131 protein-coding genes and 2 tRNA genes (2 of these 133 running past the window's edge) are annotated in these 114,770 nt (G+C 40.1%); 79 read left to right on the forward strand and 54 right to left on the reverse strand.

Annotation, left to right across the window (positions count from 1 at the left end; all coding sequences use genetic code 11):
* Positions 1-1,019 carry the end of a DNA-directed RNA polymerase subunit beta gene (gene rpoB, locus IGJ28_RS03515; protein ID WP_438845148.1) on the forward strand. It extends 2,599 nt beyond the left edge of the window, so the window shows 1,019 of its 3,618 coding nt (coding positions 2,600-3,618); its start codon lies off the left edge, out of view; its stop codon occupies positions 1,017-1,019.
* A 93-nt stretch (positions 1,020-1,112) separates the two neighbouring features.
* Positions 1,113-4,763 (forward strand): DNA-directed RNA polymerase subunit beta', encoded by a 3,651-nt coding sequence (rpoC, locus tag IGJ28_RS03520; RefSeq protein ID WP_003128876.1) that lies wholly within the window; start codon positions 1,113-1,115, stop codon positions 4,761-4,763.
* 43 nt (positions 4,764-4,806) lie between these two features.
* Here rpoC and IGJ28_RS03525 read toward each other — a convergent pair whose 3' ends face one another.
* Positions 4,807-5,457, reverse strand: a complete 651-nt coding sequence (locus IGJ28_RS03525; RefSeq protein ID WP_287040846.1) for a hypothetical protein — start codon at positions 5,455-5,457, stop codon at positions 4,807-4,809.
* Positions 5,458-5,597: 140 nt separating this feature from the next.
* On the opposite strand from IGJ28_RS03525, the gene IGJ28_RS03530 reads away from it, so the two are divergent.
* The gene (locus IGJ28_RS03530; protein ID WP_003128880.1) at positions 5,598-6,086 is read left to right on the forward strand and encodes a Dps family protein; all 489 of its coding nucleotides are present in this window, start codon (positions 5,598-5,600) and stop codon (positions 6,084-6,086) included.
* Between the two features lie 44 nt (positions 6,087-6,130).
* On the opposite strand, the gene argH is transcribed toward IGJ28_RS03530, so the two are convergent.
* Positions 6,131-7,510: an argininosuccinate lyase gene (argH, locus tag IGJ28_RS03535; RefSeq protein ID WP_257601932.1), complete on the reverse strand. Its 1,380-nt coding sequence runs from the start codon at positions 7,508-7,510 to the stop codon at positions 6,131-6,133.
* Between the two features lie 59 nt (positions 7,511-7,569).
* Positions 7,570-8,784: an argininosuccinate synthase gene (locus IGJ28_RS03540; RefSeq protein ID WP_257601933.1), complete on the reverse strand. Its 1,215-nt coding sequence runs from the start codon at positions 8,782-8,784 to the stop codon at positions 7,570-7,572.
* A gap of 400 nt (positions 8,785-9,184) precedes the next feature.
* Here IGJ28_RS03540 and rplM point away from each other — a divergent pair, with 400 nt between their 5' ends.
* A complete protein-coding gene (gene rplM, locus IGJ28_RS03545) occupies positions 9,185-9,631 on the forward strand; it encodes a 50S ribosomal protein L13 (protein WP_301337271.1) in 447 nt (148 codons plus the stop codon).
* Between the two features lie 15 nt (positions 9,632-9,646).
* Positions 9,647-10,039, forward strand: coding sequence for a 30S ribosomal protein S9 (gene rpsI, locus IGJ28_RS03550; RefSeq protein WP_003128901.1), 393 nt, complete (start codon positions 9,647-9,649; stop codon positions 10,037-10,039).
* Between the two features lie 86 nt (positions 10,040-10,125).
* Here rpsI and IGJ28_RS03555 read toward each other — a convergent pair whose 3' ends face one another.
* The 4 genes from IGJ28_RS03555 to IGJ28_RS03570 form a co-directional block, all read right to left on the reverse strand.
* Positions 10,126-11,283 carry a site-specific integrase gene (locus IGJ28_RS03555; RefSeq protein ID WP_252712646.1) on the reverse strand — a complete coding sequence of 386 codons (1,158 nt, stop codon included), beginning with the start codon at positions 11,281-11,283 and terminating at the stop codon, positions 10,126-10,128.
* Between the two features lie 162 nt (positions 11,284-11,445).
* Positions 11,446-12,435, reverse strand: coding sequence for a DUF3644 domain-containing protein (locus IGJ28_RS03560; protein WP_252712647.1), 990 nt, complete (start codon positions 12,433-12,435; stop codon positions 11,446-11,448).
* 41 nt (positions 12,436-12,476) lie between these two features.
* The gene (locus tag IGJ28_RS03565; protein ID WP_438845149.1) at positions 12,477-12,908 is read right to left on the reverse strand and encodes an ImmA/IrrE family metallo-endopeptidase; all 432 of its coding nucleotides are present in this window, start codon (positions 12,906-12,908) and stop codon (positions 12,477-12,479) included.
* Positions 12,909-12,917: 9 nt separating this feature from the next.
* A complete protein-coding gene (locus tag IGJ28_RS03570; RefSeq protein WP_438845150.1) occupies positions 12,918-13,265 on the reverse strand; it encodes a helix-turn-helix domain-containing protein in 348 nt (115 codons plus the stop codon).
* 307 nt (positions 13,266-13,572) lie between these two features.
* Here IGJ28_RS03570 and IGJ28_RS03575 point away from each other — a divergent pair, with 307 nt between their 5' ends.
* The 7 genes from IGJ28_RS03575 to IGJ28_RS03605 all read left to right on the forward strand — a co-directional run bounded on the left by IGJ28_RS03575 (position 13,573) and on the right by IGJ28_RS03605 (position 15,515).
* Positions 13,573-13,764 carry a helix-turn-helix transcriptional regulator gene (locus IGJ28_RS03575; RefSeq protein WP_252712650.1) on the forward strand — a complete coding sequence of 64 codons (192 nt, stop codon included), beginning with the start codon at positions 13,573-13,575 and terminating at the stop codon, positions 13,762-13,764.
* Positions 13,764-14,045: a hypothetical protein gene (locus tag IGJ28_RS03580; RefSeq protein WP_438845151.1), complete on the forward strand. Its 282-nt coding sequence runs from the start codon at positions 13,764-13,766 to the stop codon at positions 14,043-14,045. The genes IGJ28_RS03575 and IGJ28_RS03580 overlap by 1 nt, the downstream gene beginning before the upstream one ends.
* A 12-nt stretch (positions 14,046-14,057) precedes the next feature.
* On the forward strand, positions 14,058-14,252 hold the full coding sequence (locus IGJ28_RS03585; protein WP_438845152.1) for a hypothetical protein: 195 nt from the start codon (positions 14,058-14,060) through the stop codon (positions 14,250-14,252).
* 5 nt (positions 14,253-14,257) lie between these two features.
* Positions 14,258-14,440, forward strand: a complete 183-nt coding sequence (locus IGJ28_RS03590) for a hypothetical protein (RefSeq protein ID WP_438845153.1) — start codon at positions 14,258-14,260, stop codon at positions 14,438-14,440.
* 305 nt (positions 14,441-14,745) lie between these two features.
* Positions 14,746-14,928, forward strand: coding sequence for a hypothetical protein (locus IGJ28_RS03595; protein WP_438845154.1), 183 nt, complete (start codon positions 14,746-14,748; stop codon positions 14,926-14,928).
* Between the two features lie 5 nt (positions 14,929-14,933).
* Complete coding sequence (locus tag IGJ28_RS03600; RefSeq protein WP_252712295.1) at positions 14,934-15,080, forward strand: hypothetical protein; 147 nt, start codon at positions 14,934-14,936, stop codon at positions 15,078-15,080.
* A gap of 303 nt (positions 15,081-15,383) precedes the next feature.
* The gene (locus IGJ28_RS03605; RefSeq protein ID WP_301554800.1) at positions 15,384-15,515 is read left to right on the forward strand and encodes a hypothetical protein; all 132 of its coding nucleotides are present in this window, start codon (positions 15,384-15,386) and stop codon (positions 15,513-15,515) included.
* Positions 15,516-15,525: 10 nt separating this feature from the next.
* On the opposite strand, the gene IGJ28_RS03610 is transcribed toward IGJ28_RS03605, so the two are convergent.
* Positions 15,526-15,690, reverse strand: a complete 165-nt coding sequence (locus tag IGJ28_RS03610) for a YjzC family protein (RefSeq protein WP_252712297.1) — start codon at positions 15,688-15,690, stop codon at positions 15,526-15,528.
* A gap of 55 nt (positions 15,691-15,745) precedes the next feature.
* Here IGJ28_RS03610 and IGJ28_RS03615 point away from each other — a divergent pair, with 55 nt between their 5' ends.
* The 49 genes from IGJ28_RS03615 (at position 15,746) to IGJ28_RS03855 (ending at position 48,663) form a co-directional block, all read left to right on the forward strand.
* On the forward strand, positions 15,746-15,895 hold the full coding sequence (locus IGJ28_RS03615) for a hypothetical protein (RefSeq protein WP_438845155.1): 150 nt from the start codon (positions 15,746-15,748) through the stop codon (positions 15,893-15,895).
* Positions 15,892-16,128, forward strand: a complete 237-nt coding sequence (locus IGJ28_RS03620; RefSeq protein WP_438845156.1) for a hypothetical protein — start codon at positions 15,892-15,894, stop codon at positions 16,126-16,128. The genes IGJ28_RS03615 and IGJ28_RS03620 overlap by 4 nt, the downstream gene beginning before the upstream one ends.
* A 96-nt stretch (positions 16,129-16,224) precedes the next feature.
* Entirely contained in the window at positions 16,225-16,362 is a 138-nt protein-coding gene (locus IGJ28_RS03625; protein WP_438845157.1) for a hypothetical protein, read from the forward strand.
* Positions 16,338-16,751 (forward strand): hypothetical protein, encoded by a 414-nt coding sequence (locus IGJ28_RS03630; RefSeq protein ID WP_438845158.1) that lies wholly within the window; start codon positions 16,338-16,340, stop codon positions 16,749-16,751. Before IGJ28_RS03625 ends, IGJ28_RS03630 begins: the two co-directional genes overlap by 25 nt.
* 12 nt (positions 16,752-16,763) lie before the next feature.
* On the forward strand, positions 16,764-17,507 hold the full coding sequence (locus IGJ28_RS03635; RefSeq protein ID WP_438845159.1) for a hypothetical protein: 744 nt from the start codon (positions 16,764-16,766) through the stop codon (positions 17,505-17,507).
* 82 nt (positions 17,508-17,589) lie between these two features.
* A complete protein-coding gene (locus IGJ28_RS03640) occupies positions 17,590-17,928 on the forward strand; it encodes a hypothetical protein (protein ID WP_438845160.1) in 339 nt (112 codons plus the stop codon).
* Positions 17,929-18,010: 82 nt separating this feature from the next.
* Positions 18,011-18,559: a host-nuclease inhibitor Gam family protein gene (locus tag IGJ28_RS03645; protein ID WP_438845161.1), complete on the forward strand. Its 549-nt coding sequence runs from the start codon at positions 18,011-18,013 to the stop codon at positions 18,557-18,559.
* Positions 18,560-18,561: 2 nt separating this feature from the next.
* Positions 18,562-19,227 (forward strand): AAA family ATPase, encoded by a 666-nt coding sequence (locus tag IGJ28_RS03650; protein WP_252712680.1) that lies wholly within the window; start codon positions 18,562-18,564, stop codon positions 19,225-19,227.
* Positions 19,228-19,845, forward strand: coding sequence for a DUF669 domain-containing protein (locus tag IGJ28_RS03655; RefSeq protein ID WP_252712681.1), 618 nt, complete (start codon positions 19,228-19,230; stop codon positions 19,843-19,845).
* A gap of 49 nt (positions 19,846-19,894) precedes the next feature.
* Positions 19,895-20,842 (forward strand): DnaD domain-containing protein, encoded by a 948-nt coding sequence (locus IGJ28_RS03660; protein WP_438845162.1) that lies wholly within the window; start codon positions 19,895-19,897, stop codon positions 20,840-20,842.
* A complete protein-coding gene (locus IGJ28_RS03665; RefSeq protein WP_252712725.1) occupies positions 20,823-21,125 on the forward strand; it encodes a hypothetical protein in 303 nt (100 codons plus the stop codon). Before IGJ28_RS03660 ends, IGJ28_RS03665 begins: the two co-directional genes overlap by 20 nt.
* Positions 21,122-21,487, forward strand: a complete 366-nt coding sequence (locus IGJ28_RS03670) for a hypothetical protein (protein WP_252712726.1) — start codon at positions 21,122-21,124, stop codon at positions 21,485-21,487. Before IGJ28_RS03665 ends, IGJ28_RS03670 begins: the two co-directional genes overlap by 4 nt.
* A 184-nt stretch (positions 21,488-21,671) precedes the next feature.
* Positions 21,672-21,881 (forward strand): hypothetical protein, encoded by a 210-nt coding sequence (locus IGJ28_RS03675; RefSeq protein ID WP_438845163.1) that lies wholly within the window; start codon positions 21,672-21,674, stop codon positions 21,879-21,881.
* Between the two features lie 45 nt (positions 21,882-21,926).
* Entirely contained in the window at positions 21,927-22,169 is a 243-nt protein-coding gene (locus IGJ28_RS03680; RefSeq protein ID WP_438845164.1) for a hypothetical protein, read from the forward strand.
* 107 nt (positions 22,170-22,276) lie between these two features.
* A complete protein-coding gene (locus IGJ28_RS03685) occupies positions 22,277-22,645 on the forward strand; it encodes a hypothetical protein (protein ID WP_438845165.1) in 369 nt (122 codons plus the stop codon).
* Complete coding sequence (locus tag IGJ28_RS03690; RefSeq protein ID WP_438845166.1) at positions 22,645-22,848, forward strand: hypothetical protein; 204 nt, start codon at positions 22,645-22,647, stop codon at positions 22,846-22,848. Before IGJ28_RS03685 ends, IGJ28_RS03690 begins: the two co-directional genes overlap by 1 nt.
* Positions 22,849-22,886: 38 nt before the next feature.
* Positions 22,887-23,270 (forward strand): YopX family protein, encoded by a 384-nt coding sequence (locus tag IGJ28_RS03695; protein ID WP_438845167.1) that lies wholly within the window; start codon positions 22,887-22,889, stop codon positions 23,268-23,270.
* Positions 23,263-23,451: a hypothetical protein gene (locus tag IGJ28_RS03700; protein ID WP_438845168.1), complete on the forward strand. Its 189-nt coding sequence runs from the start codon at positions 23,263-23,265 to the stop codon at positions 23,449-23,451. Before IGJ28_RS03695 ends, IGJ28_RS03700 begins: the two co-directional genes overlap by 8 nt.
* Positions 23,452-23,453: 2 nt before the next feature.
* Complete coding sequence (locus IGJ28_RS03705; RefSeq protein WP_438845169.1) at positions 23,454-23,852, forward strand: hypothetical protein; 399 nt, start codon at positions 23,454-23,456, stop codon at positions 23,850-23,852.
* Positions 23,853-23,961: 109 nt separating this feature from the next.
* Positions 23,962-24,666: an ORF6C domain-containing protein gene (locus tag IGJ28_RS03710; RefSeq protein ID WP_252712697.1), complete on the forward strand. Its 705-nt coding sequence runs from the start codon at positions 23,962-23,964 to the stop codon at positions 24,664-24,666.
* A 448-nt stretch (positions 24,667-25,114) separates the two neighbouring features.
* Positions 25,115-25,513 carry an ArpU family phage packaging/lysis transcriptional regulator gene (locus IGJ28_RS03715; RefSeq protein WP_123836414.1) on the forward strand — a complete coding sequence of 133 codons (399 nt, stop codon included), beginning with the start codon at positions 25,115-25,117 and terminating at the stop codon, positions 25,511-25,513.
* A gap of 483 nt (positions 25,514-25,996) precedes the next feature.
* A tRNA-Ser gene (locus IGJ28_RS03720) sits at positions 25,997-26,081 on the forward strand.
* A gap of 250 nt (positions 26,082-26,331) precedes the next feature.
* The gene (locus IGJ28_RS03725; RefSeq protein ID WP_220271487.1) at positions 26,332-26,418 is read left to right on the forward strand and encodes a putative holin-like toxin; all 87 of its coding nucleotides are present in this window, start codon (positions 26,332-26,334) and stop codon (positions 26,416-26,418) included.
* 220 nt (positions 26,419-26,638) lie between these two features.
* A complete protein-coding gene (locus IGJ28_RS03730; RefSeq protein WP_438845170.1) occupies positions 26,639-27,469 on the forward strand; it encodes a hypothetical protein in 831 nt (276 codons plus the stop codon).
* 64 nt (positions 27,470-27,533) lie between these two features.
* A complete protein-coding gene (locus tag IGJ28_RS03735; protein WP_438845171.1) occupies positions 27,534-27,887 on the forward strand; it encodes a phBC6A51 family helix-turn-helix protein in 354 nt (117 codons plus the stop codon).
* Complete coding sequence (locus IGJ28_RS03740; RefSeq protein WP_438845426.1) at positions 27,880-29,133, forward strand: PBSX family phage terminase large subunit; 1,254 nt, start codon at positions 27,880-27,882, stop codon at positions 29,131-29,133. The genes IGJ28_RS03735 and IGJ28_RS03740 overlap by 8 nt, the downstream gene beginning before the upstream one ends.
* Complete coding sequence (locus tag IGJ28_RS03745) at positions 29,121-30,644, forward strand: phage portal protein (protein WP_438845172.1); 1,524 nt, start codon at positions 29,121-29,123, stop codon at positions 30,642-30,644. The genes IGJ28_RS03740 and IGJ28_RS03745 overlap by 13 nt, the downstream gene beginning before the upstream one ends.
* Positions 30,604-31,515 carry a phage minor head protein gene (locus IGJ28_RS03750; RefSeq protein ID WP_438845173.1) on the forward strand — a complete coding sequence of 304 codons (912 nt, stop codon included), beginning with the start codon at positions 30,604-30,606 and terminating at the stop codon, positions 31,513-31,515. The genes IGJ28_RS03745 and IGJ28_RS03750 overlap by 41 nt, the downstream gene beginning before the upstream one ends.
* Positions 31,482-31,823 (forward strand): hypothetical protein, encoded by a 342-nt coding sequence (locus tag IGJ28_RS03755; RefSeq protein WP_438845174.1) that lies wholly within the window; start codon positions 31,482-31,484, stop codon positions 31,821-31,823. Before IGJ28_RS03750 ends, IGJ28_RS03755 begins: the two co-directional genes overlap by 34 nt.
* A gap of 140 nt (positions 31,824-31,963) precedes the next feature.
* Positions 31,964-32,578: a phage scaffolding protein gene (locus IGJ28_RS03760; protein ID WP_317738660.1), complete on the forward strand. Its 615-nt coding sequence runs from the start codon at positions 31,964-31,966 to the stop codon at positions 32,576-32,578.
* Entirely contained in the window at positions 32,578-33,504 is a 927-nt protein-coding gene (locus IGJ28_RS03765; protein ID WP_438845175.1) for a P22 coat protein - protein 5 domain protein, read from the forward strand. The genes IGJ28_RS03760 and IGJ28_RS03765 overlap by 1 nt, the downstream gene beginning before the upstream one ends.
* A gap of 12 nt (positions 33,505-33,516) precedes the next feature.
* Complete coding sequence (locus IGJ28_RS03770; RefSeq protein WP_438845176.1) at positions 33,517-34,329, forward strand: SGNH/GDSL hydrolase family protein; 813 nt, start codon at positions 33,517-33,519, stop codon at positions 34,327-34,329.
* 16 nt (positions 34,330-34,345) lie between these two features.
* Entirely contained in the window at positions 34,346-34,822 is a 477-nt protein-coding gene (locus tag IGJ28_RS03775) for a hypothetical protein (protein WP_438845177.1), read from the forward strand.
* A gap of 59 nt (positions 34,823-34,881) precedes the next feature.
* Positions 34,882-35,412: a hypothetical protein gene (locus tag IGJ28_RS03780; RefSeq protein ID WP_438845178.1), complete on the forward strand. Its 531-nt coding sequence runs from the start codon at positions 34,882-34,884 to the stop codon at positions 35,410-35,412.
* Position 35,413: 1 nt separating this feature from the next.
* Positions 35,414-35,731 carry a phage head-tail adapter protein gene (locus IGJ28_RS03785; RefSeq protein ID WP_438845179.1) on the forward strand — a complete coding sequence of 106 codons (318 nt, stop codon included), beginning with the start codon at positions 35,414-35,416 and terminating at the stop codon, positions 35,729-35,731.
* Entirely contained in the window at positions 35,731-36,129 is a 399-nt protein-coding gene (locus IGJ28_RS03790) for an HK97-gp10 family putative phage morphogenesis protein (protein ID WP_438845180.1), read from the forward strand. The genes IGJ28_RS03785 and IGJ28_RS03790 overlap by 1 nt, the downstream gene beginning before the upstream one ends.
* A gap of 3 nt (positions 36,130-36,132) precedes the next feature.
* Positions 36,133-36,513, forward strand: a complete 381-nt coding sequence (locus tag IGJ28_RS03795; protein ID WP_438845181.1) for a hypothetical protein — start codon at positions 36,133-36,135, stop codon at positions 36,511-36,513.
* A 1-nt stretch (position 36,514) separates the two neighbouring features.
* Positions 36,515-37,213 carry a hypothetical protein gene (locus tag IGJ28_RS03800; protein ID WP_317738668.1) on the forward strand — a complete coding sequence of 233 codons (699 nt, stop codon included), beginning with the start codon at positions 36,515-36,517 and terminating at the stop codon, positions 37,211-37,213.
* Between the two features lie 18 nt (positions 37,214-37,231).
* Positions 37,232-37,750: a hypothetical protein gene (locus IGJ28_RS03805; RefSeq protein ID WP_438845182.1), complete on the forward strand. Its 519-nt coding sequence runs from the start codon at positions 37,232-37,234 to the stop codon at positions 37,748-37,750.
* 71 nt (positions 37,751-37,821) lie between these two features.
* Positions 37,822-38,067: a hypothetical protein gene (locus IGJ28_RS03810; protein WP_438845183.1), complete on the forward strand. Its 246-nt coding sequence runs from the start codon at positions 37,822-37,824 to the stop codon at positions 38,065-38,067.
* Positions 38,057-40,780: a phage tail protein gene (locus IGJ28_RS03815; protein ID WP_438845184.1), complete on the forward strand. Its 2,724-nt coding sequence runs from the start codon at positions 38,057-38,059 to the stop codon at positions 40,778-40,780. The genes IGJ28_RS03810 and IGJ28_RS03815 overlap by 11 nt, the downstream gene beginning before the upstream one ends.
* Entirely contained in the window at positions 40,770-41,504 is a 735-nt protein-coding gene (locus IGJ28_RS03820; RefSeq protein ID WP_438845185.1) for a phage tail protein, read from the forward strand. The genes IGJ28_RS03815 and IGJ28_RS03820 overlap by 11 nt, the downstream gene beginning before the upstream one ends.
* A gap of 56 nt (positions 41,505-41,560) precedes the next feature.
* Positions 41,561-44,458, forward strand: a complete 2,898-nt coding sequence (locus IGJ28_RS03825) for a phage tail spike protein (RefSeq protein ID WP_438845427.1) — start codon at positions 41,561-41,563, stop codon at positions 44,456-44,458.
* 27 nt (positions 44,459-44,485) lie between these two features.
* On the forward strand, positions 44,486-46,513 hold the full coding sequence (locus tag IGJ28_RS03830; RefSeq protein WP_438845428.1) for a BppU family phage baseplate upper protein: 2,028 nt from the start codon (positions 44,486-44,488) through the stop codon (positions 46,511-46,513).
* 2 nt (positions 46,514-46,515) lie between these two features.
* The gene (locus tag IGJ28_RS03835; protein ID WP_438845186.1) at positions 46,516-46,956 is read left to right on the forward strand and encodes a hypothetical protein; all 441 of its coding nucleotides are present in this window, start codon (positions 46,516-46,518) and stop codon (positions 46,954-46,956) included.
* Positions 46,957-46,970: 14 nt separating this feature from the next.
* The gene (locus IGJ28_RS03840; RefSeq protein ID WP_252712492.1) at positions 46,971-47,111 is read left to right on the forward strand and encodes a CD1375 family protein; all 141 of its coding nucleotides are present in this window, start codon (positions 46,971-46,973) and stop codon (positions 47,109-47,111) included.
* Between the two features lie 72 nt (positions 47,112-47,183).
* A complete protein-coding gene (locus IGJ28_RS03845) occupies positions 47,184-47,633 on the forward strand; it encodes a phage holin family protein (RefSeq protein WP_438845187.1) in 450 nt (149 codons plus the stop codon).
* Complete coding sequence (locus tag IGJ28_RS03850) at positions 47,630-47,770, forward strand: hypothetical protein (protein WP_242387342.1); 141 nt, start codon at positions 47,630-47,632, stop codon at positions 47,768-47,770. Before IGJ28_RS03845 ends, IGJ28_RS03850 begins: the two co-directional genes overlap by 4 nt.
* Positions 47,767-48,663 (forward strand): GH25 family lysozyme, encoded by an 897-nt coding sequence (locus IGJ28_RS03855; protein WP_438845188.1) that lies wholly within the window; start codon positions 47,767-47,769, stop codon positions 48,661-48,663. Before IGJ28_RS03850 ends, IGJ28_RS03855 begins: the two co-directional genes overlap by 4 nt.
* A gap of 65 nt (positions 48,664-48,728) precedes the next feature.
* Here the strand turns inward: IGJ28_RS03855 and IGJ28_RS03860 are convergent, their stop codons facing one another.
* Together IGJ28_RS03860 and IGJ28_RS03865 are read right to left on the reverse strand one after the other, a co-directional pair.
* A complete protein-coding gene (locus tag IGJ28_RS03860) occupies positions 48,729-49,118 on the reverse strand; it encodes a GNAT family N-acetyltransferase (RefSeq protein WP_438845189.1) in 390 nt (129 codons plus the stop codon).
* A gap of 186 nt (positions 49,119-49,304) precedes the next feature.
* Positions 49,305-49,487: a hypothetical protein gene (locus IGJ28_RS03865; protein ID WP_137264353.1), complete on the reverse strand. Its 183-nt coding sequence runs from the start codon at positions 49,485-49,487 to the stop codon at positions 49,305-49,307.
* 224 nt (positions 49,488-49,711) lie between these two features.
* Here IGJ28_RS03865 and IGJ28_RS03870 point away from each other — a divergent pair.
* Positions 49,712-49,785, forward strand: a tRNA-Ile gene (locus tag IGJ28_RS03870).
* Positions 49,786-49,827: 42 nt separating this feature from the next.
* Here the strand turns inward: IGJ28_RS03870 and IGJ28_RS03875 are convergent.
* The gene (locus IGJ28_RS03875; protein ID WP_438845190.1) at positions 49,828-50,133 is read right to left on the reverse strand and encodes a hypothetical protein; all 306 of its coding nucleotides are present in this window, start codon (positions 50,131-50,133) and stop codon (positions 49,828-49,830) included.
* 300 nt (positions 50,134-50,433) lie between these two features.
* On the opposite strand from IGJ28_RS03875, the gene gpmA reads away from it, so the two are divergent.
* Both gpmA and IGJ28_RS03885 read left to right on the forward strand, forming a co-directional pair.
* Positions 50,434-51,120 (forward strand): 2,3-diphosphoglycerate-dependent phosphoglycerate mutase, encoded by a 687-nt coding sequence (gpmA, locus tag IGJ28_RS03880; protein ID WP_003127950.1) that lies wholly within the window; start codon positions 50,434-50,436, stop codon positions 51,118-51,120.
* 134 nt (positions 51,121-51,254) lie between these two features.
* The gene (locus IGJ28_RS03885; RefSeq protein WP_438845191.1) at positions 51,255-51,899 is read left to right on the forward strand and encodes an SGNH/GDSL hydrolase family protein; all 645 of its coding nucleotides are present in this window, start codon (positions 51,255-51,257) and stop codon (positions 51,897-51,899) included.
* An 87-nt stretch (positions 51,900-51,986) separates the two neighbouring features.
* On the opposite strand, the gene IGJ28_RS03890 is transcribed toward IGJ28_RS03885, so the two are convergent.
* The 13 genes from IGJ28_RS03890 to IGJ28_RS03950 all read right to left on the reverse strand — a co-directional run bounded on the left by IGJ28_RS03890 (position 51,987) and on the right by IGJ28_RS03950 (position 65,774).
* On the reverse strand, positions 51,987-53,174 hold the full coding sequence (locus IGJ28_RS03890) for an iron-containing alcohol dehydrogenase (protein ID WP_252712253.1): 1,188 nt from the start codon (positions 53,172-53,174) through the stop codon (positions 51,987-51,989).
* 189 nt (positions 53,175-53,363) lie between these two features.
* Positions 53,364-54,068, reverse strand: a complete 705-nt coding sequence (gene deoD / locus IGJ28_RS03895; RefSeq protein ID WP_003127946.1) for a purine-nucleoside phosphorylase — start codon at positions 54,066-54,068, stop codon at positions 53,364-53,366.
* 54 nt (positions 54,069-54,122) lie between these two features.
* Positions 54,123-54,941, reverse strand: a complete 819-nt coding sequence (locus IGJ28_RS03900) for a purine-nucleoside phosphorylase (protein WP_005470023.1) — start codon at positions 54,939-54,941, stop codon at positions 54,123-54,125.
* A 10-nt stretch (positions 54,942-54,951) separates the two neighbouring features.
* On the reverse strand, positions 54,952-56,118 hold the full coding sequence (deoB, locus tag IGJ28_RS03905; RefSeq protein WP_005470022.1) for a phosphopentomutase: 1,167 nt from the start codon (positions 56,116-56,118) through the stop codon (positions 54,952-54,954).
* A 172-nt stretch (positions 56,119-56,290) separates the two neighbouring features.
* Complete coding sequence (locus IGJ28_RS03910; RefSeq protein ID WP_103301336.1) at positions 56,291-57,244, reverse strand: ABC transporter permease; 954 nt, start codon at positions 57,242-57,244, stop codon at positions 56,291-56,293.
* Entirely contained in the window at positions 57,244-58,395 is a 1,152-nt protein-coding gene (locus IGJ28_RS03915; RefSeq protein WP_156247658.1) for an ABC transporter permease, read from the reverse strand. The genes IGJ28_RS03910 and IGJ28_RS03915 overlap by 1 nt, the downstream gene beginning before the upstream one ends.
* Positions 58,388-59,929 (reverse strand): ABC transporter ATP-binding protein, encoded by a 1,542-nt coding sequence (locus IGJ28_RS03920; RefSeq protein WP_369915288.1) that lies wholly within the window; start codon positions 59,927-59,929, stop codon positions 58,388-58,390. The genes IGJ28_RS03915 and IGJ28_RS03920 overlap by 8 nt, the downstream gene beginning before the upstream one ends.
* Before the next feature lie 269 nt (positions 59,930-60,198).
* Positions 60,199-61,320 carry a BMP family lipoprotein gene (locus tag IGJ28_RS03925; protein WP_003127940.1) on the reverse strand — a complete coding sequence of 374 codons (1,122 nt, stop codon included), beginning with the start codon at positions 61,318-61,320 and terminating at the stop codon, positions 60,199-60,201.
* A gap of 66 nt (positions 61,321-61,386) precedes the next feature.
* A complete protein-coding gene (locus IGJ28_RS03930; protein ID WP_003127939.1) occupies positions 61,387-61,785 on the reverse strand; it encodes a cytidine deaminase in 399 nt (132 codons plus the stop codon).
* Positions 61,786-61,806: 21 nt separating this feature from the next.
* Positions 61,807-62,469 carry a deoxyribose-phosphate aldolase gene (deoC, locus tag IGJ28_RS03935; RefSeq protein WP_005470021.1) on the reverse strand — a complete coding sequence of 221 codons (663 nt, stop codon included), beginning with the start codon at positions 62,467-62,469 and terminating at the stop codon, positions 61,807-61,809.
* 12 nt (positions 62,470-62,481) lie between these two features.
* Positions 62,482-63,783 (reverse strand): pyrimidine-nucleoside phosphorylase, encoded by a 1,302-nt coding sequence (locus IGJ28_RS03940; protein WP_438845429.1) that lies wholly within the window; start codon positions 63,781-63,783, stop codon positions 62,482-62,484.
* A gap of 123 nt (positions 63,784-63,906) precedes the next feature.
* Positions 63,907-64,926 (reverse strand): LacI family DNA-binding transcriptional regulator, encoded by a 1,020-nt coding sequence (locus tag IGJ28_RS03945; protein WP_003127935.1) that lies wholly within the window; start codon positions 64,924-64,926, stop codon positions 63,907-63,909.
* A gap of 245 nt (positions 64,927-65,171) precedes the next feature.
* A complete protein-coding gene (locus IGJ28_RS03950) occupies positions 65,172-65,774 on the reverse strand; it encodes a class I SAM-dependent methyltransferase (RefSeq protein ID WP_156247572.1) in 603 nt (200 codons plus the stop codon).
* Between the two features lie 316 nt (positions 65,775-66,090).
* Here IGJ28_RS03950 and coaA point away from each other — a divergent pair, with 316 nt between their 5' ends.
* The 4 genes from coaA to IGJ28_RS03970 all read left to right on the forward strand — a co-directional run bounded on the left by coaA (position 66,091) and on the right by IGJ28_RS03970 (position 70,325).
* Complete coding sequence (coaA, locus tag IGJ28_RS03955; protein WP_003127932.1) at positions 66,091-67,014, forward strand: type I pantothenate kinase; 924 nt, start codon at positions 66,091-66,093, stop codon at positions 67,012-67,014.
* Positions 67,015-67,095: 81 nt separating this feature from the next.
* On the forward strand, positions 67,096-68,661 hold the full coding sequence (gene guaA / locus IGJ28_RS03960) for a glutamine-hydrolyzing GMP synthase (protein ID WP_438845192.1): 1,566 nt from the start codon (positions 67,096-67,098) through the stop codon (positions 68,659-68,661).
* A gap of 255 nt (positions 68,662-68,916) precedes the next feature.
* Positions 68,917-69,678, forward strand: a complete 762-nt coding sequence (locus tag IGJ28_RS03965; RefSeq protein ID WP_252712538.1) for a hypothetical protein — start codon at positions 68,917-68,919, stop codon at positions 69,676-69,678.
* A gap of 224 nt (positions 69,679-69,902) precedes the next feature.
* Positions 69,903-70,325: an NUDIX hydrolase gene (locus IGJ28_RS03970; RefSeq protein ID WP_252712537.1), complete on the forward strand. Its 423-nt coding sequence runs from the start codon at positions 69,903-69,905 to the stop codon at positions 70,323-70,325.
* A gap of 239 nt (positions 70,326-70,564) precedes the next feature.
* Here the strand turns inward: IGJ28_RS03970 and IGJ28_RS03975 are convergent, their stop codons facing one another.
* From IGJ28_RS03975 to IGJ28_RS03990, 4 genes are all read right to left on the reverse strand, one after another.
* Complete coding sequence (locus IGJ28_RS03975) at positions 70,565-73,582, reverse strand: polysaccharide lyase 8 family protein (protein WP_438845194.1); 3,018 nt, start codon at positions 73,580-73,582, stop codon at positions 70,565-70,567.
* A 222-nt stretch (positions 73,583-73,804) separates the two neighbouring features.
* Positions 73,805-74,614 carry a PTS system mannose/fructose/sorbose family transporter subunit IID gene (locus IGJ28_RS03980; RefSeq protein WP_252712547.1) on the reverse strand — a complete coding sequence of 270 codons (810 nt, stop codon included), beginning with the start codon at positions 74,612-74,614 and terminating at the stop codon, positions 73,805-73,807.
* On the reverse strand, positions 74,598-75,386 hold the full coding sequence (locus IGJ28_RS03985; protein ID WP_081131063.1) for a PTS mannose/fructose/sorbose/N-acetylgalactosamine transporter subunit IIC: 789 nt from the start codon (positions 75,384-75,386) through the stop codon (positions 74,598-74,600). The genes IGJ28_RS03980 and IGJ28_RS03985 overlap by 17 nt, the downstream gene beginning before the upstream one ends.
* A 139-nt stretch (positions 75,387-75,525) precedes the next feature.
* A complete protein-coding gene (locus tag IGJ28_RS03990; protein WP_230321025.1) occupies positions 75,526-76,416 on the reverse strand; it encodes a PTS mannose/fructose/sorbose transporter subunit IIAB in 891 nt (296 codons plus the stop codon).
* Between the two features lie 266 nt (positions 76,417-76,682).
* On the opposite strand from IGJ28_RS03990, the gene IGJ28_RS03995 reads away from it, so the two are divergent.
* Complete coding sequence (locus IGJ28_RS03995; RefSeq protein WP_081131065.1) at positions 76,683-77,390, forward strand: GntR family transcriptional regulator; 708 nt, start codon at positions 76,683-76,685, stop codon at positions 77,388-77,390.
* Positions 77,391-77,413: 23 nt separating this feature from the next.
* Here IGJ28_RS03995 and IGJ28_RS04000 read toward each other — a convergent pair whose 3' ends face one another.
* The 6 genes from IGJ28_RS04000 to IGJ28_RS04025 all read right to left on the reverse strand — a co-directional run bounded on the left by IGJ28_RS04000 (position 77,414) and on the right by IGJ28_RS04025 (position 85,406).
* Positions 77,414-79,189: a glycoside hydrolase family 35 protein gene (locus IGJ28_RS04000; RefSeq protein ID WP_081131066.1), complete on the reverse strand. Its 1,776-nt coding sequence runs from the start codon at positions 79,187-79,189 to the stop codon at positions 77,414-77,416.
* 13 nt (positions 79,190-79,202) lie between these two features.
* Positions 79,203-80,366: a glycoside hydrolase family 88 protein gene (locus tag IGJ28_RS04005; protein ID WP_438845195.1), complete on the reverse strand. Its 1,164-nt coding sequence runs from the start codon at positions 80,364-80,366 to the stop codon at positions 79,203-79,205.
* A 155-nt stretch (positions 80,367-80,521) separates the two neighbouring features.
* Positions 80,522-81,349, reverse strand: a complete 828-nt coding sequence (locus IGJ28_RS04010) for a hypothetical protein (protein WP_081131068.1) — start codon at positions 81,347-81,349, stop codon at positions 80,522-80,524.
* A gap of 6 nt (positions 81,350-81,355) precedes the next feature.
* Positions 81,356-83,092 carry a DUF2264 domain-containing protein gene (locus IGJ28_RS04015; protein ID WP_438845196.1) on the reverse strand — a complete coding sequence of 579 codons (1,737 nt, stop codon included), beginning with the start codon at positions 83,090-83,092 and terminating at the stop codon, positions 81,356-81,358.
* Between the two features lie 448 nt (positions 83,093-83,540).
* Entirely contained in the window at positions 83,541-84,743 is a 1,203-nt protein-coding gene (locus tag IGJ28_RS04020; protein WP_409531119.1) for an acyltransferase family protein, read from the reverse strand.
* A 180-nt stretch (positions 84,744-84,923) separates the two neighbouring features.
* Entirely contained in the window at positions 84,924-85,406 is a 483-nt protein-coding gene (locus IGJ28_RS04025) for a phage tail protein (RefSeq protein WP_103300421.1), read from the reverse strand.
* A 507-nt stretch (positions 85,407-85,913) separates the two neighbouring features.
* On the opposite strand from IGJ28_RS04025, the gene IGJ28_RS04030 reads away from it, so the two are divergent.
* Positions 85,914-86,564, forward strand: a complete 651-nt coding sequence (locus tag IGJ28_RS04030) for an SDR family oxidoreductase (RefSeq protein WP_060815413.1) — start codon at positions 85,914-85,916, stop codon at positions 86,562-86,564.
* 129 nt (positions 86,565-86,693) lie between these two features.
* Here IGJ28_RS04030 and IGJ28_RS04035 read toward each other — a convergent pair whose 3' ends face one another.
* The 10 genes from IGJ28_RS04035 to alsS form a co-directional block, all read right to left on the reverse strand.
* Complete coding sequence (locus tag IGJ28_RS04035) at positions 86,694-87,533, reverse strand: Cof-type HAD-IIB family hydrolase (protein ID WP_060815412.1); 840 nt, start codon at positions 87,531-87,533, stop codon at positions 86,694-86,696.
* 336 nt (positions 87,534-87,869) lie between these two features.
* Positions 87,870-88,397 (reverse strand): GNAT family N-acetyltransferase, encoded by a 528-nt coding sequence (locus IGJ28_RS04040; protein ID WP_081131070.1) that lies wholly within the window; start codon positions 88,395-88,397, stop codon positions 87,870-87,872.
* A gap of 333 nt (positions 88,398-88,730) precedes the next feature.
* Positions 88,731-89,330 (reverse strand): alpha/beta hydrolase, encoded by a 600-nt coding sequence (locus tag IGJ28_RS04045; protein WP_041120036.1) that lies wholly within the window; start codon positions 89,328-89,330, stop codon positions 88,731-88,733.
* Complete coding sequence (locus IGJ28_RS04050; protein WP_003127920.1) at positions 89,327-89,971, reverse strand: flavin reductase family protein; 645 nt, start codon at positions 89,969-89,971, stop codon at positions 89,327-89,329. The genes IGJ28_RS04045 and IGJ28_RS04050 overlap by 4 nt, the downstream gene beginning before the upstream one ends.
* 52 nt (positions 89,972-90,023) lie before the next feature.
* The gene (locus IGJ28_RS04055) at positions 90,024-90,914 is read right to left on the reverse strand and encodes a ring-cleaving dioxygenase (RefSeq protein ID WP_438845197.1); all 891 of its coding nucleotides are present in this window, start codon (positions 90,912-90,914) and stop codon (positions 90,024-90,026) included.
* A 13-nt stretch (positions 90,915-90,927) separates the two neighbouring features.
* Positions 90,928-91,896 (reverse strand): ring-cleaving dioxygenase, encoded by a 969-nt coding sequence (locus IGJ28_RS04060; RefSeq protein WP_003127918.1) that lies wholly within the window; start codon positions 91,894-91,896, stop codon positions 90,928-90,930.
* Positions 91,897-91,906: 10 nt separating this feature from the next.
* On the reverse strand, positions 91,907-92,335 hold the full coding sequence (locus IGJ28_RS04065; RefSeq protein WP_195957770.1) for a MarR family winged helix-turn-helix transcriptional regulator: 429 nt from the start codon (positions 92,333-92,335) through the stop codon (positions 91,907-91,909).
* 255 nt (positions 92,336-92,590) lie between these two features.
* Positions 92,591-93,316 carry a glucosamine-6-phosphate deaminase gene (locus IGJ28_RS04070; RefSeq protein WP_438845198.1) on the reverse strand — a complete coding sequence of 242 codons (726 nt, stop codon included), beginning with the start codon at positions 93,314-93,316 and terminating at the stop codon, positions 92,591-92,593.
* A gap of 396 nt (positions 93,317-93,712) precedes the next feature.
* A complete protein-coding gene (gene budA / locus IGJ28_RS04075; protein ID WP_003127915.1) occupies positions 93,713-94,429 on the reverse strand; it encodes an acetolactate decarboxylase in 717 nt (238 codons plus the stop codon).
* A 34-nt stretch (positions 94,430-94,463) separates the two neighbouring features.
* Positions 94,464-96,116 carry an acetolactate synthase AlsS gene (gene alsS / locus IGJ28_RS04080; RefSeq protein ID WP_005469970.1) on the reverse strand — a complete coding sequence of 551 codons (1,653 nt, stop codon included), beginning with the start codon at positions 96,114-96,116 and terminating at the stop codon, positions 94,464-94,466.
* Positions 96,117-96,392: 276 nt separating this feature from the next.
* Here alsS and IGJ28_RS04085 point away from each other — a divergent pair, with 276 nt between their 5' ends.
* Positions 96,393-97,538, forward strand: a complete 1,146-nt coding sequence (locus IGJ28_RS04085; RefSeq protein ID WP_438845199.1) for a hypothetical protein — start codon at positions 96,393-96,395, stop codon at positions 97,536-97,538.
* Between the two features lie 247 nt (positions 97,539-97,785).
* Here the strand turns inward: IGJ28_RS04085 and IGJ28_RS04090 are convergent, their stop codons facing one another.
* The 8 genes from IGJ28_RS04090 to IGJ28_RS04125 all read right to left on the reverse strand — a co-directional run bounded on the left by IGJ28_RS04090 (position 97,786) and on the right by IGJ28_RS04125 (position 104,519).
* On the reverse strand, positions 97,786-98,289 hold the full coding sequence (locus IGJ28_RS04090) for a GNAT family N-acetyltransferase (protein ID WP_369915010.1): 504 nt from the start codon (positions 98,287-98,289) through the stop codon (positions 97,786-97,788).
* Positions 98,290-98,400: 111 nt separating this feature from the next.
* Positions 98,401-98,916 (reverse strand): YjbQ family protein, encoded by a 516-nt coding sequence (locus tag IGJ28_RS04095; RefSeq protein WP_003127911.1) that lies wholly within the window; start codon positions 98,914-98,916, stop codon positions 98,401-98,403.
* Positions 98,913-99,614 (reverse strand): triose-phosphate isomerase, encoded by a 702-nt coding sequence (locus IGJ28_RS04100; RefSeq protein ID WP_438845200.1) that lies wholly within the window; start codon positions 99,612-99,614, stop codon positions 98,913-98,915. Before IGJ28_RS04100 ends, IGJ28_RS04095 begins: the two co-directional genes overlap by 4 nt.
* Positions 99,615-99,624: 10 nt before the next feature.
* Positions 99,625-100,458, reverse strand: coding sequence for a class II fructose-bisphosphate aldolase (locus IGJ28_RS04105; RefSeq protein WP_003127908.1), 834 nt, complete (start codon positions 100,456-100,458; stop codon positions 99,625-99,627).
* A 14-nt stretch (positions 100,459-100,472) separates the two neighbouring features.
* Complete coding sequence (locus IGJ28_RS04110) at positions 100,473-100,757, reverse strand: PTS sugar transporter subunit IIB (RefSeq protein ID WP_003127907.1); 285 nt, start codon at positions 100,755-100,757, stop codon at positions 100,473-100,475.
* Positions 100,758-100,768: 11 nt separating this feature from the next.
* Entirely contained in the window at positions 100,769-102,106 is a 1,338-nt protein-coding gene (locus IGJ28_RS04115; RefSeq protein ID WP_081131080.1) for a PTS galactitol transporter subunit IIC, read from the reverse strand.
* A 12-nt stretch (positions 102,107-102,118) separates the two neighbouring features.
* On the reverse strand, positions 102,119-102,574 hold the full coding sequence (locus tag IGJ28_RS04120; RefSeq protein ID WP_003127904.1) for a PTS sugar transporter subunit IIA: 456 nt from the start codon (positions 102,572-102,574) through the stop codon (positions 102,119-102,121).
* Complete coding sequence (locus IGJ28_RS04125; protein ID WP_081131082.1) at positions 102,564-104,519, reverse strand: BglG family transcription antiterminator; 1,956 nt, start codon at positions 104,517-104,519, stop codon at positions 102,564-102,566. The genes IGJ28_RS04120 and IGJ28_RS04125 overlap by 11 nt, the downstream gene beginning before the upstream one ends.
* 196 nt (positions 104,520-104,715) lie before the next feature.
* Between IGJ28_RS04125 and arr the strand changes: the two genes are divergently transcribed.
* From arr to IGJ28_RS04150, 5 genes are all read left to right on the forward strand, one after another.
* Positions 104,716-105,135, forward strand: a complete 420-nt coding sequence (arr, locus tag IGJ28_RS04130) for an NAD(+)--rifampin ADP-ribosyltransferase (protein WP_438845201.1) — start codon at positions 104,716-104,718, stop codon at positions 105,133-105,135.
* Positions 105,136-105,256: 121 nt separating this feature from the next.
* On the forward strand, positions 105,257-106,183 hold the full coding sequence (locus tag IGJ28_RS04135; RefSeq protein ID WP_438845202.1) for an ROK family protein: 927 nt from the start codon (positions 105,257-105,259) through the stop codon (positions 106,181-106,183).
* Between the two features lie 48 nt (positions 106,184-106,231).
* Positions 106,232-106,990 (forward strand): MurR/RpiR family transcriptional regulator, encoded by a 759-nt coding sequence (locus IGJ28_RS04140; protein ID WP_003127900.1) that lies wholly within the window; start codon positions 106,232-106,234, stop codon positions 106,988-106,990.
* Between the two features lie 251 nt (positions 106,991-107,241).
* Complete coding sequence (locus IGJ28_RS04145) at positions 107,242-108,552, forward strand: PTS sugar transporter subunit IIC (RefSeq protein WP_003127899.1); 1,311 nt, start codon at positions 107,242-107,244, stop codon at positions 108,550-108,552.
* Positions 108,553-108,573: 21 nt separating this feature from the next.
* The gene (locus tag IGJ28_RS04150) at positions 108,574-110,013 is read left to right on the forward strand and encodes a 6-phospho-beta-glucosidase (RefSeq protein ID WP_138371324.1); all 1,440 of its coding nucleotides are present in this window, start codon (positions 108,574-108,576) and stop codon (positions 110,011-110,013) included.
* Positions 110,014-110,094: 81 nt separating this feature from the next.
* Here the strand turns inward: IGJ28_RS04150 and IGJ28_RS04155 are convergent, their stop codons facing one another.
* A complete protein-coding gene (locus IGJ28_RS04155) occupies positions 110,095-110,550 on the reverse strand; it encodes a hypothetical protein (RefSeq protein ID WP_021150666.1) in 456 nt (151 codons plus the stop codon).
* Between the two features lie 201 nt (positions 110,551-110,751).
* Between IGJ28_RS04155 and IGJ28_RS04160 the strand changes: the two genes are divergently transcribed.
* Positions 110,752-111,375 carry a helix-turn-helix domain-containing protein gene (locus tag IGJ28_RS04160; RefSeq protein WP_438845203.1) on the forward strand — a complete coding sequence of 208 codons (624 nt, stop codon included), beginning with the start codon at positions 110,752-110,754 and terminating at the stop codon, positions 111,373-111,375.
* Positions 111,376-111,576: 201 nt separating this feature from the next.
* On the opposite strand, the gene IGJ28_RS04165 is transcribed toward IGJ28_RS04160, so the two are convergent.
* Positions 111,577-112,593 carry a YeiH family protein gene (locus IGJ28_RS04165; protein WP_438845204.1) on the reverse strand — a complete coding sequence of 339 codons (1,017 nt, stop codon included), beginning with the start codon at positions 112,591-112,593 and terminating at the stop codon, positions 111,577-111,579.
* A gap of 91 nt (positions 112,594-112,684) precedes the next feature.
* Between IGJ28_RS04165 and IGJ28_RS04170 the strand changes: the two genes are divergently transcribed.
* Both IGJ28_RS04170 and uvrC read left to right on the forward strand, forming a co-directional pair.
* Positions 112,685-113,512, forward strand: a complete 828-nt coding sequence (locus IGJ28_RS04170) for a LysR family transcriptional regulator (RefSeq protein ID WP_103300451.1) — start codon at positions 112,685-112,687, stop codon at positions 113,510-113,512.
* A 178-nt stretch (positions 113,513-113,690) separates the two neighbouring features.
* A protein-coding gene (uvrC, locus tag IGJ28_RS04175; protein ID WP_003127892.1) for an excinuclease ABC subunit UvrC crosses the window boundary here: on the forward strand, positions 113,691-114,770 show its 5' portion. The gene runs 711 nt beyond the window's last position; 1,080 of the gene's 1,791 nt are visible here — the first part of the coding sequence; the start codon lies at positions 113,691-113,693; its stop codon lies off the right edge, out of view.

Raw genomic sequence — 114,770 nt, forward strand, 5'->3', positions numbered from 1 at the left:
AAGTCCGTGATACTTCTCTGCGCGTACCTCACGGTGGTGGCGGAATCGTCCATGATGTGAAAATCTTTACCCGCGAAGCTGGCGATGAATTGTCACCAGGTGTCAATATGCTCGTTCGCGTGTATATCGTTCAAAAACGGAAAATCCATGAAGGGGATAAAATGGCCGGCCGTCACGGAAACAAAGGGGTCGTTTCTCGCATTATGCCAGAAGAAGACATGCCTTTCTTACCAGACGGTACACCAGTTGATATCATGTTGAACCCATTAGGGGTGCCTTCACGGATGAACATTGGACAAGTATTGGAATTACACTTAGGAATGGCTGCCCGCCAATTAGGAATCCACGTGGCTACACCAGTCTTTGATGGCGCCAGCGATGAAGATGTCTGGGCAACAGTTGCAGAAGCCGGCATGGCTAGCGACGCCAAAACCGTTTTGTATGATGGCCGTACTGGAGAACCATTTGATGGTCGAATCTCCGTAGGTGTCATGTATATGATCAAATTGGCCCACATGGTCGATGATAAATTACATGCCCGCTCAATTGGACCATACTCATTGGTTACGCAACAACCATTGGGTGGTAAAGCACAATTTGGTGGACAACGTTTCGGGGAAATGGAAGTTTGGGCACTGGAAGCATACGGTGCTGCTTATACCTTGCAAGAGATCTTGACGTACAAATCAGATGACGTTGTTGGTCGTGTGAAGACATACGAAGCGATCGTTAAAGGGGAACCAATTCCAAAACCAGGCGTACCAGAATCATTCCGCGTATTAGTCAAAGAATTGCAATCACTTGGTTTAGACATGCGTGTCTTAGACATTGATGATGCAGAGATTGAATTGCGTGATATGGATGATGACGATGATGACTTGATCACCGTGGACGCCTTAACAAAATTTGCCGAACAACAAAATGCTCGTGAAATTGAGCAACAAGCACAAACAGAAGCTAAAAATGCCGCCGATGATTTGAACCAACAAATCGAGACAGCAGAAGATCGCTTGCAATAATAGAAACGAGGGGACACCCGTCAAAATCAGACGGAGGTCCCAACCTCGTGTTCTATCGGATATGTCCATGAAATGAAATGGAGGGAACCTTTTTTGATCGATGTAAATAAATTCGAAAGTATGCAAATCGGTTTGGCTTCTCCTGAAAAAATCAGAAGCTGGTCTTACGGTGAAGTAAAAAAACCTGAAACCATTAACTATCGTACGTTGAAACCTGAACGCGAAGGGTTGTTTGACGAGCGTATTTTCGGCCCAACCAAAGACTGGGAATGTGCCTGCGGAAAATACAAACGAATTCGTTATAAAGGAATCGTTTGTGACCGTTGCGGTGTTGAAGTCACTCGCTCAAAAGTTCGTCGTGAACGGATGGGTCACATTGAATTAGCGGCACCTGTATCACATATTTGGTACTTCAAAGGCATTCCTTCACGGATGGGTCTAGTGTTAGACATGAGCCCACGTGCCTTGGAAGAAATCATTTATTTTGCTTCTTATGTCGTGATCGAGCCAGGAAACACTAGTCTTGAGAAGAAACAATTATTGACTGAACGGGAATACCGTGAAAAACGTGACCAATACGGTCAAGAATTTTCAGCAGCGATGGGTGCTGAAGCCATCAAACAATTGTTGGATGGTGTGGATCTAGACGGCGAAGTGGCTGAACTAAAAGAAGAATTGAAAAACGCGACCGGACAAAAACGGACACGTGCGATCCGTCGTTTAGATATCTTAGAAGCTTTCCGTGCTTCAGGAAACAAACCAAGCTGGATGGTCATGGATGTTATTCCAGTTATCCCGCCTGATTTGCGCCCAATGGTCCAATTAGAAGGTGGCCGTTTCGCAACAAGTGACTTGAACGATCTTTATCGCCGTGTAATCAACCGGAACAACCGCTTGAAACGTCTATTAGACTTAAATGCACCGAATATTATTGTTCAAAATGAAAAACGGATGCTCCAAGAAGCAGTGGATGCCTTGATCGATAATGGTCGTCGCGGTCGTCCAGTTGCAGGACCAGGTAACCGTCCATTGAAATCTCTTTCTCATATGTTGAAAGGGAAGCAAGGTCGTTTCCGTCAAAACTTGCTAGGTAAACGTGTTGACTATTCTGGTCGTTCCGTTATCGTCGTTGGACCATTCCTAAAAATGTATCAATGTGGATTGCCAAAAGAAATGGCGATCGAATTGTTCAAACCATTTGTGATGCGTGAATTGGTTTCTCGTGAAATCGCGTCAAACATCAAAAATGCGAAACGTAAAATCGAACGCCAAGAAGATGAAGTTTGGGATGTCCTAGAAGACGTCATCAAAGAACACCCTGTTCTTTTGAACCGGGCACCTACGTTGCACAGACTTGGAATTCAAGCATTTGAACCTGTATTGGTTGAAGGCCGTGCGATTCGTTTGCACCCACTAGTCTGTGAAGCCTACAATGCCGATTTCGATGGAGACCAAATGGCTGTCCACGTGCCATTGAATGAAGAAGCGCAAGCCGAAGCACGGATGTTGATGTTAGCAGCACAAAACATCTTGAATCCGAAAGACGGTAAGCCAGTTGTAACACCATCTCAAGATATGGTCCTAGGGAACTACTACTTGACGATGGAAGAAGAAGGCCGCGAAGGGGAAGGCATGATCTTCCGCGACATGGACGAAGCAGTAACTGCTTGGCGCAATGGTTACGTGCATTTACACACCCGTATTGCGATCAATCCAAACACATTAGGGGACAAACCATTTACTGCAGAACAAAAAGAACGCTTGATGGTAACGACTGTTGGGAAAGTGATCTTCAACTCGATCATGCCAACAGAATTCCCTTACTTGAATGAACCAACAGATTTCAACTTGACAGTCCAAACACCAGATAAGTACTTTGTCGAAGCTGGAACAGATATTCCTGCTTTCATCAAAGAACAAGAACTAGTCGGACCATTCAAGAAGAAAAACTTAGGAAATATTATTTCTGAAGTCTTCAAACGTTTCCGCATCACTGAAACATCACGGATGCTTGACCGCATGAAAGACTTAGGGTACAGCCATTCAACAATGGCCGGTATCACTGTAGGTATCGCAGATATCATGAACTTGCATGAAAAACATGACATCATCGAAAATGCCCACAAACAAGTTGAAACGATCACGAAACAATTCCGTCGTGGTTTGATTACTGATGATGAACGTTATGAACGCGTAATCGGTGTCTGGAATGCCGCGAAAGATGAGATCCAATTGAAACTGATGGAATCATTGGAAGCGAAAAACCCAATCTTCATGATGTCTGATTCTGGAGCCCGTGGTAACATCTCCAACTTTACTCAGCTTGCTGGGATGCGTGGATTGATGGCTGCGCCGAATGGACAAATCATGGAATTACCGATCATTTCAAACTTCCGTGAAGGACTTTCTGTCTTAGAAATGTTTATCTCTACTCACGGGGCTCGTAAAGGAATGACCGATACCGCCTTGAAGACAGCCGATTCTGGTTACTTGACTCGTCGTTTGGTTGACGTGGCGCAAGATGTCATCATTCGTGAAGAAGATTGCGGAACCGACCGTGGCTTAGATATTCAAGCCATTCGTGAAGGTAACGAAATCATCGAATCATTGGAAGAACGCTTGATTGGACGTTACACACGTAAATCAGCGATCCATCCAGAGACTGGTGCAGTCATTGTCGGACCAGATCAATTGATCACTGAAGACCTTGCCAAAGAAATCGTTGACGCAGGAATCGAAACTGTTTCGATCCGTTCCGTCTTTACATGTAATACAAAACATGGTGTATGTAAACATTGTTATGGCCGTAACTTGGCAACTGGTTCAGAAGTTGAAGTTGGTGAAGCAGTTGGTACGATCGCTGCCCAATCAATCGGTGAACCAGGTACTCAGTTGACCATGCGTACATTCCATACCGGTGGGGTAGCCGGTGATGATATCACTCAAGGTCTGCCTCGTGTCCAAGAAATCTTTGAAGCCCGTAATCCGAAAGGTCAAGCGGTCATCACTGAAGTTACCGGTGAAGTAATCGATATCTCTGAAGATGCGTCTACTCGTACGAAAGAAGTGACGATCAAAGGGGAAACTGATACTCGGACCTATACTGTACCATTTACCGCACGTATGAAAGTGGTTGAAGGAGACTTTATCCATCGTGGTGCACCATTGACAGAAGGATCAATCGATCCAAAACAATTGCTGCAAGTACGTGACGTCTTGTCTGTTGAAAACTATCTATTGCGTGAAGTACAACGCGTTTACCGTATGCAAGGGGTAGAAATCGGCGACAAACATATCGAAGTAATGGTTCGTCAAATGTTGCGTAAAGTTCGTGTCATGGATCCAGGTGATTCAGACATCTTGCCAGGAACATTGATGGATATCGCTGACTTTAAAGACCGCAACTACAACACATTAGTTGCCGGTGGGGTTCCTGCTACCAGCCGCCCAGTCTTACTTGGTATCACAAAAGCATCCTTGGAAACAAACAGCTTCTTATCTGCTGCATCCTTCCAAGAAACAACGCGCGTGTTGACAGATGCTGCGATCCGCGGGAAGAAAGATCCATTACTAGGATTGAAGGAAAATGTTATCATCGGTAAGATTATTCCTGCAGGTACTGGTATGGCTCGCTACCGTGAAATGGAACCAAAAGAAGTCACTGTTGCGAGTGAAAATGTCTATAGTATTTCCGACATTGAAGCGCAAATGGCTGCAGAAGATGCATTGAACAACCAAAACTAAACAAAAGCCCGCTGTTTCGCTAATGAAACAGCGGGCTTTTTTGTTAAAGGAAACGCACGATGACTAATGCTAAACTCAAACAAGGAACAAAGGGCAGCATTCGTAATTGGTTTCTGACAAACAGCTTATGCAATGAAAAAAACAAGAGCCCGCAGCAGCTAGCGATAATCAACAGCCACAGGAGTTGGTGAGTAGACAGCCAAGGCGCCCAACCACCAATCAAGAATAAGTCACCATCTCCTAGCTGTTCTTGCCAAACGAAAAAGAATAATGGCAGAAGCAGGAGGAAGTTCTGCCAATGAAAAGGCTGTGCGTTCATGAGATTGGTAAAAGCCAATAAAAACAAAGAAGGATAGAGAATCTCTCCCTTAACACTATAGTCGTAAAGATCTGTCAGAGTGAGGAGGTAAGCACTGTTCAACCAGACCAATGCCAGCCAACACTCCCCTACGGATGGTTGTAGGAAAGCAAGCCAGATCAGCCAAGCATAAACGCTTTTTGCCAATAAACTAGCAGCAGTGCAATCCAATAAAACTTGAGCATGCTTGATAAAAGGAAAAAATGGCTGTTGGGCCACGGAATAGAAAATAGGAGGTTTTCTATGAAAATCATCAAAATATTCGCTTGGATCATCTTGCCAGTAAGTGGTTTGAATAAACGCATATACCGCTGCACCTAAAATATACCCCCACATCAGATACACTGTCTCCTCCTCCTTTGCCTCATAAAGAAATACGTGAAAAGCTGAGAAATTTTCTCAAGTAGTAGGTTTTGGTGTACTTTTTTTTAGATTCATACTATGCTTGAAATAGAGAATTTAAAGGAGGAATCGTAATGAAATTTGAACAAACAAAAGAAGTGTTGAATCAACTCGTTGCTGACTTAAGTCAAATGGCAATGGTCGTTCACCAAACACACTGGTACATGCGAGGACCTGGCTTTTTAACTTTACATCCAATGATGGATGATTTTATGGATGATTTGAACGACCAATTAGATGTGATCTCTGAACGCTTGATCACATTAGATGGCTCACCCTACTCAACATTACGGGAAATGGCAGACAATACACAAATCCCTGATGAAATCGGCAACTGGGACCGTACGATCCCAGAACGTTTAGCTACACTTGTTGAAGGTTATCGTTATCTAGCTGACTTATACCAAAAAGGGATTGAAGTCAGTGGTGAAGAAGGCGATGATCCAACGCAAGATATCTTTATCGGTTTCAAAACGGATACCGAAAAACGTATCTGGATGATCCAAGCGCACCTAGGTGAAGCGCCTCAAATCGATCCAGCAAAATCACGTGTGCGTCATTGATTCAGTGAGCATAAAAAAGCGAAGACCTAAATCTTCGCTTTTTTTTATGCCAATGCCAAGGATTGCTTGGCGACTTCGATCTGTTGTTTGACTTGGTCAAATCCGGTACCGCCGTAAGAATGCCGGTTCTTGACCGCCGTATAGGAGTCTAGTTTATCGTAAATGTCTGATTCGATCACTGGCTGGACTGCTTGATACTCTTCTAGTGGGATATCCTGCAAATAAATGCCTTTACTGAGGCACTCACTCACCAATTTACCAACGATTTCATGGGCTTGTCGGAAAGGAATTCCTTTACCTGCTAAATAATCCGCCAGTTCAGTGGCATTGGAAAAGTCTTTTTCTGTCGAACGTTTCATTCGCTCATGGTTGACTTGCATCGTTTGGATCATTCCAGTCATGATCTGCAAGCTTTTCACAATGGTTTCGGTGGTATCGAACATGCCTTCTTTGTCTTCTTGGAAATCTTTGTTATAAGCCAAAGGCAAACCTTTCATGACCGTCAATAAACTAAAAAGGTTGCCATAGACACGTCCTGTTTTGCCGCGGATCAATTCCGCCATGTCAGGATTCTTTTTTTGCGGCATGATTGAACTACCTGTAGAGAAAGTATCCGTCAATTCCACGAATTGAAACTCATGACTGCACCAAAGAATCAACTCTTCACAAAAACGAGAAAGATGCATCATCAAAATCGCGGCATTACTCAAAAATTCCAGAATAAAATCACGGTCACTAACGGCATCCAGACTATTGCTGTAAATCGAGCCAAAACCTAATTCTTCCGCACTATAGGCACGGTCGATAGGGAATGTGGTGCCAGCCAATGCAGCACTGCCTAAAGGCATGATATCGATCCGAGTGAGACTTTCTGTAAACCGTTCTTGATCGCGGGTCAACATGCTGTAATAGGCTAACAAGTGATGGGCAAAAGAAATCGGCTGTGCATGTTGCAGGTGAGTATAGCCAGGCATGATCGTGTAGATATTGCTTTCAGCTTGCTCCACTAGTACGTGACGGAACGCCGCAATCAAGTCGATGACTTCCTTTACCACATCCTTCAAGTACAAGTGCATATCCGTCGCAACTTGATCATTCCGACTCCGGGCCGTATGCAATTTGCCAGCGACGGGTCCAATTTCTTCATGTAAAAAGGTCTCAATATTCAAATGAATATCTTCGTTCTCAATCGAAAAGGTCAGTTCTCCAGCTGCTAATTTCTCTTGGATCGCTAACAAGCCTTGAATGATTTTGTTGCCATCTGCTTCATCAATGATCCCCGTGTGGATCAGCATTTTGACGTGAGCCAAACTGCCTTGAATGTCCTGTTTTGCCAATAATTGATCGAAAGGAATCGACGCTCCAAAGGCATCGATCCATGCTTCATTTTTGCCGTCGAAACGACCGCCCCATAATTTTGCCATTTTGCTCACCTCGAAAGAAACTTGACTTCACCCTCAAAAGGCAAAAGTCACCTCATTGACTAAATCAGTGTTTCTGTTAATTGCTGTTGTGCCTGAATCTCTGCGTGGACCTTGCTAGGCAGTCCCCATAATTTAATGAATCCGATCGCTGCATGTTGATCGAAGGTATCGGCAGACGTATAAGTCGCCAAGTTTTCATCGTAAAGACTGTTCTCCGACTTACGTCCTTCACAGATGACATTGCCTTTGAACAATTTCAAACGCACGACACCATTGACATAGACTTGTGTGCTTTTTAGAAAAGCAATCAAGGCATCGGTTAATGGATTGAACCAGAGGCCGTCATAGATCACTTGCGCCAGTTGCTGTTCGATGATTGGTTTGAAATGGGCCAACTCGCGAACAAAAACCAAATCCTCTAATTCTTTATGAGCTGTCATTAGAGCCATCGCTCCCGGACATTCGTAGACTTCACGAGATTTGATTCCCACTAAACGGTTTTCGATGTGGTCGATCCGACCAATACCATGTTCGCCGGCTAGACGATTCATTTTCATAATCAATTCGGCCAGATTCAGTGTTTCGCCATCCAATGCGGTAGGAATCCCTTGATCAAAAGTAATCTCAACGATTGTCGGTACATCAGGAGTATCTTCCAATTCTTGCGTAATGGCATAAGCGCCTCTAGGGGGAGTCGCCCATGGATCTTCTAAGACCCCGCATTCGCAAGCCCGGCCCCAAAGATTTTGATCGATCGAATAAGGGTTATCCAAATCGGCAGGAATCGGCACCCCTTTTTCAGCGGCATAGGCAATCTCTTCTTCCCGGGACCATTTCCATTCCCGAACCGGAGCAATGACTTTCAAGTGAGGGGCTAATGCGGCAATCGCGACCTCGAACCGGACTTGGTCATTTCCTTTACCAGTACAGCCATGAGCAACGGTAGTCGCCCCTGTAGCGATGGCTAATTCTACTAGTTTCTTGGCAATCAGCGGACGAGAAAGGGCAGAGACCAGCGGATAGGAGTTCTCATAGAAGGTATTCCCTTGTAAGGCAATCAATGCAAAGTCCTGAGCAAACTCTTCTCGGGCATCAATCGCATAGGATTCGATGGCACCCACAGCGAGTGCTTTGTCTTTGATCGATTGTGTATCACGGCCTTCGCCAATATCCAAACAGCACGCTACCACATCATATCCTTGATCTGTCAGCCATTTAATCGAAACAGAAGTATCAAGTCCACCAGAATACGCTAAAATTACTTTTTCTTTCATAATGAATAACTCCCATCCTTAAATTCAAGTAAGATGAAGCTATAGTAACAGAATAAAAATAAGAAATCAAGAGGAAAAGTAAATATTTATACATTGAATTCTTCTTGTGTTTAGCAAGGATATAGATACAGATTGATATAATAATAAAAACCAGAGATACTTATTGCAGGAAGTATACAAAATTATGCGCAAAATGTGTATAAAAGTGCAGGCTGTTTGGTCAGAATAACAACTGAAAGTTTTCGGAAAAGAATTGAAGGGAAATTTCAAAAAAACAGCGAAACACGTTGACATGTGGCGCTTAAGACGGTATTATGTTATATGGTATTGTTTGCCCCACGAGAGCCCCGGAAACTCAAGTGTATGTCAAACATTCGTGAAATTGAATTGGAGGAAAAAAATCGTGCGTACAACATATATGGCCAAACCAGGCGAAGTAGAACGTAAATGGTACGTAGTAGATGCAACGGATGTTCCTATGGGACGTCTTTCAGCAGTTGTGGCATCTATCTTACGTGGTAAAAATAAACCAACATTCACACCTCATGTGGATACAGGTGATTTCGTAATCGTCATTAATGCAGAAAAAATCAAATTAACAGGTAACAAAGCAAGCGATAAAATTTATTACCGTCACTCAAACTTCCCAGGCGGATTGAAATCAGTCTCTGCGGGAGAACTACGTGCTAAAAATTCTCGTCGTTTGATCGAAACTTCTGTTAAAGGCATGCTTCCTAAAAACACTTTAGGACGTAAACAAGGAATGAAACTTCATGTTTATGCTGGCGCTGAACACCCACATGCTGCACAACAACCAGAAGTATTGGACATCACAAACTTAATCTAATAGGAGGGAATTTCATTGGCACAAGCTCAATATATCGGCACAGGCCGTCGTAAAAATGCAGTAGCTCGCGTACGTTTAGTACCAGGTACTGGTAAAATTACTGTTAACAAAAAAGATGTTGAAGAATACATCCCACACGCTGACTTGCGTGAAGTAATCAACCAACCATTCGGCGTTACAGAAACTAAAGGATCATATGATGTTTTTGTAAACGTAAATGGTGGTGGATATGCTGGACAATCAGGTGCAATCCGTCATGGTATCGCACGTGCATTGCTACAAGTAGATCCTGATTTCCGTTTAGCTCTTAAACGTGCTGGCTTACTTACTCGTGACGCACGTATGGTTGAACGTAAAAAACCAGGTCTTAAAAAAGCACGTAAAGCTTCTCAATTCTCTAAGCGTTAATCATTGTCATATCAAGCTTTACGAGGTGTTTCTCAATTCGAGAGACGCCTCTTTTTTTGCTTTTGACCATACTTTTGACCATACTTTCAAAAGTTCATATATGCGGCATATTTTTCAGCAGTCTGTTCTTTAGTTTTTTCGGTTACATGAGTATAGATGTCCATCGTGGTTTTTATATCGGTATGCCCCATTCGCTCTTGCACTTCTTTAATGCTGACACCAGCTTCAAATAATAAGCTACAGTGAGTATGCCTAAAACCGTGAATAGTAATCTTCTCTAAATTGTGTTCTCTCAAAAAAGTTTTCATAAAATTATTCAGATAATCGAGATAAAGATGTTCATTATCAATGTCGGTAAATAGTAGTTGTTCAGGTTTGAGAGTATTAATTCCTAATTTGAGGTATCTTCTTCGTTGCTCTTTTTTCCAAGATAAAAGGTACTTAAGTGTTACCTCATCAATCGAAATAGTTCGCCGACTATGTTTTGTTTTTGGGGTCTGGAATATTTCTTTACCGTATTCACTTTTAGCCAATGTCTGATTGACTGATATGGTACCTTTTGATAAATCGCAATCTTTCCAACGCAAGGCTTGTAATTCTCCTTTTCGTAAACCTGTGAATGATAATAGTCTGAACATAGTAAATAATTGTATGTCTTCATTTTGTTTAAGGATATCTAGGAATTTTTTTAATTGCTCTTTCGTATAAAAAGGTGAGATATATTTTTCTTGATCAATTCTTTCAGATTTTCGTGGGCGTATAACATGGTTCATTGGATTAGTTGATAGAAGACCTATTTTGATACCGTAATCAATTATTCGTGTTGTTAATCCGATTAGATTCGAATACTTTTTATAGTATGAGAACCAATCATTTACCTGATATTGACAATAAGTAACGGTTATTTTGTCTAATGGGAGTGCTCCAAATTTTGGTAGAATATGTTTTTCAATCGCATTTCTTTGCACAAATAATGTGCTTTCTTTGACGGTATTTTTGTATTGTTCGTACCAGAGATCATAAATTTCTTTGAAAGTAGGAATTTCTTTTTTTTCAACAGAAAATCCGTTTTTTTCAATTTCTAATTCCAGTCTTGATAAGGCTATTTTTGCTTCCTTTTGAGTCTTGAATCCTCTCTTAGTCGTGTACTTCTTTTTTCGTGTGATAGGATCGATCCCGAGATAAGTTTTAAAATACCATGCTTTTTCTCCATTTTTCTTCTGATATTGTTTTATCATTGCCATAGGTTAGCCCTCCTTAGGCTCTATATTTTATTACAAATTGCTTCACAAAAATAAAGTTACCTAGTATAATGAACTTGTAAGATAACTTGAGAAGGATAAACGCTGTGTTCCCGAATGGGAGTAAGTCAATGGACGAGAATTCACATGTGCCTGGGGTTATCTTTATTTTTTTGCCTTTTTTAAGTTAGAGATAAAAGATACTGGATCCCTAATAATTTCTTCAACTAGAAAATCACACAGTGCTTGATTATATCCATATCTGTTCGCTAGTTTGTAATGAAAACAATATTTCTCATCCGATTTTATGTTATAAAAATCTATGAATAATTGTAAATCATTTTTGTTAAACACAGTCTCTTTTTGTTCCCCATTAGCAAATGTTTTTGTTAGTAAAACCCCCTTAGCTTTAAGCCGTTTATTCACTATTTTTATTACATCTTTTGTGGTTAAAGAATATATATCATTAGGGTTTTTAACATCTTTCACAATATTGAGAGTATTTTGAGAATCTTTTTTTATTTGTACAAATAAATCTGCTTCCTTCTTATTTTTTGTTATATAAAACCTGGTTTCTACAGGTATTGCATAATCAGAATTGCTTGTATCAATAGCATTTGATATTTTTGTCATTTCAGAAATTAGTTTTTTTGCCATACTTGGAGAATATTTTGCTTTAATTTCTTCTGTTGTTAATCGATCAATGCGAACGGATAATGTTAAAAAGTTTTGAGCTATATGCTCGCTGATATCTATTCCATGAAATTCTTGCATTTTAGAAATGAAATTGGCAACACAAGCTTGAAAAAGAGGTGCGTAGATATGTTCGTAGTCTTCGGTTATAAAATGAGTACTTGTATTTCTCAATTCTATAATTTGTAAAAGATTTTTTCTTAGGTTTCCATGTTTATCAGGAAAAATTGAGTCAATAGCAACTTCTAAAGATATTGTCCTGTTTGGGTTATCTTTATAATATATAGCTTCTTCGTTAGTTTTATTTATAATATGAGCTTTTAACATCAATTCCCAAGCGTTGCATATAAAAAAACTAAAACCTTCAATCCTATAACGTATTGTGGGTTTATTGTAGATTTCTATCCCCATAATAAATGCCTCTATGCTTTTATCTACTAATCTTTTTGAAATATTTTCCAATTCTAAACAACCACCTTTCTCGAATGTACGTTCTGTTTTTGCTAAAAAAATATACTGTCGGAATTGGCTCCGACAAGATACTTGGCCATGAATTGTTTAACAAATGGTTCGTACCTCAACTCGATTTCGTAGCTCTCTAAAAAATTTAAATAATTAAATGAACTAGGCTCAAAGTCCGGATTGTTTACTGTTACTTCAAGCATCTTCTCAATCATAAATTCTTCTGCTTCGTTTTCCATTTTTGAATGAAGTGCAAAAGTCTTTTTGTAAAGTACATAATTATTTTTATGTTTAGCTGCATGGCCTAATTCATGAAGTAATCTCAGCGTTTTGACATGATCAGATAGCCGAGCATCCAACACAATCATATTCATTATAGCTATATACCTAGCATCAGAATCGAGCCTTGGCGTTTCTATAATAGTGACGCCAAGCTCGTCTATAATCTCATTTACTTCATTATTCAAATCCAAACAAATCACCTATTTAGTATCAGAATTATTCTCAAGATATGCTTCGATTATACCAGTTAAAACTTTACGGTCATGTTCAGTTAAAGGCTTACCATCGCAACTCATGACTGATTCAAGAGCTTCTTCAACAGTGAACTGAGGTTTCTTAGATAGACCTGCTGTGGGGTTATCGGTTCTTCCTAGCAAATAATCGGTGGATACCTCGAAATATTCCGCTACTTTTTGTAAAGTTTCTATTTTTGGACTTTGTGTTTTCCATTTATAAATTGAATTTTTCCCAAAACCAACTCTATTTTCCAACTCTGAAACTGTTATTCCTCTCTTTTTGCACAACTCTTTTATTCTCTCCAAAAGCACTATAGAGCACCCTTTCTAGAGCATACGAAAAATTTAAAAGATAATTAGATAGAAAAATGTTGACATATCTATCCAATTGTCTTATATTTATCTCGTAAGCTAATTTAATAAGCCAACAAGCAATAAGAAACATGCCCATTTTAAATTAAACAATTCGACGTCGCCAAACCAAGAATGTTGATTTAATCGGGGGGGATTCTGTGCTTATTTAACTGTATATAAATATAAGACAGTTGGATAGATATGTCAATAGAATTTAGCGAATTTAATTAGCTTACAAATTATATGAGAAAGGAGATTTAGTAATATGTCACAAGATTTTATTTTAAAGGTCAGAATCCAATTAGCTAAGTATAACAAGACGCAGAATTGGTTGGCGGATACTATCGGGATTTCCAGAGCGTACATGTCCGATATCATGAATGGCAAACGGAAACCAGATAAACAAGTTAAGCCGATTGAAGAGGCGCTAAGTGCATTGAAAGAGGGGGAAGGCTGATGAAGATATGTATTCCTGATGATGTCGTTGCAAATCAGATTATTCCTCAGCTTGTTCAAATAGCAGTCTCTGAATTTGAAAAGAGGATGACGATGCTGACAAAGACCATGGAACTACCACCATACCCGAATAAGACTGAAGTCAAAACTATTTTAGGTATGGGGGACGACATGCTAAAAGATTGGATTGCAGATGGACTTCCAGTTATTCCTTGGAGTAAAAAAGAAGATCGATTTGATCGTGATGATATTAGAGCGCACATAAACAATATGAAGATTTAGGGGTGTCACAGCATGACATATACCTATTCCCAGGAACTATTAATCAACACTCTAGCGAAAGAAAAAGTTCGCGACCTGCAACAGGAGCTTTACGGCAAAGGCAGTGTAATAAGCGACAGACAGCGAGAAGCGATGATTCGTGAATGCAGACAGTATCAAGAGCTGCTCTATCAAAACCGATTGAATCGGCAAATAGAAATGAGGTGAGAGGGATGAAAATTTCTGAAGATAAACTCAAACAATTCACACAATTATTAGATGGACTAACAGAAATGCAATTTTCACTACTAGTTCAACAAGCAAGAAGCTTCTACTCAAGCCATCAACATAAGGTGCAACTTACTGATGAAGATTTAAAACGAATAGAAGCTAATTGTAGACGTGAGTTTATTTAGTCACTATTTGGATATGATAAGGAGCTATACGGTAGTCTACTCCTTTAAAGTGAATCATCACATAAGGAAATTGATAGAGGGTATCAGGTGTTTCACGATGAATCGGAGCCCATAGTTGGGCGTTCTCTTCCCACCAAATGTTAGGAGATACCAAGTTTGAACCCATCATGCAATTTTCATCATCGTTTAAACAGCACCAATTGCCTAGTAAGTTAGCATATATTTTAGTCATGATTTTCACCTCGCTTTCAAAATGATTTTATCAAGAGGTAAGAAACAAAACAACTAGCATAGGGGATGAGAGGATGGAAGGTTTGGAAAGAATAGCTGCGGCTTTAGAAAGTATAGCGGAAAGCCTTAGCACTTTGGCAGAAGATACTAAGGCTAATAAAGATTTGAAACTAGAGGTATTGAAAAATATTGAACGTATGGAAAAAACAATCTGTGAAGTCAAAGATAATCCATTTGGTTTAAATAATAGGAGGTGAGAGAGGTGGAGGAATTGAAAAATTTAAAAAAAGAAACTGAAATAGCTGCATTAAAAGTAGCAAAATCAATTTTTGAAGCAAATGTAACAGTTAAAAACCCGCAACTACTTGAAATAGCTACGGGATTGATAAGAATTATTTATCAAAAATGATGTACAAGATTTCTGAACCTTTATAGAAACAATACTTTCTCCTACAAAAGTATATTCTAAATCATCTTTTTTAATAAACTTGCTTATCGCATCTTTTGTTATTTTTTGTTCCCCAGAATAAAAATCGTTGTAAACAACATGTTCAAAGTTTTCAACACTAACAAAAGAATCGTTTTTTAATTGAATAGTTACTGTCATAAATTAATCACCTCCTTATCAGTATTTCAGTGGACCACTCACTGATAGGGAATTTTATCAAAAGTAATAAATAAAAATCAATCAGCACAGGAGGTGTGAATAAAAATGAAGCATTATATAACCAAATATAAAACAGACGACGGAAAACTAATTGTTGTTTCATGGCTTCAAATGAATTTATTTGGTCGTTCGTATTGTTTTTCAAAAAAAGAGCTAGTCATTCAAAAGAACAACTAGCAAATGAACATTACTTCTTGGCCCATTTGTTATTAGGTTTTGAAGTAGGTGGAAGTCGGTCTCCTTTATCAATCGTTGCATTATGCCCGCCAGGTACATTGCCGCCACGTGGACCAACTTCTTTGTATTTACCGGCAGGTTTGTTATCTTCGCCGGGTTTGTAAAGTTTACTCAATTTAATTCACCTCGCTTTCTTAAGGAAATTATACAACAGAAAGGAATGATCAAAAATGTCAAAAGAAAAACTAGATTTTATCAAAACTGTATTTCCGAATGTTGAAAAGATAATCCCTTTTGCGACAGAGGATAACCTAGCAAAGTTATTTGACCAAGCGCAACAAAAAGTAGACTACGAGTTGACGGAGGCGCAGTTTGAATGAAAAAGGTGTACTGGCTTAGACGTATTGCAGTGCTGTTAGCTTCATTCGGCTTAGGGATATTTGTCAATGCTAAGAACATTCCCGCATGGCTAATCCTTGCATATCCAACAGTGGTTATGCTTTGGTTGATGATTTATGACGAAGCATTGTTTGAACAGAATATGAAAAGAAGAGGAAAACGACATGATAGCAGAAGAAAAGCTTCATCAGTTCCAATGCAAGAGCTGCAATAGAAAGATACTCATCAACGCTACAGAACTGAAAAAGTGCGAGCCATGGAATGGTCCATATTGCACGAAATGTGGCAGACGTCTGAAGGAGATCAAGAGATGAAAGCATTGAAAAAAAGCACACACTATTTTCCGTTAGCATGTGCTTCTACAAAAGAGAAAAATGAAAAAATATACGCACATTATATCACCAAAACAAGGAGGAATGCAAGATGGCAAAAAACAAAGTATTACTGAGTGAGCTTAACGAAGGCGCACTACAAGAGCGGTTTAATTTTGAGCTTGCTCAAGTTGCTAAAAATATTCTCGATCCAAATACAGACCCAGAGAAAAAAAGAAAAATCACAATCGATATCACTGTTTTGTCAGATGAATATCGAGAGGGGTTGGTTTTTGACTGTCAGGTGAAATCAAAATTAGCCCCACGACAAAATGTCACATCAAAAGTGATTATTGGTAAAAATGCCAAAGGAGAAGTCGTTGCGAATGAACTAAAAAGCGGGCAACTTGGGCAAATGTACTTTGATCCTGTCGACTCAGAATTAAAAGATGATAAGGGAACCCCTGTTTCAGAGATTGAAAAAATTCAAGAAACAGATAAAATCAAAAAATTTAAAACGAATTAGGAGTGGAAGAAAATGACGGAACAATTAAGAGATGCTTTGGAATATGCAGTGGAATTGCGTGAAGGACAAAAAGTGATTTATGAGCAAGACAAGAAAGTATTTTATGACACTTCGAAAGCTCGTTTAGCTGAACTTGACCCAATCAAACATGCAGAAACGCTGACGGTTAATTCGTTATCAGGACTTGTTGGTTATTTAAAATCGAATATTCGTATTCTGGAGAGCAATTGGAAGCTACTTGTTCACGTAGAGAATCCAACGAAGGTAGTTGTCTATTCTTCACTCGATACAGACCGCAAGCGTGAAAGTGTGATTCAAGCGACTGCATTGTTAGATGTTTTTCCATATGGACGTTTTATGAAATCGGAAGATTTTATTATCAACGTTCAATCACTTATTCAGCGTGATCTTGATGCAGAAGCAATTCTGGCTTGTACAAGCTCGATTCGGATTGAGGGTGGGGGTGATTTGGTGGATAACGGAATTTCTCAAACTGTCACAGTCAAAGAAGGAGCTGCGACTTTAACAAAAGCAGAAGTACCAAGCCCTGCTGAATTGCGTCCATATCGCACATTTTTAGAAGTCGAACAGCCTTCAAGTCCTTTTGTGTTCCGAATTGATAAAATGGGTAACTGTGCCTTGTTTGAAGCAGATGGTGGTATCTGGAAGCACACAGCAATGGAGAATATTCATGAGTATCTAACCAATGAACTAAGTGAGTTAATTCAATCTGAAACATTGACAATTATTGCATAAGGAGAAAGCTAAAGAGAGCTTCACTTGGTTGTAGACAAGTGAAGCTCAATAGCAATTATTAGTATGACAAGGAGATGATAACATGATTAGTGAAAAAATTCAAATGATGTTAAAGGAACTACAACAGGAATGCGAAAAAGAAGGCGTATCGGCACTTTGCACGCTGAATAAAGAAGGAAAGGCAGGTTTTATGTCTGTCGGAACACTGCCCGATATTGGGTTCTGTTTGGCCTTTCAAGAAAAAAGATTAGACGAACATCTTCCGTTCCCTGCAAAAATGATACGCAATGCGGGAATTGCTGCATTAAAAGACTGTGATAATGAAGAAGAACCACCGAAACAAACACACACATTCGTGACAGATGACCCAAACGATGTGTTTGATATTCTCTCAAATATTTTGCGAGGTGAGTTTGAGTGATGGATACGTTTGAAACTGCATTAGATCAATATTTGACAACGCCAGGTTGGGGACAGCCGACTGAGGGAGAGGATGAAGAACCATGTTGAATGCTCTGGATACTTATGAATTAAGAGAACTGGAAAGCACCACTTTTTCTGAAGAAGCCTCTCCTTGGACGATTGATAGTTTAGAAAGTGCGGACTGGGCATTGCGGAAAATCGCTGTATTGAAGAAAAAGAATGATGAAATTCATCAACTAGCGGAAAAAGAACGTGAACGTATTTCTGAATGGGAAGATAAAGAAACACACAGTAATCAAGAAAGTATCGCATTTTTTGAAAGTAAATTGGCAGATTACTTGCATGAACTTCGTAAAAATGATCCAAAAGCGAAAATCAAAACACCGCACGGAACGGTGAGTACACGCAAACAACCGGATTCATGGGAATACCAAGGAGATACATTGAACACACTAAAAGAATTGGGGCTCACTGAATTTATTACGATTAAAGAATCAATTAATAAAGCAGAACTCAAAAAAGCAGTTCAAGTGTTAGAAAATGGCCGTGTCATCAGTCCTGATGGTGAAGTGATTGAATCAATCAAAGTGATTCCACAAGGCGAAAAAGTCATCGTGAAGGAGGTGTAAGGATGAAGTTCTATCCAAATGGTACCATCCCTGAACAAGCGAATATGTATTTTGTTTACGGCGATGGGGGCACAGGAAAAACATCCTTAACGAAGCAATTCAACGGAAATAAATGGATGATTACCTTTGATAAATCGACCAATCCTATTCGGACAGACAAAGATACTTCTGTAGCTGTAATTGAAGAACAAGATGCACCTATCATACAAAGTCTAGTTGAAAAAGCGATTCGAAAAGTAATAAGCAACACTGAATATGATGTCATCATTTTAGACAATATCACCGCATTACAAAATCTAGTATTAGAAAATATTGATGGTGCATCAAGAGATGGGCGCCAGAATTACCAAAAATTACAACTATGGTTCAGGCAGTTAGGAATGTTGCTAAAAGAAAGCAATAAAACGATCTATGCGACAGCACATCAAGTGGACAATGGGGCTAGCGGGTTAGATGGTAAAGGGCGTTTCAGTCCTGACATGAATGAAAAGACATTTAATGCTTTTACTTCTATGTTTGATTTGGTGGGGCGTATCTACATTGAAGGTGGGAAACGGTTGATTGATCTTGACCCTGAAAATGGCAATCATGCGAAAAATCGTATAGACGATCGAAAACTGATCGAAGCAAATGAGTTAATCAAAACTAATCAGGAAGAAGGGATTTAAATGGCATTGTTTGTCGTAGATTCACAAAATACATTAGGAAAATCAGTAAGAGAAGCTGGAAGTTACAATGTGACTATCCTTCATGATTCAGAATATAGGAAAACAAAAGAAACGCAGAATGATATGGCTGTATTCAACTATGAAGTGATGGATGGTAAATATAAAGGCGGGAAAATCCTCTATGACAACATTGTCTGGGATAACAATGATATCGAACTGTCTGTTAAGCGATTCAATACGATTTTGGCTGCGGTAGGTATTCCTGATGGAACAAGGATTGATAGTATCCAACAGCTTGTTAATGGATTAAAAGGGAAAACATTGAATATCACTGTGGATTGGAAACATAGTGAATATAACGATCGCTGGAATTTATCTGTTAAAGGGTATAGCAAATTCGACCAAGAAGGCAGCAAGCCAAATGGAGCAGAACGACCAAACGGAAAGCAAATGAATCAGACTCGGCAAAATGAGATCAATCAGGCGGTAAATAAAGTAACCCACAATAATTTTACGCAAGAAACATTACCCGTTATCGATCCATTAGCTGATACGAGAAGCTTTGCGAACGGTGGCTTTAATGGTGCAACAATCACAGATGATGATTTGCCATTCTAATACTTGTGAGGGGGATTTCCCCTCTCCTTAAAGGAGGATTTACTAGAGAATGGCTATATATAGACAACTCCACACCACATTTTGGAAAGACAAACGAGTAGGTGAATGGAGTAGAGAACAAAAACTGTTTTTTATGTATTTGTTAACGAATGATTATACCACGCAATGCGGCGTGTATGAATTTAATCGAAGATACGCGAAATTTGAACTAGATATGACTGCCGAAGAAATAAAAACAAATATTGACTTCCTCGTCAGCGAAGGCCGAATTGTCTTTAATGAAAAGTCGGAAGAGTTGATGATCGTCAACTGGCTCAAATACAACAGCGCCAGATCTCCTAAAGTTGCGGCTGTCATCGATAAAGAGCTAAAGGAGATAAAGACACTTGAATTTGCGGAAACAGTCATCAGGAAGTGTCAAGAGTATGGATATCCTATCAAAACAGAAAAGCCAAATAAGAATACCGTATCGATAGGGTATGGATACGGTATTGATACGATATCGCAACCAACACAACACATAACCAACACAGAACCATCACCATCATCAGCAACAGCATCAGCACAGAGTGCGCATGGCGCGCGCGAGGATACTGCGGCGGCTGCGGTTGGTCCGAACCCGTATCAGCTTTACCAAGAGGTGTTTGGTGTGCTGAATGGCTTGGTGGCGGATGATATCAAGTCTTGGGTACAAGATTTAGGCGAGGAAATGGTCTGTGAGGCAATGAAACGGGCAGCATTCAAGCAAAAATCATACGGCTATGCCAAGGGTATCTTGCAAACATGGGTAAGAAAAAACATCAAGACCATGGCTGATGTGAAGGCGGATGATGTGCGCCATGAGAATCAAAACAATGCCATGAAGAAAATGCCGCCAGTGCGTACAGAGCCTATCCCAGAATGGCTTGATGATCCAGAAGGCTATAACGCTCAAAAGGAAGCTGAGATCATGGAACGACTACGAAAAGAAGCGGGGGATGATCCATTTGGAAATTGATCAAGTGAACCGAATCACTGTAATTAAGCAAATCTACACTGCATTAGACCCTAGTCACAAGAACTTGATGGAAAATGTTAAGCGAATCCTTGATAGTGATCAGCCAGAAGAGGTCCGCTTTCGAATCTTCATGGTGATGTATCGCCATACTCGAATTAGCTTGGGCAAAGTATCAAAGATGCACTATGGCAAATTTCTCACTGCCGGAACTACTGAATCCATGTGGCAAGAAGCCAAGTTGCTATATCGAGGACTGATGGCAAGAAAGGAGAAGACCGGATGAAGCAAGCAAAGAAAACTCAATCGTCTCGATCCACCTATCAAAAACGGTTTTTACGTCAAAAAATCAGTGAATTGACCTACTTAGAAGGTTGGGACAATGATCCAGAGATTGTGGAGAAAGTCCAACGGCTGAGCAAAGCGCTAGAACGAGTGGTATCGCAAGAAAAACATCTGTCTAGTGATCGAGCGATCTGCACGATGGAGGAACTGAGTGTAAATAGTTATATACAGCTAAAAAAACAGGGCTATCTAGACCGTGAGATCAAGTATATTTTCAATATCACCGCATATGCTTTAGCTCGATGGAAGAAATCGCTCGGATTAACGAAAGGCGTCGTTCGTGATTTGTTAGAGGTGATGTAGATGGTCCTGAGACAATACAGAGTCGATTATGTGAATTGGAAAGGTCGCCATGCGGTGATGTATCTGCACGGCTACAGCTACTCAGAAATTGAACAACAAGCAATGGTTGCACAGGGTGTGTTCAAAATAATGAAGATTACTGTGAGTTAGTAATCGGAAGAAATAAACAACTAGGAGGAGCATTATGAAAATAGAAAACTCAGCACTACCAGAGAGCGGATACATTGAAAAAGTAATCGATGTTGAAAAATTAGAGAGTGGAAATTATCAAGTGACGGCTCGTGCTTTTCCTACAAGAAAAAGGAAAGTCCAAATTATCACGATGGAATTTTCTCAGAATGGGTTTAACGCGCTAGTTGGTTCGTTGATGGCTATGTCGCGAGGAAGAGATTAATTCCACTATCCACCAAGATTACCAACTGACAAGGAGAAAATAGAAATGCTTAACAAAGAAAATATTATGGACATTATCCAATCACATAACAACGAAATTAACGAAATTTCTAGTGAGCTAATTAAGGCAAAAGAGCTGGGATTGGACATTCCAGAGCTGACAAAGATAGCTCAAATTAGATTGGAATATTTATATGACAAAAAATATCGTTATGAAGTGCAGGCGAAAGCTTGGGGCTTAATTGATTGGATCAACTGGGAACTAGTACCTAGTGAGTATGATATGTAATTCAGCTATCCGACGAAATAGCAGAAAAATACTCTATCACTACGTGCAATGTTAATACTTTGCCTTTTTTGTGAAAAAATGTCAACCGCAGAAAGCGAGGAATGAATGTGAGTGAAATTTTGAAATGGTTAGAAGAGAAATTAGACAGACTGGCAGAAGAGTGTCACAGCAACGCTGACCCGCATAAAACCGTGAACAATAGTTTTCTTGAAGGATTCAACTATGCTTTAGCCAACGTACAAGGGTTAGAGCAACCGCAACTCAACGAGAACCAGCAGATCGTGTTGGAGTATCTAAAAACACGATTTGGGAAGCACGGGATATTGGTGAAAAGCGTATTCGTTCCTATCAATGATTTGCTGTCTGGCGCTTGGAATGATGATGTTGATATAGCTCTCGAACAATTGGATCTGAAACAAGAAATCCAAGTCTTAGAAGTATTTAGCCAATGGGCTTTGGAACAGGAGGAAGAGTGATGATCAAATTCAAGGAATTTTTAGCACCATCTATTGATGCTCAGATAACTGATTTTTTTAAAGATCAGGCAGAAAAAAATCCAGATGACGTTTTTGAATATATTGATTTAGTGGCTATTAATAATGACCGAATAATGTTGATCTATCGTCAAACAAAGAAAAGTGTATATCAGTTTAAGTCTTTAGTAAAAAGTTTAAAGTAATTCTGCAATCGTCAGCGATAGCAAACAGGAGGGATAAGATGGTACCAAAATTTAGAGCGTGGTTGAAAGATGAAAAAGAAATGCAGAATGTTTTAGCTTTTGACACAAGAGGGCACAGTTTCTTGGGAATTGAAGGGCCTCATGTAACAGTTGATGGCTGGTGCGACAATTTTGAGGTTGGTAAACAAGCAGTACTCATGCAATCAACAGGCTTGAAAGACAAGAACGGTGTGGAGATTTACTGTGGGGATATCGGTTGGGACGAACACCTCGAAGAATACGGGAAAGTAGTTTTTGAAAATGGTAGTTTCACATATGAGTGGAAAAATATTTCCGAAGATTTATTTGAAGCAACAGATGACATCGAAATAGTTGGCAACATCTACGAGAACCCCGAACTGTTGGAGCAAGTCAATGAATAATAAACAAACAATCATCATACTGATTATGGTTGTGGTAGCACTCAGTTGCTTAACCTATACAATAATTGAACAACAGGAACAAATTGAGCAGTTACAAGAACAGCTGCAGCATGAGCAGATGAAGTACAAGATTATTATCAACGATTCGTTAGTGCGAGATGCGATGGAAGCGGGAGGATGAAAATGACTGTTGCAGTGTTAGGAGTTGTTGCGTTTATAGCGCTGATGTTTGTTGGTGTAGTAATTGGTAAAACGATTGATAATTTGGAGGAGAGTTCAATGCTGAGTATGAAGGTTTTAGATTATCGAATCACAAGTGACTCAAATCAAGTCATAGTAAATAAGGTGCGTAGAAACGATCAAGGAGTAATTTTGATGATCACTGATAAAGACGGTATACAAAGAGAGTCACAACGGCTTGTGGGTTATTACGGTAATCTATCGAAGGCGCTTGTTGCTATAGAGCGTGATTATGTGCTTTCAGAAGGTACAGATATACAAACAGTTAATGAATATAAAAAAGAGTTAGAAACGATCACTAGCAAGTTAGAAAACAAATTGGAGTTAGGGGAGAAATTTTAAGTGGGAAAAACGAAGTCAAAGATCAAAAAGAAGAAGCGGAAGTTGTTAGAGAAAGCCCAGGCGAATGGGACTGTGAACGATAAATATTCGAAGAAGGAGAAGAAAGCAGATGGAAACAATTGAACGAACAATTACTAGTAATGAAGTAGCAGAAATGATTGGTAAAGAACATAGTAAATTAATTAGAGATATTCGTACGTATATTGGATATCTTAACGAAGCCAAAATTGGCTCGGTTGATTTTTTCGTTGAATCTACCTATCAAGATTCTAAAAATGAAACACGTCCAAATTATTTATTAACGAAACAAGGTTGTGAAATGGTTGCCAATAAATTGACAGGGGCTAAGGGAGTTCAGTTTACAGCAAAGTATGTAAATCGATTCAACCAAATGGAGAACCAATTAAAAAAGACGTCGTTACCAATAAACAATACCGAATTACTTTTAGAAACAGCACTAAAGCATGAACGCAACTTAAAAGTAGTTAATGAGCGACTGGATAAGCTTGAAACAGAAACAACCATCAATTCGAGCCAACGTAGGAAGATTCAAGGAAGTGTTCGATCGACAGTAATTAAAGTATTGGGAGGGAAAAATAGTATTGCTTACAAAGATCAAAGCATAAATAAAGCTGCCTTCAGCAGTTGTTATAATCAGCTGAAAGCAGTGTTTGATGTAGCTTCTTATTTGGATATCCCAAAAGCGAGATATACAGAGGCAATGGACCTTATCCCTCGATGGAAACCGACATTAGAATTGCAAGCTAAAATCAATCAAGCGAATGGTGTTTCTGACTTGTGGGAAACGGCATAAAAAAACGAACCTTCTAGGGATTGTGTGGTGGAAAGTTGAGTAGAAGGTTCGAAAAAAGGCTAGGCTGAAAATAGATTTTTAAAAGAAAATTATCAGGATTTTGGGTATGCTAGAACTAGCCTTTTTTACTAGGATAAACGGTTTTATAAAAAAATCAATATTATTTTATAATTAAAATAAAAACGAATCCTTCGTAGTTGATTGGGTGTTTCAGGGACTACAAAGGATTCGAAAAGGCTAAAAAGGCAACAAAATCTTAGCTATGAATGTTCAGAAAAAAGTGGACTTAGGATCCAGAATTAGCCTTTTCTATTAGATTAATAGATAAAATTAAATAGTCAATATTATTTAATAAAAAAATAGACAGCCGACCACTGGCTGCCTGTACATAGAATATTGAGTTGAATCAAACCCTTTTTCATTATACCATATCTTGGAGTGATTTGTAATGATTAAAGAAGCTGATATCAAACAGACAAAGGCAAATGCAAAGGCTATTTTAAAACAGTATCGGGGACTAGAACGCAAGGCAGGACGAAGTCCGATTGATATTCGTTCCCCATTTATGAACGATATGCCTAAAGCACCAAAGCGTGGAAATATGGTTGAAGATGCATTGATTCAAAATATTGAAATAAAAGAGAAAATTCAAGCGATAGAATATGCGTTAAGTCGGTTAGGACTGATGAGCAGACAGGTATTATACTACACGTATTGTATGAAAGAAGTTATGACAAATGATGAGATTGCGGATAATCTTGGAGTAGCAACTCGCACACTGAATCGCATGAAGTCGGAGGCATTGTTGGAGTTTGCGGATGTATTTGGGGTAGTTGCTTATCGCTGAAAATTTTGGCGTTTTTGGCGTAAATGGCGCAAATTTGGCCTTTTTGGCGTAAATTTGGCGCAAATAGTCCGATTTTAGATGTTATTATAGTAGTGTCAGAAGATTAGGAGAGACGGTGATTGGACTACTCACAATAATCCAAATGCCGAAAGGGGGAAAGCTCCTTATCGCTTATTCTTCTTTGACAGAAGACGGCAAATTACAATAAAGGAGTTGAAACGCTCTTTATCTTCATTCGTCGTCTTTTTTATGTCACTGTGGCGGAAGTAGAAGACGTAAATGAGAAATAGTGTAGTCTAAGGGCGGCGATTGATCCTTGTAACAAAACTATCAGACAGTTTCGTGAGTGGGGCAGTGCTACTCCAGTGACATTGAGATTGGACAGTAAGCATGTGGCAAGCAGCCACCGAATTATCCCGGGGCTTTTGTCGGATAAACAATCTCAAAACACGGGACTTAGATCCCAGAAAAAAAGCGCGCAGAGGGTAGCTCCCTCAGGTTGGTGGATATGGTTGTATGGAGGACCGGAAGAACCGGCAACGTCACAGGTTCGAATCCTGTGTCACCAATAGGGTTTATGGTTATCCCGTAAAACTGTGTTAGCAACCGAGGCATGTAGGTTTAAAAAACATAGGGGTGTGCAATTTCGTACGCGTTTTGTGCATCGTGTAGGTTGCTTATACATAAAAACAAGGCTAGCACATACGTTGGCCTTTTTGTATAATATCCATTGTAGAAAAGTGAAAAGATGGTGGCTAATCTCTTGAAAAAGGGGTGATGCCTATGGTTCATAGCTTTATCCCTAGAAGGGAGTAAGCATGTCTGTATTTGAAGCATTAACGCTGATGATTGCTTTTGCGACATTGGTGTTGCTGATCACAGAGCATAAAGATCCAAAAAAATAACCATCTAACACTTTAGCAGAGAGTAGATGGTTAAACCATTGAAATTAAGCTACCGTCTTTTTAACGGTTCTACATGGGGCGTGTTTGCAGCACGTCCTTTTTCTATGTCTATTATAGCATGTGAAAACAGAAAATCAATTCAGGATCACTCATTGAGTGGTCTTTTTATTTTTGCCAATTCTTATTATACTCTAAGTATTCGAATTACTAGGAGGACAATATGAATAGAGAAAATGAATTAGAAGCGATAAAAAACTATTCTGACCATTATTTCGAAGTACAAAATAGGACTTTAGAATCTCGTTTATCAGAGGTAGAGATTGAATCAGAAAAGAAAATCGAAACAATAAAGACTTCGTCAAAAGAAGCTGTAAAGGAGGTTGGAAGAGAAATGATAAATTCAATACCAGTAGTATCTTCATTATCAAAAGCTGCTTTTATTTTTATGGATTGGAATAAGAAAGTAGATTCTGATTTAGAAGATGTCAAGAAGGTAATGCTGATTGAAAGCTATTTGAATAAAACTGATGATCATGAAAAAGCAATCAAAAGTTTGAAAGAAGCAATGACCGATGTTTATGGTAATGCTCTAATCAATAAAATATTTAGAATGTTAAGTGACTATCCACCGGATGGTGACTGGTTTACACATTTAAGGATGGCATTAGAAAAGATTTGTGAAGCAAAGAATTTTGAAAAACTATTTGATATTCATAAATTTAATCTAGGTTTAATTGAGAAAATGTCTCCTCAAGCGCTAAGTATTATTGCTGATGCGAATAATTGGCCAGAATTTCACTTTAATTTTTCTGGTATGAGCATCGGTGGGAAAGTTACAGATCAATTCCAGCTTCCTTTTGCTGAAACTTATGCACGGAAAAAGGGGATTGAAGAACTGATTAAAGTAGAGAGAATTGTTCATATTATTAACGATTTACAGAATAGTGGATTCATTGAGTGTTATTCGTACCAAGGACAACATTTTAAATTGCAACTTACAAACATGGGGAAATCATTATTCGAGTATTTAACTGATGTTAAATATTATTAGAGAACAGATCACTCGCTGAGTGGTCTTTTTTTGTTTTAGTTTTTTTTAGTTTGGGGGCGATTTTTTGAAACTGACTAAGAAGCATGAAATGGCTATACAATTACTATTTGAAGGTTCTTTGAAGCGACAAGAAATCGCTCAAGAACTAAAAATAAGTGAGCAGACTTTGTACAATTGGATGAAGGACGAAAATTTTACGCGTGCTTATGATGATTATGTGAAGGTAATTATGAGCAAATCATCAGGGAAAGCATTGAAAACAATGTTAAATTTACTGAATGCAAAATCTGAAATGGTCCGATTTAATGCTGCAAAAGACATCCTAGATCGTGGTGGATTTATGCCAACAAACAAGCAGGAGATAGATATCAAATCAGTTACTTTTGTGGATGATGTGCCGCTTGATGACGATGACTAATGTAAGAGTATCCATGTCAAAGACATTAGGCAAGGGATACAATCGTTTTTTTCATAGTAAAAATTTTTATCGGGTAGTAAAAGGATCACGTGGTAGTAAAAAATCAAAATCAACAGCTCTTTGTTATATACATGATATTTTAAAATATCCGTGGGCTAATATATTAGTTGTACGTCGTTTTTCGAACACAAACAATCAATCAACTTATACTGATTTCAAGTGGGCGACAAATCGACTTAAAGTGACCGATTTATTTAAATTCAACGAATCACTGCCAGAAATTACGGTTAAAGCCACAGGCCAAAAAATTCTTTTTCGCGGTTTAGATGACGAACTAAAGATCACATCTATTACAGTAGATGTTGGTGTTCTTTGTTGGGCTTGGTTTGAGGAAGCTTATCAAATTGAAAATCAAGCGAAGTTTGATACAGTCGTTGAATCTATACGTGGTGCGTATGATGCCCCAGACTTTTATAAACAAATCACAGTCACTTTTAATCCATGGAGCGAGCATTCGTGGTTAAAAGGAGCTTTTTTTGATGATGAAACAAGATATAAAGATGTATTTTATGACACAACTACTTTTAGAGATAACGAATGGTTAGATGACCAGGATAGAAACAGGTATTTGGACCTATACAGAACGAACCCAAGACGGGCAGTTGTTGTTTGTGATGGTGACTGGGGAATTGCCGAAGGATTAGTTTTCGACGGTTGCTATGAAGTTAAGGATTTTAACATTGAATCCAAAAAAAATGAAGTTGGTCGGACTATACATGGCATGGACTTTGGTTTTACAAATGATCCGACGACATTGCCAAGTGCGATATATGACGAAAAAAATCAAGAATTATGGGTATATGACGAATTATATAAAAAGGGACTTCTTATAAATGATTTAATCAAAGAAATCGAGAAAAGAGAGCTTACAAAAGCAATAATTAGAGCCGACAGTGCAAGTCCTCAAATGATTGCGGAACTAAAAAACCGCGGTATCAGCAGAATCACAGGAGCAGTAAAAGGTAAGGACTCGGTAGAACATGGAATAATTTTCATGCAAGGTCTAAAAATTTACATACATCCGTCTTGTGTAAAAACACTAGAAGAATTTAACACGTATGTTTACCAACAAGATAAAAATGGGAAATGGCTTAACAAACCAGTTGATGCAAATAATCATATTATTGATGCGCTAAGATATGCATTAGAGCCGTTTATGAAATCTCAAAACGGATGGCTATATTAACGAAAGGAGAAGATAATTTGAATCCTAACAAGTTTAAATCAGAAGATATTGCAACATTAGCAAATGCTATTAAACAAGTGATCGATAACGATAGGAGTTCGTCGTATAAAGAAAAGATGCGTACTGGTATTAATTACTATAAACATCAGCACGACATTGAAAAACTCCGATTTTTTTATGTTGATAATGAAGGCAAGGTTCACGAAGAAACTGCGCGATCAAATATTAAAATCCCTCATTCCTATTTTACTGAGTTGTCTGATCAAAAAACGCAGTATTTGTTATCTAATCCGGTGGAAATAATAACCGAGCAAGAAGGCCTACAAAAATATCTTGATGAATATGTGGATGAAGAGTTTCAGCTTTTATTGCAAGAAGTTGTCGATGGTGGGAATCAAAAAGGGTATGAGTTTGTCTATGTTAAGTTAAATGATGAAAGGGTATCTTTTGCAGTCGCTGATAGTCTCAAAGTAGTTATGATCTATGATGATAACAATCAATTAATCGCAATTATCCGGTACTATGATTCTGAAATTTACAAAGACGATAAGGCGGTCAAAGTGACCAAAGCAGAGTTATGGGACAGCGAAAAAGTCTATTACTTTGTGTCTAATGATAACCAAGCTTATCAAATTGATCGATCTTATGAAATTAATCCGACATATTACAATACGATGATTGATAAAGAGACAAATAATGTTTATGGTCAATCATTAGGTGCTGCGCTAGGCATTGATGATTTTATTCCTTTTTTGCGATATGACAACAACAAATATCGCACAACAGATCTCGAACCAATCAAAGCGTTGATTGATGATTATGATCTAATGGCATGTTCTCTATCTAATAATTTACAAGACTACGATCAGCCTTTTTTTGCTGTAAAAGGATTTAATGGTGATAATTACGAGCATTTGATCAATAATTTACGTTCTAGGGGAGCTGTCGGAACAGGAGAAAATGGAGGAATTGAGGTACACACGGTCAATATACCGGTTGAAGCTAGAAAAGAAAAGTTAAAAGTGGATAAAGAAGGAATTTATAAATTTGGGATGGGCTTTGATTCTTCCCAAGTTGGTGATGGTAATGTGACAAATGTTGTTATCCAGTCTCGGTATACTTTATTAGATCTCAAATGCAACAAAGCTGAGATTAGACTTAAAAAACTGCTAAAGCAAATGTTAAAGCTGATTATTGCTGATATTAATCGCCGATTTAATAAAGCTTATACCACGGATGATCTCGAAATAATTATCACTCGGTCAACGATGGTTGACGAAAAGGAAGTCGCCGATATCGAAAAAGTTAAAGTAGAAAGCAAACAGATTGAAATTGATAATCTTTTAAATGCGGCGACTAGATTGGACGATGAATCAGTACTTGAACGAATATGTGAGATCTTAGAGTTTGAATTTGATGAGGTTAAACAAAGATTAGATGAGCAAGACTATGAAGAGGATGTGATCCCGAATGTCGAAGTATCAGAAGGAGATCGAATCACTACTCAATAAGTCAGAATCAGATATTAGCATTGAGCTAAGAAAGCTGTACAAGGATTTAGTAAATGAAATCACAAAAGAGATTATTGATCTGTCAAAACAAATTGAAAAAGATGATAAATTTAGCAAAAAGCTACAAAAAGAACGCTTAGAAGCTATTCGAAGTCAGATGTATGCTAAAGCAAATTCACTTGAAACAAATCAAAAAGATAAGCTATACGCTTTTCTAAAGTACGATGGGCAACTTGCATTTAATGAAATTTTTTATGATTTCGAGATGTACGAGGAGATTTTATTATCATTTACAATGATAACTGATAAGCAAATAAGCGCGATAATTAACACTCCTGTTGCTTCTAGGAAGCTTTCAACAAGATTGAAGGGTAATTGCACCAAAATGAAGAAAAACCTAAACAGAGTGCTTACAAGAGGTTTTAGCAAGGGGTGGCCAACTCAAAAAATGGCTGCTCAAATTGCTGAAATTGGCGGTGCTAATTATCGAAGAGCGATGAATATTGCTCGAACAGAGTCGGGGCGTGTCACAAGTATTACTCGTCAACAATCACAGCAACACGCAAAAGAGCTAGGTATCAAAGTAAATAAAAAGTGGGTATCAACATTAGATGGAGATACTCGTAATAATCACCGAAAGCTAGATGGCCAAATCCGCGAAATTGATGATTACTTTGAGGTAGGTGGATTGAAGACATTACAACCTCATATGTTTGGAATTGCAAGCGAAGATTGCAACTGTAGATGTCGAACAATCAGTGTTATAAAAGGTTATGAACCAAAGCTGAGGCGTGATAATGTATCCGGTGAGGTTTTTGACTATAAGAATTATCAAGAATGGCTGGACAGCAAGAAAGGACAAATAACATGAAAGGTTTTTATGAAGCTATTTTAACTTTGCAGGTCAATGAAGAGCTTGCGGAAGTGTACAAGAAAGCGATTGAAGAAGAAAATAATCGTTATATGGTTAAAGATGAACGCACAGATGCAAATGGAAGTGTCATAAGTACAGAGGTTAAGCCAGTATGGAATGGGAATTATGTATTAGTTAATATAGAGCGATCTTATAGCAGTACAATTTTACAAATTTCTATGCTTAGTCATACATTATCTAACCTAAAGCAAACAGTAGAGCACTATCAGAAAAATGGTGCGGAATTATTTTATAAAAATTGGTAACAAAAGGATTTAGCTAATTGCTTAGTCCTTTTTTATTTTGTCTTGGGATGACGTTAAAAGCACCAGTACTGTATCCGGCAGTATAACCGGAAATCCTAAGCGGGACCAACCGCTATAAACAGGTATAGGAGGAGCAAAAAATGGAATGGATACAGACAATTTTATCAAAACATACTAAGGAGGACGGAACGATTGATTTAGTTGCAGCAAATAAAGAGATTGATCAAGAATTTCCCAATAATGCTGTGCCTAAGGACAAATACAATAATGTAGCGGATAGTTTAAAAGAAGCTAAATCGACTATCAAAAATTTGGAAAATAAAACGAAAGATAGCCCAGATATCCAAAAAGAACTTGATGATTATAAAGCTAAAGCCGAACGGTTAGAGAATGAGAATAAACAGCTTGTAATTAATCAACAAGTGTCGTCTGCATTACGTGATGCAGGCGCAAAAGATATTGAATACGCTACGTTCAAATTAGGCGAATTGGAATTGGACAAAGATGGAAATGTTAAAGATTTATCGAATAAAATCAAGGATCTACAAAGCAATATACCTGATTATTTTGATAAAAAAGACGATAAAAACAACTCTAATCCTTTAGATAAATTCAAAAGCTTAAATCCTAAACCGGGTGATGGAAAACAGACACCATCATACACACTGGAAGAAATATCTAAAATGACAACTGAACAAATTAATAATAACTGGGATGCAGTTAGCGCAGCCCTATCACAAGGAGAGAATAAATAATGACATTAGGAGTTAGTACTTTTAAAAACTTTATTCCGACAATTTGGAGCGCACGTTTGCTGGCCAATCTTGATAAAAGCCTTGTTGCGTTGCAATTTGTTAACCGAGACTACGAAGGAGAAATTACCGCTTTCGGTGACACTGTTCAAATTAATCAATTGGGTAATATTACGATCAAGGATTATACAGGTGCGGATATTGATAATCCGGAAGAAATTGGTTCGACGCAACACACTTTAACGATTGATCAGGCAAAATACTTTCATTTTATGGTTAAGGATGTTGACAAAGCGCAAGCCAATGTCAATCTTCTTGATAAATCGATGGAACGCGCCTCTTATGCAATGGCTGATATTATCGATCAGCACGTTTTTTCATTGATGGTTTCTGGAGCTACTAATAAAGTGGGAACTGTATCAGCACCAATCGAAATCACAGTAAGTAATGCTTATGACAAACTGGTTGATTTAAGTGTTACTTTAGATGAAAAAAATGTGCCTAAAGCTGGCCGTAAAATCGCTTTGCCACATTGGTATTTAGGAATGCTTGCAAAAGATCCTCGTTTTACAAAAGATTTAAACATTTTAGCTAACGGCGTTGTAGAAGGGGCTCGTGTTGGACGGTTTGAGCTTTTGGCATCTAATAACCTGAGATCTGGCAGCCGAGGTGTAACTCATTGCCCTGCTGGCACTGATCAAGCGACAACATTTGCTAATCAAATTGTAGAAATGGAAGCTTACCGACCTGAAAAGAACTTTTCTGATGCGGTTAAAGGGTTAACTGTTTGGGGAAGTAAAGTAGTTCAAAAAGACTGCTTAGTTGATTTTATTGTCAAAAAAGGAACTGATACAGCTGAAGAGGTGCCAGTACCAGTTGTTGGAACAATCACTCCAACGGGAGATGGAGCAACGATTGAATTGTCTTAATAGGTGATTGATATGGCAGATAAATTCAGAATCTATCAAGGGGAACAACTGCTATTAGAGGGTGATTCTCCTTTGACATTTTTAAATAGTCTACGCAATCAAATGGGCTTTTTAGGTCCGTTGAGCGTGAGCCGAGTAAGAGGAACAAAGGAGTCGGAAAAAGTGAGTTTACCAGCATTAGTCGGGAAGAAAATGGTTTGTTTCGGGGATTCGATTACGTATTATGATAGTCACGCAATGCCTAGCACTGTGTTAAAAGAATGGGCAGGGGTTGTGATGCAAGGATATGAAACCTATTTACGTAATGCCCTTGGGGGAACTGTTGAGAATCAAGGAATTGCAGGAAATACAACTGCACAGATTGCAGCACGTAGTAAAGCATTTGATTTTACTGGGTATGAAATGGTGACATTTTATGCAGGTGTAAATGATTTCAATGGAAACATTCCTGTCGGCCAAATAGCCGAGATTGGTGGAACGTTTGATTTAAAAACGATGGCAGGAAATTATCAATCGATGATTGAAGATGTGGTTACTAGGTTTCCAAAAATGAAGATAGGGATTATTTTGCCTTATCAGGTTTGGAATCGTTCAGGTGTTCCGATGCCAGAAACATACATTAACGTAACGAAAGAGATCGCTAAATTATATGCGATTCCCTATATTGATTTGCATAACGAATCGGGAATTAATAAGATTACTCGTTCGGCACTGTTTGTTGATAATGTAGCCGCAGGGCAAAATCAATATCATGTCAATAACTATGGATACAATCTAATCGGTACAAAAATTACAACCTTTGTAAAAGGAATATTAGGAAATTAGACAAGGAGGAAAAACGATGGCAGATCAATTTCGAGTGTATAAAAAAGCAGATGGCTCAAAAGTAGCAGAAAGTGTTTCACCTGTGAAACTCACAGGGCTTGCTTCTGGAACAACGGTTGCGGAAGGAGATTATCAAGCAACACGTGTTCGAGGAGAAAAAGAATCGAAAAAAGTAGATCTTAAAGGATTTACAACCCTAAAATTACCTACAAAACCGACTGTAAAAATTACACCTAAGGACAAAGGAATGGACTATGTAATTACCCCATCTCCAACAGCAACAGAAGAAGGCGTAACAGGATACAAAATCTATACGAAGAAAGTTTCTGAAGACTGGAGCGCTGCGAAATCAACCACCGTCACAGAGCTAACTGGAGGATTTGGTACGATGGAAAATGGCGTACAATACGTATTTGGTGTGGAAGCACTAAATGCAAATGGGGCAAGTCCACGATTGGATACGACCTTTACTGCTGGTGCTCCAGAAACTTAATAAAAATAGATTTAAGGGATAGATTTGCAGCTATCCCTTAAACTTAGAAGGAGTTAACAATGATTATCTCTTTAGAAGAAGCGCAAGTAATTTATCCAGATATTACACAAGCATATTTAGATGGCATTGAGCAATCTATTAGAGCAGAAACAAACAATAATTTCCAAAATCAAACGATAAGATTCTTAGGGATAGATTTTATATCTGATAATATGATTGTTGTTGATGAATTAGAAGGTTTATCAGTTGGTGATACTATCCAAGTATCCGGGAGTAAATGGAATAACGGACTGTATGTTATCACCGGAATAGATGATAATGTACTTACGGTACAAGATAATGCAAGATTATTCACAGGTCACGATGAAGCGGCATTTATCACTAAAATTGAGTATCCATCTGATATCTTGTTAGGTGTGATGAAATTACTTAAATATGATGCTAAGACAGCAAATACAATTGGATTAAAATCTAAAACGGTGTCTCGGATGTCGGAAACTTACTTTGATCAAAATAGCGCTGAAATGATAGCTGGTTATCCAGCTGCGTTAATGTCATTTATTGATAAATACCGCAAAATGAGGTGGTAAAGTGTATCTTTTTGAAATTAAGCGTGAAGTAGATACCAATGAAAAAGATGAACTCAATCGATCAATTTACGCTTGGCATACTGTCCACACTTGCTGGGGTTATCTAGATCTTTTGACTGGATCTGATGAACAGCAACATCAAAACAGTTTACTAGCAACCTCTAGCCATGTTTTTTTGACAAAAGATACGAGTTTTTTAATCAAGTCTAATGATATGATTTATAATCCACGTACAGATATCACGTACGAAATTACGTTTGTTGATAATGTGATGGAATTAGATGATCATTATGAAATCTATTGTAAGCGGTGGGTTTGATGAAATTTATTGATCATTCCGATGAAGCTAAAAAAGTTTTGAGAGAAGCTACAATTAGATGGCTTTTTCAAGCATGTTTGTTAGTAGAGGGACAAGCTGTTTCTTTGGCCGCAGTACAAACCGCTAGATTAAGGAATTCTATTGATCATTTTGTCGATGAGGATGAATTGATCGGTTATGTTGGTACAAATGTTGAGTATGCAATTTATGTAGAATTTGGGACTGGTGAATTTGCCGAGAATGGCAACGGTAGAAAAGGTGGTTGGGTCTATCAAGATCCTAGTGGTGAGTGGTTCTTCACCTGGGGACAAGAACCGCAACCATATTTGCGACCTGCTTTTAGGCAAAAGAAATCAGAAATAGAAGCTTTAGCGAAAGAAATATTCGGAGGGATCTAGCTGATGAGTCAACGAATTGATGTAATCAACTATTTAACGGGACTTTTCAGCGAGATCGTCCCGGAAACACATTATCTCAAAAACAAAAGCAAAACGGTTATATATCCATATCAAACTTTTACACTTACCGGAGAGCCTACTCATTTTTCAGGGCAAGGGTTTTACATTGATATTGATATATTTAATAGCAGTACCAGTGATGTGGCCATTGAGAAGGTTCTGTCAGAGATGATGGCATTATTTAACGATGGGCCTTTTTATCAATTGACTGATAAATTTTTAGCGCAAATAGAGTATAGCGCTGATAATGATGTTCCGACCGGATCGGACACATTACAAAGAAGAAATATAAGATTATACGCAAAATTTGATTGGAGGATATAAAATGGCGATTACGAGTGAAACATTGCCTAAAAGTGGCTATACAGCTGATACACCAAAACGTTATCTACTTAATGCTGGAGCATTAGTTAAAAACTTAACGTGGGATAGTGGAGAAAGTAAATGGTCCTATGATTTATTAGGAGCAACAAGTGGCGGATCTAAACTATCACTTAAAAATAATTTGAGACAAGTTGAAGTTGATGGTGTGTTTGCAACACCGGTCGGCGGCGATATGATCGAATCGAGTGAAGGAACTTTTGAAATAAATGTTATCGAACACACTCGTGATAATATTAAAATAGCTCTTTTTGCAGATGTAGAAGATTCTGACGGTACTGATTATCCTGAAGGATATGATGTAATTACACCAAAACAAAAAATTGAAACGACTGATTACATTGAAAATCTCGGGTATATTGGTACGATTAGTGGATCTGATAAGCCAATCATTATCATTATGGATTATGCAATTTGCACATCCGGATTAGAAGTAGAAGTAAAAGATAAGGCGGAGGCAGTATATCCTTTGACTTTTGCAGCTCGTACACCTATGGATGACGTTACGACTACATCATTACCTATCAAGATATTAATGCCAAAAGAAAATACGGGGAATTTGGATGAGCCGAAGGAAGTAGAACCTCCGTCAATTGGTGATATAACACCAACAGCTGATGGTGCGATTATTACTTTATCTTAATCAGAGAGGATAGTATAAATGAATAATAAACGGGAAGTCGAAGAAAAGGCTGCTGAAATCAAAAAAGCCGAAAAAAATAATAAAATCAAAGAACGATTAATCGGTTATAAAATGCGTGAATTACAAGCGGATGACGTTTTTAAGGTGATTGAAATTATCAATATTTTAAACGTTACTGAGTTAGTAACTGATTTTTTAAAGCAAAAAGATGCTGCTAAGATCCAATCTCAACAAGCACAAGGTTTAGCGCTTGTTGCAAGTAACAAATCAGGATCTGAACAAGAATCCTTAACAGATCAGGTCAAATCTATTCAAAAGGAGATTTCTAGTCAAAGTTTTGATTTTGTAGCTAAAGTGACAAAATTTGTATTAGCTCATTCTGGAGAAATTAAAGTCGAGCTTAATAGTTTGTTAGCAGATTTGACCGATAAAACACCGGAAGAGATTGGAAAAACAAATATCGTTACTTATGGATTGTTGGTAAAAGATTTTTTCTTAAAGCCGGAATTACGAGAAGCGTTAGAATTGCTCTTTTAATTCAAAATTATGGCGGAATGAATAAGTTTAGAGACACGTTATTTAAGAGATATAACGATGTCTCTTTTTTGTTGTCTACAATTAAATGGAAAGATTTCCCAGATTTTCTTGCTGTATTGTTTGAAACGGATTTTGAGGATCGCTTGTGGCAAATCTATTTATCTAATCCTTTGCGAACTGAATCTTTTGATGAGTTTAAACAAAAAATTATTGAAAGTGGAAAATCCAAGGAGCAAGTAGAAACAGAATCTCAACAAGCAGCGAAAGATGCTCTTGCAATGCTTGATTCAATGGGAGGTGATAGGTTTGGCATTTAATGTTTTTGAGATGTTCGGGGTCATCGATGCTGACAATCAAAAAGCGAATGATGCGATTGATGAGACAACGGGTAAAGCGAAAAAGTCCACAACTGTTTTTAATAAATTAGGCAGTGGGCTTAAAGTTCTCGGGACAGGGATGGCAGTTGCTGCAGGTGCAGCTGGTGTTGCAGTAGTGGGATTAAGCAAAAAAATTCTTTCCGCTTATGCAGACTATGAGCAGCTTGTCGGTGGTGTAGACACTCTTTTTGATAAGGCATCAAAAAAAGTACAACAATATGCAGATGAAGCTTTTAGAACCGCTGGATTATCGGCAAACGAATACATGGAAACTGTAACAAGTTTTAGTGCTAGTCTATTACAATCGCTAGGTGGCGATACTCAAAAGGCAGCAGATGTTGCCAATCAAGCTGTAATAGACATGTCGGATAATGCAAACAAAATGGGTACAAACATCGCTATGATCCAAAATGCCTATCAAGGTTTTGCGAAGCAAAATTATACGATGCTTGATAATTTGAAACTTGGTTATGGTGGCACGAAAGAAGAAATGCAACGTTTGTTGGCTGATGCTGAAAAGCTATCAGGGATAAAATATGATCTTTCTAATTTCGCTGATGTGACCGAAGCCATTCATGTGATCCAAACAGAGATGGGTATTACTGGTACTACAGCTAAAGAAGCTACTGAAACTATCAGTGGATCTATTGCAGGGATGAAATCTGCTTGGGAAAATTTAGTGATCGGTATGGGGAATTCTAATGCCGATATAGGTAAATTGCTTGACAATTTAATCGAACAATTTGGATATGTCGTTAAGAATGTGACACCTATATTAGACAATGTTATACAAGCTTTACCTAAAGCTTTTGATGGATTATCAAAGGCTTTAGAAGAGATACTTCCAACGTTACTTGAAACAATTGCTGATTTATTCTCTAAAGTCTTAGAAAAGTTGATGTCTCTCTTGCCTGATCTTATTCCAGTAGCTGTAGATGCGCTTTTGACAATTACTCAAGCAATCATTGACAATTTACCTCTTTTAATTGATGCGGCGGTTGTTTTGATTGCAGCATTAGCATCGGGACTTACGGAAGCTTTGCCTACACTTATTCCTGCAACACTCCAAGCAATTATAACGATTGCAAAAGGATTAATTGATAACTTACCATTGTTGGCTGATGCTGCATTAGAATTAATATTTGGGTTAGCTGATGAGTTGAGAAAAGCTGCCAAAAATGTTTTAACAGATATTTTTCCAGAATTATCACTGGATATTGATGTCGATACTTTTTTGGATAAATTTAGCAGAGTGATTGATCTTTTAGAAAAAGGTGCTCCGATTATTTCAGCAGCAGCTGGAGCAATATTGACATTTAAAACATACATGATGGGATTATCTATTGCTTCTAGTATAAGTACTGCTATCGGATCATTAAAAACTGCTTTTATAATTTTGTCAACAACTTTATCTAACCTCGGTCTAGGTGGCACAATTTCTATGTTAATGGGATTTATGGGACCGGTTGGCTGGGTGATTACCCTTATAGGGGCATTGGCTGGTGCGTTTATTTATCTGTTCAACACAAATGAAACATTCTGTGATGGAGTGATAAATACGTGGACAAATATAGTTGGATTTTTGCAACCTCTAATTACAGGGTTAATTAATTATATACAATCGGCCTTTGGTTTATTTGTCACTTGGTGGCAAGAAAATCAGAATACTATTTTGTTTATTTTTAAAACCATTTGGACTACTATTCAAATAGTTTTTGATACTATTTGGGGGATTATACAGATGATTGTCCTTACAGGTTTAACAATGATACAAACATTTTTTAACATGTGGGGATCAGCGTTATTAGCTGTAGTAAAAGTTATATGGTCATTAATCAAAGCTGTTTTTACGGATACTATCAATACAATATTAAATATAATTACTAGTGTTTTTAATCAGATTAAAATAGTAATTGAGACTATTATGGGTGTTATCCAAGGAATTATCAAAGTTGTTACTGGCGCAATAAAAGGTGATTGGTCACGAGTATGGGAAGGTATCCAACAGATTTTTGTATCTGTATTAGACGGAATTTTAAAAACATTATCAAATGTCATGGGAACTCTAGCAGAAATTGTTTCCGATAAAATTGATGTGATTAAAGGATTTTTTTCCGATCTTGCAGACATCGATTTACTTAAAATAGGACGAGATATAATCGATGGATTTATTGAAGGTCTTCAATCTGGGGTAAAAAGAGTAGGTAAAGTCATTAGTGATATGGGTAGTGGGATAAAGGATATGCTTGTAGATTTATTTGATATTCATTCGCCATCAAAATGGGCTCGTAATTACGTCGGTAAATGGATTCCTTTGGGGGTAGCGAAAGGGATAGAAGATGAAGCTGATTCGATCCAAAACGCACTGGATGATGCAGTTAATCAACTTACTTTTAATACAAGTAGTTTAGGAGCAAATGTAGATTTAAATCAAATTAATCCGAATGTGTTGAACTCGGAAGCTGTTACAGATGGTTTTTCAAATAGTAATGAACATAGAAAATCAGGTGATATCTTTAATATTACTTTGCAAGCACTAGGTGAATTGACAGATTTCCAATTGATGGATATGGCTAAAAAACTTGTGAAAATTATGAAGGAATTGAAAGACAGAGAAGATGCACCTAAAGGAGGCGTATTAAGTGGGATTTAGACCAGGACAGTTTAAAATCAATGGCTTGGATAGTGAAGGGTTCAATACTTATTTACGTTCTAGACCACAGCGCCTTTCTGCAGGACGTGTTATAGAGCTCAAGCCTAGGCCGGGCAATGATTCGGTTGTTGTGGATTTTGCTTACTACAAAAATGTAGAATGGAAAATCCTTTGCAATGCACAAGCGGATAATGTAGATGATGTATCACATTTAGAGGATCGTATTCGGGCTTGGCTAGATATGTCAAACTACTCTGATTTTACCTACAGTTTTGATGCACAGTATATTTACCAAGCTATTGTGGTAACACCACCTGTATTTAGTGGAACACACAAAGATGCTAATTGGATACCATTTGAGTTTACTATTAGTCTACGTCCATTTAAACAGTCAAGAACGGGGCTCAGATGGCTTAGTAATAAAAAAAAGATACACAATATTGAGCGATATCCTTCCAAGCCTAAAATTCATATTTTGGGCTCGGGGGATATTTCTTTTTGGATCAACAATGACAAATTTGAACTGGTCAATATTGGTAATGAGATAATCATTGATTCACAGATTGAAGAGTCTTATCGACTTGTTGATGGTGTTCTAGAATCGCAAGATAGTAAAACGAAGTTTATAGATTTTCCTATATTGCCGACCGGATTGACCACAATTAAATGGCAAGGAAATGTAAAAGAATTTAATTTGATGCCAAGGTGGTGGACTAAAATTTGAATCCAAGAATCTATAAACCAACGGAAAAAGATTTCAGCCATAATGGGTTAGGAGTCATGATCGACACTACTCGTTGTGATGTAACAGAAGAAGCAAACGGAAAATATGAAGTGGAAATTGAGCACCCATTAATCAGTAGATTTTCTGATTATTTTGAAAATGGTTATCAAATCAAAGCGAAACCCAATGATCAAGAGGACTATCATATCTTTGAGATCAAGAATACCTATAAAGACACGATATCAAATACAATCTTAATTTATGGGCAATCACGTACCTATAAATTAGGAAATCGCGAAGTTCGACATGTAGAAATTGACTCTAAAAATGGCGCTGAGACGATGATGGCCATTGAAAAGGGAATGGATGAACCGTGTGATGTTAAACTTTACTCGGATATTCAAACAGTCTCTAGTACATCGTTCGAAGCTCGAAACGTTTTAAATTGTATTTCCGGTGAACAAGGAAGCATGTTGCAGTTTTGGGGTGGAGAAATCAAAAGAGAGCCATTCCAGCTATCTTTGCTGAGAAGAAGAGGCCGAGACAATGTCGGTATTGTCCGATACGGCAAAGATTTAAACGGCTTAAAAATCAAATTTGATTGGTCTCATATTGTAACGAAGGTGCTGCCCTATGCTGATATTCAAAATAGCGAGGATGGAACGACTAACCGTATTTATGGAAATGCAGTGTTGTCAGAATTAGCGACTAACTATCCAGATGTTTATGCTAAGCATGTTCAATTTACGGAGGAACAAGGAGTAAAGGATCTGGCTAGTTTGAATCGAGTTGCTGCAAACTATTTTAAATCTATCAACCCAGGCTCAGACAAACCAAAAGTTAGTATCGAGTTAGAAATTGAAAAGTTAACAGATTCTGAAGAAGCAAAAGAGTTTGCCAAAATCCGAAATTACGGTTTATTTGACACCTTTTCTGTTTATCACAAGCTCTATGATATTTATATCAATACCAAAATCACGAGTGTTGTTTATGATTCATTAACTGAAAAGAATAAAAAAATTTATGCGGGTGATGCTCAGATGGCGTTTTATACGAAACAAAGTTATGAGCTACAAGAAACAATCAAAACCTTGACTAAGAAAGGCTATATGTCTGAATTTGTTGATTACGTAACTAATCTAATCAATGGGGTTGAGGGAGGTAGTGTTTTACAGTATCCGAAGAATAAACCACACACTACTTACTACATGGATACCGATTCTAGAGATACTGCTAAAGATGTTATTGCTATTAATAATCAGGGATTAGGATTTTCTAGAACAGGTTGGTTAGGCCCGTTTGTTAATGCTTGGGGGATTGATGGCACATTGAATGCAGATTTCATACGCGCTGGCATACTATCCGGGATATTAGTCCAAGGGGTTGCGTTGAAGACGATGGATGATGAAGATTTCCAAGTGGCGATGGAAGGTGGAAAAGTAGCCTTTGAAAAACAAGTCGTATCAACTGGACTAGACGATGTTCATGGAGAAGAGCTGGGGAGAATTACAGCTACGTATGGTGGTGGTCGAGTAATCAACGGATTTGCAGTAGTGCAAGATCCTGGTTATATATTCTCAATCAACTCCGCAAGTAAAAACAATAAGAAATTATCTACCCCGATTTTTCAAGTTCCTGAAGAAAGTACAGCGGATAATCGACTGTACAATTTCTATGGAAAAGGAACTTTTGGTGAAGGAAAAATCACTTTCAAAGATAATGTTGTCTTTGAAGGAAATGTTGAATTTAAAGGTAGAGTTGATGCGAAAGAAATGTATATTGGTGGTTCGAAAGTCATTCCTGGACAAAATGGTGGTCCTGGTCCAGGAGAGGGTGGCACGTTATCGGACGTCTTTGTTCGAGTGTTGGCACTGACTGCTAAATATGAAATGGGCGATCGTAGTTCTGGGTATTACCATCCGCCATTAGATGATGGCGCCGGTTGGAACTATGGGAAATACTCTTTCACGCAAGTATACGAGATGGACAATTTCTTAGCGTGGTTGGCCAAATATTATCCGGATGCACGAAGTTCTTTAGTGGGTTCTGTTGGCTCGACTGAATTTAACAACTCATGGGCTGCTTATGGGAATGCGAATGATAAACAATTTACAAGAATGCAAGCCGAATACTTCTGTCGCACAAAATTGAAACCAGCAATCGAAGGATTGAAAGCAAGTACAGGCGTTGATTTCAATGATGGCCAAAAATGGCTTGGAACACTTGGCATTCTTGCTTCGATTCAAAACTGGTATCCTGCCGCTGTTTCAAATGGCTTCTTTAACAGAATTACGCAACAATTTGCGAATCAGTGGGATGATGCGGCATTTATTACGACAGTCTGTGATTATATTGTCGCTAACGCGGCTTCTATGGTTGCGCCTGCTTATGTCGAAGGGATTCAAAATCGGTTCAGAAATGAAAAAGCCGATGCACTGAAGCTGACGGATAAAACGTATATTCCTTTCGATGGTGTGACTACCAATCGAGGTCTGGAACATCTAGAAGATCTACTAGGTAGACGAATCGGCAATGGTCAGTGTTATGGACTATCCGCAGAGTATTCTGGTTATATGGGTGGATGTGGTCTTGGTGCAGGTACACAATATGGGATGAGTCATTTAACTGGCGTGGGAAGTACCGCCGCTGCTAGTGATATTGGTATTGCCTATGATTGGGCTGCTGTCGGCTGGACGGTAATCAAGAATCCAACCTATGAACAGTTACAGGTAGGAGCAATAATCAATATTGCACGTGGTGCACCTTGGGCTGGTTGGCCAGGAGGAGTTGACGATACCTATGGTCATACAGGAGTGATTCGTAGATTAGAAAATGGACGAATCCAAACGTATGAACAAAACACAGAGCAAGGGATGATCGTCGGGAAATTCGATCGTTCATATACGAGTGCTGTAGGGATTTCATCAATTGTTATTCCGCCAGCAGATAAATAAATATATAAAGGAGTGATTGATTTGGCTGTGAGGTATCCAGTTGCACTGAACGTAAGTGAACCTAATAATAATATTGGGTTACTAAAAATAAGACAAGCTGACGAGGGAACACAGACCCTCGTTGTACAAGCATTAGAAGATGCAATCCCGAAATCTTACGATGGTCTCCAAGTCTTCTTTTGTGCAAGAATTGGGCAAACGCCGGGGTTAGGTATCGTTGAACAAAAATTAACGGAAGATGAAATGACTGATCCGAAAAAAGGAAAACTCGAATATACATTTCGATCTGAAGACTGGCAAGTTTTGGGTCGTCAAACTGGTTATTTCAGTTTCAGGAAAATGGTTGATGATCACACCTACGAGCAACAATTCTCTACTCGTGATTTTACTTACGAAGTCACTAAAAATATTTATAGTGATGGTATTAAAGAAATTACCAAAGATGGGTCAACCTATGTTTGGACAATTGAAGATTTGATTCGATTGTTTAATGAATACATCGCTACAGGCAAGACAGACTGGGAAGAATTTGTGGAACAAAACAAGGAGATTCTAGAGTCTGTCGATCCAGGAGGGCAGATTTTAAGTGAGTTGATTAGATCAAGAAAACCAGCAGGTGGTTCAAAAACCTATCCGGATTTACCAGCACGATTAGATCAACAAATAGGCTTAAATGAAGACTTCAGGAGTTTTGATGATTCGAGTTTTATGAAACGAGTCTATAACGAGAACCTTGAAAGAGGAATAAATGTAAAATGGTTTGGTGCAGTTGGCGATGGTGTGCATGACGATCTGCCAGCATTTCAAGCAGCTATAGACTATTTACCAGAAGCTGGTGGGAAAATTGTCATTCCTAGACCAAAAAAAAATTATTTGTTTAATACGACACATCCCGATTACGAAGATAAACAACTAGTAATAAACAAAAACAGTATAGAGTTAGAATTTGAAACGAACGGCGATGTCGAAGTGGACAATGGTTACTTAGCTTCAGGAATAGAAGTGGATTCAGTAATTTTTATTGAGGAAGGAGTCAGAAATTTTACTGTCAATAAAGGTTACATTCATTGCAAAGGTGTCAGTAAATACGGGATCAAAAGTGAAAAATTTATTTCTAGAATCAAGATAGATAAACTACGAATTCTTCAGCCGAAAAATGAAGGAATCCATGCGATTGCTTGGATGGCATATTTAAGCGGAGTTGAGGTGCAAAATTCTGGTGGTTCAGGGTTTTATGTAGCTGGGGATGTGGATAATAGTGTTCAAGGAACATCCGTTAGTTTTCAAAATTGCTATTCTATAAATGCGGCATCTTCTGGCTTTCATGTAGAACTTATGACCTATTCTAGTTTTACGTCATGTGGCGTAGATCATTCGTCTATAGGCTATCAACTTGTAAGAACGAAAGGGTTTTCCTTGATTTCTAATGGTGCAGAAAATTGTATTAATCCAGTCAAGTGCAACGGATGTGAATTTGGTGTAATTGAAGGTTTATCTTTACCGACGATGGCGAGTGATACTGACGCAATTGTTGAATTGACAAATTCTATGTATATCAAAATTGGTACTCTGTTTAATAATGCTTTGACCTTCAAATCGAAAGTAAGACTTAAGGAGCGTTCCTCCGTTGTGATAACAGATTATTCCATTGCTCAGGGTCATATAGATAATCAATCTACTTATAGCGAACAAGAACCTGTTGAGTTTTTGGTTGGTAAAGCAAGACGTGCTCAAGTAGCTTATCAAGCACTGACTGTGATCAGTGCTTGGACAGGCAATGTTTCTTATCGAAAAGATGACACAGGAAAAGTTTCAGTTTATGCAGACTTAGTTGGGGGTAATGTAACAGAAATAACTCCCATTGCAACACTTCCGGGAGGGAACAGACCAAGGAAAAATATGCCTATAAATGCTATAGAAACAGAAACTGGCAAAGTGATCAATAATGGTTTTTATATTAGTGCAAACGACGGAAATATTCGGGTAGCAAAAGGATCTACTTTAAGTTACTTAGGTAAATATTCTTTTGTGTGTACGTTTGATGGAGGTGCCTGAAGTTGGCAAAAACATTTGTAAGAATTATTGATGAAAATGGCTTTCTTGTTAAAGAAGATTGGGTTGAACAAATTTGTGAAAATACGATAGTTGAACAATGCCCTCCTGGTCTTTATACGCCAAAATGGGATGGGAAAAAGTGGATCGAAGGTTCGAAAAAGTTTAGAGTTTGCGAAGTGTCAGATTCAAATATTTTCAAGTCAGTTCTATGGGTTGAACATATTGGCCCGAATCAAATAAATACGGAACCTCCAGCTGGTCACGGAATATTCGAATGGAAAGATAACCAATGGAAGAAGATAAGCGACCAAGAGACAACCGAAATTGAAAAACTAGAATTAGAAAATGAAGAATTGAAACGGATAGTTAAGTCCATGCAAGCAGAATCTGAATCATTTCAAACTGCGCTCATGGAAATATCAGATTATATTTTCTCAAAGTAAAGGCGGAGTGATAGATGGAATTTTCAGCATTGAAAATGTTGTATGCAAAACACGTAATTGAAGGGAAACGAACTATCGAAAGCGTGCCAGATGTTTTGCGAGAAGATGTTGCGAAAATTGTAGAAGAAGTAAAAAAGCCGGAAGAAACAAATTAAATGGGTATGTCGTATCAGGAGCAATGGGCTTTCTAGCCGGTTGCTTTTTTAATAAAAGAAAAGGTGGTTAATATGGTGATTATTAATAATGGAATGTTACTGAACGAATTTCGTGGATTGTTAACCAATGGATATATTCAACTTTTTTTGTGGGTTGTAGTAGGTGATATTGTTACAGGTCTGTGTAAAGGGATTTTTGTGAAAGATGCGAATAGCACAAAAGGGTTGTTAGGAATCGTTAAACACATGTTAGTTGTCTGCTTAGTAATTATTGCTTACCCGTATTTAAAGATTATGAGTCTTGAGACGTTTGCGACTGCATTCGTCTTTTTTTATATCGCAGTCTATGGGGTTTCAATTACTGAGAACTTAGGTCAATTAGGTGTACCGATTCCAAATTGGGTCAAAGAAAGATTGTCGAAGTTACAAGATACAAATACTAATCCAAGTGTTAAGAATACTAATTCAGAGAAAGATTATGGAGATGGGCAGGAATTTACAGAAAAGAAGGATGAGGAATGAGATTTATCCTTTATCTTTTTTTAGAGGCTATATCAGTTGTCAGATGGTTTTTTAAGGAAGATTTACCAAGAGAACAAATTGAGATATTGCAGAGAGAGGCAGCGATGAAAGAAATGGAAAGGATGTTAAAAAAATGACTATTCCAACGCCAATTATACTAGATATCAGCGAATGGCAAGTGCCATCAAGCATTAACTATGATCAGTTAGCAAAATCTGTAGATGGTGTAATTGTTCGGATCCAATATGGATCAAACTATATCGACAAACACTATAAAACACATATTGCGGAGTTTCAAAAACGTGGGATTCCAGTAGCGGTATATGCATGGGTTCGAGGAATTTCTAATTCGGACATGGAGAAAGAGGCTACTGACTTCTACAACCGTGCGAAAGCATATAATCCAACATTCTGGTGGCTTGACGTAGAAGAAAAGTCAATGAGCGATATGAGAACTGGTGTTGAAAAGTACAGAGCTAAATTAAAATCTCTAGGTGCAAAAAAAGTAGGGGCATATATTGCCAATCACTTATATGCTAGTTTTAATTTAGATACTTCAAAATTTGATGGTATTTGGATTCCAACATATGGATCAAATAATGGTCAATATAACGGTTCGAATCCCACAGCTACTTCTAATTATGATATCCATCAATACACGTCAAACGGCAAACTAAGTGGATATTCTGGTTCGCTTGATTTGAATCGTATTGTCCGCAAAGGATTTGATTATTTTTTTGGTAAGACTTCTACTAATAATTCAAATCAAAAAACTAATAATACATCTAATGCATCGACAGGAGGAAAAATCAAAATGAAAACTGTAACTTTAAAAAACAATGTTCATTTGCGAGCTAGCGCAAGCACAAGTGGAAAAATTATTGCAACATTGAAAAAAGGGAATACGGTAAAATTTGATGATATTGTGACTGGTTCCGGTTACATTTGGGGTGTTCAACCGCGAACAGATTCATATAAAAAGGGATATATCGCAATTGGCACGTTATCAAATTGGGGAAGTATTTCCTAGAAATAAAAATAGCCCGCTTCGGCGGGCTTGTACATAATAAAAAAAGATATTCAAGGGAATATCTTTTAATCTTCGATAAAAAGCTGATTAGTTGTGTAGGCCATACTAATGTTACAATCTCTAGTTTCACCAGTTTTTTCAAATCCTATTTTTTTATAGAAATTCTGGACATCTTTTTCACTTTGAACTGTGATTAAGCATGAGCCAACATGAGGCAAAATTGTATATTTTATAAACGAAAAAATATAAAACATTAAATTGATACCATAATTCTGTTTTTGCAATTCTTTTTTTACAGCAAAATGATGAATTTGAATCCCTGGTATAGACTGTCGTTTTACAGGATTATCCCATTTTTTTAAATTTTTATGTATGTTTGACTTATTAGTAACCAGAACTCTATCAGTTGTTAAGGTGAAATACCCCACTAATTGTTTGTTACCTTTAATTTCCATAAAAAATAGAAAAGTTTTTGTAATGCCAAATAGTAAATCTTCTAGAGCATCATTTTTTCAAGTAATCATCAATATGAGGTTTTCCACAAGAAAAAGCCTGTACTAAGGCTTTTTCTTCGTCATCAATGTTTGAAATCTTCTTAATTTGTACTTCATTATCAATAAACATATGATTTTAGTAACCTCTTAGATTTTGTAAGATTTTCCATCGATATTGAGTGTTTTAATAGCATTCACTCTTTTTGCTGTTTTTTTTGCATTTTCATTTGTAAATTGTTTATCTTTGCCAAAAATACTATCCATAAATCGGTTATAGCTTTTAGAGTCAGTAAAAACCATTTCTGTACATTTGATAGATGTATTGGCCATATTATTTCTCCCCTTTCTATTGTATTAAGAATATCATCGGTAAAAAAAATAATCAATAATTTTTCATCGCCTAAAGACTACTTGTTGATTTTACTGAAAACGCTGATTTTTGGTAAGGTCGTATTGAAAAAATTCATTTTATATTTTAAAATCAAATTACCCAATAAACAATTTTTTCATTAATCTCCTTTCAGGGAAGCCCACTCTTCGGAGTGGGTTGTTTCGTACCCTTAGCTCAGTTAGCCAGAGCAGACGGCTCATAACCGTCCGGTCGTAGGTTCGAGTCCTACAAGGTACATAGATGACTCTCTTACTCAATTGAGTAGGAGGGCTTTTTTTATTATTTGTTGATATATCGATTATATTTTTGCATTTTCTCTTTACTGATACTAAATTTATGCTCACATTCTTGGCACGTAACAGAAGCATTTTTAGCGAACATCGGGGCAATAAGTGAAACAAGCATAATCATGCCACCGAGCGGAATCAATACAAACCATCCAATTACCGGAATCCAGATACCGCCTACTATTAATATAAACCCAAAACCAAATCCAGCACACCCGGACGCCCCTGCAGTAGTCACTTTTACCTTGTTGCTTCCACAGTTTGGACAAGTGACGATACGTTGACCTTTACTTTCCACGATACCCCTCATTTCATTTTTTCTTTATTGTATCAGAAAAAGTTGAAACGTAAAATTAATTTTAAAATGACCATACTTTGACCATACTTTGTCTGGAAAATTAGCTTAAATGAGAAAATGTAATATTGTGAGAATGCTTATATATCAACTTTTAGGTCAGTTCAGGATTGATCAGGAAATGTCTGGATTAAAAACAAGGTTTTACGCTAAATACGTAGAAATTCTTTGCGAAAAAGTGTACAATAAACAGGGAATTGAAAATTTCAGAAAAATATCTAATATCTAAAAGGAGAGTTTTACATGCCAAAATTAGTATTTTCTCGTCACGGACTAAGCGAATGGAATAAATTGAACCAATTTACTGGTTGGGCCGATGTAGATTTAGCGCCAGAAGGTGTCGAAGAAGCAATCGAGGGCGGACGTAAAATCAAAGAAGCCGGCATCGAATTCGATGTTGCCTACACATCTGTATTAACTCGTGCCATCAAAACTTGTAACTACATTTTAGAATATTCTGATCAACTATGGGTGCCCACAATCAAATCTTGGCGTTTGAACGAACGTCACTACGGTAAACTACAAGGATTGAACAAAAAAGAAACTGCTGAAAAATACGGAGACGAACAAGTTCACATCTGGCGTCGTTCCTACGATGTATTGCCTCCATTGATGGATGCATCTGATGAAGGTTCTGCAGCAAACGATCGTCGTTATGCAATGCTTGATCCTCGCGACGTACCTGGCGGCGAAAACTTGAAAGTAACGCTAGAACGTGCATTACCTTTCTGGCAAGATGAAATCGCACCTGCATTGAAAGACAACAAAACTGTTTTAGTTGCCGCTCACGGAAACTCTCTACGTGCGTTAGCAAAACACATCGAAGGTATCTCTGATGAAGACATCATGGATCTTGAAATTCCAACAGGTCAACCGCTTGTTTATGAATTGAACGATGATCTAACAGTTGCGAAAAAATATTACTTATAATCATTAACAGCCAAGGCTGTGCTGCAAGTCAGAGCAAGAGTATTCTTCCTGACTGACGGCACAGTCTTTTTTTGATTGGTTTCCTGAGAAATATTCGTTATAATTGAAACCGCATACGAAAGGAGCTTGGAATGATGACCACACTCTGTAAAAATGATACGCTACTATTTCTTGGAGATAGCATCACCGACTGCGGCCGTGATCGACTCGATGCTACGGATCTGGGAAAAGGATTTCCCGCCTTTGTGGCAGCCCATCTAGCTGCAGAATACCCAGATGCAAACTTGTCATTTGTTAACCGCGGCATTAGTGGGAATAAAATTCGCGATATCTTAAATCGCATCGAGGAAGACTGCATTGATTTAAAGCCAGATCTACTGATTTTCTTGATCGGTATCAATGATACCTGGCACAATATTGGCACCTCCTCTTTCGGCACACCCGAAGCAACCGCTACATTTGCTAGTGATTATCGGCAATTTTTGCAGCAAGTGACCGAAAGTGGGATCAAGAAAATCCTGCTTTTAGAGCCATTTGTTCTTCCTTATCCATCAGATCGCAAACAATGGCGGAAGGATTTGGATCCCAAGATCCATTCCATTCGTGAACTAGCTGCTGAATTTGGTTGTGACTACCTTCCTTTAGACGGCTTATTCGCTGAACGTACTGTCAAAAAACATTCATCTTATTATACTGGGGAAGATGGTGTCCATCCAACAATCGCCGGACATGGTGTGATCGCACAAGAGATCTTGCGCCGTATCCATTATTCAAGATAATTCTTTGATAGAAGTAGACAGACAAATAATCGGTAGGATACCAATTACCCTACCGATTATTTGTCTATTCTGTCAGGGTTTCTTTATTTAGAGATACTCTGAAGGGGTCAAAGCCTCTTGATAAATGGCAATGACATCAGATTCTGTCAACGGTACGTAGGCATTTGTCGCAATTGAACTAAATGCTACTGCTTGCTTGGCCATTTCTTCAAAATGACGATCATCTTCGATTCCCACTTCTGGTAAAGTCATTGGGATCCCACAAGCAAGGAAGAAATCGTATAACTTTTGAATCCCCATCCGGGCTGCCATTTCTGGGACCGCTTCTTCTACTTGGAATACTTCACGGGCAAAGCGAGCCAACTTAGGTGCTGTTGTCTCATTCAACACATGAAGCATCCAGCGGGGCGTCAAGATGGCTAAGCCGATCCCATGAGTAATATCATAAAAAGCACTCAACTCATGTTCCTTTGGATGGCACGACCATGCACCGGCTTTCCCACTACCTGTCAACCCATTTAACGCCAATGTACTTGCCCACATCAAGTTTGCCCGAGCATCATAGTCATCTGGGGTATCCAAAGCAATCGGCAAGTTTGTGATTACCGCTTTCAACAGCCCTTCTGCGATGCCATCTTGTACATCCGTATTCTCTGTTGTACTAAAGTAGTTTTCGATCAGATGACTCATAATATCTGCAGAACCAGCCGCTGTTTGATAGCGATTGACGCTAAAGGTCCAGGTGGGATCTAAGAAAGAAACCTTCGGCAAGAAATTAGGACCGTGGACCCCTAATTTTTGTTTCGCTGTAAGGTTCGTGATAACTGCTCCCCGATTCATTTCACTACCAGTTGCAGCTAATGTCAAAACCGTAACTAATGGCAATGCTGGCCCTTGGTAGCTGCGTTTAGTCACTAAAGTCCAAGGATCTTCCTCACTGCAAGCAGCACCTGCGATCACTTTGCTGCAATCAATCACGGAGCCGCCTCCGACTGCAAGAATCACATCAATTTTTTCAGTGCGGCAGAGTTCTGCCCCTTTTGCTACTGTTTCAATCCGAGGGTTTGGTTCAACTCCTGCTAATTCTGTTACTTGATTGTCATTGTTTTGCAATTGCGCCATGACTTGATCATAAAGTCCGCTTTTTTTGATACTGCCGCCGCCATAGACCAATAGGACATTTTTTCCGAAAGTATTCAATACTTCCGGCAACTCATTTAACCGATCTTTCCCAAAACGTATATCCGTTGTCACCTGAAAAGTAAAATTATTCATGCTCCAACCTCCTTTTCTTTAATTAAACCATTTTCGTCCAAAAGTGCAACTATTCCAACTAGCTAGAAAGATTCAATCAATCATTTAACAAAAAATCACTTTCTGACTGGCTCCCATTGTCTAAGGAGTCAATCAGAAAGCGATACAGGAATAAAAAATTTTTTGTAGGCTGTAGGATAAGAAAAAGGATTAGGAGATAGCTGTTTCTAAGCCAACTTTGATCATATCATTGAATGTTGTTTGTCTCTCTTCCGCTGTTGTTTCTTCTCCAGTGATGATATGATCACTGACTGTGCAGATCGCTAAGGTCTGTACGTGGAATTTTGCTCCTAAATAGTAAAGCGCAGCGGCCTCCATCTCAACACCTAATACACCAAGATCAGCCAATTCCACTGTTTCTGCCATATCATCTTTATAGAAAGTATCTTCCGATAAAATGTTCCCAACGTGGGTGGTAAAGCCGGATGCAATCGCTGTATCATACGCTTTACGCAACAAGTCGAAATCTGCGATTGGCGGAAAATGAAAACTTTGAAAATTCTTTGCTACCATGGAAGAACTTGTCGCTGCAGCTTGGGCGATCACTAAGTCCCGAACATGAACATCTTTAGAAATCGCGCCACAAGTGCCGACACGAATCAATTTTTTTACGCCATAAGAATTGATCAATTCATGGGCATAAATGGTCGCAGAAGGCATCCCCATACCAGTTCCTTGTACTGATACTCGCTCACCTTTGTAGACACCGGTATAACCGAGCATCCCTCGGACATTGTTATAACAGATCGGGTCTTCTAAAAATGTTTCTGCAATGTATTTTGCGCGTAGAGGATCGCCAGGTAATAAAATCTTATCAGCAATCTCGCCAGCTTTTGCTTCAATATGAACGCTCATCTTTTCGCTCCTTTTCTACTTCTCTTTTATGCTCTTTTTTTGGGTTTGCTTGTTTTACAGATTCGCTAAAGTTTCTTTGATCAGCGCTTTAAATTCGGCTTTGACCCGTTCTGTTGTCTCTACGACTTCTTCATGGTTCAGGCTTGCTTGCATACCAGCAGCTAGATTGGTGATACATGAAACGCCCAACACTTTCAAGCCACTATGAACAGCTACGATTACCTCAGGAACCGTCGACATACCCACAGCATCTGCACCGATCGTACGAGCAAATCGAATTTCAGCAGGTGTTTCATAAGTCGGCCCAGAAAAGCCCATGTAAACTCCTTCTTTTAAGTGGAGACCTTTTGTTTCTGCAATTTGTTTTGCTGTTTCCCGGTAGCTTGGATGATAAGCCTGGCTCATATCAGGGAATCGTGGTCCCATTTCTTCTTCGTTAGCCCCAATCAATGGATTGTCCCCCATGAAATTGATTTGATCCGTGATCAACATCAAATCACCAGGTTGGAAACTTTCATTCACTCCGCCGCATGCGTTCGTCACAACAAGTGAATGTGCTTCAAGGGCCGCCATTACTCGAACAGGGTAAGTAACTGTCTGCATGGAATGTCCTTCATAGTAATGGAAACGACCTTGCATCGCCAATACTTTTTTTCCAGATAATGTACCATAAACTAGTTGTCCGGCATGCCCGACGACTGTTGAAACTGGAAAATGAGGGATATCGTTATAAGGCAGCACAATTGGATTTTCAATCTCATCTGCTAATTCACCTAATCCTGAACCTAAGATCAAACCAAAATCAATAGATCCTACCCCTTTTTCCTTGATGAATGTCGTTGTTTCCTGCAATTTCTCATGTAATGTTGTCATTTCTCCACCTCTAATTTAAATGATTTAGGAAGCTTTCCCCATTTTCTGTTGCCGGTACTGCAAAGTTTTCTGCAATTGTTGCTGAAATATCGGCATAATGGCCTTGGGGTAGTTGGCCTTGTCCTTTAAATTGTTTGCTGTAAACCAATAATGGTACATATTCTCTTGTATGATCAGTCCCAGTAAAGGTTGGATCATTTCCGTGATCGGCTGTGATCATTAATAAATCATCGTCAGCCATGGCATCCAGAATCTCTGGGATTCTTAAATCGAAATCTTCAATGGCATGAGCATAACCGACAACATCCCGGCGATGGCCGTAAAGCGCATCGAAATCAACTAAATTAGTAAAACTTAGGCCGGTAAAGTCTTGCTTCATCACATTCAATAGCTGATCCACACCATCCATATTGCTCTTTGTTCTTACTGAATCAGTGATTCCTTGACCATTGAAGATGTCATTGATCTTTCCGACAGCGATGACGTCTTTGCCAGCATCTTTCAACGAATCCAACACTGTGTGTCCAAAAGGATCCAGTGCATAGTCATGCCGGTTGCTTGTCCGGGTGAAGTTTCCTGGTTCACCAACATAAGGGCGAGCAATGATGCGGCCGATCATATATGGTTCATCTTTGGTAATATCACGCACATATTGGCAAATGCGGTACAATTCTTCCAACGGAATGATTTCTTCATGAGCTGCAATTTGCAAGACTGGATCGGCAGACGTATAAACGATCAAATCGCCTGTTTTCATTTGGTGTTCACCGTAATCATCAATGACTGCTGTACCGGAATAAGGTTTGTTGCAGACGATTTTACGTCCAGAAAATTCTTCGATTTGTTGCAGCAATTCTTGAGGAAATCCGTCAGGAAACACACGAAACGGTTTTTGAATATTCAAACCCATGATTTCCCAGTGTCCAGTCATGGTATCTTTTCCGACAGAGATTTCTTCTAGTTTCGTTGCATAGCCGTCATGGTCTGCTACATTTTTGACACCATCCAGCGGTCGGATCGTACCAAGACCTAACTGTTCCAAATGAGGAATCGTCAATCCAGCTTCTTTGGCGATATGTCCTAATGTATCAGAACCAACGTCACCAAATTTTTCTGCATCGGGCGCTTCACCGATACCTACAGAATCCATTACGATCAAATGTACACGTTTAAACATTCTTTTCCCTACTTTCTTTTATTGTTATTCTTTTCTTATCATACTAGAAATAAGAAAGATTTGCCTTTAAGGATGTTTGAGATATTGGGTTTCTTGCTGCTACACAAAAAAGAAGGGCAGGGCACAGCAACACAAACATGTCCCATAGCCCCACCCTTTCATACAGAAAAAATTATTTAGATTTGATGTAGTTTTTACCGTTAGCTTTAGGTCCTGCCGCTTTCCCAAGGAACAGCACTAGAACAATAATTGTTAACGCATATGGTGCTGCTTGTAGATAAACCGCTGGAATGGAGGAAATGATCGGCAATTGTCCGCCAACGATACTGATGTTTTGCGCAAAGCCGAAGAAAATTGCAGCGCCCATCGCACCTAACGGATTCCATTTACCAAAGATCATTGCTGCCATTGAGATAAACCCTTGACCGGCAATCGTTGTTACAGCAAAACGTCCAGCGATTGATTGGGCAAATAACGCGCCACCCATTCCGCCTAGGAAACCGGAGATCAACACGCCAGAATAGCGCATCACATAGACATTGATTCCTAAGGTATCTGCTGCCTGAGGGTGTTCACCCACGGAACGTAGCCGTAAGCCAAATCGTGTTTTAAAGATGACAAACCAAGCAATCACAGAAATCAAGATCGCAAAGTAAGCAGGTAAAAACGTTTGGTTAAAGAAGATTGGACCAATCACAGGAATATCACGCAACACAGGAAAATTGAAATACCCTAATGTTTGTTGAATATTGTCTGTTTGCCCTTTGTTATAGATGGCTTTAACTAAGAAGACAGCCAGCGCTGGCGCCATCAAATTCATTACGGTACCACTGATAATGTGATCTGCTCTAAAGTTGATGGTGGCTACAGCATGCAGCAGTGAGAAGGCCATTCCTACTAACCCGCCGACTAACATTCCTAACCAAGGTGTCCATGCACCAAATTGTGACGCAAATTCAATATTGAAAACGATCGAACTGAAGGCACCCATCACCATGATTCCTTCAAGACCTACGTTAACGATCCCGCTTCGCTCTGAGAAAACGCCGCCCAGTGCAGTCAGGATCAATGGTGCAGCATAAATCAACGTTTGTGTGACGATCGAAGAAATTAAACTGATATTCATTAGATGGTTCCTCCTTCCTGATCTTGATTATTTGGCTTTGCTTCAATTTCTTGGACAACAGCGACTTCCTTTTTGCCATCAAAGATTTTAGCTAATACAAAACGAATCACGTAGCTGATTGCAACGAAGAAGATGATGATCGCAATGTCGACATCAACAAGTTCTGAAGGAATCCCTGCAAACTGCATTCCTTGTCCGCCCAGTTTAAGAACACTGAACAGCAATGCAGAAAGTAAAATCCCAATCGAAGACCCGCTGCCTAATAATGAGACTGCCATCCCATCAAAACCAATACTCAATGACGAACCTTGAACGAAGAAGTTTTCAAAAGTTCCCAAACCTTGAACGACGCCACCTAATCCAGCTAATGTTCCAGAGATGATCATTGAAATAATGATTGTCCGTTTGCTGCTCATCCCAGCATACTCAGATGCGGTTGGATTCAAACCAACTGCTCGAATCTCATAACCTAACGTTGTTTTCTTCATCATGAACCAAATCAACACGAGGAAGATCAGTGCCATGAAAATACCAATGTTTAACCGGGAATTGTTGGTCAAATTTGCTAAGAAAGGTGTTTGTAAAGAGGCATTGTCGCCTACCATTTTGGTCACACCTTTTGTTGTGATCATGGATTCATTCATGACGTTATTGACGATATGATTTCCTGTATACAATAAAATATAATTCATCATAATAGTTACGATAACTTCACTCGTACCAAAGAAGGCACGTAAGATACCTGGAATAGCTGCAGCAATTGCACCACAGGCTGCCCCTACAAGAATAGCGGTAGGCAACACGATGATTCGAGGAGCATCTGGCATAGACAATGCGACCCAGATACTTGCTACCCATCCTGCTAATGCTTGTCCAGAAAGACCGATATTAAAGAATCCTGCAGAATTCGCTACTGCGAATCCCAAAGCTGTAAAAATCAGTGGACCAGCTGTAACGAAAATCTCACCAATATTTCTAGCATTCAATCCGCCGCTTTGACCATTGATAAATACGGTACGGAACATTTGAAGATACCCATCGATTGGGCTGTAGCCAAATGCCGCCATGATGATTCCACCAAGGATAAAACCAAGCAGAACAGCAATGATCGGCACAAGCAGGTTCCGAATTTTTTCTTTGCGGTTATTCAACAGAACCACCTACTTCCTCCATTTGTAGCTCGCGTCGGGCTTCTTCTAATGAATAACCCGCCATTAGTAATCCGAGTTCTTTTTCTGATGTCTCTTTCGGATCAACGACGCCAACAATCTCACCAGCATGGATAACGGCGATTCGGTCTGATACGTTCAAAATCTCATCTAATTCGAAGCTGACTAACAAGACAGCTTTGAATTTGTCCCGCTGTTCGATCAAACGTTTATGGATAAACTCAATTGCGCCTACGTCTAAGCCCCGTGTTGGGTTCGCTACGATCAAAAGATCCGGATCACGGCTGATTTCCCGTGCAATAATCGCCTTTTGCTGATTCCCGCCAGAGAGGGCACGAGCAGGAACAATCTCATTGACTGTACGGACATCAAACTCTTGGATCAATCCACGGGCAAATTCATTCATTTCCCCGTAGTCCAGCACGCCATAATTGCTCAGCGGTTTTTGATAATACGTTTGTAAAGCAATGTTCTCTGAAAGCATCATGTCTAGAACCAATCCATATTTATGACGGTCTTCCGGCACATGCCCGACACCTGCCTCCGTTACTTTACGAGGTTTGAAATTTGTAATGTCGTCACCATTCAATAAGACTTTGCCGCTTTCGGATTTTCTTAATCCTGTGATTGCCTGTAGCAATTCCGACTGTCCGTTGCCATCTATTCCGGCAATCCCCAGAACTTCCCCAGCCCGCACTTCCAAACTTAAGCCTTTAACAGCCTCTAGGCCGCGATTTTCTTTTACAACTAAGTTTTCGATAGACAGGACGACTTCTTTTGGTTCTGCAGGTTTTTTCGGTGTTTTGAAGGAAACAGAACGTCCAACCATCATATCTGCCAATTGCTGTGACGTTACGTCTTTGACATTGACTGTACCTATTCCTTTGCCTCGGCGAATCACTGTACAACGGTCCGCTACTGCTTTGATTTCATCCAACTTATGAGTAATCAAAATGATGGATTTTCCTTCCCGAACAAGTCCTCTCATAATGACAATCAATTCTTCGATTTCTTGTGGTGTCAGTACTGCAGTTGGTTCATCAAAAATCAGTACATCTGCACCCCGGTATAATGTTTTTAGAATCTCCACACGCTGTTCCATCCCGACTGAGATGTCTCGCACATAAGCATCCGGGTCAACCGATAAGCCATATTGCTCAGAAACCCGTTTGATTTCTTTGCGGGCTTTTTTACGGTCTAACACACCCAATTTATTTGGTTCGCTTCCTAAAATGATATTTTCCGTGACAGTAAACGCGTCAACCAGCATAAAATGCTGATGAACCATACCAATGCCAAGTTTATTAGCTGCTGTAGGGCTAGTAATATTCACTTTCTCCCCATTCATCAAGATATCGCCTGATGTCGGTTCTAACAAACCGGACAGCATATTCATCAAGGTCGACTTGCCAGCTCCGTTTTCCCCAAGCAATGCGTGGATTTCTCCCGGCCTTACTTGTAAGTTGACATCGTCATTGGCTTTGAAGGTTCCAAACTCTTTGGTGATATGGCGCATTTCTACAACATATTTTTCTTCAGCCAAGTTTCTCACATCCTTACTTTCTAATTCGCTCTCACACTCAGTGACACAACAATTTTTAATACAAATAAATGCTAATGCTTAGGATGGTTATTATCCTCATGAAAACTCAACAGCTTTCATCAAGACATTAACCACTAAAGATGTATTAGCAAGACGAGCATCTGAACGATAGCGAATCGCTCAACTCTACTATCGTTCAGAATTTCTTGTCTTTTTTTAATTCATTGTTTTAAAAAACTTGCTTATTTTTCTGGTTTTTCTGGCACTTCAACTTTGCCATCAATCACATCTTGTTTTGCTGTTTCGATCGCTGCTTTTGCATCATCTGATAAGAAACCTTCAGTGATATCTACACCGCCGTCTTTCAAACCATAAACGATGTGTTCGCCGCCAGGGAAGTTATCTTCTAATGCACGTGTTGAAATATCTTGTACGGCTGCGCCTACACCTTTAAGTGTTGAAGCCAATGTGAAGTTGTCTTCTTTGCCGTCTTTTGTTTTGTATGCACCTTCGTCTTGTTGGTCGCTATCTACACCGATAACCCAAACTTTTTTGTCTGCAAGGTCAGCTTCGTTCAATTGTTCATTGATTGCTTTTGCTTCTTGGAAGACACCAGCACCAGTACCACCTGAAGCATGGAAGATTACGTCAACGCCGCCTTGGTACATTGAAGCTGCTAGGGCTTTCCCTTTTGCAGGGTCACCAAATGATGCTGCATATTGAGAATCAATTTTGATCTCTTTGCCTAATGCTTTAGAAGCATCTTCGACACCTTTGATAAAACCAGCTTCAAAACGGTCGATTACGACACCTTCTTCACCGCCGATAAAGCCAACTTTGTTTGTTTTTGTTGTATAAGCTGCTGCAAAACCAGCTAAGTAAGCTGCTTCGTTGTCTTTGAAGGTTGCAGAAACAACATTGTCTTTGCCTTCGATGACATCATCGATAATCCCAAATTGAGTATCAGGGTTTTGTGCTGCAGCTGCTTCAATTGAATCTTTCAATAAGTAACCGACACCAAAAATCGTTTTGAATCCGTTTTGGACAGCACCATTTACGTTTGTTGTATATTCTGAAGCTTCATTTGATTGAACGTAGTCATATCCACCAACACCGCGAGCGATGTTATGTTCTTTCCCCCAAGCTTCCAAACCTTCCCAAGCAGATTGGTTGAATGAACGGTCATCTACACCACCGATATCGGTAACGATTGCTACACTGTGTGCTGCATCTGTTTTGCCGTCTGCAGAACCGCCGCCTGTTGAATCAGTCGAACCTGACTTTCCTCCATTGCCACATGCACCAAGTAGTGTCAACCCAGCCACTGCAACAATTCCTAAACTAAATAATTTTGCTTTTTTCATTGCTGTAAAGCCCCCTATAAAATAGTTTTTATTTTTCAACAGCCGCTTCGACTGAATGAACATGGTTTATAGATCTTTGTTCGTAAAATAATATGGCAGCAACCCTTCGACAGTTGTCTCTTTGATTATACCATCGTCTCCCACAAGAGTGACTGGCATATCCGGCTGACAGAACTCAACCATTACTTGGCGGCAGGCGCCACAAGGTGAGATAGGCTCTGGCGTATGACCAGCAACAACTAAGTGTTGAAAGTCTTTTTCGCCTTCTGAAATTGCTTTGAAAAATGCGGTGCGTTCCGCGCAATTCGTTAAGCCAAACGAAGCATTTTCGATATTGATGCCTTGATAGATGGTTCCTTTTTTGGTGACCAAGCAGGCCCCAACTGGAAATTTAGAATAAGGAACGTAAGCTTTGTCTAATGCGGCAACTGCCGTTTCGATCCACTCTTTTTTCGCTTTTGTCATGATGAACCTCACTTTATTGAATTAGTAGCCAGCCCCCGTTGACCCTGTAACGATTGCTACACTTGCACTGGTTCCTAAACGATTTGCTCCTGCTTCGACCATTGCTGCTGCTTCTGCTTCGTTATGGATGCCGCCAGATGCTTTCACACCCATTTCAGGGCCCACTGTTTCACGCATCAGTTTGACATCAGCAACAACCGCTCCGCCAGTAGAGAATCCTGTCGATGTTTTGACAAAATCAGCTCCTGCTGCTTTCGCTAATTCACAGGCCTTTACGATTTCTTCATTGTCTAAAAGTGCTGTTTCAATAATGACTTTCACTAATGCTTTGTCTTTAGCTGCTGCAACAACCGCTTCGATATCCGCTTGAACTTTTTTGAACTGTTTTGATTTCAAGGCACCAATATTAATGACCATATCCACTTCATCGGCACCATTCTTGATGGCATCTGCCGTTTCATAAGCTTTGACTTCTGATGTATTGGCACCTAAAGGAAAGCCGATCACGGTACAAACAGCCGTCGGTTCACCTTTTAATTCTTCTGCTGCCAAAGCTACCCAAGTAGGATTGATACAGACAGAATAAAAGTGATAGGTTTTTGCCTCTTCAATGATGCGCAAGACATCTTCTTTTGTTGCATCTGCCTTTAAAATAGTGTGGTCGATCATGCGATTTAATTCCATTTCACTCGCTCCTTATTCTGTAATGATTTCATGGATCAACGGTGGCTCACCGCCGCTTTCTCCGATTTCAATATTTTGATAGATCAATTCGATGACATCATCGATGGCTTCTGTGTTGCTGTAGATCGTTAACAGTGCTTCACCTTGCTCAACAGACTCTCCCACTTTTTTATGCAGTTTGATTCCTACTGCGTGATCGATGTCTTCTTCTTTAGTTTTGCGGCCGGCACCTAACATCATAGCTGCGATGCCTAGTTCATTGGCAACGATCTTAGTTACGACGCCAGAAGTTTTTGCTGGTAATGCTCTTTGATAATTGGCAGTCAAGATTTGGCTTGGATCATCGATCACTGAATCATCGCCACCTTGATTACGGATCATTTCACGAAATTTAGCCAACGCTTTACCAGAGTGCAGTGCCTCTTCCAATAATGCGCGTGCTTCTTCCAACGATTCTGCTTTTTGGGATAAAACAACCATTTGGCTGCCTAATGCATAACACATTTCTTCTAAATCAGCTGGACCGTTTCCTTGCAATGTTTCAATAGCTTCCACTACTTCCAAACTATTTCCAATGGCTTCGCCTAACGGCTGTGACATATCTGAGATCACTGCCATTGTCTGACGGTTCGCTAATTTGCCAATCCGAACCATCGTTTGTGCTAAGCGTTTGGCATCCTCAATTTTCTTCATGAAAGCACCGTCACCAGTCGTCACATCTAACACGATGGCATCCGCACCTGCTGCGATTTTCTTACTCATGATCGAGCTAGCGATCAATGGAATCGAGCTTACGGTTGCTGTGACATCCCGCAACGCATATAATTTTTTGTCTGCAGGGGCCAAATCCCCCGACTGACCGATAACCGCTACTTTGCTTTCGTTTACGAGGCGAATAAACTCTTCTTCTGCAATCTCAATCTGAAACCCGGGAATTGATTCTAATTTATCCAGCGTACCGCCTGTGTAACCAAGTCCACGACCAGACATCTTGGCAACTGGCACACCAACACTTGCTACTAGTGGTGCTAGAATCAACGTGGTAGTATCACCGACACCCCCTGTTGAATGTTTATCTACTTTGATGCCTTCGATTGAAGAAAGATCAATGACTTCACCAGAATTTGCCATAGCTAAAGTTAGGTTTGTGATTTCTTCATCGGACATATCCACATAAAAAATAGCCATCAACAAAGCACTCATCTGATAATCTGGAATACTTCCTTCAGTATACGCAGTTACAATGTAGTCGATCTCTTCCTTTGTCAATGACTTACCGTCACGCTTCTTTTCAATTAAATCCACCATTCGCATCAAAATGACCCTCGCTTCCTCTGACATTATACAATATTTTTCTTGTAGGTAAACCACTTTAGTAAAACGGTTTACTATATAAAACAAAACTATGAAAACACTTACAATTGGAAATATACCGCACTATTTCGCAATTGTCAATGCCTTCACGCTCTCACGAAGAATTAATTTTGTATCAAAAATCTTATTTGGAATTCTTCGAGAAGGAAACTCGATGGCGTCTACCAAAAATTTCGCTGCCGTAAAGCCAATCTCAAAGGTTGGCTGCATCACCGTGGTCAATGGTGGTGTGATGTATTCCGTTAGCTTCAATGCGTCAAAACCAATCACAGAAATATCCTCAGGCACTTTTTTCCCTGCTTCATAGATTGCTTGATAACAGCCGATCGCCATAGCATCATTCCCACAAAAAATAGCCGTAAGCTCGCGGTATTTCAATAATTTCTTGCAGGCATCGTATCCACCGGTCACTGTTAACTCAGCCGACTCCACGTAACGCCCTTTAAACGGGATCTGATGATCTTTCAACGCATGACGATAACCATTGAAACGTTCTTCCAATTGATAATAACCAGTACTTTCTTTTAGCATACCGATGTTTTGATGGCCATTATTGATCAGATAGCTGACTGCTTGATAAGCGCCTTCGTATTCTTTCACAATCAAACGGCCATTGTCTCTTTGATTGATTCCCCGATCGACGAGAATAATTGGTCGGTCATCAAAAAAACCGCTCTTCAATGAATACTCGTCAGGCAGCTGATGCGGTGTTGCCAAAAGAATACCATCCACTGATCGATGAGACAGCTCTCTCAAATATTGTATTTCTTTTTCTTGGCTATGTCGGGAGTTACACAATACCAGCATATACCCCAATGGATTGAAATAGCTTTCTGCTCCTTCAATGATTTTAGAAAAGAAAAAATCCGTAACGTCAGGAACAATCATACCGATCGTTTTTGAGTGGCGATTGATTAGATTCGAAGCAAAAAAATCTGGCTTATAATGGTGCTTATTAACGATATCCAGTACCCGTTTGCGGGTTTCTTCACTGAAACGGCTACCTTTATTGTTCAGAATTTGCGAAACAGTAGTTACAGATACCCCTGCCATTTCAGCAATCTGCTTGATTGTCAGTTTCATTTACTTCTCACCTCTTTCTTGCCTAAAGTGTAGCAAATTTTTTCTAAAAAAAATAGCACCCCTTGCTTTCTTCCAAAATTTTCTTTTTACAAGGGTTAAAAAACAGCTCCATTCCTTAAAAAAATCGACAAAAGAAAACAAAAAATAAAAGACCAGCGATTCTAGGCAGCTCCTAGCAAATGATCGTGGTCTTTAAAAAACAGGTAAACCTACTTGTGAACGTGAAAAACGTCTGCTTTGCGCGCTTATTCTTTGTAGCTTTGAATAATATAATACCCTTTGTCTTTTTTGATGATTTCGGCATTACCAAAGGTTTGTTGCATTTTCTTTTGGGCACTGGGGGCACCTTGTTTCTTTTGAATCACGATCGTTAATGTGCCACCAGACTTCAATAACGGAAAAGCGCCAGTCAAGATTTCATGTACGACATCTTTGCCCGCTCGGATCGGCGGATTGCTGAGAATTGCTGCATAGGTGGATCGGTTTAAGCTTTCGTAGATATTCGAAGCATGAATATCGACATTTTCGATGCCATTGCGTTGCGCATTCCCTTTGGCAAGATCGACAGCGCGCTGATTGATATCGATCATTTCCACTTGACGTCCCGAGGCATGAGCCAATGACAAGCCAATCGGTCCATAGCCACAACCAACATCCAAAATCACGCCTTCCGGCAAATCCGACCATTCAAACGCATCAATCAATACACGAGAGCCATAATCGACTGTCTCCCGCGAAAAGACACCACTGTCTGTCACAAACTGAAATTTCTTCCCTTTCAACTCAAAAGACCACTGCTCAAAATCATGTGCGGTATCCGGATTTTCTGTATAATAGTGATTTCCCATCTTTGTTCACCCTTTTTTCTTTTAACTAGCGATAGTTCTCGCTTTATCTGTTTGACAATCAAAAGCATTTCATTTGCTGACTCTTTTCCATGATACCGAAATTCCTGCAGAAGTAAACTCCCGATAATCCTTTCCTCGATGAATCTTAGATAATTTTCGTTTCTTTGCATACGATTTTTCCTGGTTTTTTTATAAGTTCCTGCCATTTCTATGGTAAAATATTTCCGAGCAGCAACCAGATACAGAAAATCAGCCTTTTCTGAAGGCCAAGTACCGGTCTGCAAAGATAGACAGGTTCTATATGAAGGAGTCGAACATGCAAGAAACCATGAATTTTTATCAAATTCCTCGGGAGCAATGGCAAGGCTTTTACACCAATGGCATGATGCCTTTCACTCAAGAAGAATTAGACAATATCAAAAGTTTGAATGACCGCATCTCGGTCCAAGATGTCGAAGATGTTTACGTGCCACTGTGCCATCTGATCCACCTTTATATGAAAGAATTTGAATCTCTCACGTTAAGTAAAGGACTTTTCTTGCATCGTTATGTCAAAATGCCGCCATTCATTATTGGCATTGCCGGCAGTGTCGCTGTTGGTAAAAGCACAACGGCGCGTTTGGTTCAAAACCTGTTGAGCCGGCTTTTCCCTCGGCGCACCGTGCAACTGATTACTACTGATGGCTTTTTGTACCCAAACGAGGTCCTAGAAGCACGAGGGATCTTGGATCGAAAAGGATTCCCTGAAAGTTATGACATGGAAGCATTGATCAATTTTTTGAACGCGGTGAAGTCTGGAGAATCTGAAATCAAGATCCCCGTTTACTCTCATGAAGTTTATAATATTATTCCGGATACGTTTGAAATCATCAATCAGCCAGATATTTTGATCGTTGAAGGAATCAATACATTACAGCTGCCCGCGAACCAGCAGATTTATGTCAGTGATTTCTTCGACTTTTCGATTTTCGTGGATGCGCAGCCCGATCTGATCGAAAAGTGGTATTTAGAGCGTTTTGAATCTCTTTTGGATACGGCTTTTCAAAAACCAAACAATTATTACTATCAGTATGCGATTGGCGACCGCGGTGAAGCAATCAAAATGGCAAAAGAAGTATGGAAAAATGTGAATTTAAAGAATTTACACGAGTATATCTTGCCTACACGCAGCAGAGCCGATATAATTCTCCATAAAACAAAGCACCATTCAATCGATGAAGTATTCTTGCGAAAATATTGACTGCTTCATTATTCACCCTTATGCTGTTGAAAAGGAACCTTCCTTTTTTCAATAAAACTAAAAGAATAGAGGTAATTTATTGTGACAAACGTTGACAACATGCCAAACGTTGAAAAAATTATCGTACTCGATTACGGTAGTCAGTACAATCAACTGATCACCCGACGTATTCGTGAGTTCGGTGTTTTCTCAGAGTTATTGAGCCACCGCATTACTGCTGAAGAAGTAAAGGCGATGAATCCTAAAGGGATCATCCTTTCTGGCGGTCCAAACAGTGTGTATGATGAGAAGGCATTTGGTATTGATGAAAAGATTTTTGATTTGGGGATCCCCGTGTTAGGAATCTGTTACGGTATGCAGTTGATTACTTATAAATTAGGCGGAAAAGTTGAACCAGCCAAAAACCGCGAATACGGTAAAGCAGAATTGGAAGTCACTTCTGCCGATGCTGCTCTTTTCCAAAATACACCTGTGAAACAAACAGTTTGGATGAGTCATGGCGATTTAGTTACCCAAGCGCCAGCAGGTTTTGACGTCGTTGCCACCAGCAAAGACTGTCCAATTGCTTCTATCCAACATGCAGAGCGCAAAATGTATGGTATCCAATTCCATGCCGAAGTCCGTCATTCCGAATATGGCAATGATTTGTTGCGTCACTTTGCAATCGATGTTTGCCAATGTACAGGCGGCTGGACAATGGACAACTTCATTGATATGGAGATCGCTAAGATCCGCGAACAAGTGGGTGACAAGAAAGTCTTATTAGGTCTATCCGGCGGTGTTGATTCTTCTGTCGTTGGTGTTCTCTTACAAAAAGCGATTGGTGACCAATTAACGTGTATCTTTGTTGATCATGGTCTATTGCGTAAAGGAGAAGCCGAACAAGTCATGGAAAATCTTGGCGGAAAATTCGGCTTGAATATTATCAAAGTTGATGCCAAAGAGCGTTTCCTATCCAAATTGGCTGGTGTTTCTGATCCAGAAGAAAAACGCAAGATTATTGGGAATGAATTCGTTTATGTCTTTGATGACGAAGCAACCAAGCTGGCCGGTGAAGAAGGCGTGTCTTTCCTTGCACAAGGGACCCTTTATACCGATGTGATCGAATCAGGAACAGAAACAGCACAAACGATCAAATCTCACCACAACGTAGGCGGTCTGCCTGAAGATATGCAATTCAAATTGATCGAACCATTGAACACATTGTTCAAAGACGAAGTTCGTGAATTAGGAACCCAATTAGGCATGCCCGACAGCATCGTATGGCGTCAACCATTCCCAGGCCCAGGTCTAGGTATCCGTGTTCTTGGCGAATTGACTGAAGAAAAATTAGAGATCGTCCGTGATTCAGATGCCATCTTGCGAGAAGAAATCGCCAATGCTGGATTGGATCGCGACATTTGGCAATACTTCACTGTCCTACCAGGTATCCGCTCTGTAGGTGTAATGGGTGATGGCCGTACGTACGATTACACTGTTGGCATCCGTGCAGTCACTTCCATCGATGGAATGACCGCTGACTTTGCCCGCATCCCCTGGGAAGTCTTACAAAAAATCAGCGTCCGTATCGTGAACGAAGTCGCACACGTCAATCGAATCGTGTATGATATTACGAGTAAGCCACCTGCAACTGTGGAGTGGGAATAATAAAAGAAACCGTGAATCCTTTGATACTAAAGGGATTCACGGTTCTTTTTTGCTTTTGAAGTTCTTTTACTGAAGAAAAGATACTATAGAGAAACAGTTATCATATCATCGTCTGAGATTAGTCGTATTACTTTATATGTTCAACTTCTGCTTTTTAAATAAAAATTAATTTTGTATACTATTCTTAATAAAATGAAAGAAAATCAAAAGAGCTAATATGTTTTTTAGCAATTTTCAGAAGAAAGGAGGGTTCTTTTGAACAAAAAGATATGGTTATCTGTGGATGTTCTGTTCAAAAATACAGTATGGTATAGTTCGGGCTCTAACTTGCATTCACTTGATACTCAACAGAGAGCATATGATATATGGAATAGAGCCAATGATTTGGTTAAAAAAAATGACAGTCCATTTGATCTCACTGATGGAATAACAAATCTAAAAAGAAGTATAAATCATCGTCTGAAACTTATCGAAGAAATATATCATTTAAAAAAAATAGATTTCCCAGAAAAACCCAAAGGTTATTTGGAGCTATTAGAAAGCTATTCTATTGTACGTCCTTATTTAATGAAAACAGTTATGGAGATTAGAAATCATATAGAACATAATGACACTCCACCACCTAATCACCAAAGATGCAAAGAATTGGTTGACATGGTTTGGTATTTTCTCAAGTCTACAGATTCCCTTGTTTCAAGCTTAACCACTGATTTCGAATTTTATATTTATGATAAAAATAATAACGAAACTCACTATGGGGGAACAGTTTATTTAGATCATACTACCCATGAGACTATGAAAATCTTGGGATGGTTCCCTTGCGAGTCTATAAGTACAGAAAAAAAAGAAAATTACATACCATTATATGTAGAAGCCTTGAACGGAAAAGAGAAATGGGATGACACTAAATACCATCAAGATAAATTAATCACAGATTTGTGGATCATCGGTACGGCAGATACGAAGGATTTTAATTATCATAGCTTTATCCGCCACCTCTTCATATCAGCAAGATAAACTAGAATCTTGAAACTCAATTGTTTTTTCTCTTTTTGTGATTTAATGAACAATTAGTTTGTTTGTCACTTTATGCTACTAGTTCGAAAGAGAAATTCAAACTTTTAAATTCCTAATTTTTAGTAATAAGAAACTAAGGAAACAGAGCACTACAAATTTGAATGTTGTACACCTACCTATTCCACACAACTTACTTTCAGAGAAAACTACCAAGGAGAGATTATATGCAAGTCACTATCATTGATACTAGTTCCGAGTTTGAGAAAAAAGTTAATTTCTCATATGTTGTCATTATTAGTAAATATATAGGCAAATTTCTATTTGTAAGACATAAAAACAGAATTACTCTTGAAATACCCGGAGGAAAGATTGAACATGGCGAAACTGCATACGAAGCAGCCCATAGAGAACTAGCTGAGGAAACAGGAGCAACTATATTTTCTTTGAAAAAAGTTTTTTATTACGAAGTGTCTACTCCCTTAAAAACTGACTATGGAATGGTATTCGTTTCCAACGTAACGCAAAAAAGTGCTGACTTGAAATTCGAAATCAGTGAGCTATACGAATTAAATGAATTCCCTAAGAATAGTACCTATCCGACTATTCAGCAAAAAATTTTTTCTCACTACCTTCTTAATAACGCCTGAAAATTTATTTGATAACCTGTTCTTTTATTAGACTTGCTAATTAAATCTGAATATAACAGTTTGTGGAGCTGATAATTGAAAGAGGCTTAACCAGTATCGATCCGAAAACAAAAATCCAGGTAGGTATTAGTACCTATCTGGATTTTTGTCTATTTCGCATCTCTTCCTGCGAACAGCCATAAAATCACGTGGTTTCGCGTATTGTTTTTGCCAACTAAAACTTTCCACCTTCTAGCCTTCTACTCCACTACGATTTGCTTACTGCCGCCATTTTTTTCTTCGAAAGTGATCGTAAATAAGTCGGTTGCGGCATCGTAAGTGATGCCTTCACTTTGGGATATGATTTGCTGGTAGTTTTTTGGAAGTTTTAAGGTCATGGTCGTTGTTGTTTGCGTAGGATCAGAGAAAGTATAGGTAGTCTTTCCTTCTGTGTTTGTCTTGATCAGCGATAATGGTTTATTGGCGGTGATGTCTGCCATCGTGCCGCCAGTGTTCTTCCAAAAATTGATTCCTACATACTCATTTTGGTCGAGTTTTACTGCTTGGATTTCTGATGTGTTTGCTAAAATTTCTAATGGCTTTTCTTTGGCATAAGCAGTCAATCCAGCCTCATCAATGCCTGGTAACGTGACATAGGCATAATGTTCAGCAACCGGGTTTTTACCGTGATCGATCAGAAATTTGCGGTATTCTCCTGTATACCTTTCATTACTAGGAAAAGCTTCATTGATTTCAGTATAACTGCCGGAACGCGTCTCATGAACCACCGTTACGGATGTTTTTTCAGGAAAATAGTAACCAATGTTTGCCTGTGAATGGTCAGAAGCTAGTAATAGCCATTGCTTGTCACTGACTTCTTTAGGCTGGTCAATGATTCCCTGATCCGAACGGACTTGATAGGTGTAATCAGCATTCAGCAAGCGGTTATCTACGACGGTTTCAATGGAAGCTGTCGTACTTCCTGAAATACCTGCCCCTAAAGCAACGATTTGTCCATCAACGATAAACCACGATTTCTTTGCTTGCAGGTTCATTGGTAGAACCGTGCCGTTGTTTTTCGTTTCAGCTTTGTTTAATGCCATTCCCACTGCAGCTGCACCATCATGCGCTACCCCACCGACCCATTTTTCTTTAGATGTAACAGCTGTGAAGGCAGAAGTTTCATCTGCAAGTTGTACGGTATCGACTGTCGTACCGGGTAAACGATAAGGATCGACAGTCGGCCAATAAGCAGCATTGAATTGAACGTCATCCTCATTGTAGAGATATACCATTCCGTCTGCTGTATGCCAGCCGCGCTTATTTTCTTTATTCCCTGCTTCAAATGATGAGGTTCGACTAGAATATAAACTTAGTCCCAACATATAATTCGGTGTTCGCTGAACGAATCGATCCATTGAAGCATACATTTTCGTACCAATAAACGGCAGAGTATTTCCTGTGATGGCATCATCAGCTAATAGCTGTTTCGTCATTTGTAAGTCGTTGAAATCACGAGGATTTGTTAAGTAATAGTCTGGATTCTCTTTGATCCAGTATTTCGCAGCTTCTTGGAATTTCTTTTGATAGTCTGAAGGTGCGAACTGCGAAACGATCAGTAAATTGTAGATTGTTGACGAGCCATAGCCGACTTTTGTTCTAGCTGGTGCACGTGAGATAGAGCGCCCATTAACTAATGGCAGCATTTCCCCTTGATAAATCAATGGCAGAAAGGCCTGATCCACGTTCTCAACAAATGCTTGAATGACAGCTGAATTCATTTCAAAGCTAGATCCTTGCGTGATGGCTAAGATTTGACCCACACCTTTGATCAAAACATTTCCGTATGAACCCGTATAAGGAATCGTATTGTGTTGGATAAAAGAGCCATCTTTATAAAAACCATCCCCTTTTGTGACCAAACGAAAGACTTCCTCTATGCTAGTAGTAGCTTGGGTGATTTTCCCGGCATTTTTTTGCAAGATCCCTAGGCCAAGTACAGTCAGAGCAAGATCCGTTCGATTGGCGCCGGAAGTAACAAAGTCGGGAATAAACGCAAGATCAGTAAATGATCCTTGCGTCTTGGTATACAGTTGCTTGAATGGGTCTGGTACATACCCGCTGATGGCGGCCGTATAGCGTTGCAATTTATCTGCTGGGATCTGATCACCGAGAATCATCAATGTACTAATCAACTTTTGCGGGATCCCGATTTGCCAATCCCACCAGTTTCCATGGTATTTTTTTCCATCGTAGTCTTTTTTTGTGACCATAAAATCTAATCCATCGATAATCGTTGCTGCCACTGTGGGATCTTGATACAAGGAACTGCCTTTTGTGCCGTAGGCCAATGCTATTTTTTGTAATTTGGTAAATTGGGTCGTCAAATCGGCAGACGGAGTATTCCCTTGCTCAAGGGGCCAGAGGGTCGTTCGATCCTCAGATTGAGCCATTGTTTGATAGAGTGCCACTGCATCGGCGGTGATCGTTTGGATATAATCGACTATTGTTGGATCGTTCGGATCATATTGATCTGAAACCAGTTGTTTTTGCCATTTTGCTTGTAATTGCGTGTATTCCTCCGTGGGATCGACGATAGGAATGCTGCCAACGCTGCCGCTGCGCATGGATGCCACAGATAGCTTCGATAGATTGCCAAATAAGCGAATCCCCACATAACCTGTCCACTCGCTATCGATCGAGGAACCATCTGGATAACGTACCTCTTCATTTTCATAGAAGAGCTGGTCATTTAAATATGCTTGAAAGCTTTTGCCTTCATAGCGAACCAGTAGCTTGTATGTCTGACCGGAAATTAGTGTCGGCCCCGAAATAGCCGTGAGCCATTTTCCTCCTGGCTGACCAAGTTGCCATTGGCCATCCCGATTATACGCGAATGACTGCCATTGACTTGTTTGCTGATCGTCAGCTCGAAAAACAAGCCCAATATTAGCTTGTCCTTCATACAAAAAGGTCAGCTCAAGATCACCTGAGGATTGCTCTCCGGCGTCTTTATTGAGTGAAACAGATTCTAAACTGGTACCTTGTTTTGTATTCGTAATCGTTAAGCCATTGCTGTTACTGGTTTTATCGGCTTTACCGACTACATCTTGCCACGTGCCTAATTGATTGGGAAAATCGGACTGATACAGCGGCTGTTCGAACTGCTTTTCACTCGTTTCTTCTTCAGCGACAGCCCCCACCTGTATTCCTTCAATAGTTCCCCCTAACAAAATGAGACAGCCTATCAACAATACGACTCTGCTCCCGTTTTTCATTCGCTCCTCCTTATTATGTTTCATCTATAAAAGCGCTACCAATTAACAAAAAGAGAAAAGAGTGAAGAAAACGATTTTCCGCACCCTGATTCTCTTGAACAACTTTTGTCAAACTTCTTTCACTGGTGTCCTAAGCGAAAAAAGCTTGATTACTACTTGAGACCTTTCACATAGACCACTAACTATGGTCTGAGCTACTTACTACTCTCTTGTTACTGTCTATTAACCTAAAATCCCAAATGCACTTAGTACGATGGATAAAATCAAAATAATCCAAATGACTCGAGTTGAGTTGAGTTTCTTTTGTCCTAGCATCCAGTAAGTTAGCAACACCAAAATAATCGGCACGAGGGATGGCAAGATGGCATCCAACGTATCTTGGATCACTAATTCCACACCGTCTTTTTTGTAAACAAATGGGACTGTCGCTTTGACCACTGATGGAATCAACGCACCGATGACTGTGACCCCTAAGACAGTCGCTGCATTAGTAAAGGCGGATAACTTATCTTTCAAGGTCGTTACTAATTTGACTCCTTGCTTGTATCCTAGCGGTAAAAGAGCTGCCCGGCCAAACAAAAGCGCAATATTGGCAATAATCCAGATGACACAACCAACAACCGAACCATTTTGAGCAAGCGTTCCGGCAACTGAACCAAAAATCGTCCCCCAGATAACGTGGAATAAGGAATCGCCAACACCTGCCAATGAACCCATTAATGCGGTTTTCAGCGCAAGGATCGTCTCTTTGGCTTTATGACCATCTTGTTCTTCGATTGCAACATCAATGCCCATGATCAAATTTCCAAAAATCGCATTCGTGTTAAAGAATTGATTATGCGTCCGCATCATGTCTTGCAATTGCGTCTCATCATGACCATAGAATTTTTTTAACACAGGTAAGATCCCATAAAGGTAACCGGAACTCATCATACGTTCATAATTCCAGTTTAATTGACTGGCTAAAATATAGCGCCAGCTGATCGTGTTCAACTCTTTTTTCGTCAGTTTTTGATCACTCATCGCCATCATATCCTCCTTCAAAATCTCCGGCAGCCGCTGCTGCAACAGTTCCTTTTTCGCTGTCACGTTTAAAGACTAACATCGCTGCGATCATTCCGATAATCGATACCCCAAGCATTGGAACTTGTAGATAAGCTGCTAAAAAGAAACCTAACAACAGATAGGGAATATAGTGTTTTGTTGGTAAGTAGCGTAATAAGATGGCTACCCCGACAACAGGTAAGACACCACCAGCTGTTTTCAAGCCTGTCATCAACCATTCTGGTGTATTTTCAGTAATCGTAGTTACCACAGCATCTCCAGCTAACAGCATCAACAAGATGGGGATAGCCCGGGATAATCCCCATAAAAAGGATCCTGAAAGTACTAAACGAGGAATTCTTTTGATTTGCATGTGATCGATTGCTTTGTCGATTCGATGCAAAAGAAAGACGTTACAGAAACGAGCAACAACATCTAGTTGCAGCATCAGCAAGGACACTGGAACCGCTAATCCGATCCCGTACTCGGCACCATTTCCTGAGATAACCGCAAAGGCAGTCCCTAATACCGCACCGGTAAAGTAGTCTGGAACCGAGGCGCCGCCAAAAGCAGCGATCCCTAAACGCATCAACTGTAACGTTCCGCCGACCATCAAACCAGTTTTCAAATCACCCATGATCATCCCAGAGATCATACCGGCGATCGCTGGCTGAGTCAATGTATTGGAAATAAGTGAATCATTGATTGCAATAAAAGCATAAACAGTAATAAGAATAATTTGATACATTGCTAAATGCATGAATTTTCCTCCTAATTGTAAGAATCAATCCGAGCGAATAAGCGGTTCAAAATGTTGAAAATAAATCGTAGACACTTCTCTTTATGTGACTGATTGTCTATTTTTTTATTTATAAACAGAACCCACGAACTGCTCGTGATCATCCTCGTAATTTTTCTATAAAGTCGATGGATGGATCGTTGGGAACCAGTTGTGCTGTCACAGTTACTCCTTTGGCAGCAATCGCTTCAAAGATTGGTTCTTCTTCTGGCAAGACTTGAATGCTTTTCGTCACTTCACGAGCTCCTTCTTTGTAACTCATGTTGCCGACATTGATCGATTTGATTGGTCCACCCGCTTCTACAAAACGCAAAACATCTCGAGGATTCTTGAAAAGTAAAAATAGTCGCTGTCTGCCATATCTGCCAGAACGAATATTTTTGGCTGCCGTTTCGACAGGAAGAACCGATAATCGCATGGTGGATGGAGCTGCCATTCTTAATGAAGATTTTTGCAATGGATCTGATGCTGCTTCATCATTGGCAACAATGATTCGTTGCGTCCCTAAACTGGTAGACCAAATACCAGCGACTTGTCCATGGATCAACCGTTCATCGATCCGGGTGTTCACAATGTTTTCTTTTCCTGCATAGGCACTGAAATCACTCAGTTCTTCTTGTTTCTCCTCTTCTATTTCTTGTTCTGCTTGATTCATACCGGCTTTGACATCAACGATGTTTTCCTTTGCCAGACAAAGCAATTCTTTGATAGTTGCTTTCGGATTGACGACTGCTTCGATGACTACAGACAATGTCATTCCTGCTAAGATCTCTACTTCTTCGACATGCAAAAAATTCTTTACTGCTACATTACATGGTGTTCCGCCTAACAAATCAGCGATAATCAACGTGGATCCGTTAAGGGCTTTCATTTTTTCATTAAGGTCATTTTCAAACTGGAGATTATCCCCGTCTGGTCGTAAAGAAACGGTATGAACATTCTCTTGTTGACCGACGATCATTTCTAGACTGCCTTTGACCCCTTCTGCCATGCCGCCATGACTGATCAATACAATGTTTTCCAATACTTTCCCTCCTACTCAGCAGGTCGCCCTACTTAACATGTTATGCTCCCTGTAAGCATACTATATCACATGCCAAGTTATTCGTAAACCTAATATCTTAATATATTGAATTTTATTTTTAAACCGCTTTCAATGGTAATTAAAGAGTAATTCCGCTTATAATTGAGTGGCAAGAAAAGATTTAACATGTTATGCTTAATCTACTAGTAAAATTGGAATGGAGGGAAACCGCTGTGCTCCCAAAATATGAGCAAATCAAACAAGACCTATTACAAGAAATCAAAAATCATACATTTATTCCCGGTGATAAATTTTATTCTGAGGCTGACATCAAGCGTATGTACTCTGTAAGTTCGATCACTGCGGTCAAAGCGTTAAATGAATTGACCACCGCTGGCTATCTTTATCGGATCCAAGGAAAAGGAACCTTTGTCTCTAAAGCAAAGGTATCCCAAAATGTGAAATTCTCCGATATTGAACTGCATTCCATCGATCAGGAGAAAGTGAAAGTATTGTCTGTAGAGGAAGACAATCAGCCTGAGATCCTTAAGGAACTAGGTCTAGCTGCAAGTGCATCCTATTATCGAATCAAACGGGTTCGTTTTTTTGGTGACATTCCCTTTTTGGTGCACATCACGCATTTACCTAAAAAACTAATGAAAGAACCGGTGGCTAAAGACCTCACAGTATATGCCAGTGTCTATGAACGTGTACGCAAAGACTTTGCGATTGATCTTTTCTCCCTTGCTTCGGTTGAAACGAATGAAATTGTCTTTCCTGATGATTCTGAGTTATTGAACTTGTTGCAGTTAAGTTTCCGTGAACCAGCAGTCAAACAAGTCAAACACTCGTATTTAGCGGACGGCAGTATCGCAGAGTATATTGTTAGCTACAAGCACTGGAAATATTTCAAAACAAAAATAGAAGTAGAGCCCGAGTAATCTGCGGGACTCTACTTCTATTTTTAGTCAACTAGTGGTTGCTCACAAAAGATGAGCTCATTAATTTCTATCCCTTCCGTTTCAAAAATCACGATCTCATTTGTGCCTTTCTTCAAAAACTCTTTCGGACAATACAAGGAATGAATCGGTCCTCTTTGCCAGTAACGACCTAAGTTGATACCGTTGACGATGACCACCCCTTTGCCATAGCTGCGGCAATCGATAAATGTATCCGCGAGGTCAGTCAATGTGAATTCAGCTTGATAAAAAGAAGGCTGGGCCGGATTTTTACCGGCAGTATAATCGATTTTTTTGAGTTGATCTGCTGACAATGTCAATGCATATTGCCGATAGCCTTGATGAAAATGGATGTCTTGCATGATTCCCCCACGAATGCCTTTCACTTGTGTCGGCCCATTCAATTTAAAGCCATAGTTCACTCGGCCTAAGTTCTCTACTAAAACATCTAGTTCAATCCATTCTTTCTCTGGCGTACCCTTGATCATCACTTCTTCCCCAAGGTTTTCTTGATATTGAATTGTCTGCAGGCTACCGTCTGCAAAAAGATGCAATCGGTCACTGGCCTCCACAACTTTGAGCTTATTTTCGTGATGATAATTTTTTAAGTTTACTGAATAAAGCATATACCCATAACCAGGTCCTGCTTCTTCCATCGTTATTGGATACATCGTTTCTTGGGCCGTCATCATCTGGTCTTTTACCGCCAACAGTGAGACGCTGTTTTGCACAGGGAATGTTCCTAAAGAACCAAATGTTTTCCTGCGGGGCTCGGCTTGCCACACTTCAGGACATACTTCTTTAATGGCTCTTTGTACATGGAAGTATTTCTCAGTCGGCTCGCCAGCTTCCGTCAATAACGCATCGTAGTCATAGCTAGTCACTTGTGGCAAATCCAACACACCACGAGCAGAACAACCATTATAAAAACCAAAATTGGTTCCGCCATGGAACATATAGAGATTCAATGAACCCAAGTCTAGCATATCCTTGACTTCATTAGCTAAATCTTGGCCATCACGCTTGATAATCGGTTCTCCCCAACGATTGAACCAACCGTCCCAGTATTCCATGCACATAATCGGCCACTTTTTGTCGTGTTTTGCCATAAATGCCTTCATCACTGCAGCGTTCTCTTTGGAATGACTCCCGAAATTTCCTGTTACGAAAACATCCTCTTCAATCAGTGTGCCCGCATCCAGCACTTCTTCCCAAGCACCATCTGACGTAAATAACGGAACATCAATACCGAATTCTTCCATCAACTGTTTCGTTTGCCGCAAGTACTCTTTCTCCATACCATAAGAACCATATTCATTTTCGACTTGCATCATGATGACTGGTCCGCCATGTGTCACTTGCAAAGGAACTAATTTTGGTAAAAGCACACTGAAATAAGAACGGACTTTTGCCATAAATCGTGGATCAGTTGAACGCAATCGCACGTGCTCTTTCAGCAACCAAGCAGGTAGCCCGCCGAATTCCCATTCCGCACAAATATAGACAGATGGCCGCAAAATGACCATCAAGCCAAGTTCTTGCGCCAATGACACAAAAGCGACGATGTCTTTCATCCCCTCAAAGTCATAGATGCCTTCCACTGGCTCATGCAGATTCCAAGGAATATAAGTCTCTACGGTATTCGCACCCAGTGCTTTCAAATTGTATAAACTATCTTCCCATTGCGCCGGCGTCATGCGAAAATAATGGATCGCGCCACTAATCAATTTAGTTGGTTTTCCATCTACCAAAAATTCTTCTTTTATCTCAAACGTTTGCATGTCGACTTCCCCTTTACCAATATCTTTGCCAATCAGGCATCGCCAACCGAATCAGCGCTTCTAAATAAAAATAATCTCCCCATAGATTAGGTTCATCGATGCCTTTTCCTTCGGCATGAGCATAAACGCCATGGAGCAGTAATCCTTCATTGTCAGGTACTTGACTTGCTGCATAGTGTTCTCCCAACTGATAAATCATCCCTTTGGCCAGTAACTGTGCATCGGGAAAAGCCTGCATTTTTGCTGCTTCCAATAGTCCGCAAGCAGCAATCGCTAATGCCGAACTATCTTTATCTGAAGGTGTTTGGTCATTAAAATCAAAATCCCAATAAGGGACGAGATCTGCTGGCAACTGTGCCAAAAAAACATCAACGATTTGACCATAATTTTGGGGAAATGGTTGTGTGTGCAAGTAGCTCTCATTCAATGGAATACCCAATATGGCCCTGCTTTGCCCCCGTGCCCAAACGGAATGATCGCTATTCCCTTGATGGGTCGCGCCATGACTTGGTTGACCAGTTTCGGGATCGAAGTAATACGTATGGAACGTTGTGGCATCCGCTTTGATCACAGTATTCAACAGTGTGTGATAATGTTTTTGAGCTGCGTCAAAATAGCGGGGATCTCCTGAAAGCTTTGTTGCTTCAAATAAAAGCGGTAAATTAAGCAGGGAGTCAATAATCAAGCGATATTCTTTCGGATCACCATAGTTTCCCCATGCTTGAATGAATGCCCCCTTCTCTTGAAAACGAGCCAGCAAAACATCTGCTGCTTGGATCGCTTCTTGCTTGCATTGTTCATCCCTCGTGATTTTGTAGCCCGCGACCGCAGATAAACTATATAAGAAACCGATATCATGATGATCCAGCACAAAATGCCTATCGAGGCGCTCTTGAAAACTGGCAATATTTTCCATAGCACGCGTCAAAAATTCTTCTTGCTTTGTCCATTCATAGGCTAGCCAGAGCATGCCTGTCCAAAAGCCATTCGTCCAGTCATCATTCGCTTTGATCCGATACTTGCCGTTTGTCCCACAGGCGGAGGGAAACTGTGTACCGAAGCGCTGACTATTTTTTTCAATCTGTTGAATAAAGGCAGTGATTTTTTCAATTAACCAAGCATCCGTCACTTTTTCACCTAAAGACAGCAAGCGCTGCTTATTTTCTTGAAGACGCATTAATCATCTCTCCTTAACTTGTTAACATATTAACTAAAAGCATTATAACATACTCTGAAAGAAAAAGCGACCTTCCTTCTTCAACTCTCGCAAAAAAGAGTGGGACAATCTCACACAAACATTGAGATGCCACACTCTTTCTTCAAAAAATAATTTTAGCGATTCCAACCAAAAACTTCGATTTGTGTAAGTGCCGGAAAAGGAGAATCATCTCCTGCTTTTTGCAACTGCCCATAGGTTATCCTACTGGTCTCCTTTTTGGGAAAGCGAAATTCCTGAAAAGCCATCGCATTCGTCGTCTGTAAGACAAGTTCTTCTCCGTCTGAAAAGACCAATGTGCCTTTGGTCCAATAACTATCATGCGGATAGTCGCCTCGGAACAACAAACGGACGCAGTCAATGACCACATTCCGGCCAAAATCAACGGTCAAGGCAGCATCGGCTTGCTGATTGATGCCCCAAGAAGCAAATGGATAAGAACCATGGGATTGATTGCCGTATTTTCCGTCAATAGCATTTTTTGCAAAGAAGACTGAATCATCTCGGGTCTCTACATTTGCAGAAGCATGAGGATATGCCCCGGTATCTGCTTTTTGATCATGAGAATTGAACGAAAGGTTTTGGTAATTCGTGATCTCAAAAGAATGGGCTTGTCTTACCATGATATGATGCCGCTTGGAAGAAAAAGCTGTTTCCACTCCTGCTTTTCTAGCAGATTCGCTTAAAGGAATCGTGTACTCCCATGTTGATTGCGGCAAATAGATCAGTGCCGGTGCCAATGTTTCATCCAACTGAACTACATAATAACGCTGGTCCCCCTGCACTTCTACAACGATTTTATCGCCCCGTTCATACGTATAATTTTTGATTGCTAAAACAGCCATGTCACTACCAGTAATTTGAAAAGGTTGTGCTTCTTTATCATGATCGATCGAACCTACGATGACTTGATCATCCTTGTTTTTCAATGAAATAGAAATCATTTTTATCTATCCTTTCCTGCTTTCTCTTGCTATAATACCGCCGACTAAGCAGATCATTCGCTGCTTACCTGGCATGATTTTTTGGGACAAGTACGGGAAACTGGTTCTCGGAAAAAACAAAGATGTATTGACTTCCGGTTGAACGATCCCTGCTTGTCCATAGCCTTCAATACTCACAATATGCGATGACCGTTCTTCCTCCACGACTCGACTCCAAGTCGTTCCTTTTTCGGATTGGGGCTGCCGACCGATCAGCGGCACGCTGAAGCCACCTTCGCGAAGTTCTATCGGCATACTCGTTATGATCTCATGGACCCGCAGATGACACTGACCAAATGGATAAATCTCTGTTGTGATCATTACTTCTTCAAAGGGTGCCCATTGATACCAGACCCCTTTACAGGTCAAGCCATAGCTAATCACATTGCCCTTTGTACGAAAATAAGAACCATCGCGAGAGACAGCTAGCGTATTATCAAAGGCTCCTTCTTCATACGTCACTCCCGCTTTTGGTACACTGAAACCGAATTTACTTGAATAAACAAACTTGCTGTATTTAGCTTGAGCATGGGCTTGGTTTTCGATCATCATCCCTGCTGGATACCCTAGGAGATGGTGGCTTGCTTCATCATGAACCATCAGCAGATTACCTTTTTCGATTACTTTCTGATTTTCTCGCTTAATTGGCATCCGTTCTGCTGACCAAAACGGATGATCCTCACTCACTGCTAACACCAAAAATGTTTTCAGCGACCAATAAGGGGAGCCTGGTGCATTGTAGCCTTCTGCCATCACTAAATTTTCATAATGATAACCAATAGATAAGCGGCCATCGAAAGTAAAAATATCATGGGTCATCCAGTTATGCATGTGGGCTGATAAGAGGGTCCGCAATTTTCCCCACGGGATCGCTTCAACCTCAGCAAAAACCAACGCCGAAAAAAAAGCGCCTTGAGCAAAACGGTAAATCTGACTCCGCCCATAAGGCAAAGCTTCACCATCTTCATCAAAGTAGTAAATAAAATCTTGCGCAAATAAAGTAGCCCGCTCAATAAATCGCTCTGACCATTCTGGATCTTCTTCTTTCATAAAAGTCGCATAGATCAAACCGTAATAATGAAAGGCAAAAGCAACATAATAATCGCGTTGCGTTACTTTTCCATCTACGTACCATCCATCACCAATATACATCGAATCGATCAACGCTAATTCTTGTGTAAGTTCGTTTTTTGCCAATGGATCCCCACACTGATACAATGCCACCCGGATCAACACTTTAAAGAATGTCCAATTGTTTTTGGGAATCTTACAGGTTAATGCGTGTGACAACCACTTTTTCAGTGCTTGTTGATTCCTTTCAGGCAATTGCTCCCAAACATATTCTTTATGTAGTAAAAGTGTTAATGCCAATGCCGCTGCTTCAACAATATATTGGTCATAGTCCGTGATCTCTCCCCAATAATTTTCGCTGCCAGGGTCGGTTCCTGTCATTAATTTAGCAACATAGGCATCTCGCAACGGATCATCTTGGCATGCTGTCCAATAAGGTGCGATCCCCCATAGCGGACGTACAAGCGCTTCCATCTCTGCACGCTTCTGATCATATACAGCACCGCTGCTACCTAAATTCAATCCTGGACGATCAGTGGACAAAATAGCTGCCCGCAACGGTTGCATGATTTGTTCAAGTGCCGCTTGGTAATCCTGACGAGTCAAAAAAGGATTCTCTTGTAACGACGTCATTGTCAGCCCTCCTCTATCGATTTACAAAATAGAATAGCAAGCAAACCGGGCTTTTTCAACCGTTCTCATTCTATGAAGCAGTGATAAAAATGAGAGATTTTTCTCTCGTATTTCTCACTTAACCTATTAACAAAAGAATGACCCGTGATTCTATCTCAAAAGAGGAGTCGCAGTCCGAAAAAGTTAATCTGTCAAATATGAAAAGTCTATGATAGATTCCCAGATTTCTCGAATTTTTTTTCATAATTTTTTTCTAAAAAAAAGACCGACACATGTTTTGGCGCTTGAATAAAAAGTTGGCTTTCAAAAAGCTGCAGACAACTTACTCTCGGGCGTAAGACTAAGTAATACCCCATCAAGCTGTATCTGCTAAATAGCTCATAAAGTTTCTCCTGTCGGCTCTTTCTCTCAATAAGGAATGATCCGAGGAGCAGACAAGACAACACCCTTAGTTCTTGACTGCAGGAAGAACCATTCGCCAATTCATAAAAAAGAAGAGTGAAAAGAAACTAGAAATGACCCATATACAGGGAACGAATTCAAACTTAATCACAGCGCTGCTCACTTTGAACTGATACAAGGATCCAGCTAAAATAAGGGTTAGTCCGATACTGGCAAACAGAGTTTTTAACAACAAAGCAGGTCTTAACGGTTTGCTGCGAATGTGGATAATGACCTTAGCAAATACATGGGTTAGGAATAGAATGGTTAGGAAGCTCAATATTCCGGAAGAGAGCATGCTTAGCTTCAATGCTTTACCAGTCTCTTCCACCAGAACAATGCAAATAGGATGGATAAAATAATAATATTGTGACAGTTCTCGTAATTTTTTTAAGCAGGAGTTCTGCGTTGGATTTTTTGAGAGCAGCCAAAGAAATAAGAAAAAACTCAACGGCACAAGCATCAAGATAAAATTCATGTCCAATCTGTGAATGTGAGAAAGGAACAGACCTTCCAACACGAACAAACTTCCAAATAACAAAAGAAAACTAGAACTATGTTTTCCCATTCGGGATAACTTTTCCTGATGATCATAGATGAAAAAGCCAATAAGCGTGAAAATCATGCCAAAGAACAGACCATTTCTAGTCGTAAATGTTAGCCTAATAACCAGATCAAAAAAATCTTTAAACCAACCAGATGGTAGAAGACCATAGTAGGTCTCCAAACTTCCAAATAAATAAAGAACTAGTGAAATGACAAACACTTTTTGATATGAAAAACGTTTCAACAAATTTACTATAAAAATGACCGAAAGGATAAATGCAGGGATGTACCATAAATGATAATAGGTGCCGATATGGACAAATCCAACAAACAAAGCCGCAGGAAGTAGTTCTATTGGCACTTCTTGATTTTGATGAATCCAGTCTAGCCCCATCGGAAGGAAAAGAATGCTCCATACGACGTAAGAGTTGATTAAATGCAGGAAATATTCTTTTAAATATTCCGGTCTCATCTGCATTCCCTTACGGATGAAAAATGAACTGCTAACAAAAAAGAAAGGCACCGCAATACGACAAATAATATTTTTGATAAAAAAATTGGTCTCCGCTTGAGGAATAAGGGTATCACAATGAATCATAATAACCATGATAGCCCCTGCATATTTCATTCTATCCAATGCTGGATAACTCGCTCTTTTTCCCATCCTATCCTCCATAAACTGGTAGCCACTTATTTTTTCAGCCTAAATATATCACAGCAGAGAAAAAATATTGTCCACCATAAGTCTGAACTTCTACACTGGAAGATAAGCAAAGAAAAGACGTTAAAACACGTTACATCCTTCAAAAAAAGAATGCAGCAGGTTTTAACGCCTTTCAACAGTTTACAGCCATTCTTGCTTTACAACAAAAAATGAGCCGCGAATCTCGCCAGCAAGTTTCGAACGCTGACGAGCGAATTTAAATTTCCCTTCTAGCTCAGCAGGAACCGGCATCCCTTCCGACAGTTTGATACCAACTGCACGTTTCGGAGGCTTTCCTTCACTGGTTCCATGTTTTTCATAGAGTAAATTAAGGACCATGCCACTCTCATAATAGAATTCAGGCCAAAAAAGATCGTCATCTTCGTAAAGTGCTACTTCAAGAATGGGTGATTCAAAAACTAGATCCCGTTCTTCTTTTAAGATCTGCTTGATCAGTGCCACCAAATCAGGCTTTTCAGCAGCTGGAGAGGTGGTATACACATATTTGTATTTGTTCCAAAAGTAACGCGCTTCATTTGCCCGCAGACCGGCTAATTTTTCTGCAACAGGAGAGCTCTCTAATCCATCCGTCACTACATTTTTAAAATCCACTTCGTAAGCCATTTCTTTTCTCCTTACGTTTATTTGATCAATCACCAATACTAGCGCCTTTCAAGGCAAATAATGATCATTTGATGGCTTGATTATAACACTAAAGAGGAATGACAGGTCACTAGCTAGCTTAAGGAAATGGTTTAGCCAGTACTAGTTGGTACAAGCAACTGGATAGTCAGTCATTATTGTTTTGGAGGACAAAGAACTAGTTGTCATTGTTTGTCGAATAGTAGGAGGGATGCTATGCTTAATCTAGAAAGATTTTTGATCAATCATCTATCGATATAAGTTTAGCTAAAAAAATTCCCTTCAATCTCTGAAGAGAAAACCAATAACAAAGGGCTATGACCTAAGTAAACATCCAACGAAATGATCTGAGTTGGAGGAGCGGTCGAATACTTTTCATAAAGCTGTGATCAGAATCTATGAGATCACAGAAGCCTGTCTCTTAGTATTCAGATCTTCCGTTTATTAAAATACTTACAGTCATCCCCTTTTCTGAAAAGGAGAATCTCTATGAAAGTCTTATTTATTGGTGCATATGGCAAAGTCGGTCAGCATTTCGCCGAGCAACTGAAGAATCATCCACAGATCAAGGAAAAAGCCTTGATCCGAAATCCTGAACAAGTTCCTTTCTTTGAAGAGAAAGGGATCGAGACGGTACTACTGGATTTGGCTTCCAGCTCGATTGAAACGATCGCAGAAGCAGCAAACGAAGTTGACGCTATTGTTTTCAGTGCTGGTGCCGGCGGCAAAGGACTAGAAAAAACGATAGCAGTCGATCTAGATGGTGCCGTCAAAGCCATGGAAGCGGCAAAGAAAGCGGGCGTCAAACGTTTCGTCATGGTCAGCACTTTCAGAAATGATCGGGAAGAACTGTTGAAACAAAATAGTTTGCAGCCTTACACGATCGCCAAATATTATGCGGATGAATGGTTGAGAAGCCGCACCGACTTGGACTGGACCATCGTCCATCCCGGCGGTTTGACAGACGATCCGGGAACAGGCAACGTCAAAGCAGGCAAACGCAACGAGTTCGGCTCGATTCCGCGGGCAGATGTTGCTGCCACATTGATCGCTGTTTTGGAAAATGAAAACAGTATTGGCAAAGAATTTGAAGTCATCAGCGGAGAAACACCAATTGCTGAGGCCATTCACGAATTATAAAACCATCTGATGAAATAGTCCCCTTTCGTTAACAAGCAGACCCTGCCACTATGTTGTCTCTCAAGCGACAACATAGTGGCAGGGTCTTTTAGGGCGAAATGCAGGCTGTGCCTTCTCCAAACAGCATGCTTATCTTGTACCTTTAATCATTGCTAACGCTTGCGAAACACCATCTTCGTCATTTGAAACGGTCACATGATCTGCTAATTCTTTGATTGCTGGATGACCGTTTGCCATGGCAAAACTTATATCCGCGTTCTTAAACATTTCTAAGTCATTTAAACTATCTCCAATAGCGAATTTTGTTGGCTGGTCTAATTCATAAATGCGGCTAAGATGATCAAAAACAAAGCCCTTGGATACGGAGCGAGGAACGATTTCAAGATTGACGGCCGCTGATTCAGTAACAGAGACATTTGGTATATTTTCTATCTGCGGAAATAGCTCTTTTTTTATCTCACGATTAGGGACGAAAACAAACAGTTTATAAACATTAATATTTTTTTGATTGATGATTTCTTCAATCGCATCGTAAGCTGTCGACTGAATCGTATTTTCATAATCAAGTTCATAATTCAGTTCTTCTACAGGAAATTCTTGACCAATCGCATAGAAAATGTTTTTCATCTCTTCTTGATAGTTTTGCGATTCATAGCTGCCTTGATTGGTATATATTTTTGTTGGAAACGCTGAAACGATCTGGCTCACTTCTTTTACAGCTTGGGGATCAAATGGAAAATCAAAAATCAGCTTGTCTTGATCGTACCCAATGGCACCATTCAATCCGACCGCCGGGATCGCTAAATCAGCTTCTTTGAGGATCGCCTGAATATCTCCTACTTCTCGACCCGAACAAATAAAGGGGAAACAATCACTGGAAAGCGACTTTAAAGAAGCGGCATTTTTATGACTGATCTTTTGCTCCGAGTTTAGTAGTGTTCCATCCAAATCAATTCCTATTAAATTCATGATATACGCTCCTATGTTGTTTTTCTTTATTATACGTTTTAACTTAGGAGTTGACCAATACCTTTCGCACATAGGTTGTTATCTCTACAACAGCGAATTTATTCATATGCCTTGACTTCGCTCAAACAAATGTCCTAATAGTTAGAGCATTGCTCTAACTAGCCAGTTCAAAAAAAGAGGAGAATGAACTAAAACGATGGATATCATCAAGATATTGATTATGAAAGACTCTTGTAACCGATGACTTTAATCAGTATCCTGCTGGAAATCTATTTTTGCGCTATCTGCGATTTTTATCCAGATAGACCTCTTTAATAAGCAATATGATTTAGTGCCTTAATTACTTTTATTCAGGCCATTGTCAGCATCTGCTAATTCATATACCATCACGACTGTCGAACAACGCTCACCGACTTGATTCACCCAATGATCTTTCAAAAAACCGCTTTGTTTGAACCCTACTTTTTCGTATAATTTCAGTGCCGGCTCATTTGTAGAATTGACAGTGATTTCGATTCGATTAAAGCGATTTTGGGCAGCAATCCTTTGCATGCCTTTTTCTAAAGCCGCTTTCCCATAGCCTTGCCTTTGCCTTGACAGTTCACCAATCTTTATATCAAACGTTGCTCCTTTAGCTTCGATAGGCTTGTAGGCAAATTCTCCAATGGGGTGGCCTTTTTCGTCTATAATCAATAAAAACTCACCAGAAACCTCCTCGTAGTAATGAAGCGATTGCTGTACTTCCTCAATGCTCACTGCTAACCCTTGAGGGAAACCGACCGCTGCCATCACCTTTCCGTCTTGCCACCATTTCTGGATCAGTGGGCTATCATCTATTGTTGCTTTTCTTAATGAAATTGCCAATTCTTTTCTCCTTTATTTTTATCAGTTGTCTCTCTCACGAGGGCACATCCAAGAAGAACCTCGTTCGATTATTTCAGATACTTTTGCAGAGCATTCTCACTTCTTCTATGACCTCAATAGAAAGTCTATTTAATAAATTGGTTTGCCTATTAATCAATAGTATGGCATAAAAATAAGCAGCAGTAAACGCTACCTGAATTTCTAAACTTTTTCTATAAAAAAACAGCAGCCACTGGATCTTGTCTGCCCCTTTGGTTGCTGTTTTTTTAAATTGTTGTCTTCAGTTGTGTTTTTTTACAGTATATATAGTGTTAAACACTGTTTCACAACCAGTTAATCTGCCTTTTCTAACCACTTTCGTGATTTTTCAACTTCTTGATAGGTCAGTTGATGACTTGGGGTCCAAACATATTCTATTTGTGCACCTCGAGACTCAAAAATCGCTTGCACATACTTGCTGTCTTCCACAGAAACGATAGGGTCCTTCAGACCAAAACTCATAAATACGTTTGTTTGTGCCAGTAGGTGATTGGGTAATTTCGATACTGGATACATTGGATGGTACAAAATCGCTTTTTGAAAAAGAGCACTGAATTCCAGCAATAGATTGAGCGCAATATTGGCTCCATTAGAGTAACCAACCAAGACAACTTGTTCGATTGAGAAACCTTTTTCTTTAGCGACTTCTTGAATGAATGCTGCCAGTTCTTGCCCCCGGAACATTAAATCTTCTTCATCATAAATGCCTTCTGCTAATCGTTTGAAATAGCGGGGCATGCCATTCTCTAAAACATTGCCTCGAATACCTAGCAATGATGCTTGGGGATCTAGGTCGTGACCTAGATCAAGCAAAGAGCGTTCATCGCCGCCGGTTCCATGTAACAAGACAAGTACGGGAGCAGCTGGTTTTCCTTGGTGAAAGATAAAGTTCATTTGTCCTCCTTCTCGTTTGGTCGTGCCAAATCGAAGATCTCGCCGATCTCAGCATACGAATTTCCCGCAAGTCGGCTAACTGCCGCCAATTTTTTGGGATTGATTTTTCCTTCTTCATAGACCTGTTCATTTATTTGATACCCAGTGATTTTAAGTAAGAGCAGATCCACTTTTATCTCTTCTTTGTTTTTTTCCTTGGTTTCTTCCTCGTTAATCGGTACATGTTGGTAAAGGGTGGTTTCAAAGCGAATTTTCGCCTCTTGCAATCCGGGTACGCCAACCGTTTGAGAAGGGACTGGCGTAAAATTTGCGACGGTCAATTCACTTTGTTCTGCAGGTAACAGTGCCGCTGCCTGATTGGCTGCTTCCACATTGCTGCGATCCAAGATATGGATCACTGCTTCCTTGGTCGTGAGTAAGTTACGAGCCGTATCTTTCATCGTGCCCTTTTTTCGCTGAACAGCGATCGAAACGATGGCGGGTTCTGAACTGACGATCGAAAAGAAACTGAAGGGGGCAATGTTTACGGTCCCTTCTGCCGATCGTGTCGTTACGATGGCAACCGGCCGCGGAATGATCGAGCCGATCAATAATTTATAATTTTCTCTTTGCGTCAGATTTTGGGGATCCAAATAAATCATGCAACACCGCTTTCTCTTTTTTGTGTATGATTGATGACTTCCTACTTGTAAATTAAACAGTCAATTTGGGTAAATGAGCTGTGATTTCTCCGCGGCGCTCTTCAAATTGAGGGGGCAATTTGAGTGCTGTCCCCAGGGTTTCCAATGGTTCATCGATGAGAAATCCCGGAGATTCCGTTGCAATCTCAAAAAGGATCGTACCAGGCTCTTTAAAATAGACGGCTTTGAAGTAGTTACGATCTTTGATTTCTGTAACACCATACCCTTTTGTATAAAGGTCATCTTGCCAGTTGATTTGGCTTTCCTCATTCGGGACCGACCAGGCAATATGATGGACGGTACCGACACCCCAACGACCAGGTCTCAGTGGCTCTGTTGGTAGGAGAATCTCGTGTTTCACTGGTCCGGCAGTCACCAATCGTCGGTTTGATTCTGTCTCCGCTACAACTTGCAGCCCTAGATCATGGGTCAACGTCTTGAATGTTTCCTCTGGCTTAGCGGAAAGTAAGACCGCTCCATGGAACCCAAGAATCGCGTTTGTTTCCGCTGCTTCCCCTTCCACTAGCGCTAAAGACAGTTCATGAGGATCTTGAAGTTCCAATGTTGGTTGCCCAAATAGATGGCTCTCATGAACAGTGACTTGATGATGGGCCAATTGTTGTTTCCAATAGTCGCTGCTGCCTTTAGGAATGCGAAAGGCAATCGTGCCCACCTGTCCGCTACCGACACGACCAGGATGCGCGTTGGCCCATGGGAAAAAGGTAATGATCGTGCCATTTTCAATGGACAGATTGCTGTAGTAGAGATGATACGTATAAGGATCATCAAAGTTGACGGTTTGTTTGACTAAACGCAAGCCTAATACTTCGCGGTAGAAGTCTACATTTACTTGCGGGTCACCGACGATTGCGGATATATGGTGGATTTGTTGAATGGGTTGCATCATTTTTACCTCCTTAGTTATGGCTGCGAGTGGTATCAAACGGCTTGATCGCTTTTTCGATCATTGCACGTTGGTCTTCCAAAAACGGAGCCAGTGATAATTTTTCGCCCAATGTTTCGTAAGGCTCGTCACCCATGAAGCCAGGTTCATCTGTCGCTAATTCAAAAAGAATATGTCCTACACGTACATACAGCGATTCAAAATAGTAGCGGTCCACATAGCCAGAATTCGCGAGACCCAAATTTTCAAAAACTTCTTGCCATACGGCTAAAGATTGGCGATCGGCTAAACGAAAGGCGACGTGATGCACTTCCCCGTCTCCTTGTTGTGCTTGTGGGCTTGTGGTATCTTCGACTAAGACGATTTCTGCCCCATTGCCCCCCTCGCCAACTTCTAATAGCGTGCGATTTCCTTCTTGATCGATGGCTTTGAATCCAAAGACATTTTCCAGTAATCCCTTGAAATCAGCAAAATAAGAAACGGAGATTTCGACTGGGCCTAAACCATAAATAGCGAATTCTTCTGGAACTGGCCCTTGTTTCCATGGAATACCTGCTTTGACGCCTTGATTGTGTTCATCAGAAATCAATTGGTAAGATTGCTGATCAAAATCCCAGAAGCGCAACACTTTTTTGCCAAATTCTGTTGTGATCGCTTCATGTTTCACATCAAATGTCTCAAAACGCTTTTTATAATAGTCTAATGCAGCATCGGATGGTACGCGAAAGCCTGTACGGGTAATTGAATTTGTTCCTTTACTGCCACGATCGGTATTGGGAAAATCAAAGAATGTCATCGTGGTTCCTGGGGAACCTAGATCATCCGCAAAATATGTGTGGTAGGTATAAATATCATCTTGATTGACAGTTTTCTTCACTAAACGCATCCCCAAAATCTCTGTAAAGAAGTGATAGTTTCTTTCGACATCACTGGTCATGGCTGTTACATGGTGTACCCCTAGTAATTGGTCTTGCTTTCTCATTTTTTCTTCCTCATTTCTCGTTATAAGTTATTTTTCGTAATAATGTTTTTAATGTTTGCAACTCGTCAATACTAAGCGAGGCAAAACTTGCCGCAATTTTTGTGGCATGAGTTGGAAAGATCTGATCCATCAATTCTGCCCCTTTATCTGTCAGACTGACATAGGTGATTCGCTGATCCGTTTGACTTGTTTCTCGACGAACGCAGCCTTTTTTTACGAGTTGATCGATGACGTACGTCGTGCTGCTGCTGGCAATCAAGATTTTTTCTTTGATGGCTTGGGTGGTGTGTGTACCTTTATGATAAAGCAGTTCCAGAACGGAAAACTCTGTCAGATTCAAGCCATAACAGCGGACATCTTGTTTAGCCACCTGCTCTAAGTGACTGCTGCTGCGTAATAAACCAATATAGGCCTTCAATGCTTCCTCTTGATGATCCATTTCCTCACCTCGCTCGATTTATTTCGAATTCGAGATAATAATAACTTACTTTTTGTAAGTTGTAAAACAATCTGCTTTCCTTCTGAAACAAGCTTTGTCAACGTACAACAAAAACCCCCTTACCATTAGAATCCTTTTAAGCAAAAAGGATCTAATGGTAAGAGGGGGATTGACTTCTATTTGTAGCAGGTGTGTATTGTCCAATCTACTAGGAACTACTTCATTAAGATATAGAGAAAAATCAAATTCCGCTGGTTAGTATGAAAGCAGCGAGGCAGCCTCTTTATCAACGATCAATGTCATATCTGGATGGGTCGTCAATAGCGTTGCCGGAACGTCCTCCATTACTGTTCCATCTACTAATTGTTTGACGATGCCTGCTTTTTTCTTGCCATTGGCGATCATTACCAATTTCTTCACCTGCATGATGCTTTTTGGTCCCATTGTTACATAGAAATCAGGTTGTTTTTCTTTGTCTCCACCAACCTCACTTAACAAAACCTCAGCCATCTCGGGTGTCGCATTCGCATTCACGCGACTCGTTAAATCTCCAAATTTTGTCGTGTTCGGTAAATTCCCACAGAAATGGCCATCTGATCCAACCCCCAGCAACACTATATCCAATCCACCATCGGCTTTGATTCGTTCATCTTGTGTTTCATAATTCGTCCAGTCCAAGACATGGATTCTTTCACGATCAATTTCCGCTGGTCCAAAAAACAGGTTGTGCAAGTTCGTCATCGTGACACCATAGCGGTCTTCTTCTCCTTTGAATGGAATCTCATCAAAGTTATAAAAGTGAACGTGATCAAAATATTTTTTATTTTTTACTAGTGGTACCAGCATTTCATACACCCCTTTTGGTGTTGATCCAGCGGTGATTGAAATATTCTTCCGATGCTGGCTGTGCATTACGCCTAAAAGGTGCTGTACGGCTACTTGGCTCATCTCTTGATAATCTTCCGTGATGATAACTTTCATGTGTCTTCCCTCTTTCTCATTCGTTTCGTGGACAGCGGCCCTTAATGGAATTACCTTCTTAAAAAAAGCCCTTTCACTTTCTATTGTATAGGAAAAACAGGCCAAATTGTTCGACTTATTTGAAATTTATTTTTGCATTCTATGGCGCACATCTTTTTGATCCATCCGAGAACTACAATTCTTCCCCTTGGGCGAATGTACAGCTGCAGGAAATCTATTCAATACTAAAAAAAGCATCTGATACAGAATGAAGTCGGAAATCAGCAATGAAATCAGCACTTTTCTCCTATTTACTTCCTAACCTTCTAATCTGTATTTCAGATACTTTTTTTCAGAAAATAATCCATCAGCGAAGAATCAAATGCAACGCAAAATCTACCTAACTATAGCAAAAAATCATTCTGCTTCTTCGATATCCCGGGCAATTTTTTCCACGTCGATTTCCCGCTGCAAGAACTCAGCATTCTCTATGGGAAAATGTTGACGAAACTCGGCTACTTCCATTACTTCTGCTTCACCACTGATTAAGCTAAAATCCAGTACATGACCAGCAAACTGATGATCGTCACTAATAAAGTGCAGATGGAAGCCTGCTGCTGCAGCACCATGGAAAAGTTTCGGGGTAAAGAAGCCTACGATAGTTCCTGCTATTTCTGTCGCCGTAAATTCAGGTTGATTTTGAATGATTTCAACGAATTTTGGATAGGGCTTTTCTTGTTTAGGCGCTACCCGCACGTGCATCGTATCAAACATTCCATGAAGCTTGATGGCCGCAAACAAATTGGGACTGATGGTCGCTAATAATCTTCCCTTGACTTCTTCATCCGTAGCTTCTGTGTCAAAAGCAAGTTCATCCGTGGCTGCAAAATCAACGACAGCTGCATACGGCGTCGTCTCGGTCCCTGTCAGCTGCTTCACCTGTCCTGTTTCGTCAACATGATAAATCACGCCCTCCAAGAAAATAATCTCACCATTTGAACCAGCTAATGTACCGATTCCTGTATCACCATAGGCTAACATCTTGCCGATTTGTTCGGTACCATCCATCAAATCTTCCATCAACCCGCCTAAAGTTCCGTGTTGATATAAATAACTTTTGCTTTTCACGTTCATCATGAAGCTCCTTCTATTAGTAAAATAAATACTCTTAGTAAAATTGATCCGGCAAAATCGTCTTGCCTAATTCGGCATTATCGGAATAATCGACCGGGATATCAATGACGACTGGTCCATCAGTTGCAAACCCTTCTTCGATCGCGGCTGTCAATTCTTGTTTTGTTGTGGCACGTAATCCCTTTGCCCCAAAGGCTTCCGCGTATTTGACAAAGTCTACAGGACCAAATTGAACACCTGAAGCACGATCATATTTCATTTCTTCCTGAAATTTCACCATATTGTAGGTGCCATCATTCCAGATAAGATGAATGATGTTCTGTTTTAAGCGAACAGCCGTTTCTAATTCTTGTGAAGAGAATAAGAAACCACCATCACCAGATACGGAAATAATTTGCGTATTCGGCCGCACTAATGCTGCCGCAATTCCCCATGGCAATGCCACACCTAATGTCTGCATCCCATTACTAAACAATAGATGGCGAGGTTCATAACTGCGGAAATGACGCGCCATCCAAATGTAGTGACTGCCGACATCAACAGTCACGGTCATCTCATCCGTCACTTTTTGCTGCAATGTATCAATGATCTCCAATGGATGCAATGTTTGTTCTGTTCCACGGGCCTCTATTTGCTTTTCGGTTAATTTTTCTTGCAACGTAGCTAAATAGTTCTGTGCATCTGCTGATAACGTATATTGATCGATGGCTTGTGTCACTTGCTCAATGATTTTGGCAATGCTGCCTAACAGCTCTACTTCAGGCTGCATGTATGGATCGATTTCCATCGGTACTTCATCAATCACAATAATCCGTGCGTCTTTCTCTGCATTCCAATTGCGCGCTTCATATTCAATCGGATCATACCCCACAGCGATCACTAAATCACTTCGTTTTAGCAGCATGTCTCCTGGCTGATTACGGAACAAGCCCACACGGCCAAAGAAATGGTCTTCCAAAGCACGAGAAATGATTCCTGCTCCTTGAAAAGTTTCCACGACTGGTAATCCCGTTTTCGCTATCAAATGACGAATGGCTTCTGTCTCGCTTTCAGCAGAAGCCCGCATGCCTAGTAATAAAACCGGTAGTTTTGCTTCCTTGATGCGTTCAACGAGATCCTCGATATCCTCTGGATTCGCTTGTCCTAATTTTGGCGCTGATAATGGCTTGATGGCACTTCCTTCGACTTGGCCATCCGTTACATCTTGTGGTATCGACAGAAAACTGGCACCTTTTTTTGCGGTTTTAGCGATTCGAAATGCATTTGCGATATTTTCAGATAATGTTTCGGGATCTTGGATCTCCGTGCTGTATTTGGTTATTGGACTAAAGAGAGCAGCGTTGTTCATACTTTGATGGGTCAGTTTCGATAAATCAGAACGTTTCACTTGCCCAGCCAATGCCAGAACTGGATCTCCTTCAGCTGTCGCTGTCACTAATCCCGTTGCTAAATTACTGGCACCTGGACCACTGGTAGCAATGACTACTCCTGGCTCTCCAGTCAAACGGCCAATGGCTTGTGCCATAAATGCAGCATTCTGTTCATGCCGGGCTAAGATCAATTGTGGTCCATGGTCTTCTAATGTATCGAAGACACCATCGATTTTTGCTCCTGGAATCCCAAAAATATAGGGGACGTGATGATTTTCTAAACTTTCAACAATAATTTCTGAACCTTTTTTACTCACTGTACTACCTCTTTTCAAAATCTGTATTAATCTCACGACTAATAATAGCACTTTTCTTTTATTTATCAAGAATAATACACTATTTTAATCTGTATTAAAAAAATAGCAATTAAAAGGAACCGTTTTCTAGCGCTCCCTAAAAAGGATTCTATAAATAAGAACGATTCGTAAAAACAAATTGTTATTATCTAGTTTTATTTTCTTATTTTTTTCATGTTTTTAATATAAATCATGTTATAATAAAGACATCAAAAAGTGAAAGGAACTAGAAAAGTTATGGGTATGTGGATTAGTTTGGTCAGTTTCTTAGCAGTAATTGTAAGCGGTATTTTGTTGATTATCGCTGCCATCAAGAAGCGACCGAAAAAAAGATTGGGATTTATTTTATGCGGAAGCGTTATTCTATTTTTTGCTGGTTCAATTTTATCTCCGAGCAATTTGACACTATCTGTTATTTCACCTGAAATACAAACGGATGAAACAGGAAAAGCGACTATCGAAGGGGAAGCCACGGCCGATGCTGTCCTAACGATCAATGGGGAAACGGTCAAAAACAGTAAAGGTTCTTTTAGCTACACAGTTCACCTGAATGATGCCACTGAGCAACAAGTTGTGGTAAAAGCTGCCTTAAATGATCAGAAAAAAGAACAGGAAGTCTTGATCAAACCTTCCAAAGAATTTGTGGCTTATTTAGAAGCAGAAAAAGCGGAGAAAGAACTGATTAAACAGGTCGAAACTGCACTAGCGTTGGCAGAATCTAAACCAACACAAAAAAATTATGATGAAGCAGCAACATTGGTTCATTCTCTCAGCAAAACATATGACGATTATGATCAACGTTTGGCCGTCCTCCAAGATCATCTGCAGATCGCCAGCGCGTTAGAAAAAGCGGAACAAAGTCTAAGCAGAACAGACCTTGAGGCAGCTGCCAAGCTTGTTGCAGCAACAAGTTCGACGAAAACTGAATTTGAAGATCGACTGGCTTCTTTACAAACAAAAGTTGAAGAGAAAGAAACACAAGCGAAATTGCAAGCACAAGCGACCAAAGCTGTTGAAAAAGCCGAAGCAGAGCCGACTGAAGCAAACTTAGCTAGTGCAACTTCTGCGATTGCCAAGCTTCCCTCAGCAGATGATGGATTGACGCAGCGAGCTGAAGCTGTTCGCCAATCGATTCGTGAAGAACAAGAACGGCAGCTTGCTAAAGCCGAACAAGAACGGCAAGCAGCCGCCGCTGCGGAACAGCAGGCAAACCAAGCCAGCCAGTCAAATCAAACCACAAGCAATCAAGCAGAAGAATATGTCATGATCACCCGTACAGGGAAGAAGTATCACACCCATAAATGCGGCAATGGTACTTATTTCCCAGCTACGTTGTCCGAAGCTTTAAGCAAAGGATTGACCCCCTGCGAGAAGTGTTACTGATTTTTTTGAATATGGAACAGAATCTAGACAGCGTTCTTCCTTTCTAATCAAAGGAAAGAACGCTGTTTTTGGCGAACAAATATGCGGTTCACACCATTCTTCCTAAAATTTCTAGCAGAACCGAGATACGTCGAAGCTTGTTTGGTCGTAGAAAAAATCGTCAAAGCTAGTATGCTCCTAGCATTGACGTTCATCGTATTTTCTGTAGATTATACCTGTTAGATAGAAATAACATGCTGGTTGCTTGTCAAAAGGACTTAGAAAGATAAAGCACAAGATCGTCATTATTGTAACAAGCAGCACCCATTGCCAAGACTTGATTCTCAAACCAAACCCCTGATCCGTCAGGTAAGTAGCCATTTTTTAAATACAGTCGCTGTGCAGGGCCATAACCAGAATGAAGCCCCACACCAATGGTGATCACAGACGAAAATGTTTTGGCTTGTTCTTCTGCAGCTTGGAGCAGCTTAGCGCCGATTCCTTGCCGCTGAAAGTTTTGAAAGACATTTAGATCGGTGATCTCCGGATAGCCATTCTTTTTAAAAGGACCGGCTTTTGCGTGGGGAATCAATGTCGCATAGCCTGCAATCTGTCCCGAGTCTTCCGCAACAAAGACCTGTCGCAGTCCGCGGCTCTGTTCTTGAAGATATCTCTCTAATGTAGCTTGACGACTAGGCCATTGTTGTGCAAGAAACGCTTGATCGATTGATCGACAATCACTAGCTGTCATTGGGCGAATAATCAAATTGATCCCTCCATAAATTTCATTGTCTCATTGATTATAACGCATTTCGGCTCAAGCGTTCGACTTTCCCCATGTCCTTGCAGAATACTGCTGCCCCAGTTGCCACTAGCAGTTGCTTTATTCACCCATCAACATAAGATGGCAGGTTCGATTTCTAACTCGGTTTTGGTCAAAATCCACGAAATAAATATACCCTACAGAACCAATTTCAAGCTTTCCTTCATGTAAAATAAAACTTTCACTCGCCCCGAAAAACGAAGAACGGATATGGGCATCGCCATTTAAAATCGTTGCTGGATCTGTCGGATAGTTAGGATCATCTAGGCTCATCAGAAATTCCAAATGTTTCGGTCCAGGGTAACGATAATTTGTATTTTCCGAGAGTTCTCTAGGCACTAGTTTATCCAAAATGCGATTCAGATCAACTTGTAAAAATTCATCCCCATTAAAATCCGTATCATGCATGAATTCCTCGAAAATGACGGAACAAGTTGTGTGTGGGGATTGGACTAAACAGATGCCGTTTTTGATTTGGCTTCTCTCTACAAAGTCCTTCACTTCTTGCGTAATATTATGATAAGATACCCGATTGCCATTTGATGTCAATGTTAGCTGTTCTTTCGCGAATTTCATCTTTTAATCCCCTCATCTCTTAGCTCAGCAACTTTTTTGATCATTTCTGTCAAAACGTTCTGCGGATCTGGCGCGCAGACGATACCACTGGTGCCACCCGTTCCGTCTGCTCCTGATTGCAGTGCTTTTGCCACATCGTCTGCGGTCGAAATACCAGCCGCTTGTAAAATCTTGATTTCTTTGTTGATGGCACGGATGGCTTGATTGGTTTCTTCCATATAAGAAACGTCGCTCGTTTGACCGGTACCAATCAATTCAGTTGGTTCACAAACCATAATGTCAGGCTGCAGAGCTGCCACTGCTTTAGCTTCTTGCAGTGAATTCGCGCAAGCAATCGTGATGAGCCCCAACTCATCTGCCCGATTAATCGCTTTTGCGAGTTCAACTAATGTCATTGGGTGTTCTGCATGATTGAGAAATGTCGCTGCTACGCCGACATTTGCTACTGATTCAGGTAAGACGTAGCCCATTCCCCGGCCAACAGTCATGCCATCGATGTGTTGAACCGTAATGAACAAATGATTCGTAGCTTGTTTGATCGTTGCGGCATCTGCGTGCTGCACCGTGAACAAGATATCAACGTCATATTTTTCCGCTAATTGATCGGCAGCTTTTGCCAGTGCCAAGGATTCTTTTCCGTATAAATAGGCTTTGGGATTGACTACAAAAAAGGGTGCTCGTAACTGCTTTTTCCTCATGCTTATCCTCCTAACAAGTTTTTGTATGAAAAACGTGATAGTAATGTGCTAGCGTATCTGCCATTCCTTGATTCGCTGCTTTCTTTAGTTCAAAGTAGTCAGCAGGCTGCTGTTCTTGAATCTTGGTCATTGCGGCTGTAACGAAATCTGTAAAGATGTTGATTTTTCGGATCCCGCCTTGTGCACATTTTTCAAGATTTTCATCACCAGAAGAAGAACCGCCATGTAAGACTAACGGAATAGTAATGGCTTGATGGATCTCACTTAGTACATCAAAGTTGATTTTAGGCGTTCCTCGGTAATGCCCATGGGCTGTGCCGATCGAAACGGCTAACGAATCAACATTCGTTTGTTCAGCAAATCTTACTGCTTCATGGAAGTCGGTATAAATCGAATCAGAAAGCCCCGTTGCTTCCAAACTGCCGCCAGAGCCGACATGCCCAATTTCTGCCTCTACGACCACCCCATATTGATGGGCATAATCGGCGATCGCTTTGGAGCGGCGGATATTTTCTTCAAGCGGGTCTTCTGATGCATCGATCATGACAGAAGTGAAGCCTAAACGAATCGCTTCTTTGATGACTTCCTCATCTTGACCATGATCCAAATGCAATGCTACGGGGAAGGCGCTTTTTTCAGCCAAATACTTCCCAATCAGGGCTGCTTCTTCCAAACTCAGCATATCCATATGTGATTGGGCAAAAGCCAAGATCAATGGACACCCTAGCCTAGCAGCCGTTTCAACATAGGTGCGGGCACTGTCTAGATCAAAAAAGTTGGCTGCGGGAATGGCATAGTTGAATTCCTCTGCATGGTCAAACATTTCTTTTGTGGTAACAAGCATTTTGCAAGACTCCTTTATTCTCTGATTTTCTTTTCGATTTCTGCATACATTTCTTCGGTACCGATCCCTGTCAATAAAGGCAATCCCATGATGACTTTGTCTTTGATGGAATCAGGGACTACCGTGGTACTCACAACAATGTCGTAATCGTCGATCTTGTTCATTTCATCCGCGACTTTGGATTGATACAATTTGACTTCATTCGTCAGTTCTTTTTCTTTGAGCCATTCTTTGACTTTATTGGTTACGATCGTTGATGTCGCTACTCCGGTTCCACACATGATCAATAATTTTTTCATTGTTCTTCCTCCTACTTGACGCTTTGTTTTTTAGGTAACACCTTGTTAACATAGATCAAACCGATGACAACAATCGCACCGATGATCGCTAATCCGCCCCAGCTCAATACTTTTGTCAAACCGACATAAAGCCAGGTAGTCCATAGTCCGCCTTCAGCTAGAGCTGTGATCGTTGAATTTCCTTGTAAGTCAAAATTGGCAGACTTAGCAGCTGTTGTTACTAATGGGGCGACCCAAGAAGTGATATACAAAATACTGGTCATATAAATTGTCCCTGCGATAACCGTCCGGATAATATTTCCGCCAAATACTGCTGCCATCAAACAGACAAGAAACGGAATCGTTGCTAAATCTCCAAAAGGCAATGTCGTATTTCCTGGCAAAACAACCGCTAAAAGTATCGTAATTGGTACGAGTAATAATGACGAAGACAATACTGCTGGATGTCCGACAGAAAGCGCCGCATCCATCCCAATGTAAAGCTCTCTTCCAGGGAAACGTTTCTTCACAAAGTCATTGGCAGACTCAGATATAGGTGTAAGCCCTTCCATTAATAGAGCAACCATTTTTGGCATAATGACCATCACTGCGCCGGTTTTAACTGCTAATTGGCCAGTGCCTGCCACATCATAGCCAGCGAGAATTCCGATGATCAAACCAATCAGAAAGCCCATAACTGTCGAGTCCCCAAAGACACCAAAACGTTTTTGAATCGATTCCGGGTCAGCTTTCCAGTCTCGCAATCCCGGAATACGATCGAATAACCAGTTCATCGGTAAAGCGAAAACAAATCCTGGAGCAGCGGTCCCGTGTGGGAAAGTGATATTCGGGAAACCATAGAATTTATTAATGATCGGTCCTAAAATATCTCCCATCAAAAGAATCATCATTAGATAGATGACGGTTGCAGCGATCCCCATGGCAAAGTTGCCAGTCAAAGCATAGACCAACGAAGAAATGAACGCCGCATGCCAAATATTCCAAATATCGACATTCAATGTTTTCGTCAGACCAAAAATAATCAAAACAACATTTAACACAACACCGATCGGAATTGCCAGACTTCCTAGAATCGTCCCATAGGAAATCGCAGCTGCTGCCGGCCAGCCAACATCAATCGTCGTCAGATTCAAGCCAAATCGCTCAACCATCTGTTGCGCTGCTGGTCCTAAGCTATTGCTTAACAGGTCGATCACTAGATTCAAGCCCACAAAACCGACACCAACTGTTAAAGCAGATGTGAAAGCCTTGCCTGGTTTCGTTCCCAGAATAAGACCAAAAATAAATATCAAAATCGGGAGTACAACGATTGACCCTAAATCAACAAACCACTGTAACGCATTTAACATAATATTCCCTCCTTATTCCAATCCATACTGTTGCAAAATCATCCGATATTCCTCAACATCATGGATGTCTCTTAACTTTTCCAACACACCATTTTTTTGAAACATTTCGATCAAGTTTTGCAGCATTTGTAATTGTTCGTGCGGCTCCTTTAATGCCAACATAAAGATTAATGAAACTGAAATTTCTTTGTCCCTTGTTCCCATTTCAATGAATGGCAATGGATCTGTCAATGAAAGAAAGCCAACTTGCGATCTCTTGACATACTGACTATCTGTATGAGGAATCGCCACGCCAATCCCATTGATCATCAGACCGGTTGGAAAAACCGCCTCTCTTTTAATCACGTTGTCAAGATACGCCTCTGTCACACATTCATTCTTTAAAAATTCCTCTGTAAGTAGCCGAAATGCTGCTTCTTTAGATTCTACTTCTTTGTTTAATAAAGCAATTTGCTGGTCAAAAAACATTCGGGGTCCCTCCTTTTACAAGTTTACGATAAAGTTCTTCTCGATTTTTACTGCTAACCACCCATCGTATTTCTTCAGGAGAGTTGAATAAATCGTAAATAGATGCAATCAATTCTTTTGCTTCTGACATATTTTTTTCAGCGATTGCCAAGAGAACGACTAATTGAACTTCCGTATCTCCCCATTTTATGGCTTTAGGTAGTGTAACAAATGCTAGTTTTGTTGTTTTGACAGTCTGCGGATCAGCATGCGGAATCGCTACGCCTGTCTTTAATCCGGTACTGCCTAATTCTTCTCGTGCATAAAGTGACTGCTTAAAATCGTTGGTGACTAAATGATGGCTCAAATAACTCTCTGCAAGAAAATCTAAGACGTCTTTTTTGGTGTTAAACGGTTGGTTAATGTACAAAAATGCCGGATCTAGATATTTCTGCAATAGCTCTGATGATTGGTATTTGGATGAATGCAGTTTCTTTTCATTTTCATTCAGGTTTGAAAGATTTGCCGAAATCATGGCAATTTCTTCAGTTGTCGGTAATGGTGAAACATAGAGAACAGGGGGTGACACTTCCTCCAACGGAACAGTTGAAATGATCAAATCCACTAATTCTAGTGATGTACTGGCTAATTTCTCTGCACTGATGATCTCTAAAACTGTCGTAGCAGAAATCGTTTGTTTGATCCGGTTAAAGATCAGCTCAGAAGTGGCTAGTCCAGAGCTGCAAACGATCAGCACATGCTTTGTGACTTTGATTTTTTCAAAAGCGAGTTGAAAATGAATCGTTAGAAATGACACTTCATCTTCTGTCAAGAAGAGTGCAAAGTTTTTTTCTAGTCCGCCAATCGCATATTTCGTTAATGTAAACATGGTCGAGTATTGCTTCTTGATCAATCGCAACAAAGGATTTTTGACTAACATGCCATTTTTCAGACGATGGATCATAGGGACAATATGCGAAAGCAGTGCTTGCAACAATAAGTTATCTTGTGTCAAATCAGTATCTAGCAAACGGGACATCTTCTCGATCATTTCTTCCGTTGTTTCGATCACGTTGGCTTCTCTTTTTTCCGTAATCTGCATATACGGCTCAATTCCATGAGCTAAAAGCAATGAACAAATGTATTGGATATCTGTCTCTGCTAGGGAAACAGCTAGTTCACTTTCAATCCGTTCTGCAAAGGAAACAGCAACCATATACAGTTTCATCTGTTTTAATTTTTCAAATCCCAAATTCTCTTGCTGTTCCAAATGTCTTCCTAGACAAATCCGTGAAAGAAAAATTTCCAACGATACCGTCAAGGATTCCACAAAATAACTATTGAGTTGGCGACCAAGTGTTAAGGATATTTCTGAAATCAGTGCTGTAGTCAAGGTAACGATCTTCGGATCAAACAATGTCTGAATGGCAGAGTGATCCAATCTTGCTGAATCTGTATGTTTTTCAAGAAAAGATTTGAAAGTTGCTTGTTGAACAGATTCTTCCTCCTCTAGCTTCAACCCTTTTGCAGACATTGACGCTCGAACTTTTTTCTTCTGACAAAAAGCGAATAATTCATCCACATCTTTTTTGATCGACTGATAACTAACGTAGAAATATTCTGCAAATTCTTGGTAATGCATTGGCTTTTTCGAGAAGAAATAATTTGCAAAGATAAACAATTTACGATATTCAGGAGAATATTCGTCAACGGTTTTACCTTCAGTAACGATGAGTTTGTAGCCTTTTTCCCTTGCAGTGGGATTCCCTTCAAGCTTGACCCCTCTTCTAGGCAAACGAGCAATGGTCAACCCGTAAGGCTTGATTTTTTCTTCCAGACTCGCCAAATCTGTATAGACTGTTTTTAAAGAAACATAGAGCTGTTCTTGAAAAAAAGCGGCTGGTCTGAACTCTTTTTGTGTCAGCAGCAATTGCAACAACACTTTCTCTCTTTTACTCAAATCCATTTGACCACCTCCAGGAAGCGCTTCCTTAACTATATATTAGGGAATCAGCGCATAATAGTAAATAATATCTGATTACCACATTAATCTGGTAATTGTATCACATAGTGACCATTCCACCACTAGACAAACAGCTTTTCAATCTGGAGGGATTCTTGTATGCTAAGTAAAACAATGAATGATAGAAAGGATGAACCAAATGGAGCACACAAACGATTCATTAGACCGAGGACCTTTTTTACACGGAACCAAAGCATCATTACAATTAGGCGAATTGCTGGAACCAAAAAAAGAATCCAACTTTGAAGCCGGTCGGATCTCAAACTATATTTACTTCACCGCAACATTGGATGCAGCCAAATGGGGAGCCGAATTAGCCAAAGGAACTGGGCAAGAAAGAATTTATTTGGTTGAACCGACTGGGCCTTTTGAAAATGACCCGAACTTGACCGATAAGCGATTCCCTGGTAATCCGACCCGTTCCTACCGTTCTGCCTCTCCGCTGAAAGTCGTCGCAGAATTAGGGGTATGGGAACGGCATTCGGAAGAAGTGATTCAACAGATGTTATCCCACCTGCAGCAACTAACAGAAGATGGAAAAGCCGAAATCATTGATTGACAGTTTTCTTAGCACGCAAACGCCACCCTTGTTTCTGGCCGTCGAAAAGAAAAATATTCCAGCAAGTGCCATGCTACAATGCAGAAAAGACACTGATTAAAAGAAGAAAGTAGGAATAACGATGTATGTAGGATTTGATATTGGCGGCACAACGATCAAATACGGGGTTCTTGATGAAACAGGAGCAATTCTGGAAAAAAATACGCTTCCGACAAACTACGATCCCCAGTCTTTCTATCAAGATTTAATCACAATTATTAATGAAGCTAAAAGTCGCTATCCGATCACCGGGATTGGGATCAGTGCGCCGGGCATCGTGCAAAAAGACGGTTTGATGCTGACAGCTGGCGCCATCAAACCATTGTACGGCGAGAATTTCAAAACCACATTAGAAGAATGCTGTGGTTTGCCAGTTTCTGTCGAGAATGATGCCAATGCAGCCGCCATCGCAGAGAAATGGATCGGCAATGCCCAATCCTTCTCCAATTACCTTTGCCTCGTCTTAGGAACTGGTGTAGGCGGAGGGATCGTAATCAATGATCAAGTGTATCGCGGTGCCCACGGCATGGCAGGAGAATTTGGCTGGATGGTGATCGACGCCTTGCCTTCTACAGGTAATAGTGAGGAAGTTTCGATCAATCGTAAAGCTGCTGTCGTTGATGGGCTCGTTCGGATCTACAATCAAAAAGGCGGTCAGCTGGCAGGATTTCAAGCGACGACAGATGCTCGAGAAATTTTTCAGCGCGCACAGATGGGAGAAACATTAGCAGAAACAGTGACCCAACAGTTCCTGACAGATTTGTCCGTCGGGTTGATCAATTTGATCAGCTGTTTCGATCCAGAAGCCATTTTGATTGGCGGTGGTATCAGTGCCAACCTATATTTCTTTGAACGACTGCAACAGACATTAACAACTGTCGAAACACAACACGCTGCCATCAACTATTTGCGGGGAAAAACGATTGCTCCTGTGCTGCCTGCCAAATTGCAAAATGACGCCGGATTAATTGGTGCAGTTTATCAGATTCATCAGCAACTCACTCGCTAAATCATGGTATACTCGTCATATACTCTTATGGGATAGCGAGGAACATTTATGGCCGTTTTTCAGCATTTGAACTTAAACAAATTGTCTTCAGTCGAACAAGAGATCTATCGCTTTATTGTCAATAATTTAGAAAAAGTCCCTTATATGCGAGTACGGGATATTGCAGATGATGCCCACGTTTCTTCCACTTCTGTCTTTCGTTTTGTTCAAAAAGTGGGATTCGATTCCTTTCCTGAATTTCGCTTTTATATCAAGACCCATTTAGAAAAAGTCCATTATGAAGAACATCAAAAACAGTTATCCCTTGAAGAACGCATCCGTGGATTGAACATGACGATTTTCCATCCCGATGTCGAATACCAAATCAAGAAGATGGCGCAAACACTGCGAGATGCGGACTGTATTTTATTTATGGGGATGGGGGCGTCTGGAGCAATTGCGCAGTATGTCGCCCGCAAGCTCGCAAATATCGGCTACTTCTGCATCAGCATCGATGAATTGACTTACCCGATCCGCAGCTTCTTACGAGCCGATCAAAAAAACGTTCTGGTTTTCTTGAGTGTTTCTGGTGAAACAAAAGAATTGATCGAAGTCATTACTGGATTAGCTAATAAAGCGATTGCCCAAAAATATTGTATTACGAGAAATAAAGAGAGTTCTCTTGCCCATTTATGTGACTACTCGATCGAATACGCAGTCAAAGAAGAGCGCAAAGACATCTTCCTCGATCTGACTAGCCAGCTTCCAGCCATCGCCATCGTGGAAACACTGATTGGTTATTTACAAGATGAACCTACCCCTCAATGATGAACGAGCACAGAAAGTACCAGACAGCGAAGAACGCCCTAGCCAGAACACTCGCTTTACAGCAGCAGTTTTCTGACTAGTGGCTGCAATCAAGCGTTTGTCTTGCTGCTTTCTGTTTTTTGTAACCACTTGTTCCGACTGTGGAATAAATTTCTTCCTCATAGAATTTGATTCTAAAAACGAATGCGCTTACTTTTTCAGGCAACCTTTCGCTATAATAAGTCCATCAAATAGAGAAAGGTGTTACTGTTATGCAAAAATTTAATGATCTACTAGACCGGTCCTTGGTACCAATTGCCACCAGATTGAATAACCAGCGACACGTCGCAGCGATTCGTGATGCATTTATGTTGATTTTCCCGTTGACGATTTCTTCTTCATTAGTTATTTTGGTCAACAATATCTTATTTTCCAACGATAGTTTTATCGTGCAATTATTTCAACTCTCAAAAATCTTTCCCAATTTAGAAAGTGCCCAGCAAGTACTGGCATCTGTTGCTAACGGAACCATCAATATCATGAGTGTATTCATTGCTTATCTGGTTGCCCAACTGCTAGCAAAACACTTTGATGCAGATGCGACACTAGTTGGTTTGACAAGTGTAGCTGCGTTTATGATTTTATATCCGACTTCTTTCTCAGTTGACGGTGTCAATGCCATCTCCACCCAATATTTAGGCGCACAAGGCTTATTCGTTGCCATGATCGTTGCTTGTCTGGTAGGAGAATTCTTGCCGAAACTATTCAAAGTCAAACGATTACAGATCAAAATGCCCGATATGGTACCGCCGGCAGTTTCCCGTTCGTTTTCTGGAATGATTCCTATCGTGATCATCGTAGCAGTTACCGCATTGATCAACTTCCTAGTACTGATGATTGCGCCAGAGGGCATCAATGAATTGATCTACAAAGGGATCCAAAGTCCGTTGCGTGATTTAGGAGGAAATGTCGTTGGTGTCTTGATTTTAGCTTTCTTACAAACACTGCTCTTCTCCATCGGGATTCACGGACCAAATACATTGAATGCCGTTCGTTCAGCAATTTTTACAGAACAGGATTTAGCCAACTTGGATTTCATCAATCAAGGCGGTTCCTTGTGGGATGTACCTTACAAAGAAACGTGGGGCGTTTTGAACGACATGTTTGCTAACATGGGCGGAACGGGAATGACGTTAGGGCTGATCATTGCCATTTTCATCGCCTCGAAGCGACCAGAACAACGGGAGATCGCTAAGATGTCACTTGTTCCAGGAATCTTTCAGATCAACGAACCGATTATCTTCGGATTACCGATCGTCTTGAATCCGATTATGATCATTCCCTTTATATTGACCCCAATGGTCAATATTCTAGTTGGTTATTTTGTAACAGTCATTTGGCCGATCATGCCGACACCAGCAATCGGTGTGCCTTGGACCACACCAGGAATCATCAACTTGTTCCTAGGGACTGGCGGAAATGCAGTAGCTGCAATCGTTGGTGTGGTCTGTCTGGCGATTTCCGTATTGATCTACTTGCCATTCGTGATTGCTTCAAACCGATCACAAAAAATCGAAGCGTAACTTTTTTAGGAGGAAAGAATTATGAGCAGCAAAATGCCAAAAGATTTTCTATGGGGTGGCGCAATTGCTGCCCATCAAGCAGAAGGGGCTTGGAATGTCGCAGGACGCGGCATGAGTATTGCTGATGTGATGACTGCTGGAGGAAACGGGATTCCTCGTGAAATCACGAGAGGCATCAAAGAAGATGTGTATTATCCTAATCACGAAGCGATCGACTTTTATCACCGCTACAAAGAAGATATTCAATTATTCAAAGCGTTAGGCTTAAAGTGTCTGCGTACATCGATCTCCTGGAGCCGTATTTTTCCAACCGGCCAAGAGGACGAGCCCAATGAAGCAGGCCTGCAATATTATGATGACCTTTTTGACGAACTATTAAACAATGGGATCGAACCAATCATTACACTATCTCATTTTGAAATGCCTTATGCGATTTATGAAACCTACGGTGGCTTTGTCAATAAAGCCGTGATTCCCCTCTTCGTTAAATTCGCAACCTGCGTTTTTGAACGCTACAAAGATAAAGTCACCTACTGGATGACATTCAATGAAATCAATAATCAAGCAGACGGACAGGAACCATTACATGTCTGGACAAACTCCGCCATGATCATCGAAGAAGAAAGCAAGAAAGAAGAACTGGTCTTTCAAGCGGGTGTCAACGAACTGATCGCTAGTGCGGCGGCAGTCATTGAAGGGAAAAAAATCAATCCAGACTTTCAAATCGGCTGTATGATGGCTTATGTCCCAATCTATCCTTATTCCTGTGCACCAGAAGATTTGATGGCTTCGGTCAAAGCCAATGAACGTCGTTACTTCTATAGTGACATCCACGTCAGAGGAAAGATTCCGACCTATACACAAACTTACTGGCAGCAAAAAGGGATCAAAATCCAAATCAGTGAGGAAGAGAAGGCTTTACTAAAGGCAGGGACTGTTGATTATATTGGTTTCAGCTATTATATGTCAGGAACGATCACGACATTGGAAACTGTCGAAGGCCAACCGACCGACGATATCCCTCACGCAAAAATCGTCCGTAATCCCTATATCACCGCGACGGATTGGGGATGGCCAATTGATCCCGTAGGACTTCGCTATGTTTTAAACACGATCTATCAACGTTATGACTTGCCGCTCTTTATCGTAGAGAATGGCTTTGGTGCCTATGATCAATTAACAGAAGAAAACACGATCCATGATCCCTACCGTATCTCTTATTTACGTCAGCACATCGAACAACTGGAGAAAGCAGTAATAGAAGATGGTGTACCCGTCTTAGGTTATACTCCTTGGGGAATCATCGACATCGTCAGTTTCGGCAGCGGAGAAATGGAAAAACGTTACGGCATGATCTATGTTGATAAAGACAATGCTGGCAACGGAAGTCTGCAACGCTTGAAAAAAGATTCCTTTGCTTGGTATCAACGGGTCATCGCTACGAACGGTGAAGAACTTTAACAGAAGTCTTGCTACTATCCCAAAAGTAAAAGCGACTACCTAAAAGACTGTTCTTTCAGGTGGTCGCTTTATTATGGGCTCTTACTTGATTTCCTCTATACTAGAAGTGATTACCCAGTCATCCATGTTCTTCCCTCGTTGATACGTAAAAGGTTCAATCGCTTCCAGTTCAGCAATTCGATAAATGGCCAAAAATTTCTTTCCTGCCCAACGCTCCATTTGTTTTTTGGATAAATTTAATTCTGATTGGTGCTGCTCAACAAATTGTTGTGATTCTTCAGGTGTCATTTTCTCCGTTTCAATCACGTTCTCAATCATGCCACGATGAGTAACTAAAAGATCGCCACCTGTTTCCACGAAGTAGACACGGTCGCCAACTTTTGCGCGTCCACCTAATGGAGATTTGCGCCCTGCTGCCCCACGGATGATGGCGTTCTTTTCTCCCGCCAACAATTTCTGCAGCTCTTTGCCTTCTTTGTTTAGATAGACTAGATGCTCCGCTACTCCTTCTTTGCCTTCAACCCAAGAACTCACCATTTCCTTTTCTCCTTTTTTCGATTATCATAGCAGAAGAAAGCGGTTTAGACTACAAATTTTTCATGTCATTTTAATCAGCTAGTTCCCCTTACAAATGACGAAAAATGTGAATATATCAGCAATTCAACGAATCGTTGCGTTCTTTATTTCCTGATTCAACGATTCATTTCTTGCACCTAGCAATCAAAGGAGGCTACTCTGATGGTAGAGATTGGAGAAAATATCAAAAAGTTGCGCAAAGCAAAAAGGATGACCCAAAAAGAGGTGGCTAATCAATTGAATGTCACGCCGCAAACGATTTCTAAATGGGAGCGAAATATCAGTTATCCGGATTTGGATATGTTAGTCAGGCTAAGTCAGTTGTTCCATATTTCAACCGATGCTCTTTTAGGCAATACAAAACCAACTTTTTTTGCTTCCTTATTCTCAAAAAAGAAAAGAGGGAAAACGATGGAAAAAGTACCAGCAACTCCGTCCACTATCCAAACAGACAAGCTGTCCTCATCTGAGAAACAGATCATGATTTTTAGTGTCAGCAGCTGGATAACCAAGGGAGAACTGCAAACACAACGTCTGCAGTTAAAATTACAGAAATATTTTACTGTTCAAAGGCAGCCGATTGCGGTAGAGATGTACAGCTTGTCAAAAGTCGCAGAAAAAGCGCCAGCTGCTGATTTGATCCTCCTGACTCCTGAAGCTCAATTTGCATTAAAAGAACTACAAGAAACCATACCACACACCCCGATTCTTTTGCTTAGTAGCCAAGAGTACGGTCTACTACCGATTGAACAAATCGCTGAAAAAAGTTTGCAAGCCATGCTTTAGAGCGTTCAACAAAAATAGAGCGTGGAACAAAAGTAAAAAACACTTTTGTTCCACGCTCTAAACACGTCTAAACGGTGAGAGCCGAAGCAACTCCTTCGGAAATAAGTCGAAATACCCCCAAATTTGAAAAGTAATTTCCGTGTATTCCTCCTTATTTCTCGGAGTTTAACACTTCTGTCCCAGCCTCTTTCTTATCCTGTATTAGATTTTCAGCAACCAGATCAAGCTGAGCGCTGCAATTGTTTGAACCAAACCGACTGAAAGTCCATAGAAAAGGAACTTAGGTCCTTCTTTCATGAATTTACGGAAGTCTAAGCGCAAGCCGATCGCTGCAAGGGCGATGGTCTCAAACCAGGTACTGATGAAATGTGCAGCATCATTCAACCAACTTGGCAATGCAACGAAGCTGTTCAAGATACAAATCAGCAAAAAACCTAAAACATACCAAGGAATACGCAACGATCGTTTTTGTTTTACGACGGATGCGGATTGATTTTGTTGCGACACCATTCGTTCGAAAATCAAAACCACCACGACCAATAAAATGATCCGAGCGATCTTAAACAGCATGGCATATTTGACAATCTCTGCATCAAGTAAGCTGGCACCCGCTACGACTTGCCCTACGGATTGTAGCGTTCCTCCCAACAGTGCGCTTTTTTGTAAAACATCCGAACCAAACAACGCCAGACCAAGAAACGGCAAAGTCAACATCATCACTGTTCCTAACAAATTGACGAGTGTGATGATCTGCCCTTTTTCTTCATCATCGGCTTGGATGGCTGGTGCAATCGCGCCAATCGCAGAAGAACCGCAGACCGCATTGCCTCCTGCCATCATCAAACTCATTTTTTGATTGAATCCCAACTTCTTGCCAATCAAGTAAGCCACAGTAATAACGATCGTCATCATCAATACGATGAAAACAAAACCACGAATCCCCATCTCACTGATCGTTTGAAAGGTAACAGTAAATCCTAGCAATACAACCGAATATTCTAAAAGCCGACTTTCTGCAAATTTCGTTCCTTGCGCATACTGTTTTTGATTGAAGAACGTATTGCCTAGAACGATCCCTAATAAAATCGCCAAAGTCGCTCCTCCTAATTGCGGCAGCCAAAGAGCCAAGGCTTTCGCTACAGCCGCTACAATAAATGATAACAACAAGCCAGGTAAAAATGGCTGCAGATTGACGGGTTTGATTTTTTCAACATTCATTCTTGTCCATCCTTTCATACTGCCTTATATTATACACAGCATTTTTCATCTATAACATTTATTGATATAATAGTTTTAATAGGATTTTATAATGGAAGTGATTACACTGCTGGAAAAACTAGAAACGTTCAAAATCGTTTACGAAACACAGAATTTCTCGAAAGCCGCTGAGTTGCTGTTCGTGTCTCAACCTACCGTCTCCGCCCATATCAAACAATTAGAAGAAGAATTGAACACCCAACTTTTCATTCGAAATGGCCGCATGAACATTTCAGCAACCCCACAAGCTCACCTGCTTTATCAAAGAGGGCTGAATTTATTGGACGATTGGCAGCATCTCTATCAAGAGATCCAACAAGGTACGCAACAGTTGGTTCCATGCCGGATCGGTGTTTCCCATACTTTTGCGATCTATTTGCTGCCGGATTTGCTGATGCGCTTATACACTCGCTTTCCCCACATCCAATTTCAAGTAGAGATGATGAACTCTGCCGCTGTCCTGCATGCGGTAGAGCAACACGAGCTTGACCTAGGGATCATTGAAAAGCCCTTATCCGCTGCTACCGTGGAGCGATACCCATTGATGAGTGACCAGCTAGTATTGGCTGGCGATCCGGCAGTCGGACCGTGGCTCGTGCGAGAACAAAGTTCTGGGGTTTATTATTATATGAAACGCTATCTAGAAGAGCAAAATATCCAGACGCCTATTTTACAAATCGCCAATAATGAGATGATCGTTGCATTGTTGAAGAAAGGCTTCGGCTGTTCAATCATTTCTGCACGAGCTGCTGGAGATGTCCCCCATGAAGATTTAGGCGAGCGTTATCGCCGCCAATTTTATTTGATCAAACGGACCCGCGATTCCTATAAAGAATTTGCTGCTTGTGCTTCTTTTATCCGACAATGGCAGGAGGAATAATCGGTGTCTCTTGATGCCATCAGGCAACTTCTTAATCTTTTCTTACGATTGAACTGATTTTTTTGGTAAAAAAACTCATTCATTGTTTCTTAATTATTTTGTGATAGAATAATAGGGGCTCTGACGTTCCCCTATAAAGTAAAACAGATGTGAACGACCACCTAGAAAGGACCCTGAAATGAAGGAACAGATCAAAAACAAATTAGCTCTCTTACCCGATCAACCTGGTTGTTACTTGATGAAAGACAAAAATGGTACGATCATCTATGTAGGTAAGGCGAAGATTTTAAAAAATCGTGTACGTTCCTATTTTACAGGAAGTCATGACACGAAAACGGAACGCTTAGTTCAGGAGATCGCCGACTTTGAATATGTCGTCACTGAATCCAATACTGAAGCGCTTTTGTTAGAAATCAATCTCATTCAAAAAAACAAACCAAAATACAATATTATGTTGAAGGACGATAAGTCCTATCCATTTATCAAAGTTACGAATGAACGCTATCCTAAATTGATCATCACCCGCAAAGTGTTGAAAGATGGTGCGCTTTACTTCGGTCCTTATCCGGATGCCCGAGCAGCGAATGAAACAAAACGGATCTTGGACCGCTTGTTTCCATTACGCAAATGTGGTGCATCGCAAAAACGCCCTTGTCTCTACTATCATTTGGGACAGTGCGTCTGTCCTTACGTTCATCACATGGATCCCAAGGAATACCGAAAAATCGTTGATCAAGTCAAACACTTTTTCCACGGTGGCCATGTTGAGATCCAAAAAGAATTAAAAGAAAAAATGGGCGAAGCGATTGAATCCCTTGAATTTGAACGTGCTGCGGAACTGCGCGATCAAATCCAAGCCATCGATACCGTTATGACGCGTCAAAAGATGACTTTGACCGATCTGCTTGATCGCGACGTCTTCGGTTACAGTGTGGACAAAGGCTGGATGTGTGTCCAAGTGTTCTTTATCCGCCAAGGAAAATTGATTGAGCGGGAAGTCTCCTTGTTTCCTTTTTACAACGAAGCGGAAGAAGACTTTTTGACATTCATCGGTCAATTCTACCAAAAGAACGAGCACTTCATCCCAAAAGAAATTTTTGTCCCCCAAACGATTGAACGGGAACCTCTAGAAGTGCTGCTAAAAACGAAAGTCTTGCAGCCACAACGAGGTGACAAGAAAAAATTGGTCGACTTAGCCAATAAAAACGCGCAAATCGCATTGGATCAGAAGTTTGCTCTCATCGAGCGGACAGAAGAA

The organism is Enterococcus sp. AZ091 (genome assembly GCF_051714805.1).
Classification (GTDB): domain Bacteria; phylum Bacillota; class Bacilli; order Lactobacillales; family Enterococcaceae; genus Enterococcus_D; species Enterococcus_D gallinarum.

Bases quoted from the DNA above. Each gene is read 5' to 3' on its own strand.
- IGJ28_RS03855 (WP_438845188.1), top strand. From the start codon at position 47,767: ATGACTATTCCAACGCCAATTATACTAGATATCAGCGAATGGCAAGTG.
- IGJ28_RS04000 (WP_081131066.1), bottom strand. From the start codon at position 79,189: ATGCAAACGTTTGAGATAAAAGAAGAATTTTTGGTAGATGGAAAACCA.
- IGJ28_RS04020 (WP_409531119.1), bottom strand. From the start codon at position 84,743: ATGGGAAAAAGAGCGAGTTATCCAGCATTGGATAGAATGAAATATGCA.
- IGJ28_RS03715 (WP_123836414.1), top strand. From the start codon at position 25,115: ATGATTAAAGAAGCTGATATCAAACAGACAAAGGCAAATGCAAAGGCT.
- IGJ28_RS03900 (WP_005470023.1), bottom strand. From the start codon at position 54,941: ATGACAACATTACATGAGAAATTGCAGGAAACAACGACATTCATCAAG.
- deoB (WP_005470022.1), bottom strand. From the start codon at position 56,118: ATGTTTAAACGTGTACATTTGATCGTAATGGATTCTGTAGGTATCGGT.
- IGJ28_RS03645 (WP_438845161.1), top strand. From the start codon at position 18,011: ATGTTGAATGCTCTGGATACTTATGAATTAAGAGAACTGGAAAGCACC.
- IGJ28_RS03745 (WP_438845172.1), top strand. From the start codon at position 29,121: ATGGCTATATTAACGAAAGGAGAAGATAATTTGAATCCTAACAAGTTT.
- IGJ28_RS03695 (WP_438845167.1), top strand. From the start codon at position 22,887: ATGGTACCAAAATTTAGAGCGTGGTTGAAAGATGAAAAAGAAATGCAG.
- IGJ28_RS04035 (WP_060815412.1), bottom strand. From the start codon at position 87,533: ATGAATTTAATAGGAATTGATTTGGATGGAACACTACTAAACTCGGAG.
- argH (WP_257601932.1), bottom strand. From the start codon at position 7,510: ATGGCAAAATTATGGGGCGGTCGTTTCGACGGCAAAAATGAAGCATGG.
- IGJ28_RS03845 (WP_438845187.1), top strand. From the start codon at position 47,184: ATGGTGATTATTAATAATGGAATGTTACTGAACGAATTTCGTGGATTG.
- IGJ28_RS03780 (WP_438845178.1), top strand. From the start codon at position 34,882: ATGATTATCTCTTTAGAAGAAGCGCAAGTAATTTATCCAGATATTACA.
- IGJ28_RS04085 (WP_438845199.1), top strand. From the start codon at position 96,393: ATGGGTATGTGGATTAGTTTGGTCAGTTTCTTAGCAGTAATTGTAAGC.
- IGJ28_RS04030 (WP_060815413.1), top strand. From the start codon at position 85,914: ATGAAAGTCTTATTTATTGGTGCATATGGCAAAGTCGGTCAGCATTTC.
- arr (WP_438845201.1), top strand. From the start codon at position 104,716: ATGGAGCACACAAACGATTCATTAGACCGAGGACCTTTTTTACACGGA.
- IGJ28_RS03950 (WP_156247572.1), bottom strand. From the start codon at position 65,774: ATGGGAAATCACTATTATACAGAAAATCCGGATACCGCACATGATTTT.
- IGJ28_RS03640 (WP_438845160.1), top strand. From the start codon at position 17,590: ATGATTAGTGAAAAAATTCAAATGATGTTAAAGGAACTACAACAGGAA.
- IGJ28_RS03805 (WP_438845182.1), top strand. From the start codon at position 37,232: ATGAATAATAAACGGGAAGTCGAAGAAAAGGCTGCTGAAATCAAAAAA.
- IGJ28_RS03580 (WP_438845151.1), top strand. From the start codon at position 13,764: ATGAAGATATGTATTCCTGATGATGTCGTTGCAAATCAGATTATTCCT.
- IGJ28_RS03710 (WP_252712697.1), top strand. From the start codon at position 23,962: ATGGAAACAATTGAACGAACAATTACTAGTAATGAAGTAGCAGAAATG.
- IGJ28_RS03760 (WP_317738660.1), top strand. From the start codon at position 31,964: ATGGAATGGATACAGACAATTTTATCAAAACATACTAAGGAGGACGGA.
- IGJ28_RS03765 (WP_438845175.1), top strand. From the start codon at position 32,578: ATGACATTAGGAGTTAGTACTTTTAAAAACTTTATTCCGACAATTTGG.
- IGJ28_RS03590 (WP_438845153.1), top strand. From the start codon at position 14,258: ATGAAAATTTCTGAAGATAAACTCAAACAATTCACACAATTATTAGAT.
- IGJ28_RS04150 (WP_138371324.1), top strand. From the start codon at position 108,574: ATGAGCAGCAAAATGCCAAAAGATTTTCTATGGGGTGGCGCAATTGCT.
- deoD (WP_003127946.1), bottom strand. From the start codon at position 54,068: ATGAGCGTTCATATTGAAGCAAAAGCTGGCGAGATTGCTGATAAGATT.
- IGJ28_RS04135 (WP_438845202.1), top strand. From the start codon at position 105,257: ATGTATGTAGGATTTGATATTGGCGGCACAACGATCAAATACGGGGTT.
- IGJ28_RS04015 (WP_438845196.1), bottom strand. From the start codon at position 83,092: ATGACGTCGTTACAAGAGAATCCTTTTTTGACTCGTCAGGATTACCAA.
- IGJ28_RS03615 (WP_438845155.1), top strand. From the start codon at position 15,746: ATGTCAAAAGAAAAACTAGATTTTATCAAAACTGTATTTCCGAATGTT.
- IGJ28_RS03605 (WP_301554800.1), top strand. From the start codon at position 15,384: ATGAAGCATTATATAACCAAATATAAAACAGACGACGGAAAACTAATT.
- IGJ28_RS03865 (WP_137264353.1), bottom strand. From the start codon at position 49,487: ATGGCCAATACATCTATCAAATGTACAGAAATGGTTTTTACTGACTCT.
- IGJ28_RS03635 (WP_438845159.1), top strand. From the start codon at position 16,764: ATGACGGAACAATTAAGAGATGCTTTGGAATATGCAGTGGAATTGCGT.
- IGJ28_RS03795 (WP_438845181.1), top strand. From the start codon at position 36,133: ATGAGTCAACGAATTGATGTAATCAACTATTTAACGGGACTTTTCAGC.
- IGJ28_RS03690 (WP_438845166.1), top strand. From the start codon at position 22,645: ATGATCAAATTCAAGGAATTTTTAGCACCATCTATTGATGCTCAGATA.
- IGJ28_RS04115 (WP_081131080.1), bottom strand. From the start codon at position 102,106: ATGTTAAATGCGTTACAGTGGTTTGTTGATTTAGGGTCAATCGTTGTA.
- IGJ28_RS03620 (WP_438845156.1), top strand. From the start codon at position 15,892: ATGAAAAAGGTGTACTGGCTTAGACGTATTGCAGTGCTGTTAGCTTCA.
- IGJ28_RS03725 (WP_220271487.1), top strand. From the start codon at position 26,332: ATGTCTGTATTTGAAGCATTAACGCTGATGATTGCTTTTGCGACATTG.
- IGJ28_RS04105 (WP_003127908.1), bottom strand. From the start codon at position 100,458: ATGCTTGTTACCACAAAAGAAATGTTTGACCATGCAGAGGAATTCAAC.
- IGJ28_RS03990 (WP_230321025.1), bottom strand. From the start codon at position 76,416: ATGGCAGAAGGGGTCAAAGGCAGTCTAGAAATGATCGTCGGTCAACAA.
- IGJ28_RS04155 (WP_021150666.1), bottom strand. From the start codon at position 110,550: ATGGTGAGTTCTTGGGTTGAAGGCAAAGAAGGAGTAGCGGAGCATCTA.
- IGJ28_RS03940 (WP_438845429.1), bottom strand. From the start codon at position 63,783: ATGCGAATGGTGGATTTAATTGAAAAGAAGCGTGACGGTAAGTCATTG.
- IGJ28_RS03650 (WP_252712680.1), top strand. From the start codon at position 18,562: ATGAAGTTCTATCCAAATGGTACCATCCCTGAACAAGCGAATATGTAT.
- IGJ28_RS03675 (WP_438845163.1), top strand. From the start codon at position 21,672: ATGAAAATAGAAAACTCAGCACTACCAGAGAGCGGATACATTGAAAAA.
- IGJ28_RS04125 (WP_081131082.1), bottom strand. From the start codon at position 104,519: ATGGATTTGAGTAAAAGAGAGAAAGTGTTGTTGCAATTGCTGCTGACA.
- IGJ28_RS03700 (WP_438845168.1), top strand. From the start codon at position 23,263: ATGAATAATAAACAAACAATCATCATACTGATTATGGTTGTGGTAGCA.
- IGJ28_RS03975 (WP_438845194.1), bottom strand. From the start codon at position 73,582: ATGAAAAACGGGAGCAGAGTCGTATTGTTGATAGGCTGTCTCATTTTG.
- IGJ28_RS03910 (WP_103301336.1), bottom strand. From the start codon at position 57,244: ATGAATATCAGTTTAATTTCTTCGATCGTCACACAAACGTTGATTTAT.
- IGJ28_RS03670 (WP_252712726.1), top strand. From the start codon at position 21,122: ATGAAGCAAGCAAAGAAAACTCAATCGTCTCGATCCACCTATCAAAAA.
- IGJ28_RS04120 (WP_003127904.1), bottom strand. From the start codon at position 102,574: ATGTTTTTTGACCAGCAAATTGCTTTATTAAACAAAGAAGTAGAATCT.
- IGJ28_RS04070 (WP_438845198.1), bottom strand. From the start codon at position 93,316: ATGAAAGTTATCATCACGGAAGATTATCAAGAGATGAGCCAAGTAGCC.
- IGJ28_RS04050 (WP_003127920.1), bottom strand. From the start codon at position 89,971: ATGATTTATTTGGATCCCCAAAATCTGACGCAAAGAGAAAATTATAAA.
- IGJ28_RS03945 (WP_003127935.1), bottom strand. From the start codon at position 64,926: ATGAAACTGACAATCAAGCAGATTGCTGAAATGGCAGGGGTATCTGTA.
- IGJ28_RS04010 (WP_081131068.1), bottom strand. From the start codon at position 81,349: ATGATTTCTATTTCATTGAAAAACAAGGATGATCAAGTCATCGTAGGT.
- IGJ28_RS03925 (WP_003127940.1), bottom strand. From the start codon at position 61,320: ATGAAAAAAGCAAAATTATTTAGTTTAGGAATTGTTGCAGTGGCTGGG.
- IGJ28_RS03930 (WP_003127939.1), bottom strand. From the start codon at position 61,785: ATGACAAAAGCGAAAAAAGAGTGGATCGAAACGGCAGTTGCCGCATTA.
- IGJ28_RS03920 (WP_369915288.1), bottom strand. From the start codon at position 59,929: ATGCGCCATATCACCAAAGAGTTTGGAACCTTCAAAGCCAATGACGAT.
- IGJ28_RS03755 (WP_438845174.1), top strand. From the start codon at position 31,482: ATGGCTGGACAGCAAGAAAGGACAAATAACATGAAAGGTTTTTATGAA.
- IGJ28_RS03625 (WP_438845157.1), top strand. From the start codon at position 16,225: ATGAAAGCATTGAAAAAAAGCACACACTATTTTCCGTTAGCATGTGCT.
- IGJ28_RS04100 (WP_438845200.1), bottom strand. From the start codon at position 99,614: ATGAGGAAAAAGCAGTTACGAGCACCCTTTTTTGTAGTCAATCCCAAA.
- IGJ28_RS03660 (WP_438845162.1), top strand. From the start codon at position 19,895: ATGGCTATATATAGACAACTCCACACCACATTTTGGAAAGACAAACGA.
- IGJ28_RS03970 (WP_252712537.1), top strand. From the start codon at position 69,903: ATGCAAGTCACTATCATTGATACTAGTTCCGAGTTTGAGAAAAAAGTT.
- IGJ28_RS04160 (WP_438845203.1), top strand. From the start codon at position 110,752: ATGGTAGAGATTGGAGAAAATATCAAAAAGTTGCGCAAAGCAAAAAGG.
- IGJ28_RS03840 (WP_252712492.1), top strand. From the start codon at position 46,971: ATGGAATTTTCAGCATTGAAAATGTTGTATGCAAAACACGTAATTGAA.
- coaA (WP_003127932.1), top strand. From the start codon at position 66,091: ATGCAAGAAACCATGAATTTTTATCAAATTCCTCGGGAGCAATGGCAA.
- IGJ28_RS04055 (WP_438845197.1), bottom strand. From the start codon at position 90,914: ATGCAACCCATTCAACAAATCCACCATATATCCGCAATCGTCGGTGAC.
- IGJ28_RS04110 (WP_003127907.1), bottom strand. From the start codon at position 100,757: ATGAAAAAATTATTGATCATGTGTGGAACCGGAGTAGCGACATCAACG.
- IGJ28_RS03790 (WP_438845180.1), top strand. From the start codon at position 35,731: ATGAAATTTATTGATCATTCCGATGAAGCTAAAAAAGTTTTGAGAGAA.
- IGJ28_RS03665 (WP_252712725.1), top strand. From the start codon at position 20,823: ATGATCCATTTGGAAATTGATCAAGTGAACCGAATCACTGTAATTAAG.
- IGJ28_RS03705 (WP_438845169.1), top strand. From the start codon at position 23,454: ATGACTGTTGCAGTGTTAGGAGTTGTTGCGTTTATAGCGCTGATGTTT.
- IGJ28_RS03540 (WP_257601933.1), bottom strand. From the start codon at position 8,784: ATGAAAGAAAAAGTAATTTTAGCGTATTCTGGTGGACTTGATACTTCT.
- IGJ28_RS03800 (WP_317738668.1), top strand. From the start codon at position 36,515: ATGGCGATTACGAGTGAAACATTGCCTAAAAGTGGCTATACAGCTGAT.
- IGJ28_RS03980 (WP_252712547.1), bottom strand. From the start codon at position 74,614: ATGATGGCGATGAGTGATCAAAAACTGACGAAAAAAGAGTTGAACACG.
- IGJ28_RS03985 (WP_081131063.1), bottom strand. From the start codon at position 75,386: ATGCATTTAGCAATGTATCAAATTATTCTTATTACTGTTTATGCTTTT.
- IGJ28_RS03680 (WP_438845164.1), top strand. From the start codon at position 21,927: ATGCTTAACAAAGAAAATATTATGGACATTATCCAATCACATAACAAC.
- IGJ28_RS03860 (WP_438845189.1), bottom strand. From the start codon at position 49,118: ATGGAAATTAAAGGTAACAAACAATTAGTGGGGTATTTCACCTTAACA.
- IGJ28_RS04005 (WP_438845195.1), bottom strand. From the start codon at position 80,366: ATGCGTCTTCAAGAAAATAAGCAGCGCTTGCTGTCTTTAGGTGAAAAA.
- IGJ28_RS03530 (WP_003128880.1), top strand. From the start codon at position 5,598: ATGAAATTTGAACAAACAAAAGAAGTGTTGAATCAACTCGTTGCTGAC.
- IGJ28_RS03825 (WP_438845427.1), top strand. From the start codon at position 41,561: ATGATCGACACTACTCGTTGTGATGTAACAGAAGAAGCAAACGGAAAA.
- IGJ28_RS03630 (WP_438845158.1), top strand. From the start codon at position 16,338: ATGGCAAAAAACAAAGTATTACTGAGTGAGCTTAACGAAGGCGCACTA.
- IGJ28_RS03770 (WP_438845176.1), top strand. From the start codon at position 33,517: ATGGCAGATAAATTCAGAATCTATCAAGGGGAACAACTGCTATTAGAG.
- IGJ28_RS03775 (WP_438845177.1), top strand. From the start codon at position 34,346: ATGGCAGATCAATTTCGAGTGTATAAAAAAGCAGATGGCTCAAAAGTA.
- deoC (WP_005470021.1), bottom strand. From the start codon at position 62,469: ATGGAATTAAATCGCATGATCGACCACACTATTTTAAAGGCAGATGCA.
- IGJ28_RS03850 (WP_242387342.1), top strand. From the start codon at position 47,630: ATGAGATTTATCCTTTATCTTTTTTTAGAGGCTATATCAGTTGTCAGA.
- IGJ28_RS04065 (WP_195957770.1), bottom strand. From the start codon at position 92,335: ATGGATCATCAAGAGGAAGCATTGAAGGCCTATATTGGTTTATTACGC.
- IGJ28_RS04045 (WP_041120036.1), bottom strand. From the start codon at position 89,330: ATGAACTTTATCTTTCACCAAGGAAAACCAGCTGCTCCCGTACTTGTC.
- IGJ28_RS03555 (WP_252712646.1), bottom strand. From the start codon at position 11,283: ATGGCAATGATAAAACAATATCAGAAGAAAAATGGAGAAAAAGCATGG.
- IGJ28_RS04145 (WP_003127899.1), top strand. From the start codon at position 107,242: ATGCAAAAATTTAATGATCTACTAGACCGGTCCTTGGTACCAATTGCC.
- IGJ28_RS04025 (WP_103300421.1), bottom strand. From the start codon at position 85,406: ATGGCTTACGAAGTGGATTTTAAAAATGTAGTGACGGATGGATTAGAG.
- IGJ28_RS04170 (WP_103300451.1), top strand. From the start codon at position 112,685: ATGGAAGTGATTACACTGCTGGAAAAACTAGAAACGTTCAAAATCGTT.
- gpmA (WP_003127950.1), top strand. From the start codon at position 50,434: ATGCCAAAATTAGTATTTTCTCGTCACGGACTAAGCGAATGGAATAAA.
- IGJ28_RS03885 (WP_438845191.1), top strand. From the start codon at position 51,255: ATGACCACACTCTGTAAAAATGATACGCTACTATTTCTTGGAGATAGC.
- IGJ28_RS03655 (WP_252712681.1), top strand. From the start codon at position 19,228: ATGGCATTGTTTGTCGTAGATTCACAAAATACATTAGGAAAATCAGTA.
- IGJ28_RS03585 (WP_438845152.1), top strand. From the start codon at position 14,058: ATGACATATACCTATTCCCAGGAACTATTAATCAACACTCTAGCGAAA.
- IGJ28_RS04165 (WP_438845204.1), bottom strand. From the start codon at position 112,593: ATGAATGTTGAAAAAATCAAACCCGTCAATCTGCAGCCATTTTTACCT.
- IGJ28_RS04060 (WP_003127918.1), bottom strand. From the start codon at position 91,896: ATGAGAAAGCAAGACCAATTACTAGGGGTACACCATGTAACAGCCATG.
- IGJ28_RS03730 (WP_438845170.1), top strand. From the start codon at position 26,639: ATGAATAGAGAAAATGAATTAGAAGCGATAAAAAACTATTCTGACCAT.
- IGJ28_RS03575 (WP_252712650.1), top strand. From the start codon at position 13,573: ATGTCACAAGATTTTATTTTAAAGGTCAGAATCCAATTAGCTAAGTAT.
- IGJ28_RS04140 (WP_003127900.1), top strand. From the start codon at position 106,232: ATGGCCGTTTTTCAGCATTTGAACTTAAACAAATTGTCTTCAGTCGAA.
- IGJ28_RS03740 (WP_438845426.1), top strand. From the start codon at position 27,880: ATGACTAATGTAAGAGTATCCATGTCAAAGACATTAGGCAAGGGATAC.
- IGJ28_RS03525 (WP_287040846.1), bottom strand. From the start codon at position 5,457: ATGTGGGGGTATATTTTAGGTGCAGCGGTATATGCGTTTATTCAAACC.
- IGJ28_RS04095 (WP_003127911.1), bottom strand. From the start codon at position 98,916: ATGAAATTCGCGAAAGAACAGCTAACATTGACATCAAATGGCAATCGG.
- IGJ28_RS03595 (WP_438845154.1), top strand. From the start codon at position 14,746: ATGGAAGGTTTGGAAAGAATAGCTGCGGCTTTAGAAAGTATAGCGGAA.
- IGJ28_RS03750 (WP_438845173.1), top strand. From the start codon at position 30,604: ATGTCGAAGTATCAGAAGGAGATCGAATCACTACTCAATAAGTCAGAA.
- budA (WP_003127915.1), bottom strand. From the start codon at position 94,429: ATGAACGTGAAAAGCAAAAGTTATTTATATCAACACGGAACTTTAGGC.
- IGJ28_RS03890 (WP_252712253.1), bottom strand. From the start codon at position 53,174: ATGAATAATTTTACTTTTCAGGTGACAACGGATATACGTTTTGGGAAA.